This window comes from Micromonospora sp. NPDC049107 (assembly GCF_040648595.1).
In the GTDB taxonomy this organism is placed as follows: domain Bacteria; phylum Actinomycetota; class Actinomycetes; order Mycobacteriales; family Micromonosporaceae; genus Micromonospora.
Map to the genome: position 1 here is coordinate 172499 of NZ_JBEZEC010000004.1, position 113320 is coordinate 285818.

104 protein-coding genes, 2 tRNA genes, 1 pseudogene and 1 riboswitch (1 of these 108 only partly in view) are annotated in these 113320 nt (G+C 71.6%); of the genes and pseudogenes, 45 read left to right on the forward strand and 62 right to left on the reverse strand.

All coding sequences use genetic code 11. The features are described 5' to 3' along the window. Positions 1-120: 120 nt before the first annotated feature. Positions 121-1041 carry a type IV toxin-antitoxin system AbiEi family antitoxin domain-containing protein gene (locus AB0B55_RS11945; protein ID WP_357171680.1) on the reverse strand — a complete coding sequence of 307 codons (921 nt, stop codon included), beginning with the start codon at positions 1039-1041 and terminating at the stop codon, positions 121-123. A 209-nt stretch (positions 1042-1250) separates the two neighbouring features. Further along, positions 1251-2540 carry an adenylosuccinate synthase gene (locus AB0B55_RS11950; RefSeq protein ID WP_357129644.1) on the reverse strand — a complete coding sequence of 430 codons (1290 nt, stop codon included), beginning with the start codon at positions 2538-2540 and terminating at the stop codon, positions 1251-1253. Between the two features lie 124 nt (positions 2541-2664). Here AB0B55_RS11950 and AB0B55_RS11955 point away from each other — a divergent pair, with 124 nt between their 5' ends. Both AB0B55_RS11955 and AB0B55_RS11960 read left to right on the forward strand, forming a co-directional pair. Beyond that, positions 2665-3690 (forward strand): hypothetical protein, encoded by a 1026-nt coding sequence (locus AB0B55_RS11955; RefSeq protein ID WP_357171682.1) that lies wholly within the window; start codon positions 2665-2667, stop codon positions 3688-3690. Between the two features lie 71 nt (positions 3691-3761). Continuing rightward, complete coding sequence (locus tag AB0B55_RS11960) at positions 3762-5933, forward strand: chromosome partitioning protein (protein WP_357171684.1); 2172 nt, start codon at positions 3762-3764, stop codon at positions 5931-5933. Positions 5934-5978: 45 nt separating this feature from the next. Here the strand turns inward: AB0B55_RS11960 and AB0B55_RS11965 are convergent, their stop codons facing one another. Then, complete coding sequence (locus AB0B55_RS11965) at positions 5979-6407, reverse strand: DUF3151 domain-containing protein (RefSeq protein WP_355048444.1); 429 nt, start codon at positions 6405-6407, stop codon at positions 5979-5981. 249 nt (positions 6408-6656) lie between these two features. Between AB0B55_RS11965 and AB0B55_RS11970 the strand changes: the two genes are divergently transcribed. After that, the gene (locus AB0B55_RS11970; protein ID WP_357171685.1) at positions 6657-7850 is read left to right on the forward strand and encodes a hypothetical protein; all 1194 of its coding nucleotides are present in this window, start codon (positions 6657-6659) and stop codon (positions 7848-7850) included. 58 nt (positions 7851-7908) lie between these two features. Here AB0B55_RS11970 and fbaA read toward each other — a convergent pair whose 3' ends face one another. Together fbaA and AB0B55_RS11980 are read right to left on the reverse strand one after the other, a co-directional pair. Further along, positions 7909-8934 (reverse strand): class II fructose-bisphosphate aldolase, encoded by a 1026-nt coding sequence (gene fbaA, locus AB0B55_RS11975; protein WP_357171686.1) that lies wholly within the window; start codon positions 8932-8934, stop codon positions 7909-7911. A gap of 135 nt (positions 8935-9069) precedes the next feature. Then, on the reverse strand, positions 9070-9453 hold the full coding sequence (locus AB0B55_RS11980; RefSeq protein WP_354860252.1) for a phage holin family protein: 384 nt from the start codon (positions 9451-9453) through the stop codon (positions 9070-9072). Positions 9454-9575: 122 nt separating this feature from the next. Here AB0B55_RS11980 and AB0B55_RS11985 point away from each other — a divergent pair, with 122 nt between their 5' ends. Beyond that, complete coding sequence (locus AB0B55_RS11985) at positions 9576-9788, forward strand: hypothetical protein (RefSeq protein ID WP_357129625.1); 213 nt, start codon at positions 9576-9578, stop codon at positions 9786-9788. 145 nt (positions 9789-9933) lie between these two features. Beyond that, a complete protein-coding gene (locus AB0B55_RS11990; protein WP_357171687.1) occupies positions 9934-11484 on the forward strand; it encodes an LPXTG cell wall anchor domain-containing protein in 1551 nt (516 codons plus the stop codon). A 72-nt stretch (positions 11485-11556) separates the two neighbouring features. On the opposite strand, the gene AB0B55_RS11995 is transcribed toward AB0B55_RS11990, so the two are convergent. Continuing rightward, positions 11557-12621: an LCP family protein gene (locus AB0B55_RS11995; protein WP_357129619.1), complete on the reverse strand. Its 1065-nt coding sequence runs from the start codon at positions 12619-12621 to the stop codon at positions 11557-11559. Next, positions 12618-13103, reverse strand: coding sequence for a SigE family RNA polymerase sigma factor (locus AB0B55_RS12000; RefSeq protein ID WP_357129616.1), 486 nt, complete (start codon positions 13101-13103; stop codon positions 12618-12620). Before AB0B55_RS12000 ends, AB0B55_RS11995 begins: the two co-directional genes overlap by 4 nt. Before the next feature lie 181 nt (positions 13104-13284). Here AB0B55_RS12000 and AB0B55_RS12005 point away from each other — a divergent pair, with 181 nt between their 5' ends. After that, on the forward strand, positions 13285-14829 hold the full coding sequence (locus AB0B55_RS12005; protein ID WP_357171688.1) for an LPXTG cell wall anchor domain-containing protein: 1545 nt from the start codon (positions 13285-13287) through the stop codon (positions 14827-14829). A 121-nt stretch (positions 14830-14950) separates the two neighbouring features. Further along, positions 14951-15775, forward strand: coding sequence for a DedA family protein (locus AB0B55_RS12010; RefSeq protein ID WP_357171689.1), 825 nt, complete (start codon positions 14951-14953; stop codon positions 15773-15775). Between the two features lie 171 nt (positions 15776-15946). On the opposite strand, the gene AB0B55_RS12015 is transcribed toward AB0B55_RS12010, so the two are convergent. The 9 genes from AB0B55_RS12015 to AB0B55_RS12055 all read right to left on the reverse strand — a co-directional run bounded on the left by AB0B55_RS12015 (position 15947) and on the right by AB0B55_RS12055 (position 24065). Beyond that, entirely contained in the window at positions 15947-16324 is a 378-nt protein-coding gene (locus AB0B55_RS12015) for a metalloregulator ArsR/SmtB family transcription factor (protein ID WP_007454255.1), read from the reverse strand. Between the two features lie 57 nt (positions 16325-16381). Next, a complete protein-coding gene (gene pyrE / locus AB0B55_RS12020; protein ID WP_355048453.1) occupies positions 16382-16921 on the reverse strand; it encodes an orotate phosphoribosyltransferase in 540 nt (179 codons plus the stop codon). 168 nt (positions 16922-17089) lie between these two features. Then, positions 17090-17899, reverse strand: a complete 810-nt coding sequence (locus AB0B55_RS12025) for an SDR family oxidoreductase (protein WP_357129607.1) — start codon at positions 17897-17899, stop codon at positions 17090-17092. A 9-nt stretch (positions 17900-17908) separates the two neighbouring features. Further along, entirely contained in the window at positions 17909-18565 is a 657-nt protein-coding gene (locus tag AB0B55_RS12030; RefSeq protein WP_357171690.1) for a hypothetical protein, read from the reverse strand. Positions 18566-18637: 72 nt separating this feature from the next. Continuing rightward, a complete protein-coding gene (locus AB0B55_RS12035; protein ID WP_357171692.1) occupies positions 18638-19477 on the reverse strand; it encodes a hypothetical protein in 840 nt (279 codons plus the stop codon). A 90-nt stretch (positions 19478-19567) separates the two neighbouring features. Then, positions 19568-20146 (reverse strand): DUF4178 domain-containing protein, encoded by a 579-nt coding sequence (locus tag AB0B55_RS12040; RefSeq protein WP_357129598.1) that lies wholly within the window; start codon positions 20144-20146, stop codon positions 19568-19570. Positions 20147-20273: 127 nt separating this feature from the next. After that, on the reverse strand, positions 20274-20651 hold the full coding sequence (locus AB0B55_RS12045; RefSeq protein WP_357129595.1) for a hypothetical protein: 378 nt from the start codon (positions 20649-20651) through the stop codon (positions 20274-20276). A gap of 101 nt (positions 20652-20752) precedes the next feature. After that, positions 20753-23344: an ATP-dependent chaperone ClpB gene (clpB, locus tag AB0B55_RS12050; RefSeq protein WP_357129592.1), complete on the reverse strand. Its 2592-nt coding sequence runs from the start codon at positions 23342-23344 to the stop codon at positions 20753-20755. A gap of 85 nt (positions 23345-23429) precedes the next feature. Next, entirely contained in the window at positions 23430-24065 is a 636-nt protein-coding gene (locus tag AB0B55_RS12055) for a helix-turn-helix domain-containing protein (protein ID WP_357129589.1), read from the reverse strand. An 85-nt stretch (positions 24066-24150) separates the two neighbouring features. Here AB0B55_RS12055 and AB0B55_RS12060 point away from each other — a divergent pair, with 85 nt between their 5' ends. Next, positions 24151-25284 (forward strand): epoxide hydrolase family protein, encoded by a 1134-nt coding sequence (locus AB0B55_RS12060; RefSeq protein ID WP_357129586.1) that lies wholly within the window; start codon positions 24151-24153, stop codon positions 25282-25284. An 83-nt stretch (positions 25285-25367) separates the two neighbouring features. Here the strand turns inward: AB0B55_RS12060 and AB0B55_RS12065 are convergent, their stop codons facing one another. Then, positions 25368-26459: a hypothetical protein gene (locus tag AB0B55_RS12065; RefSeq protein ID WP_357129583.1), complete on the reverse strand. Its 1092-nt coding sequence runs from the start codon at positions 26457-26459 to the stop codon at positions 25368-25370. Positions 26460-26489: 30 nt separating this feature from the next. Between AB0B55_RS12065 and AB0B55_RS12070 the strand changes: the two genes are divergently transcribed. The 3 genes from AB0B55_RS12070 (at position 26490) to AB0B55_RS12080 (ending at position 28843) form a co-directional block, all read left to right on the forward strand. Then, positions 26490-26990 (forward strand): TrkA C-terminal domain-containing protein, encoded by a 501-nt coding sequence (locus AB0B55_RS12070; RefSeq protein WP_355048462.1) that lies wholly within the window; start codon positions 26490-26492, stop codon positions 26988-26990. 5 nt (positions 26991-26995) lie between these two features. Continuing rightward, entirely contained in the window at positions 26996-28201 is a 1206-nt protein-coding gene (locus AB0B55_RS12075) for a cation:proton antiporter (RefSeq protein ID WP_357129579.1), read from the forward strand. A 210-nt stretch (positions 28202-28411) separates the two neighbouring features. After that, positions 28412-28843 carry a hypothetical protein gene (locus AB0B55_RS12080; protein ID WP_357129576.1) on the forward strand — a complete coding sequence of 144 codons (432 nt, stop codon included), beginning with the start codon at positions 28412-28414 and terminating at the stop codon, positions 28841-28843. Between the two features lie 161 nt (positions 28844-29004). Here AB0B55_RS12080 and AB0B55_RS12085 read toward each other — a convergent pair whose 3' ends face one another. The 5 genes from AB0B55_RS12085 to dnaK form a co-directional block, all read right to left on the reverse strand. Next, on the reverse strand, positions 29005-29187 hold the full coding sequence (locus AB0B55_RS12085) for a hypothetical protein (RefSeq protein WP_357129573.1): 183 nt from the start codon (positions 29185-29187) through the stop codon (positions 29005-29007). 130 nt (positions 29188-29317) lie between these two features. Continuing rightward, entirely contained in the window at positions 29318-29758 is a 441-nt protein-coding gene (locus tag AB0B55_RS12090) for a helix-turn-helix transcriptional regulator (protein WP_355048782.1), read from the reverse strand. A 30-nt stretch (positions 29759-29788) separates the two neighbouring features. Then, positions 29789-30976, reverse strand: coding sequence for a molecular chaperone DnaJ (gene dnaJ / locus AB0B55_RS12095; RefSeq protein ID WP_357129570.1), 1188 nt, complete (start codon positions 30974-30976; stop codon positions 29789-29791). 85 nt (positions 30977-31061) lie between these two features. Then, the gene (gene grpE, locus AB0B55_RS12100) at positions 31062-31814 is read right to left on the reverse strand and encodes a nucleotide exchange factor GrpE (protein ID WP_357129567.1); all 753 of its coding nucleotides are present in this window, start codon (positions 31812-31814) and stop codon (positions 31062-31064) included. 47 nt (positions 31815-31861) lie between these two features. Next, complete coding sequence (dnaK, locus tag AB0B55_RS12105) at positions 31862-33730, reverse strand: molecular chaperone DnaK (protein WP_357129564.1); 1869 nt, start codon at positions 33728-33730, stop codon at positions 31862-31864. A gap of 220 nt (positions 33731-33950) precedes the next feature. Here dnaK and AB0B55_RS12110 point away from each other — a divergent pair, with 220 nt between their 5' ends. Genes AB0B55_RS12110 through AB0B55_RS12120 form a run of 3 tightly spaced genes read left to right on the forward strand, consistent with a single transcriptional unit; the run spans position 33951 to position 38736 of the window. Further along, positions 33951-35792, forward strand: a complete 1842-nt coding sequence (locus AB0B55_RS12110) for an ABC transporter (RefSeq protein WP_357171693.1) — start codon at positions 33951-33953, stop codon at positions 35790-35792. Then, on the forward strand, positions 35789-37474 hold the full coding sequence (locus AB0B55_RS12115; protein ID WP_357129558.1) for a GTPase: 1686 nt from the start codon (positions 35789-35791) through the stop codon (positions 37472-37474). Before AB0B55_RS12110 ends, AB0B55_RS12115 begins: the two co-directional genes overlap by 4 nt. Before the next feature lie 38 nt (positions 37475-37512). Beyond that, positions 37513-38736 (forward strand): hypothetical protein, encoded by a 1224-nt coding sequence (locus tag AB0B55_RS12120; protein WP_357129555.1) that lies wholly within the window; start codon positions 37513-37515, stop codon positions 38734-38736. Between the two features lie 69 nt (positions 38737-38805). On the opposite strand, the gene AB0B55_RS12125 is transcribed toward AB0B55_RS12120, so the two are convergent. Beyond that, the gene (locus AB0B55_RS12125; protein WP_355048472.1) at positions 38806-39429 is read right to left on the reverse strand and encodes a phosphoesterase PA-phosphatase; all 624 of its coding nucleotides are present in this window, start codon (positions 39427-39429) and stop codon (positions 38806-38808) included. 363 nt (positions 39430-39792) lie between these two features. Beyond that, a complete protein-coding gene (locus AB0B55_RS12130) occupies positions 39793-40743 on the reverse strand; it encodes a hypothetical protein (protein ID WP_357171694.1) in 951 nt (316 codons plus the stop codon). A 522-nt stretch (positions 40744-41265) separates the two neighbouring features. On the opposite strand from AB0B55_RS12130, the gene pdhA reads away from it, so the two are divergent. The 6 genes from pdhA (at position 41266) to AB0B55_RS12160 (ending at position 50167) form a co-directional block, all read left to right on the forward strand. After that, positions 41266-42441: a pyruvate dehydrogenase (acetyl-transferring) E1 component subunit alpha gene (pdhA, locus tag AB0B55_RS12135; protein WP_357129546.1), complete on the forward strand. Its 1176-nt coding sequence runs from the start codon at positions 41266-41268 to the stop codon at positions 42439-42441. Beyond that, positions 42441-43430, forward strand: coding sequence for an alpha-ketoacid dehydrogenase subunit beta (locus AB0B55_RS12140; RefSeq protein ID WP_357129543.1), 990 nt, complete (start codon positions 42441-42443; stop codon positions 43428-43430). The genes pdhA and AB0B55_RS12140 overlap by 1 nt, the downstream gene beginning before the upstream one ends. After that, positions 43427-44929, forward strand: coding sequence for a dihydrolipoamide acetyltransferase family protein (locus AB0B55_RS12145; RefSeq protein WP_357129541.1), 1503 nt, complete (start codon positions 43427-43429; stop codon positions 44927-44929). Before AB0B55_RS12140 ends, AB0B55_RS12145 begins: the two co-directional genes overlap by 4 nt. 218 nt (positions 44930-45147) lie before the next feature. Continuing rightward, on the forward strand, positions 45148-45288 hold the full coding sequence (locus AB0B55_RS12150; RefSeq protein ID WP_357129538.1) for a hypothetical protein: 141 nt from the start codon (positions 45148-45150) through the stop codon (positions 45286-45288). Positions 45289-45653: 365 nt separating this feature from the next. Continuing rightward, a complete protein-coding gene (locus AB0B55_RS12155) occupies positions 45654-48206 on the forward strand; it encodes a hypothetical protein (protein ID WP_357171695.1) in 2553 nt (850 codons plus the stop codon). A 122-nt stretch (positions 48207-48328) separates the two neighbouring features. Continuing rightward, positions 48329-50167, forward strand: a complete 1839-nt coding sequence (locus AB0B55_RS12160) for an NHL domain-containing thioredoxin family protein (protein ID WP_357129532.1) — start codon at positions 48329-48331, stop codon at positions 50165-50167. 54 nt (positions 50168-50221) lie between these two features. Here AB0B55_RS12160 and AB0B55_RS12165 read toward each other — a convergent pair whose 3' ends face one another. From AB0B55_RS12165 to AB0B55_RS12175, 3 genes are read right to left on the reverse strand one after another with little or no spacing between them, the layout of a single operon-like run. Next, the gene (locus AB0B55_RS12165; protein ID WP_357129529.1) at positions 50222-50971 is read right to left on the reverse strand and encodes a 5-oxoprolinase subunit PxpA; all 750 of its coding nucleotides are present in this window, start codon (positions 50969-50971) and stop codon (positions 50222-50224) included. Continuing rightward, positions 50955-51818, reverse strand: coding sequence for a biotin-dependent carboxyltransferase family protein (locus AB0B55_RS12170; protein ID WP_357129526.1), 864 nt, complete (start codon positions 51816-51818; stop codon positions 50955-50957). Before AB0B55_RS12170 ends, AB0B55_RS12165 begins: the two co-directional genes overlap by 17 nt. After that, the gene (locus AB0B55_RS12175) at positions 51815-52546 is read right to left on the reverse strand and encodes an allophanate hydrolase subunit 1 (RefSeq protein WP_357129523.1); all 732 of its coding nucleotides are present in this window, start codon (positions 52544-52546) and stop codon (positions 51815-51817) included. The genes AB0B55_RS12170 and AB0B55_RS12175 overlap by 4 nt, the downstream gene beginning before the upstream one ends. A gap of 172 nt (positions 52547-52718) precedes the next feature. On the opposite strand from AB0B55_RS12175, the gene AB0B55_RS12180 reads away from it, so the two are divergent. Then, entirely contained in the window at positions 52719-53396 is a 678-nt protein-coding gene (locus AB0B55_RS12180) for a hemolysin III family protein (protein WP_357129520.1), read from the forward strand. A 69-nt stretch (positions 53397-53465) separates the two neighbouring features. Here the strand turns inward: AB0B55_RS12180 and AB0B55_RS12185 are convergent, their stop codons facing one another. Continuing rightward, complete coding sequence (locus tag AB0B55_RS12185) at positions 53466-53750, reverse strand: DUF6458 family protein (protein ID WP_357129517.1); 285 nt, start codon at positions 53748-53750, stop codon at positions 53466-53468. 113 nt (positions 53751-53863) lie between these two features. On the opposite strand from AB0B55_RS12185, the gene AB0B55_RS12190 reads away from it, so the two are divergent. After that, positions 53864-54403 carry a histidine phosphatase family protein gene (locus tag AB0B55_RS12190; RefSeq protein ID WP_357171696.1) on the forward strand — a complete coding sequence of 180 codons (540 nt, stop codon included), beginning with the start codon at positions 53864-53866 and terminating at the stop codon, positions 54401-54403. Between the two features lie 46 nt (positions 54404-54449). Here the strand turns inward: AB0B55_RS12190 and AB0B55_RS12195 are convergent, their stop codons facing one another. The 4 genes from AB0B55_RS12195 to AB0B55_RS12210 all read right to left on the reverse strand — a co-directional run bounded on the left by AB0B55_RS12195 (position 54450) and on the right by AB0B55_RS12210 (position 58802). Then, positions 54450-54719, reverse strand: a complete 270-nt coding sequence (locus tag AB0B55_RS12195; protein WP_007454197.1) for a DUF6458 family protein — start codon at positions 54717-54719, stop codon at positions 54450-54452. Between the two features lie 233 nt (positions 54720-54952). After that, positions 54953-56809, reverse strand: coding sequence for an acyl-CoA dehydrogenase (locus tag AB0B55_RS12200; RefSeq protein WP_357171697.1), 1857 nt, complete (start codon positions 56807-56809; stop codon positions 54953-54955). A 128-nt stretch (positions 56810-56937) separates the two neighbouring features. Then, positions 56938-58065, reverse strand: coding sequence for a PP2C family protein-serine/threonine phosphatase (locus tag AB0B55_RS12205; protein WP_357171699.1), 1128 nt, complete (start codon positions 58063-58065; stop codon positions 56938-56940). Between the two features lie 101 nt (positions 58066-58166). Then, positions 58167-58802, reverse strand: coding sequence for a septal ring lytic transglycosylase RlpA family protein (locus tag AB0B55_RS12210; protein WP_357171700.1), 636 nt, complete (start codon positions 58800-58802; stop codon positions 58167-58169). A 187-nt stretch (positions 58803-58989) separates the two neighbouring features. Here AB0B55_RS12210 and AB0B55_RS12215 point away from each other — a divergent pair, with 187 nt between their 5' ends. Genes AB0B55_RS12215 through AB0B55_RS12225 form a run of 3 tightly spaced genes read left to right on the forward strand, consistent with a single transcriptional unit; the run spans position 58990 to position 61113 of the window. Continuing rightward, positions 58990-59541 carry a phosphoribosyltransferase gene (locus tag AB0B55_RS12215; protein WP_357129502.1) on the forward strand — a complete coding sequence of 184 codons (552 nt, stop codon included), beginning with the start codon at positions 58990-58992 and terminating at the stop codon, positions 59539-59541. A gap of 33 nt (positions 59542-59574) precedes the next feature. After that, the gene (locus AB0B55_RS12220; protein ID WP_357171702.1) at positions 59575-60624 is read left to right on the forward strand and encodes a hypothetical protein; all 1050 of its coding nucleotides are present in this window, start codon (positions 59575-59577) and stop codon (positions 60622-60624) included. Between the two features lie 57 nt (positions 60625-60681). After that, on the forward strand, positions 60682-61113 hold the full coding sequence (locus tag AB0B55_RS12225; RefSeq protein ID WP_357129497.1) for an ASCH domain-containing protein: 432 nt from the start codon (positions 60682-60684) through the stop codon (positions 61111-61113). 7 nt (positions 61114-61120) lie between these two features. On the opposite strand, the gene AB0B55_RS12230 is transcribed toward AB0B55_RS12225, so the two are convergent. After that, positions 61121-62002 carry an LLM class flavin-dependent oxidoreductase gene (locus AB0B55_RS12230; RefSeq protein ID WP_357171703.1) on the reverse strand — a complete coding sequence of 294 codons (882 nt, stop codon included), beginning with the start codon at positions 62000-62002 and terminating at the stop codon, positions 61121-61123. A gap of 129 nt (positions 62003-62131) precedes the next feature. Between AB0B55_RS12230 and AB0B55_RS12235 the strand changes: the two genes are divergently transcribed. The 4 genes and pseudogenes from AB0B55_RS12235 to AB0B55_RS12250 form a co-directional block, all read left to right on the forward strand. Next, positions 62132-62836: a dihydrofolate reductase family protein gene (locus AB0B55_RS12235; protein WP_357171705.1), complete on the forward strand. Its 705-nt coding sequence runs from the start codon at positions 62132-62134 to the stop codon at positions 62834-62836. Positions 62837-62851: 15 nt separating this feature from the next. After that, positions 62852-63496: a dihydrofolate reductase family protein gene (locus AB0B55_RS12240; RefSeq protein WP_357129487.1), complete on the forward strand. Its 645-nt coding sequence runs from the start codon at positions 62852-62854 to the stop codon at positions 63494-63496. Between the two features lie 371 nt (positions 63497-63867). Then, a complete protein-coding gene (locus tag AB0B55_RS12245) occupies positions 63868-64650 on the forward strand; it encodes a cellulose-binding domain-containing protein (protein ID WP_357171707.1) in 783 nt (260 codons plus the stop codon). Positions 64651-64704: 54 nt separating this feature from the next. Beyond that, positions 64705-64806 (forward strand): annotated as a pseudogene (locus tag AB0B55_RS12250) (site-specific integrase); the annotation flags it as partial. Between the two features lie 77 nt (positions 64807-64883). Here the strand turns inward: AB0B55_RS12250 and AB0B55_RS12255 are convergent. Further along, positions 64884-64957 (reverse strand) — tRNA-Gly (locus tag AB0B55_RS12255). Between the two features lie 203 nt (positions 64958-65160). Here AB0B55_RS12255 and AB0B55_RS12260 point away from each other — a divergent pair. Beyond that, positions 65161-66147, forward strand: a complete 987-nt coding sequence (locus tag AB0B55_RS12260) for a zinc metalloprotease (protein ID WP_357171708.1) — start codon at positions 65161-65163, stop codon at positions 66145-66147. A 73-nt stretch (positions 66148-66220) separates the two neighbouring features. Here the strand turns inward: AB0B55_RS12260 and AB0B55_RS12265 are convergent, their stop codons facing one another. Next, on the reverse strand, positions 66221-66769 hold the full coding sequence (locus tag AB0B55_RS12265; protein WP_357129478.1) for a pyridoxamine 5'-phosphate oxidase family protein: 549 nt from the start codon (positions 66767-66769) through the stop codon (positions 66221-66223). 77 nt (positions 66770-66846) lie between these two features. Between AB0B55_RS12265 and dcd the strand changes: the two genes are divergently transcribed. Further along, positions 66847-67425, forward strand: a complete 579-nt coding sequence (gene dcd, locus AB0B55_RS12270) for a dCTP deaminase (protein WP_266247661.1) — start codon at positions 66847-66849, stop codon at positions 67423-67425. Positions 67426-67496: 71 nt separating this feature from the next. On the opposite strand, the gene AB0B55_RS12275 is transcribed toward dcd, so the two are convergent. Beyond that, positions 67497-68537 (reverse strand): NlpC/P60 family protein, encoded by a 1041-nt coding sequence (locus AB0B55_RS12275; RefSeq protein ID WP_357171710.1) that lies wholly within the window; start codon positions 68535-68537, stop codon positions 67497-67499. A 12-nt stretch (positions 68538-68549) separates the two neighbouring features. Then, positions 68550-68685, reverse strand: a riboswitch (cyclic di-AMP (ydaO/yuaA leader). A 235-nt stretch (positions 68686-68920) separates the two neighbouring features. Here AB0B55_RS12275 and AB0B55_RS12280 point away from each other — a divergent pair. Continuing rightward, positions 68921-70876, forward strand: coding sequence for an N-acetylmuramoyl-L-alanine amidase (locus AB0B55_RS12280; RefSeq protein WP_357171711.1), 1956 nt, complete (start codon positions 68921-68923; stop codon positions 70874-70876). Positions 70877-70934: 58 nt separating this feature from the next. Here the strand turns inward: AB0B55_RS12280 and AB0B55_RS12285 are convergent, their stop codons facing one another. The 5 genes from AB0B55_RS12285 to AB0B55_RS12305 form a co-directional block, all read right to left on the reverse strand. After that, positions 70935-71948 (reverse strand): NlpC/P60 family protein, encoded by a 1014-nt coding sequence (locus tag AB0B55_RS12285; protein WP_355048503.1) that lies wholly within the window; start codon positions 71946-71948, stop codon positions 70935-70937. 167 nt (positions 71949-72115) lie between these two features. Further along, positions 72116-73117, reverse strand: coding sequence for a hemolysin family protein (locus AB0B55_RS12290; RefSeq protein WP_357129467.1), 1002 nt, complete (start codon positions 73115-73117; stop codon positions 72116-72118). Beyond that, positions 73110-74432 (reverse strand): hemolysin family protein, encoded by a 1323-nt coding sequence (locus AB0B55_RS12295; RefSeq protein WP_357129464.1) that lies wholly within the window; start codon positions 74430-74432, stop codon positions 73110-73112. The genes AB0B55_RS12290 and AB0B55_RS12295 overlap by 8 nt, the downstream gene beginning before the upstream one ends. 104 nt (positions 74433-74536) lie before the next feature. After that, entirely contained in the window at positions 74537-76738 is a 2202-nt protein-coding gene (locus AB0B55_RS12300; RefSeq protein WP_357129461.1) for a (Fe-S)-binding protein, read from the reverse strand. Positions 76739-77047: 309 nt separating this feature from the next. Beyond that, positions 77048-77311, reverse strand: a complete 264-nt coding sequence (locus tag AB0B55_RS12305) for a cell division protein CrgA (RefSeq protein WP_007454145.1) — start codon at positions 77309-77311, stop codon at positions 77048-77050. 221 nt (positions 77312-77532) lie between these two features. On the opposite strand from AB0B55_RS12305, the gene AB0B55_RS12310 reads away from it, so the two are divergent. The 4 genes from AB0B55_RS12310 to AB0B55_RS12325 are packed head-to-tail and all read left to right on the forward strand — an operon-like array spanning position 77533 to position 80876. Next, complete coding sequence (locus AB0B55_RS12310) at positions 77533-78336, forward strand: DUF881 domain-containing protein (protein ID WP_355048507.1); 804 nt, start codon at positions 77533-77535, stop codon at positions 78334-78336. Next, on the forward strand, positions 78333-79934 hold the full coding sequence (locus tag AB0B55_RS12315) for a class E sortase (RefSeq protein ID WP_357129457.1): 1602 nt from the start codon (positions 78333-78335) through the stop codon (positions 79932-79934). Before AB0B55_RS12310 ends, AB0B55_RS12315 begins: the two co-directional genes overlap by 4 nt. 4 nt (positions 79935-79938) lie before the next feature. Continuing rightward, a complete protein-coding gene (locus tag AB0B55_RS12320; RefSeq protein ID WP_357129454.1) occupies positions 79939-80223 on the forward strand; it encodes a hypothetical protein in 285 nt (94 codons plus the stop codon). A 2-nt stretch (positions 80224-80225) separates the two neighbouring features. Then, a complete protein-coding gene (locus tag AB0B55_RS12325) occupies positions 80226-80876 on the forward strand; it encodes an aminodeoxychorismate/anthranilate synthase component II (protein WP_357129451.1) in 651 nt (216 codons plus the stop codon). Between the two features lie 10 nt (positions 80877-80886). Here AB0B55_RS12325 and AB0B55_RS12330 read toward each other — a convergent pair whose 3' ends face one another. From AB0B55_RS12330 to AB0B55_RS12365, 8 genes are all read right to left on the reverse strand, one after another. Continuing rightward, a complete protein-coding gene (locus tag AB0B55_RS12330) occupies positions 80887-81522 on the reverse strand; it encodes an ElyC/SanA/YdcF family protein (protein ID WP_357129448.1) in 636 nt (211 codons plus the stop codon). Between the two features lie 86 nt (positions 81523-81608). Continuing rightward, positions 81609-83429: a Stk1 family PASTA domain-containing Ser/Thr kinase gene (pknB, locus tag AB0B55_RS12335; RefSeq protein ID WP_357129445.1), complete on the reverse strand. Its 1821-nt coding sequence runs from the start codon at positions 83427-83429 to the stop codon at positions 81609-81611. Further along, the gene (locus AB0B55_RS12340) at positions 83426-84832 is read right to left on the reverse strand and encodes a protein kinase (protein WP_357129442.1); all 1407 of its coding nucleotides are present in this window, start codon (positions 84830-84832) and stop codon (positions 83426-83428) included. The genes pknB and AB0B55_RS12340 overlap by 4 nt, the downstream gene beginning before the upstream one ends. Position 84833: 1 nt before the next feature. Beyond that, positions 84834-86339 carry a penicillin-binding transpeptidase domain-containing protein gene (locus tag AB0B55_RS12345; RefSeq protein ID WP_357171712.1) on the reverse strand — a complete coding sequence of 502 codons (1506 nt, stop codon included), beginning with the start codon at positions 86337-86339 and terminating at the stop codon, positions 84834-84836. Next, the gene (locus tag AB0B55_RS12350; protein ID WP_355048515.1) at positions 86336-87826 is read right to left on the reverse strand and encodes an FtsW/RodA/SpoVE family cell cycle protein; all 1491 of its coding nucleotides are present in this window, start codon (positions 87824-87826) and stop codon (positions 86336-86338) included. The genes AB0B55_RS12345 and AB0B55_RS12350 overlap by 4 nt, the downstream gene beginning before the upstream one ends. 30 nt (positions 87827-87856) lie before the next feature. Then, positions 87857-89317 (reverse strand): PP2C family serine/threonine-protein phosphatase, encoded by a 1461-nt coding sequence (locus AB0B55_RS12355; protein WP_357129436.1) that lies wholly within the window; start codon positions 89315-89317, stop codon positions 87857-87859. Continuing rightward, positions 89314-89799 (reverse strand): FHA domain-containing protein, encoded by a 486-nt coding sequence (locus AB0B55_RS12360; RefSeq protein ID WP_355048517.1) that lies wholly within the window; start codon positions 89797-89799, stop codon positions 89314-89316. The genes AB0B55_RS12355 and AB0B55_RS12360 overlap by 4 nt, the downstream gene beginning before the upstream one ends. 6 nt (positions 89800-89805) lie before the next feature. Next, on the reverse strand, positions 89806-90594 hold the full coding sequence (locus AB0B55_RS12365) for a DUF3662 and FHA domain-containing protein (protein ID WP_007454122.1): 789 nt from the start codon (positions 90592-90594) through the stop codon (positions 89806-89808). 207 nt (positions 90595-90801) lie between these two features. Between AB0B55_RS12365 and AB0B55_RS12370 the strand changes: the two genes are divergently transcribed. The 3 genes from AB0B55_RS12370 (at position 90802) to AB0B55_RS12380 (ending at position 92871) form a co-directional block, all read left to right on the forward strand. Then, positions 90802-90887 (forward strand) — tRNA-Leu (locus AB0B55_RS12370). 65 nt (positions 90888-90952) lie between these two features. Beyond that, entirely contained in the window at positions 90953-92068 is a 1116-nt protein-coding gene (locus AB0B55_RS12375; protein ID WP_357129432.1) for an NAD-dependent epimerase/dehydratase family protein, read from the forward strand. Continuing rightward, positions 92065-92871 (forward strand): WecB/TagA/CpsF family glycosyltransferase, encoded by an 807-nt coding sequence (locus AB0B55_RS12380; RefSeq protein ID WP_357171714.1) that lies wholly within the window; start codon positions 92065-92067, stop codon positions 92869-92871. The genes AB0B55_RS12375 and AB0B55_RS12380 overlap by 4 nt, the downstream gene beginning before the upstream one ends. A 57-nt stretch (positions 92872-92928) precedes the next feature. Here AB0B55_RS12380 and AB0B55_RS12385 read toward each other — a convergent pair whose 3' ends face one another. Further along, positions 92929-94485: a S8 family serine peptidase gene (locus tag AB0B55_RS12385; protein ID WP_357171715.1), complete on the reverse strand. Its 1557-nt coding sequence runs from the start codon at positions 94483-94485 to the stop codon at positions 92929-92931. Between the two features lie 214 nt (positions 94486-94699). On the opposite strand from AB0B55_RS12385, the gene AB0B55_RS12390 reads away from it, so the two are divergent. Further along, the gene (locus AB0B55_RS12390; RefSeq protein WP_357171717.1) at positions 94700-95305 is read left to right on the forward strand and encodes a hypothetical protein; all 606 of its coding nucleotides are present in this window, start codon (positions 94700-94702) and stop codon (positions 95303-95305) included. Here the strand turns inward: AB0B55_RS12390 and AB0B55_RS12395 are convergent. The 3 genes from AB0B55_RS12395 to AB0B55_RS12405 form a co-directional block, all read right to left on the reverse strand. Further along, positions 95273-95671: a hypothetical protein gene (locus tag AB0B55_RS12395; protein ID WP_357129423.1), complete on the reverse strand. Its 399-nt coding sequence runs from the start codon at positions 95669-95671 to the stop codon at positions 95273-95275. The genes AB0B55_RS12390 and AB0B55_RS12395 overlap by 33 nt on opposite strands. Before the next feature lie 199 nt (positions 95672-95870). Next, positions 95871-96092: a DUF397 domain-containing protein gene (locus tag AB0B55_RS12400; RefSeq protein WP_355048523.1), complete on the reverse strand. Its 222-nt coding sequence runs from the start codon at positions 96090-96092 to the stop codon at positions 95871-95873. After that, positions 96062-96937 carry a helix-turn-helix transcriptional regulator gene (locus tag AB0B55_RS12405; RefSeq protein ID WP_234584497.1) on the reverse strand — a complete coding sequence of 292 codons (876 nt, stop codon included), beginning with the start codon at positions 96935-96937 and terminating at the stop codon, positions 96062-96064. Before AB0B55_RS12405 ends, AB0B55_RS12400 begins: the two co-directional genes overlap by 31 nt. A gap of 623 nt (positions 96938-97560) precedes the next feature. Between AB0B55_RS12405 and AB0B55_RS12410 the strand changes: the two genes are divergently transcribed. Together AB0B55_RS12410 and AB0B55_RS12415 are read left to right on the forward strand one after the other, a co-directional pair. After that, positions 97561-97845: a hypothetical protein gene (locus tag AB0B55_RS12410; RefSeq protein WP_357171718.1), complete on the forward strand. Its 285-nt coding sequence runs from the start codon at positions 97561-97563 to the stop codon at positions 97843-97845. Between the two features lie 98 nt (positions 97846-97943). Continuing rightward, entirely contained in the window at positions 97944-98387 is a 444-nt protein-coding gene (locus tag AB0B55_RS12415; RefSeq protein ID WP_357171719.1) for a hypothetical protein, read from the forward strand. A gap of 7 nt (positions 98388-98394) precedes the next feature. On the opposite strand, the gene AB0B55_RS12420 is transcribed toward AB0B55_RS12415, so the two are convergent. Together AB0B55_RS12420 and AB0B55_RS12425 are read right to left on the reverse strand one after the other, a co-directional pair. Further along, on the reverse strand, positions 98395-99201 hold the full coding sequence (locus tag AB0B55_RS12420) for a PASTA domain-containing protein (protein ID WP_357171721.1): 807 nt from the start codon (positions 99199-99201) through the stop codon (positions 98395-98397). 124 nt (positions 99202-99325) lie between these two features. After that, a complete protein-coding gene (locus tag AB0B55_RS12425; protein WP_357129411.1) occupies positions 99326-100027 on the reverse strand; it encodes a PASTA domain-containing protein in 702 nt (233 codons plus the stop codon). 122 nt (positions 100028-100149) lie between these two features. On the opposite strand from AB0B55_RS12425, the gene AB0B55_RS12430 reads away from it, so the two are divergent. Next, a complete protein-coding gene (locus AB0B55_RS12430; RefSeq protein WP_357171722.1) occupies positions 100150-101706 on the forward strand; it encodes a hypothetical protein in 1557 nt (518 codons plus the stop codon). A 102-nt stretch (positions 101707-101808) separates the two neighbouring features. On the opposite strand, the gene AB0B55_RS12435 is transcribed toward AB0B55_RS12430, so the two are convergent. Both AB0B55_RS12435 and AB0B55_RS12440 read right to left on the reverse strand, forming a co-directional pair. After that, a complete protein-coding gene (locus AB0B55_RS12435; protein ID WP_357129405.1) occupies positions 101809-103287 on the reverse strand; it encodes a glutamate--cysteine ligase in 1479 nt (492 codons plus the stop codon). Positions 103288-103570: 283 nt separating this feature from the next. After that, on the reverse strand, positions 103571-104152 hold the full coding sequence (locus AB0B55_RS12440; protein ID WP_357129402.1) for a YceI family protein: 582 nt from the start codon (positions 104150-104152) through the stop codon (positions 103571-103573). A gap of 100 nt (positions 104153-104252) precedes the next feature. On the opposite strand from AB0B55_RS12440, the gene AB0B55_RS12445 reads away from it, so the two are divergent. Beyond that, complete coding sequence (locus AB0B55_RS12445) at positions 104253-104753, forward strand: MarR family transcriptional regulator (RefSeq protein ID WP_355048531.1); 501 nt, start codon at positions 104253-104255, stop codon at positions 104751-104753. 241 nt (positions 104754-104994) lie between these two features. Here AB0B55_RS12445 and AB0B55_RS12450 read toward each other — a convergent pair whose 3' ends face one another. The 3 genes from AB0B55_RS12450 to AB0B55_RS12460 form a co-directional block, all read right to left on the reverse strand. Then, positions 104995-107667, reverse strand: coding sequence for a helix-turn-helix domain-containing protein (locus tag AB0B55_RS12450; RefSeq protein WP_357129398.1), 2673 nt, complete (start codon positions 107665-107667; stop codon positions 104995-104997). Positions 107668-107808: 141 nt separating this feature from the next. Further along, the gene (locus AB0B55_RS12455) at positions 107809-108957 is read right to left on the reverse strand and encodes an acyl-CoA dehydrogenase family protein (RefSeq protein ID WP_357171724.1); all 1149 of its coding nucleotides are present in this window, start codon (positions 108955-108957) and stop codon (positions 107809-107811) included. Between the two features lie 114 nt (positions 108958-109071). Further along, positions 109072-110604, reverse strand: a complete 1533-nt coding sequence (locus AB0B55_RS12460; RefSeq protein ID WP_357129390.1) for an acyl-CoA carboxylase subunit beta — start codon at positions 110602-110604, stop codon at positions 109072-109074. Between the two features lie 163 nt (positions 110605-110767). On the opposite strand from AB0B55_RS12460, the gene AB0B55_RS12465 reads away from it, so the two are divergent. Beyond that, positions 110768-111328 (forward strand): snapalysin family zinc-dependent metalloprotease, encoded by a 561-nt coding sequence (locus AB0B55_RS12465; protein ID WP_357129387.1) that lies wholly within the window; start codon positions 110768-110770, stop codon positions 111326-111328. A 54-nt stretch (positions 111329-111382) separates the two neighbouring features. Here the strand turns inward: AB0B55_RS12465 and AB0B55_RS12470 are convergent, their stop codons facing one another. Together AB0B55_RS12470 and AB0B55_RS12475 are read right to left on the reverse strand one after the other, a co-directional pair. Continuing rightward, on the reverse strand, positions 111383-112303 hold the full coding sequence (locus AB0B55_RS12470) for a hydroxymethylglutaryl-CoA lyase (RefSeq protein ID WP_357129384.1): 921 nt from the start codon (positions 112301-112303) through the stop codon (positions 111383-111385). Positions 112304-112925: 622 nt separating this feature from the next. Continuing rightward, positions 112926-113320 carry the end of a biotin carboxylase N-terminal domain-containing protein gene (locus AB0B55_RS12475; protein ID WP_357171725.1) on the reverse strand. Its footprint extends 943 nt past the window's final position, so only the last 395 of its 1338 coding nucleotides appear in the window; its start codon lies beyond the right edge, outside the window — the gene reads right to left on this strand; it ends in the stop codon at positions 112926-112928.

A 113320-nucleotide genomic window follows, 5' to 3' on the forward strand; every position in this document is an offset into this window, starting at 1 on the left:
CGGAGTTCGACCGGATGGCCGTTACCGGGCAGTTCGCCGACGAACTGGCCGGCCCAGCCCCCCCCGGTGATCAAGAGGTTTGCGTCAGGAAGGGGCGCGGATTTGACGCAAACCTCTTGATCATCGGCGTTGGTCCTGGTTTTTCGTGATCGCCTTGCGGACGGTCCAGGGGATGTAGTCGGGGCGCAGGGTGTCCTGCCAGGTGAAACGGAGGATCGTCCAGCCGGCGTTGACCAGGCGATTCTGACGGTGGCGGTCAGCGAAGGCGGCCTCCGGGGTGTCATGGGCGCTGCGACCGTCGGCTTCCGCTATCACCCTCGGCGCGCGCCACCCGAGGTCACCGATGCCGAGCAGGTAGCCGTCGTCGTCGCGTACCTCCAACTGCAAGGCGTCCGGCGGCACCCCTCCGTCGACACATCGCAGCCGGGTACGCGTTTCCAGGGGCGACTGTGCACGGCCGTCTGCTTCCGCCAGCCAGGGTCGTGCCGCGACCGCACCCCGCCGACCCCGGATCAGACGCGGGATCACGTCGAGGTCGTCCGGCGTGACGAGCCCCTGGCAGAGCGCCGAATCGAGGACGGAGACTGCCGAGTATCGATCAGCACGCAGAATGACGTCCGAAATCGTGCGAAGCGGAGCGGTCGCGCGGACACCCGCGACCGTTGCTATCTCGCCGGGACCCACGGTGACCTGGTGTACGACCAACCAGGGCGCCAGCGCGCGCTGAGGCCGGGGCCTGTCGACCGGCACCGATACGTGCACCTGTGACGTCCGCCGCAGGCCGGCGATGCCGTGCACCTCGAGCGCCGTGTCGAGGACCGCGAAGGCAGCCGGCCCGAGGCTCGCGGTCGCTGCCCGGATGCGGGCGCGTCGCAGCGTCGAATCGGACGACGCTGCCTCCGGGACGTAGCACCCACGCAGGAGCCCCTGCCACCTGCCGGACCGACACAACTGTCGGACCTGGTCTCTCGTCAGACCGGCGCGCAGGGCCTGGGCCAGGGTGACGATCCCGTCCTGCCCGGCCGCTACATCACGAAGCACCTGGTGTGGTCCCACCCCCACACCCTGCCCACCGCCACACCCGCACCCAAGCCCCTGTGGATAACCCCAGTTCCCCTGTGGAAAACCCAGACGGCTTGTTCCCGTCGATCAAGAGGTTCGCGTCAAATTCGCGCCGATTCCTGACGCGAACCTCTTGATCACCGAGGCGAATGGGTGGGGTGGGGTGGGGTGGGGGTGGGGTTTGGGGGTTAGGGGAGGAGGGGGTGTTGGAGTACGTTTTCGTCTCGGCCTGGGCCTACGCCGATGACGCTCACCCTCGTGTTGCAGAGTTCCTCTACGCGGGCGATGTAGCGACGGGCGTTCTCCGGCAGGTCTTCGGGGGTGCGGGCCTTGGTGATGTCCTCCCACCACCCGTCCAGCTCCTCGTACACCGGCGTGGCGTGGTGGAAGTCCGTCTGGCTCATCGGCATGTCGTCGACCCGCTTGCCGTTGATCTCGTAGCCGACGCAGATCGGCACCTTCGGCAGCCCGGTGAGCACGTCCAGCTTGGTGATGACCAGGTCGGTGACGCCGTTGAGGCGGCAGGCGTACCGGGCCACCACCGCGTCGAACCACCCGCACCGGCGCTCCCGGCCGGTGGTGGTGCCGTACTCCGCGCCGATCTTGCGCAGGTGCGCGCCGTTGGCGTCGAACAGTTCGGTCGGGAACGGCCCCGAGCCGACCCGGGTGGTGTACGCCTTGCTCACCGCGATCACCTGGTTGATCGCGGTCGGCGGGATGCCGGCGCCCACGCAGGCGCCACCGGCCGTCGGGTTGGACGAGGTCACGAAGGGGTACGTGCCGTGGTCCATGTCCAGCATGGTGGCCTGCGCGCCCTCCAACAGCACCGTCTCGCCCCGGTCCAGCGCGTCCCAGAGCATCGCCCGCGTCTCGGCGATGTACGGCTTGAGCCGCTCCGCGTACTCCAGGTACTCGTCGACGGTGGCCTCGAGGTCGATCGCCTTGCGGTTGTAGACCTTGAACAGCATCTGGTTCTTCTCGCGCAGTGCGAGTTCCAGCTTCTTGCGCAGGATGCCCGGGTCGAGCAGGTCCTGGAGTCGGATGCCCATCCGGGCGACCTTGTCGCCGTACGCGGGGCCGATGCCCCGACCGGTGGTGCCGATCCGGGACGAGCCGAGGTACCGCTCGACGACCCGGTCCAGTGCCCGGTGGTGCGGCATGATGAGGTGCGCGTCACCGGAGATCCGCAGCCGGGACACGTCCACGCCACGCTCGGCGAGACCGTCGATCTCGGCGAGGAGCACCTTCGGGTCGACGACCACGCCGTTGCCGATGACGATCATCGCGCTCGGCGAGAGCGCCCCGGAGGGCATCAGGTGGAGCGCGTACTTCTGGCCGTCCGGGGTGATCACCGTGTGCCCGGCGTTGTTGCCGCCGGAGTAGCGCACGACGTAGTCGACCCGCTCACCCAGCAGGTCGGTAACCTTGCCCTTGCCCTCGTCGCCCCACTGAGCGCCGATGAGCACGATCGCTGGCATCTCTTCCGCCTCCAGAAGGCTCGGGTGCCAGATGGCGACCGGTTGGCGAGCCCGGGGTGTCAGGTTAACAAGTAGTGACGGCGCGACCGGCAGGGGTCGCGTCGAGAGGCGGGAGGCTCCTTCGGTGTACGACGTGGTGCTGCTCACCCTTTCGTCGGAGCGGGACGCTTCCGGCGGGTGCGGCAGCGGCGAGGCCTGCTGCGGCGGCGCGGACGCGACCGGCGCGGGCGTCGACGGAACCGGACCGACGCCGGGTGACGCCGACAGTTGCGCCACCGATCGGCCCCGGGTGCCGGTGCTGGCCTGCGCCGACGCGCTGACCGCCCGGGGTGCCCGGGTGCAGATGGTCACCGCCCGCTCGGACGCGGAGATCGACGCCGTACTCGCGCAGCTCGACGGCCCGGCCCGTCCGGACGGCCTCACCTGGCCGGACGCGGACGGCAAGACCCGGCTGGTCGTCGCCACGGCCAGCGACGGTCAGTTGCGCGCCGTGCTGCGCCGGCTCGTTCGGCGGTACGCGCCAGCGCCGAGCCGTCGCCCGGCGGACCTGCGTGACGACCGGACCCTGCCCGACCTGCCGCCGGTCGCCGTACTCCCGCTCGACCCGGCGCGCGGCGGCGCCCAGCGGGACCTGGCCGCGCAGTTCGGGTTGCCCCGCGACCCGGCGGCCGTGGCGGCCGCGGTGCTCGACGGCACGCCGCGTCGGCTGGATCTGCTGCGCAATGACGGCGGCTCGGTGACCCTGGACGGCGCGCTGTTCGGGGCCGCCGACGACGCGGGTCGGCCGCTGCACTGGCGGGCCCGGGTGGAGGTCGACGACACCGTCCTCACGAACGGTGACGAACCGTTGCTGGCCTGCGCGGTCGGCAACGCCGGCGGGTACGCGTCGCTCGACGACGTGACGTTGCTGGCCGCGCCGGACCCGGCGGACGGCCAGGTCGAGGTCGCGGTGGCCGTTCCGGTGGTCGTCAGGTCGACGTGGGGTCGCAAGCGGGTACGCCTCGAAGTGCGGCGGGCTCGCGGACGGGCGGTGTCGGTGCTGCCCCGCGAGGGAAAGGTGCCCTACCTCGACGACGGCGTCGAGGGTGAGCTGACCCGCAAGCGCTCGTGGTGGGTCGAACCGGGTGCCTGGGCGGTCTGGGTGGTCTGACCCCCGTTTCGCCGACCGGCCCCGGTCGGCCGGTGGGCCTATCCTCGCAGGAGGACTGGGGAGGAACCGTAATGGACAAGAACGCCGACCGGGCGCAGGTGCCCGGCCAGCAGCCGGTGCCGGAGCGGGACATCGAACCACTGTGGCCGCCGGATCCGGCCGAGCAGGGCGCAGAGGTGGTACCGCCGTGGGCGGCGGTCGCCGAGCAGCGGGTCGCGCCGTCGCAGTCCGCGCCTGCGGCCGTGTCACCGCCGGTCGCCGCACCGCCGATCACGGCGCCGTCGGTCGGCCGTCCTGGCGTCCCCGGGCAGCCGGGCGCGGCGGCCCTGCCGCCGCCGTCGCCGTCGGACTATCCGTCGCTGACCGGGGCGGTGCCGCCACCGACGGGCTGGGGCGCGAACGGGCCGGGCGGGCCGGGCACGGGCTGGGCGCCGGCGCAACCGAGCTGGCCTCCGGCCGACCCGCCGGCCGCGTCGACGACGTCGCCCGCTCCTCCGGCGCTGCCCGCACCGCCGACGCCACCGCTGCCGCCCGCCGTGGGCGGGCTCATCGGGGCCGGCAACGACTCGTCGCCGTCGTCCACCGGCACGCCGACCGCCGAGGGCGCCACGCCGAACCCGGCGGCCACCGCCGCCGTCCCGACCCCCGGCCAATCGGGCGCGTCGGGTGGCGTCGACCTGGACCTACCGTTCTCCCTGGATCGCCCGCCGGTCGTGGCCGCGCCCGCCGACGGTGCGGCCACCGCAAGCCCCGGAGCAACAGCGCCACCCGCAGCAGGGCAGCCCGCAGCCGGCGCGGCAACGGCGGACCCCGGCACGGCCGGCCAGGCCGCAGGGCCGGCAGCGGAACCGGTGTCGCAGGGTGGCGGGGAGACCACGCCTGCCGTCGGGGCGGCTCGGCCCGCGGCCGAGTCACCCTGGGCGTATCCACCGCAGCGACCGGCCAGCCCGACCCCATCGGCACCGGAGCAGGTCGACATTCCGCCGCCACCGATCCCCACCCCGCCGGTTCCGCCACCCCCGACACCCGCCGTCGACAGCGGCGGCGCGGCGGGGCAGACGTACGCGGGGCAGGTCTACGGCGGCCAGGCGGCGATTCCTGGCCAGGCCGGCCCGGCGGAGCCACCGCAGCAGGACGCCGTGCCGACCCCGCCGCCGGGGCCGTTCCCCCCGTCGCCGGGCTGGTATCCGCCGCCCTGGCAGCAGGGCGCGGCGGCGGCTCCACCGGTCCCGCCGCAGCAGTACCAGGAGACCGACCCGGTGGCACGGGTGCCGGCCACGGGCTACCCGGACGCCACGTGGACGCCGGAGACCACGGCCGCGCCGACGGCGGAGGATTTCGCCCGCCGTCGGCAGGTCCGGCCCGCCGACCCGGTGGCCACCATGGGCGTACGGGCGGTGGTCAACAAGATGGGCCTGCTCCGGCTCTCTCCGGGCCGGCACGAGCAGGAGCTCAAGCGGGACATCGAGATGGTGCGCCGCAACTTCGGCGGGCTGCGGCAGGTGACCGTGGTCAACCCGAAGGGCGGCGCCGGTAAGACGGTGGCCATCCTGCTGCTCGCCATGACGTTCGGTCAGAAGCGCGGCGGCTACGTGCTGGCCTGGGACAACAACGAGACCCAGGGCACCCTCGGGATGCGCGCCCAGCAGGACTTCCATGCCCGCACGGTGCGCGACATGCTGCGTGATCTCGGGCAGTTCCAGGGCGCGCACGGGCGGGTCGGCGACCTGTCGCAGTACGTGCGGTCGCAGGGCGAGGGCATGTTCGACGTGCTCGCCTCGGACGAGTCGGCCACCGGCGGCGAAATGCTGACCGCAGCCGCGTTCGCCGAGATCCGCGAGGTGGTCAGCCGGTTCTACAAGCTGATCTTCGTGGACACGGGGAACAACGTACGGGCGCAGAACTGGCAGGCGTCGATGGACGCCACCGACCAGCTCGTGGTCACCATGTCCGCCCGTAACGACTCGGCGGAGACCGCCGCCCGGATGCTCGACCACCTGGAGCAGAGCGGCCGGCAGCGGCTGGTCCGGCAGGCGGTGACGGTGGTGTCGATGCCGCCGTCCCGCAAGGAGATCGACTTGCCGGCCATTCAGGAGCACTTCGCGGCTCGCACCAGGGCGGTGCTGCTGGCGCCGTACGAGCGGCTCATCGACAGCGGCGAGCCGATCCGGTACGGCGGTCTCTCCGCGGCCACCCGGGACGCCTGGCTGAAGATCGCCGCAGCGGTCGCCGAAGGGCTCTGAGCAGCCGACGGCCGGCCCGGTGTCGGGCCGGCCGTCGGAATGAGGTCAGTTGCTGGCCAGCGCGTCCGCCGCTGCCGGGTCGCAGTCGCGCAGGAACTGGGCGCAGCGGGCCGCCTCGTCGGCCTCGCCGATCTCGTCGGCGGCCCGGGAGAGCACGTACAGGCAGCGCAGGAAGCCCCGGTTGGGCTCGTGGGACCACGGCACAGGCCCGTGGCCCTTCCAGCCGTTGCGGCGGAGCTGGTCCAGGCCACGGTGGTAGCCGGTGCGCGCGTACGCGTAGCCCGTCACCACCGCGCCGGCCGCGAACGCCCGGGCGGCGAGCGCGCCCCACGCTGCGCTGAAGGTCGGGAAGCGGGCCGCGACCTCGGCGTACGCCTCGTCGGTGCCGGCCTCCTGGGCAGCGGCCAGGGCGGCGTCGGCCTCGTCGTTCGCGGGCAGGAGGGTGGCCGGTGGCTCCGGCAAAAGGTTCTGCATCGCCCCATTCAACCCGCTGGACAGGGCGACATGCGAGCGGGTCGGCGGACGCGTCCCGCTGAACGGCTGAGGAGTTCATCACGCCTGCGGCCTATGCCGCCGCCAGGTGTTTTCCACTACAACTAATGGTCCGGAGCCTCCCCAGGACCCGGTTACGCAGGAGCCCGGTGGCCACGACCGCCGGGCTCCTGTCGCGTCCCGGGGCCGTCCGGGGTTTGGCCGACCCCGCCGAAGGGGCAGGATGGCCCGGTGCCGACCCCACCACCCACCGACGTCATCGAACCGCACCTGCACGCCGACGAGATCCAGACCCGGGACGAATTCGACCGGCAACTGGTCACCGGCCGGCTGACCGGGCTGACCGTGCAGGGGCTACGCCTCGACCTCGCCCCGGTGCCCGACCTGACCGGCATCGAGGTCACCGGCGCCCTCTTCGTCGGCTGCCGGTTCGCCTCCCGGGAGGTCGGCGCCGACCTGGTCCGGCGCGGCGCGAACGTGGTGCCGCCGTTCTCCGGGCTGCCGTACCCGACCCAGCCGGCGCACCTCTACACCCCGGACGACCTTGCCGCCGGGTTCGTCGAGGGCGGGTTCGCCGGGATGTACGACACCCGGGTGTACGAGCACTACCGGGCACACGGCGGCGCGCTGCCGGACGTGAAGGAGGCGCTCGGCCAGCGGCTGCACGACCACGGCGTGGACAACGCGCTGGGTGACGCCACCCGGGCCTGGTTGGCCGCGCACGGGTCACAGTCGGTGGTGGGCATCATGGGCGGTCACGCGGTGCGGCGCGGCAGTCCCGCGTACCGGATGGCGGCGGTGCTGGGGTGGGAGCTGGCGCGGGCCGACCGGCTGGTGGTGACGGGCGGCGGCCCCGGGGTGATGGAGGCCGCGAACCTCGGCGCCTACCTGGCGGACCGACCGGCGGCGGACCTGACCGCGGCGATCGACCTGCTGGCCACCGCGCCCGACTTCACCGACCACCACCGGTACACGGCGGTGGCGTTGACGATCCGGCAGCGGTACGCGGGCGTACCCCGCCAGCGGGGCGACGACCTCGGTTGGGCGCGGGCCGGCGGGCTGGCCATCCCGACCTGGTTGTACGGGCACGAGCCGGCGAATCTGTTCGCGGGGCGGATCGCGAAGTACTTCTCGAACGCGATCCGGGAGGACACCATTCTGCGCCTCGCCCGGGGCGGCATCGTGTTCGCGCCGGGGCGGGCGGGCACGGTGCAGGAGGTGTTCCAGGCGGCCACCAAGACCTACTACGGCACCGACGGGGCCAGCGGCGCGTACATCTTCCTGGACCGTGACTACTGGACGCGGGAGCTGCCGGTGGAGGCGCTGCTGCGCCCGCTGCTGGCCGCCTCGCCGTTCGGTGACCTGTCGTCGACGATCCACCTCACCGACGACGTCCGCGAGGCCGTCCGCCTGCTGACCGCTTGAAAGGAAGGGCCCCTTATTAACAGACGTCTGTTAATAAGGGGCCCTTCCTTTCAAGCAACTACTTGGTCATCGTGGTGCCGGTGGAGCGCAGGTGCTCGCACGCCTCGACGACGCGGGCGGCCAGGCCGGCCTCGGCGGCCTTGCCCCAGGCGCGCGGGTCGTACTGCTTCTTGTTGCCGACCTCGCCGTCGATCTTCAGCACGCCGTCGTAGTTGCGCAGCATGTGGTCGGCGACGGGCCGGGTGAAGGCGTACTGGGTGTCGGTGTCGATGTTCATCTTCACCACGCCGTAGTCCAGCGCCTCACGGATCTCGCTGAGCAGGGAGCCCGAGCCGCCGTGGAACACCAGGCTCAGCGGCTTCTCCTTGCCGTACTTGGCACCGACCGCCTCCTGGATCTGGTTCAGGATCTCGGGGCGGAGCTTGACGTTGCCCGGCTTGTAGACGCCGTGCACGTTGCCGAAGGTCAGCGCCGCCATGTAGCGGCCCTTCTCGCCGAGGCCGAGCGCCTCGACCATGGCCAGGCCGTCCTCGGTGGTGGTGTAGAGCTTGTCGTTGATGGCGTTCTCGACGCCATCCTCCTCACCACCGACGACGCCGACCTCGATCTCCAGGACGATCTTGGCCTTGGCGGCCTCGTCGAGGAGCTGGGAAGCGATCTGCAGGTTCTCGGCGACCGGCACGGCCGAGCCGTCCCACATGTGCGACTGGTACAGCGGCTCCTCGCCGCGCTTGACCCGCTCCTGCGAGATGGCCATCAGCGGACGCACGAACTTGTCCAGCTTGTCCTTCGGGCAGTGGTCGGTGTGCAGGGCGATGTTCACCGAGTACTTCTTGGCCACCTCGTGCGCGTACGCGGCGAACGCCACCGCGCCGGTGACCATGTCCTTGATCGAGGGACCGGACAGGTACTCCGCGCCACCGGTGGAGACCTGGATGATGCCGTCGCTCTCCGCGTCGGCGAAGCCCTTGAGCGCCGCGTTCAGCGTCTGGGAGGAGGTCACGTTGATCGCGGGGTACGCGTACCGGCCAGCCTTGGCGCGGTCCAGCATCTCCGCGTAGGCCTCGGGGGAAGCGATGGGCATGTGATGTGCTCCTTACTTACCACTCTCGGCCGTGCTGGCCGCTGTTGTTCGTCTGTGCGCCGGACCGCGCTGTCCTCCGCCCGGCAGTATCCCGCAGGTGAGGTGCGCAGGACCAACCGAGGGGGTGTCAGCCGCTCACCGGGTGTCCAGACGGTCCGGCACGATGACGCTGATCAGCCAGGTGACCACGGTCATCACGATCGCTCCCCAGAACGCCGCCCAGAAGCCGTCCACCTGGAACGGCAGGTCGAGCCCGCGCGCGATCCGGTCGGTGAGCAGGAAGAGCAGCGCGTTCACCACCAGGGCGAACAGGCCGAGGGTGAGCAGGTAGAACACACAGCCGACCACCCGGATGATCGGCTTGAGTACGGCGTTGATCACACCGAAGATGAGCGCCACCACGATCAGCGTGAGCACGGTGTTGCCACCCGAGCGGCCGTGCACGTCCACCCCGGGCACGATCAGCGTGGTCACCCACAGCGCGACCGCGGTGATCGCCAGTCGGATGAGGAAGCCCACGGCACCATCCTGGCACCGGCTCCCGCCGTCCCGGGGTGATTCGGCCGACTCGGCTTGCCGGCGCGGAGTGGCCGCAGCCCGTACGGTGGTGGGAGCCGTGCCCCGAGACCCCGGGAGGGACGATGGGTCAGCCCGATGAGGACTTCACCCCCGGCGACCACCTCGCCGCGGACGAACGCGATCCGGAGGCGGAGCCGGCCGACGCGGTCGAGCAGGCCACCTCGGTCGACCCCGCCTACGTCGACGGCGAGCCACACCGCGGCATGGAGGTCGACGACTGGGACGCCATGGAGCAGGCCCGGGTGGTCACCGGGGACGAGGACGACTACCGCTGACCTGCCCCACGACCGTTGTCCGTTGGGGCAGAGGTGTCCAGCCGTTCGGTTCGTTCGACAAATATCGATAGCACCGGGTCACCGAAAGTGTCGGGGTCTCCCTAGGTTGGGCGAGCGCCACCACTGTCTCATCGGGAGGACCCCCATGCTCAAGCAATCGATCCGCTGGCTGGCGGGGCTGGGTGCCGCAGGAGCGTTGATCGTTGCCTCGGCAACCCCCGCCGTCGCCGCGGCAACGATCGAGCCGTACTTCCAGGACTCCACCCTGGCCGGCGGCTCGGAGAAGGTCAGAAGCCTGTTTCTGTACGCCGACGAGGCGACGAGCCTCAGCGACGTCGCCGTGCGGTACGACTACCGCTCACTGGCCAACAAGATCACTATTGGCCCCTTTGACCAGCAGGAGTGCGCCACACCGGAGCCGGGCGTTCTCGTCTGCGCGGAGTCCTTCGGCGTCACCCTGAACGAGGTGCCGCCGCTCGGCAGCGGGATCTACCGAGGCGCTACCAAACGGGTGGCCCTGACCGCCACTCAGGACGCGCAGCTCGGCGACTCCGGCGACGTGGTGATCAGCTTCGAGGCAGCGGGCGGGCGGCAGGGCAGCTACACCTCGCGGGTCCGCATCGGCGAGGGCGTCGACCTGGCCGGCGGGCCGTTCACCTACCCTTCCTCGAAGCCGGGCGGGAAGGTTTCGGTGCCGCTGGCCGTGTCCAACGTCGGCGACGAGACCGTCACGGGCTTCGTCGCGGTCTTCGACCTTCCGTACGCGATCCGGACCAAGGATCGGTTCAGCAACTGCCTGTACTCCGACGACCACCTGGTCTCCTGCCAGTTCGACCAGGAGATCCCGGCGGGCGAGGGGCTCGCCACCACGTTGAACCTCGAACTCGCCAGGGACACCTACGCCCCGAGCAACCTGTCCGGCTATGCCCAGTTCATGACCGTTGCCGACTTTGCGGACCTGACCCGGGTTCGCGAAGCCGTTGGCGCGCGAGAGGGCGCGCGTGGCAGCGGCCCGAAGCTGACCCTGACCGGGGCACCCAGCGGGATGCGGCAGGCCGACCAGACCGACGTCGGCCCGGGCTACGACCACACCGGCTGGATCATCAAGGTCACCGGCAGGAACGGCACCGACCTCGCGGCGATCGGCGCCACGCTCAAGGGCAGGGCTGGCGCTGTCGTCACGGCCACCGTCGGTTTCCGGAACAACGGCCCGGCGACGCTCGACAACGTGAGCGAGGAATACGAGGCCGCCACACACACAGTCGTCGAGCTGCCGCCCGGCACCACAGCCGTCGGAGTCCCCGACAGTTGCGAACTGCGGCCGGGCACCCGCACGTACCAGTGCGCATCGGAAATGCTCCTGGTGGCGGGCGAGACCTACACCGTGGAGTTCCGCCTACGTATCGACAGGGTCGTCCCCAACGCCAAGGGCACGGTATGGGTCAACGCGCCGTGTGAGTGTCCCGCCGGCGGGGGCTTCAGGGGCGACATCAAGCCGGCCAACGACCGGGCCACGATCCTGGTCAACCCGGGCCAGGGCGGCGGCAGCGGTGACGGAGGCAGCGGTGGCGGTGGTTCGCTGCCCATCACCGGCACCCCCACGAGCCTGCTCGCCAGCCTCGGTGGTCTGCTGCTCGCCGCCGGCCTCGGCGCGTACCTGATCGCCCGACGTCGCAGCAGCCACTTCGTCGCCTGACCGACCCCGCCTGACCGGCACCCCGCCGTCGTTCGTCCCCTTGGCGGTGGGGTGCCGTCGCAGTCCACGGAGTCACCGGGCTTGGTCGACCAACGTCGGGTGACGGGCCGCCCAGTCGCCGAGGCGGTCCTCCCGCAGCGCCTTCAGGAAATCCGGCACGAACGTCGGGTCGGCCCGCAGCGAGCGGTCCCTCGCGCTCGGCAGGGCCACCGGCAGACCGAGCCCGACCGGCTCGACCGACCGCAGCGTGGGCACGAGCCGCAGCAGGTCCAGCACGGCCGCCCGGTCGGGTGACACCACGAGGTCCGGGCCGACGGCGGCCAGCAGTCTGGCGAGGCGTACCGGATCGGTGAGTGCGCCCCGGTCGGTGGTCTGGCGGACGAGACCGGCGGCGAAGAGACGGGCGTTGCGGTCCCGGTCCTGGCTCCCCGCGGGCAGACCGTAGCGCTGGCGGAGCAGGTCGACCGACGCGGCGCCGTCGAGACGTTGGCAGCCGGCCGGGAAGACCCGCCGGGTGTGCACGGATCGCACCCGCTCGCTCAGGCAGACCGGCACACCGCCCACGGCGTCGGTCAGCGCGCTCACGGTGCGGTACGTCAGCACCACGCCGGCATCCACCCGTACCCCGGTCAGCTCGGCCACCGTGCGCCGGGTCAACTCGTACCCCTTGGTCATCTCCGGCCGGGTCGACCCGACGCCGGCCGGAAAAGCGGCGTTCAGCTTGTCGGTGCCGTGGCCCGGGATCGACACGCCCAGGTCGCGGGGCAGCGACACCAGGTACGGGCGACTGCGGTCGGCCGGGATGTGCACCAACAGCACCGCGTCGGCCCGCGTCGCCGCCGGCCCGTCGCCGTCGATGCCGAGCAGCAGGATGTTCAGCGCGCCGGTTGGCACCGGTCGAGCGGACTCACCGAGCAGTTCGGCGGCCGGCGGCGGCCCCCCGCGCTCCGGAGTCAGCAGCGGCACCCCGATCCCCAGCACCCCGAGCAGCGCCAACGCGACACCACCGGCCTGCCAGCGGCGACGCCGACGGCGACGGCGGATGGTCAGGCGGTCGATCGCCGCGCGCAGCGGGCCGGTCGGCGGGGTCAGCGGCTCGTGCCGGGCGAAGGCGGCACGCAGGTCATCCTCGATCATGAGGGAACCTCCACGTACTCGGCCCGGAGCGTGGCAAGGGCCCGGGAGATGGACGAACGGACGGTCCCGACGGCACAGCCGAGGATGTCGGCGATCTCGGCGTCGGGCAGATCCTCGTAGTAACGCAGCACGAGGGTGGCGCGCTGCCGGCGCGGCAGCCGGGACAGCCAGGTCCAGATCTGGTCCCGGTCCACGGCGGACTGGGCGTGGTCGGCGGACGCCGGCAGGGACTCGTCGGGCTCCCCGCGCAGCAGTACCCGACGCATCCACGAGCCGCGCTTCCAGTCGACGTACTGGTTGGTGAGCATGCGGCGCACGTACCGCTCGGGCGAGTCCGCGCGGGCGACCCGCCGCCAGTTCAGTTGGACCCGGACCATCGTCTCCTGCACCAGATCCTGCGCCTGGTGCGGATCACCGGTGAGCATCACCGCGTACCGCAGCAGCGGGGCAAGCCGCGTGTCCGCGAACTCCTCGTACGTCACTGCACCTCCCGGGTTCCTGCTTCAGTTGACGGGAGCGGACGCGCTGAACATTGCGGTGGCGGTGATCAGCCTTTCGGTTCGTCCTGCTGACCAGGCGGTGATCAGGGACGACGCCGAACCTTAGCGGTTCCTTAAGATCCACAGGCTGCACCTGAATCCCCCTACTGGAGGAATCCCCCTCATGCTCACCCACTCCAGCCGGCGCTGGCTCGCCGGACTGGGCGTCGCAGGCGCGTTCGTCGCCGCCTCCGCCAGCCCGGCCCTCGCCGACGAGGCCCGTTTCGATATCGCCACGCATGACGTGCTCGTGGCACCGGGTCATTCCACGTCCGGCTACCTCTACGCCCGGCCGACCGATGACGAGTCCGAGCCGACGTTCGGAGAGACCTCGGTGGACGTCGACCTCTCCGCAGTCGCGGACTTCGCCATCGTGGAGCCGATGTGGGGCTGGACCTGCGACGTCTCGCCGACGAAGCTGCACTGCGAGAGCGAAACCGAGGACGGCATGCCGCCGTGGTTCGACTACACGGTCTCGGGTAAGGACGACGCGAAGCCGGGGCAGCAGGGATCCCTGGCGATCAGCATCACCTCCGGGGGCAAGACCGCCAAGGCGACGGCAGGCGTCACCATCGCCGAGGGCGTCGACCTGGCGGGCGACCCGACCGTCGAGGCCAGCGGCGCCCCGGGCACCACGGCAGGACTGCCGGGTGTCGTCCGTAACACCGGCGAGACCGCCATCGATGGCGCCGTTCTCGTGTTGCAGGCCCAGGAACTCGCCGCCTACGGCGGCGACCACTCGAACTGCAGGTCCGACGAGTGGGGCATGGTCGCCGTCTGCGCGTTCGACACGAAGATCGAGCCGGGCAAGTCGTACAAGCTCTCGAACGGCATGCCGATCAAGGTGAGCGCGAAGGCACGCACCCGTGCGACCTTCTCAGTGGCGCTGTCCTGGTGGACCACTGACGACTGGGACCTGGCGTCCAAGGACTCGCCCATGGAGGACTTCAAGCCCGGCAACGGCGACAAGCTCCGCCTGGTCGAGCAGTCGATGCAGGCAGCACGGGTGCCGCAGACCGACGTCGACGTGTCGAACGACGTCACCATCGGGAGCGTTCGGGTAACCGGCAACACTTCGGCTGACCTCGCGGCCAAGGGCGCGACCGCAAGTGGCAAGAAGGGCGACGTGGTCACCGTCGCGCCGAGCTTCACCAACCTGGGGCCGGCGGTGCTGGAGTACATCGGCCAGGGCACGCCGGACCTCGGGATGGAGGACCTGCCGGTTCGGGTGACCGTTCCGGCCGGCACCACGGCGGTAGAGGTCGACCCCAACTGCGTGCCGTTCAAGCCGGGCACCGCGTGGGACCCGTGGGACGCGGCCTGGGGTGAGCCGGGCGCGAAGGAGTACGCGTGCCTGAGCCTCGAGACCTGGCCGGACGACGTGACCACGTACGAGTTCCGACTTCGGATCGACAAGGTCGACGCGAACGCCTCGGGTGCTGTCACCACCGTGCTCGCCGGTGACCCGAACAAGGGCAACAACACGGCGACGATCGTGATCAACCCGGCCTCGTCCAGCGGCGAGGGTGGCGGCGACGGTGACGGTGGCTCGCTGCCGATCACCGGTCAGTCGACCGGCCTGCTCGCCGGCCTCGGCGCGCTGCTGCTCGCCGCGGGCGTCGGCGGCTACCTGGTGGCCAAGCGCCGCCGGACCCGCTTCGTCGCCTGATCCATCCCAGCGGTACCGGTGCCCCGTCGACCACGCTGGTCGGCGGGGCACCGTCGTATCCGGCAACCGGGTGGTGAGCACCGGTCCGGCGCGGCCCGGACTGCGGGCTTCGGTACCCTTTGTGGCCGTGGACACAGCTGAGAAGACCCGCGCTCTCACGGAGAGCGTCGCCCTGAACCCGCTCGATCCCAAGGACCTGTTGCAGACCTTCGGGCTGGTCGGCGTCTGGGTGATCCTCTTCGCCGAGACCGGCCTGCTGGTGGGCTTCTTCTTCCCCGGCGACTCACTGCTGTTCCTCGCCGGGGTGGCCGCTTCGCCGGTGGCGGACGCCATCTTCGGCGACGGCACCCGGCTCTCACTGGCCGGTCTGCTGATCGGGGGACCGATCTGCGCGATCCTCGGCGCGCAGTTGGGCCACTGGCTCGGTGCGCGGTACGGCCGACGGATGTTCGAGCGGCCCAACTCGCGGCTCTTCAAGAAGGAGTACGTGGAGAAGGCCGAGTACTACTTCCAGAAGTTCGGCCCGGCCAAGGCCGTGGTGCTGGCGCGTTTCATCCCGATCGTGCGGACGTTCCTCAACCCGGTCGCCGGGGCGCTGGGCATGCCGGCCCGGCAGTTCCTGCTGTGGAACATCGTCGGCGGGGTGCTCTGGGTGGACGGCATCCTGCTGATCGGCTACCTGCTCGCCGACCGGATCTACAAGGCGATCGGCGACAAGATCGACCACTACATCCTGCCGGTGGTCGCACTGATCATCCTGATCTCGGTGCTGCCGATCTTCTTCGAGTTCCTCCGCGACCGGCGGGCGCGCAAGCGGGGCGAGGCGGTCGCGGTCGTCGCGGCGGCCAGCGCCGCGGGCGCCGTGGACGCGGTGCGTGAGAAGTTCGACCACGACGAGCACCCGCACGACCGTCGCGGGGGGCACGGCCACGGTCAGCAGCGCTGATCCCGGGTACGACGACGGCCGGCCCCCTGGTGTGGGGGTCGGCCGTCGGCATGTCGGACCCGGCCTCCGGCGGTGCGGCCGGGGACGAGCAGGTATCAGCTACCGGTGGCGCCACCCCTGGTTCGCCACCGGACACCGCCCCGGGTACGAGACGGTGCGCAGCGCCTTACGTCAGCGGGCCTTCTTGGTGGCCCGCTTACGCGGCGGGGTCAGCAGGTCGGCGATCGTCGCGATCGCGCTCGGGACCAGCCGGTAGTACGCCCAGACACCGCGCTTCTCCCGCTCCAGCAAGCCGGCCTCGGTGAGGATACGCAGGTGGTGACTGACCGTCGGCTGGGAGAGGCCGAGCGGCGCGGTCAGGTCACAGACGCACGCCTCGCCCTCGGGGGCCGACTGGATCAGGCTGAGCAGCCGCAACCGGGCGGGATCCGCAAGGGCCTTGAGGACCCCCGCGAGACGCTCGGCATCGGCACGTTCGATCGGCTCACCGGCAAGCGGCGAGATCTGAGGCATAGTCATTTCGGCCAACGCAGTTCCCACGTATTCCATCCTTCCACCAGCAGCATCGATCCGCCTGCATATCAGCAGATACGAATCGGCAGACTTTTACGCCACAAGGCCGAGGTCAGCCAACGTATAGGCCGCCCGGTACGGCAATCCGGCGGCTCGCACCGCGTCGCCGGCGCCTCGATCAACAATAACCGCCACGCCCACGACTTCGGCTCCGGCCTCGCGAAGAGCCTCGACGGCGGTCAACACACTTCCGCCCGTTGTGGACGTGTCCTCCACCGCCAACACCCGGCGGCCGGCCACCTCCGGTCCCTCGATCCGTCGCTGTAGACCGTGTGCCTTGCCCGCCTTGCGCACCACGAAGGCGTCCAAGGCGCGGCCGGTTCCAGCGGCGGCGTGCAGCATCGAGAGCGCGACAGGGTCCGCGCCCAGGGTGAGGCCACCGACCGCGTCGTACTCCCAGTCGGCGGTCAGGTCGAGCAGCGCCTTACCGACCAACGGAGCGGCCTGGTGATGGAGCGTGACGCGTCGCAGATCGACGTACCAGTCTGCCTCGCGCCCCGATGACAACGTGACCCGTCCGTGGACCACAGCCAGGTCGGTAATGAATTTGCGCAGGTCGTCGTGGTCCCCCATGGCGATAGAGGTTACTGCGCAACTCTGAACGCCGTGTGGACGGGCCTGCCGAATCAGGGCGGTGAGACACCGATGACGGGCGATGTCCGACTACGCTCAGCGACTGGCTCGGTCGCGGTGCGCCAACGACCGACGGCGGCGTCTCCGGCGCGACGACGCGCCCAGGGCTCAGCGTTCCTCGCGACCGATCCGGCCGCGGGTGTCGCGCGAGACCACTTCGAGTAGCCGGCGCGGCGCGTGCCGCAGACCGGCGACGGCCACCTTGTACTTCCACGCCGGAACACTCACCAACTTGCCTTTGCGCAGGTCACGCAGGCCCTCTTCGACGACGTCCTCGGCTCGCAGCCACATCCAGTTCGGCGTTTTGGACATGTTGATGCCGGCCCGCTCGTGGAATTCGGTACGGGTGTAACCGGGGCACAGAGCCATCACCCGGACGCCGAAAGGGCGGGCCGACTGGCCCACGGACTCACTGAAATTGGTGACCCACGCCTTGCTGGCCGAGTAGGTCGACCCGGGCATCACCGCGCCAAACCCAGCAACTGAAGAGACATTTATCACTGCCCCATCGCGCCGTTCGGTCATCGGACGTAGCGCCGCCAGTGTCAATCGCATGACGGCGTGCACATTGAGGCGGAGCAGCCGCGCCTCGTCCTCCGCTGTGGAGCGCAGGAACGGCTTGTTCAGGCTGATGCCGGCGTTGTTGACCAGGAGGTGAACGGGAGCGTCGGACGCCAGCCGCTGTTCGACGGTGGCGCAGCCGTCATCGGTGGACAGGTCCGCCGGCAGCGTCTGGACGTCGTGCCCGTGTCGGGCGCCCAGCTCCGTGGCCATCGCGGCCAGCCGATCCGCGTCCCGGGCGACCAGCACCAGGTGCCAGCCGTCGGCCGCCAGGCGCCGGGCGAACGCCGCGCCGATGCCGGCGGTGGCGCCGGTGATCAGGGCCCGTCGCTCGGGGGTCGTGGATTCGAGCGTCACGGGCGGTCCTCACCTGGGCGGGTACGGGGGCGTGGCCGGTGCCTGCGGGGGTTGGTGCGACGCGGGCGGGAACGCGGACGGCGCGGTCGGTGCCGTGCGGCGGTGTCGACCGAACCAGGCGTTCGCCGCCGGCAGGGCCAGCAGCGCGGCTACCACAAGGTAACCGAGGGCCTGCCCGACGGAAAGCCCGGCATTGAGCGGAATCCACCAGGACGGGTACGCGTCCGAGAGCAGACCCAGCAGCTCGGCGGTGGCCCGCTCGTCCGCCCCCAGCCGCAGCGGCGCGGCGCGTTCGCCGACGAGCACCGCCACGCTGCAACAGCCCGCGAGCAGGCCGAGCCCGCAGACCACCCAGGTGGCCACGCGTACGCCCCGTCGACCCGTCAACAGTCCGAGGGCCAGTCCGGCGAGCACGAGCGCGGACAGCCCGGCGACCACCGCGGTCAACGCCGCCGACGCGCGCAGCAGGGCCACCACGCCGTCGATCTGCTGCGGGCTGGCCGAGGTGTTGCGCGCCACGGCGCGGAACTCGTCCACCGTCCGGCCCAGCACCGCCAGGTCGACGGCGGCGTACGCGAGCGCGCCGACCGCCATCAGCAGCAGCACGGCCGTGGCCGCCGGGACCACGGCGGGCCGGCGGGGCGGTGCCGGTTCGGGGTACGACACGACGGATCCCTCCGGTAGGCGTCGGGTTGCAACCTACTCGGAGGGATCGTCGGCGTCGTGCCTATCCGTGGATCAACTCGTCGACGGCGGGGTCGTGTCGGGACGGTCCGTCGGCGGCGTGTCGTCCGGACGGTCCGAGCTGGACGGGTTGGCCGGCGGGGCGGTCGGCTGCTCCGGCCCGGACGCCTGGCCGGGAGTCGACGGGTAGGCCGGCTCCCCGCTGGACGGCTGACCGGGAGTCGACGGGTAGCCGGGCTGGTCGGACGCCTGCGGGTAGCCGGGCTGGCCGGACGCCTGCGGGTAGGCCGGGTAGCTGGCGCCCGGGGTCGGCGGCTCCCACGCGGCGGCGGGCTTGCGGAAGAACTCGTTGGACTTCGGCAGGGCCAGCAGGATCAGTGCCGCCAGCAGAGCGAGCAGGCTGACCACGCCGAGCAGGAGGCTGACCGGGGTGATCCAGGACGGCAGCGCCTCGTCGAGGCGGCGCTGGACCTCTTCGGGGCTCGGCATGTCGCCGCTGCCGCTCCCACCGGTGTTGAAACCGCCGGCCGCCCCGCTGAGCAGGGTGCCACCCGTGCAGCAGACCATGATGCCGCCGACGATCCAGGTGGTGATCCGGGCGCCGTTACGACCCTGGTTGTTGAAGATGGCCAGCACGCCCAGCACGACGGCCAGCAGGAGCACGAGGATCGCGCTGCCGAGGCCGAAGGCGAAGAAGAAGTCCGCGACCTGCTCCGCCCCGTCGGCGGAACTGCCCGCGTACGCGTCGCGGAGCACGTCCCGGGTCTTGCCGATGGTGGAGAGGGTGATGATGAGACTGATCACCTGGCACGCCAGGAACAGGTAGAGCAGATAGCTGGAAATCGTCACGGTGGAGGGCCGTTGGCGGGTCGGCGTGCTCGGGGAGTCGACCACGATTCTCCTTTCCTAGATTGGGCCCACACCGTATCGGCAACCGGCCACTGCGGCATGCCGTGCCGAAAGCGGCGCGCCCGGCGAGGTCGCTCAGCGCGCGTCGTCGACGGGTCGGATCGCCAGGTCGGCCGGATCGAGCAGGTCACCGCGCGCGACCCGCCAGCCCTCTTCGCCGTACGCCTCGAAGGAGAGCCGGTCACGCCCGCCCGACTCGTAGTCGTGGTAACGCATCGTCCCCGCCGCCGGCAGGCCGGTCTCCCCGGTGGAGGTGTAGCGCGCCTGCCCGGTCTCGGCCCAGGTGTACCGCCGCCCGCCGAGGTCGATGGTCGGCGCGCCGGGGGTGACTGTCGCGCCGGGCTCGGCGGTCCAGAGCACCAGCTCCAGCTCGGGACCACCATCACCCTCCACAGAGAGCCGGTGCGGCGTGCCGGAGGCGTCGTCGAGGAGGTGCTGCACCCACGTCCAGCCCCCCTCGACCAGTCGGATGGTGCCGCTCACGACGTACTCCCGCTGGCGGATCCGCACGCGGTCACCCGGAGCCAGCCGGCGGGTCGGCGGGAGGCCGGTGGGCCCGGCCGCGGCCCGGCGCCGGGCGCGCACGACGGCCACGAGCACGACCGTCATGAGTACGACAACGGCCCCCACCAGGGACGCCAGCGACCCGTCCACCCGACCACCTCCCCAGGTACGTCGGCGCAGACGGTAACAACCTGGCGCACCGAAATGAGTCGCGTCGTGACCGAAAGCTCAGCCACCCACGACGGACCGCGGAACGCGTGGGGGTGTGCGGCGATTGTCAGGCCGCCGCGAGTCGCTGCGTGGCGTAGTCGCCGAGGGTGGAGCGACCCATGACGCAGCCGACGAAGGTGGTGAACTCGGTGGAGTCGTCGCGCAGCGACGTCCAGGTCGCCTGGGCGGCGGCCGGGTCGACTCGTTCCAGCAGCGTCGCCGCGTACGCGCGGCCGGCGGGCGATCCCTCTGCCAGCAGGTGGTCGAGTTGCCGGCGTACCTCCTCGGGGTGCTCGTCGAGTGCTGCCTCGACGCGGTGGTACGCCTCGGTCACCGGCAGCACCTCACCGGCGAACCCGACACCGCCGAAGGCCAGCGTGTCGGCGGTCATCAGCTCGTCGACGGCCGCGCGAAGGTCCCGCTCCCACCTACTCATCCCGAACATGCCCCACTCCTTTCCCCGCCGGCCCGCCTCTCACCCTGTTGATCAAGAGTTTTGCGTCATGGGAAGACGTCCCGATGACGCAAACCTCTTGATCGCGGGGCTCAGGCGGGGGTGACCGTCAGGGCGTTTCCGGCGGGGTTGAGGTCGACCTTGACCGTGTTGCCGTCCCGGATGGTTCCGGAGAGCAGGGCCTTGGCCAACTGGTCGCCGATGGCGGTCTGCACCAGGCGGCGCAGCGGTCGGGCGCCGTAGATCGGGTCGTAGCCGTGCTCGGCCAGCCACCCACGGGCGGACTCGGTGATGTCCAGCGCCAACCGACGGTCCGCAAGACGGCTTCGCATCCGGTCGAGCTGGATGTCCACGATGGAGCGCAGATCGTCCCCGCGCAACGCCGCGAACACCACGATGTCGTCGAGCCGGTTGAGGAACTCGGGCTTGAAGTGCGACCGGACGACGGCGAGGACGCCCTCGCGGCGCTGCTCCTCGGCCAGCGTCAGGTCGCTGATCACCGACGACCCGAGGTTGGAGGTGAGGATCAGGATGGCGTTACGGAAGTCGACCGTCCGGCCCTGGCCGTCGGTGAGCCGACCGTCGTCGAGCACCTGGAGCAGCACGTCGAAGACGTCCGGGTGCGCCTTCTCCACCTCGTCGAGCAGGATCACCGAGTACGGCCGGCGGCGGACGGCCTCGGTGAGCTGGCCGCCCTCCTCGTAGCCGACGTAGCCGGGCGGGGCACCGACGAGGCGGGCGACGGAGTGCTTCTCGCCGTACTCGCTCATGTCGATGCGGACCATCGCCCGCTCGTCGTCGAAGAGGAACCCGGCGAGCGCCTTGGCCAACTCGGTCTTGCCGACACCGGTCGGTCCGAGGAAGAGGAAGCTGCCCGTCGGACGGTCCGGGTCGGCGACACCGGCCCGAGCCCGGCGTACGGCGTCGGAGACCGCGCCGACGGCCTCGGCCTGGCCGACCACCCGGCTGCCGAGCGACTCCTCCATCCGCAGCAGCTTGGCCGTCTCGCCCTCCAGCAGCCGGCCCGCCGGGATGCCCGTCCAGGAGGCGACGACCGCGGCGATGTCGTCCGAGCCGACCTCCTCCTTGAGCATCGCGCCGTCGGCCTGGAGCCGGGCCAGCTCCTCCTCGGCCTGCGTCAGCTCGACCTTGAGGGCCGGGATTCGGCCGTACCGCAGCTCGGCGGCGCGCTCCAGCTCGCCGTCGCGCTCGGCCCGCTCGGCCTCGCCGCCCAGGCGCTCCAATTCCTCCTTCGCGGTGGAGAGCTTGGTGATGTGGCTCTTCTCGGTCTGCCAGCGCTCGGAGAGCACGGTGAGCTGCTCGCGCTTGTCGGCCAACTCCTGGCGCAACCGGGCCAACCGCTCGGCGGAGGCGGCGTCGGGCTCCTTGGCCAGCGCCATCTCTTCGATCTCCAGCCGGCGTACGGCCCGCTCGATCTCGTCCACCTCGACCGGCCGGGAGTCGATCTCCATTCGGAGCCGGGACGCGGACTCGTCGACCAGGTCGATCGCCTTGTCCGGCAGGAACCGGTCGGTGATGTACCGGTCGGAGAGCGTGGCGGCGGCGACCAGCGCGGCGTCGGTGATCCGTACGCCGTGGTGCACCTCGTAGCGCTCCTTGAGCCCGCGCAGGATGCCGATCGTGTCCTCGATCGTCGGCTCGCCCACCAGCACCGGCTGGAAGCGGCGCTCCAACGCCGGGTCCTTCTCGATGTGCTCGCGGTACTCGTCCAGCGTGGTGGCGCCGACCATCCGCAGCTCACCACGCGCCAGCATCGGCTTGAGCATGTTGCCGGCGTCCATCGAGCCCTCACCCTTGCCGGCGCCGACGACGGTGTGCAGCTCGTCGAGGAACGTGATGACCTGCCCGTTGGAGTTCTTGATCTCCTCCAGGACGGACTTCAGCCGCTCCTCGAACTGGCCCCGGTACTGCGCGCCGGCAACCATCGCCCCGAGATCCAGCGAGACCAGCTTCTTGTCGCGCAGCGACTCCGGCACGTCACCGGCCACGATCCGCTGGGCGAGACCCTCGACGATGGCCGTCTTGCCAACGCCGGGCTCGCCGATCAGCACGGGGTTGTTCTTCGTACGCCGGGAGAGCACCTGGATGACCCGGCGGATCTCGGAGTCCCGGCCGATGACCGGGTCGATCTTGCCGTCGCGGGCGCTGGCGGTCAGGTCGACGCCGTACTTGCTGAGCGCCTGGTAGGTCTGCTCGGGGTCGGCGGTGGTGACCCGCCGGTCTCCGCCCCGTACGGTCGGGAAGGCCGCGATCAGGGCCTCTTCGGTGGCCCCGGCCGACTTCAGCGCGGCCGACACGGCACCGCCCACCCGGGCCAGACCGGCGAGCAGGTGCTCGGTGGAGGTGTACTCGTCACCCAGCGGGCGGGCGATCTGCTCGGCGGCCCCGATGGCGTTGACGAACTCGCGGGCCAGGGTGGGCTCGGCGATGCTGGAGCCCCGCGCGGCCGGCAGGGCGTCGACCGCACGATCGGTGGCCCGGCGCAGCTCGGCGGGGTCGGCCCCGACGGCGCGCAGCAGACCGGCGGCGGTCGAGCCTTCGGTGTCGAGCAGGGACAGCAGCAGGTGCCAGGGCTCCACGGTCGCGTGGCCACGCTGGTTGGCCAGGGAGACGGCACCGGTGATGGTCTCGCGGCTCTTGGTGGTGAGTTTCTCGGTGTTCATGGGCTCCCCCGGATCGGCGTTGTCCACTGTCTTGGACGCAACCAGAGTTGAGCGTATTCCACTCAACCTTACCGTGTGACGCCTGTCACTCGCGGGGTCGCCACCGCCAGTCGAACTCCCCGGCGGCCGGCGCCGGGCCGGGCAGCTCGCCCGCCTCCGGCACCGTCGACAGGCCGCCCAGCAGCACCGCGAGCTGCCGGCGGCGCAGCTCACGGGTGCGCTCCACGTCGGGTACGCGCACAGCCGCACACCCCTCCAGCACCAGCCCCAGATCCTGTACGACCACGTCGGCGCGCAGCCGCCCACTGGCGTGCGCCCGCTCGACGAGCGCCGAGGCCAGCTCGCCCGCGCGTACCGCGTCCCGACCCATCTCCTCGGTCGGCGTGAAGGTGCCGGCCAGGTGGACGGTGAGCGAGTGCACGTCGGCGTCGACCACCCGGGCCAGGAACCCGGCGAACGCGGCCCAGTCGTCCGGCTCGGCGTGCGCCTCCTCGGCCACCGCGATGTAGCGGCGCAGCCCGTCGTGGCAGAGCTGGCGCAGCAGGGCCTCCTTGCCCGCGTACCGCCGGTAGAGCGCGCTGATCCCGACGCCGGCGCGGTCGGCGACGGCGGCGATCGGGGCCTTCGGGTCGTCGAGGAAGACGGCGCGGGCGGCTTCGAGGATCACCTCGTCGTTGCGGGCGGCCTGGGCGCGGCGGCCGGCCAGGGGCTTCGTCGACATGGGTCGAGGCTACCACTGGAACGGATCGTTCCGGTCTGCTACCGTGATTGCAGAACGAAACATTCCGTTCCGAAGGAGTCCCGAGATGACCGGCACCGCGATCCGCCCGTTCCGCGTCGAGATCCCGCAGACCGCCCTCGACGACCTGGCCGCCCGCCTGGACCGCACGATCTGGCCCGCCGAGCTGCCCGGCGTCGGCGACACGTACGGGATGAGCGGCGACCGGGTCCGCGCGCTCGCCGACCGCTGGCGCGACGGGTTCGACTGGCGAGCCGTCGAGGCTCGGCTCAACACCCACCCGCAGTTCGTCACCGAGATCGACGGCGAGCAGATCCACTTCCTGCACGTCAGGTCGTCCCGGCCGGACGCCACCGCCCTGGTGCTCACCCACGGCTGGCCGGGCTCGGTGCTCGAATACCTGGACGTCATCGGCCCGCTCACCGAGCCGAGCGACCCGGCCGCACCGGCCTTCCACGTGGTCATCCCGTCGCTGCCGGGCTTCGGATTCTCCGGCCCCACCCGCAGCGCCGGCTGGAACCGGCACCGCACGGCCCGCGCCTGGGCCGAGCTGATGAGCCGCCTGGGGTACGACAGCTACGGCGCGGTCGGCAACGACGGCGGCTCGTTGATCTCGCCGGAGCTGGGTCGGATCGACCGCAAGCACGTGCTCGGCGTGCACGTCACCCAGATCTTCTCGTTCCCGTCCGGCGACCCGACCGAGTTCGCCGACCTCTCCGAGGCGGACCAGGCGGCGCTGGGGCACCTCCAGTGGTTCTACGAGAACAAGTTCTCCTTCAACCAGGTGCACAGCCAGCAGCCGCAGACCCTGGCGTACGCGCTGGCCGACTCGCCCATCGGGCTGCTGGCCTGGAACGCGCAACTCTTCGACGAGAGCCTGGACGCCGACTTCGTCCTGGCCAACGTGGCCCTCTACTGGTTCACCGGCACGGCCGCCTCGGCGATCCGTTTCTACTGGGAGGACGCCCACGCCGACGAGCAGCCGGCCGAGCCGACCACGACGCCCACCGCGGTGGCCATGTTCCCCGGTGACTTCCAGTCCATCCGCCGCTTCGCCGATCGCGACCACGCGAACATCGTCCGCTGGACGGCCTACGGGACCGACGTGGAGGGGCGCGGTGACGTCGGCGGCCACTACGCCGCCCACCAGGCGACCGACGTCCTGGTCGACGACATCCGCGAGTTCTTCGCGCAGCTCTGATCGACTCGGTTTCCCGGAAGTTGGGGTGTCCTGGAGGTCCGGACACCCCGACTTGCGTGACGTCGAGTCGATCAGGCTAGACGTCAGGCGTTGTCGAGGATGATCTTCGTCCAGCGACGCTCGGTCACCCAGCCGACGCCGAGCAGGATCCCACCGTCCCCGCCGATGGCCACGATCGTGCCGTCGGTCAGCACGGACAGGCTGCGGTCGGGGCCGATCGGCCAGGGCAACCCGGTGTAGCGACCGTCCTCCCCGACAGCCCCGGCGCCCGCCGGGCCGGTCACCGCGAGCAGCCCGCCGCCGATCGGTGCGACGGATTGGATTTGTGGCGGAGCGCCGTCGACGCGGATCAGATCCCACCCTCGGCGCAGTCGCCAGAGCGCCGGGAAGGATCTGCGGTCCGGGCGCGTCCCGACCAGCCAGGCCGTCCCGTCCCCCTCGACGTGGGCGTTCAGAGCGGCGATTTGCCCGTCGGGTGCCGGCACCGGGGTCTGCTGCCAGCTCCGCCCCCGGTCGAAGGAGACAGCCGCGTACAGCTTCCCGTCCTTCTCCCCGGTCGCGACCAGCAGCGGGCCGTCGCCCGCGTCGACCGCGTTCAATCCGGGTACGCGGGGCTGCGCGGCCAGCGGGCGCAGCCGTTGGCCGTCCCACTCGCCGATTTGATCACTGCCCTCGATCACCTGAAATCGACTCTGGGCGCCCACCCACTGCGGCGGCGGCCCGTCCAGCGCGTGCGTGAACGAGGTGCCACCGTCGGTCGAGGTCCACCAGCCGTGCGGCTCACTCCACAGCGTCAGAACCCCCGGCGCGGCGTAGAGCTGGTGGTTCTCCGCCGCCGGGTGGGGATGTCGCAACTCCCGCCAGGACCGTCCGCCGTCATCGGTGCTGAACAGTCGCGCCGGACAGGCGTCGTCGGGCGGCGGCTCGCCGCAGTTGGCGAAGAGGGCGTAGCCGCGCTCGGCGTCGACGAACTCGACGTACGGCGGGTCGTACCGCTGGGGAACGGCGACCCGGACGCGGCGCTCCCGCGCGACGGCGGCCGTTGGAGACGGCGCGGTGACGGTTGCCCCGGGCGACGCGGTCGGCGGTTTACGGCGGACATCGCCGATCGAACACGCAGCCAACAGAGTTACGAGCAGCAGCACCACTGTCCGACCCGATATCCGTCCGATCATCGGCGTCTCCGAAGCGGTAGCCTTGCCCGGGTGCGAGTACGTGTGGAACAGACTGCCTTACCGGGCATCGGAGTGCGTCACGATCTGGTGACCGAATCCGGCCGGCGGCTCGGCGTGGTTTCCCACCGCAACGGCCGCCGTGATCTTGTCCTCTACGACCCCGACGATCCCGACGCCTGCCAGGCGGACATTCCGCTGACGGACGACGAGGCGGAGGCGCTGGCCGACATCCTCGGCGCTTCGCTGATGCTCGGTCAGCTCTCCGGGCTGCGCGAGCAGGCCGCTGGGCTGCTCACCGAGCAGATCGCCATCCCGGCGGGGTCGCGGTACGTCAACCGTCCGCTCGCGGACACCAAGGCGCGTACCCGCACCAGTGCCTCCATCGTGGCGGTGCTGCGTGACGGCGAGGTCATCGTCTCGCCGCTCCCCTCGTTCCGCTTCGCCGCCGGTGACGTGGTGGTCGTCGTCGGGACCCGCAGAGGTCTCGACGGTGTGTCCGCCATCCTCGCCGACAGTGACCCGGACGGCTGAGGCGGATGCACGATTTCACCACACTGCTCATCGAGGTTGGTGCGCTCCTCCTGCTGCTCGGGCTCCTGAGCCGGCTCAGTCGCCGCTTCGGCCTCTCTCCCATCCCCCTCTACCTGCTCGCCGGGCTCGCGTTCGGGCACGGCGGGCTGCTGCCGCTGGACGCCAGCGAGGAGTTCTTCGCGGTCGGCGCCGAGATCGGCGTGATCCTCCTGCTGGTGATGCTCGGCCTGGAGTACTCGGCCAACGAGCTTGTCGGCAACCTGCGCTCAGCGGCGCCCGCCGGTCTGATCGACGGGGTGCTCAACGCGCTGCCCGGCGCGGGGTTCGCCCTGCTGCTCGGCTGGGACTGGGTGGCCGCCCTCGTACTCGGCGGCATCACCTGGGTCTCCTCGTCCGGCGTGATCGCCAAGGTCCTCGCCGACCTGGGTCGCCTCGGTAACCGCGAGACCCCCGTGATCCTCTCGGTGCTCGTCATCGAGGACCTGGCGATGGCGCTCTACCTGCCGCTGGTCACCGCCGTACTGGCCGGCACCGGCCTGCTCGGCGGCGGGATCGCGCTCACCGTCGCGGTGGGCACGGTGCTGATCGTGCTGGTGGTCGCCATCCGGTACGGCCACCTGATCTCGTCCGCCCTGTCGGCGAAGGACCCGGAGGCGCTGCTGCTCGGCGTACTCGGCCTGACGTTGCTGATCGCGGGCATCGCGGCGTCGCTGCAGGTGTCGGCGGCCGTCGGCGCGTTCCTGGTCGGCATCGCGCTCTCCGGCCCGGTGGCCCACCACGCGACCGAGCTGCTCTCGCCACTGCGGGACCTGTTCGCAGCCGTGTTCTTCGTGTTCTTCGGCCTGACCACCAGCCCGCAGGACATCCCGCCGGTGCTGCTGCCGGCGCTCGCGCTGGCCGTGGTCACCATGGGCACGAAGACGCTCACCGGTTACCTGGCGGCCCGCCGGGTCGGCATCGCCGAACCCGGTCGCTGGCGGGCCGGTCTGGCGCTCGTACCCCGAGGTGAGTTCTCCATCGTCATCGCCGGCCTCGCGGTCGCGGCCGGCAGCGTCGAGCCGCGGTTGGCCGCGCTCGCCGCGACGTACGTCCTGATCACCGTGGTGACCGGACCGGTCCTGGCCCGGCTGCCCGACTTCCCGTGGTTCAAGCGGTGGTTGCGCAACCGCGCCTCGGCCCAGCGGCGTCAACCGGTTCCCGTCCACGACTGACGTTCGCCGCCGCTGTCCTGCCCGGGTGAGGTGCGACAGCGGCGCTGGCCAGGGCACCCGAACGGCCGTTCGGGTCGGGCCGGCCAACGGTTGCCGAATTGCGCCTTACGGGTACTACCGCAGTAACCGACGGCGGGTTACCGTTTCGCCCCAGCAGCCAGGGTCCGCAGGCAGCGTTGCCACCCGCGGGCGAGAGCGGAAGGTTGGCCGGTGAGCGTGCAGGAGTCGACGTTCCACGGCTTCGCGAACCCCGTCGATCCGAGCCCGGCGGAGTTGCGAGCTTGGGCGTACCAGCCGGATTCGGTCCCGTTGGCGTCCATGCCACCCGACTGGGACCTGCTGGTCTCGGGTGACCGGCTGGTGTTGACGCTCTTCGATCTGGCCATGGACCCGACGTGCCCGGCCCGGCGCTTCGCGCTGCACTGCCTCTACATCTACGCCGCCGACGGCATCCGGACGAACTTCCGGGCCCATCCCAAGCGCCGCTTCCGCAAACTCGTGGAGCAGGCCGAACGCGACGGCGACGAGCTGATGAAGATCTGGGCGCACAACGGCCGCGTACTGCTGGCCCGGCCGGATCTCTTCGTCTACCGGGACTGGTGCGAGGGCGGCCTGGTCCGCGAGAACCGCCGCCTCGGCTGAGCCCGCGCCCCTCATTGCGCCGATCTTGCACTTTCTGTGCCGACTTACTCCGGGAATCGGAACATTTCACCGTACGAAAGTGCAAGATCGGCGGGGTAGGGGCGGCGTGGCGAACGGGCCGGGACCCCCCGTGGGTCCCGGCCCGTACGTCGGTCGCCGGTTCAGTCGCGCTTGCGGTCCGGTTCCGGTTGGGTCGGCTCGCCCTGCTCGGCGAACCGTCCCTCCTTGATCCGGTCGCGGAACGTTCCCTCGGTGACCTTGTCGAACTTCTCGCGGACGGTGTCAGCCAGGCTTTCCAACCGCTCCTCCGTCTGCTGAGCGACTTTCTTCGCCGGCTCCGCCATCGCTCCCCCTCGCCATGCCGGTAGGCCCGAATTAAGCCGTTTGGACCCCGTATCGACAGGTTAACGGAAGCGGCCCGGTCCGCGCCGGGAAATCGGAGCGCGGGCCGGGCCGAGGAAGCGGTACGTGGGGTCAGCGGTCGGTGTTGCGGCGCGGACGCCAGACCACCAACGCGGTGGACGTGCGGTTGGTCGGCACCAGATCCCGACCCGGGAAGCGCGCCAGCGACTCCAGCTCGGCCACCCGGCGGTAGGCGGCGTCCAACTCCGCCTCCAACCGCGCGACCCGCTGCTGCGCCTGCTCCAGCAGCCGCTCCAAGCCGATGATCCGCTTGACGCCGGCGAGGTTGATCCCGTCGTCCTGGCTGAGCCGCTGCACCTCGCGCAGCAGCACCACGTCCCGGACGCTGTAGCGACGACCACCGCCAGCCGCCCGGCCAGGCTGCACCAGCCCCAGCCGGTCGTACTGGCGCAGGGTCTGCGGGTGCATCCCCGCCATCCGCGCCGCCACCGAGATCATGAGCACCTTGGCCTCGTAGGCAGGGTCACCCGAACCGAGGAACTCGCCCGACATCCCGCTCACCTCCGCGTCCATCCCACCGGACTATCCGACCCGACGCACACGCGCGTCGAGATGTTCCCGCGCCGCCGGCGGACTCTGCTCGGCGAACGCCTCCAGCGCGGCCCGCGCCTCGTCCGTCAGTCGGGCGGGCACCACCACGTCCAGGGTGACCAGCAGATCCCCGGCCTGCCCGTCGCGGCGGACCACGCCCTTGCCCCGGGCCCGCAGCACCCGCCCGCTGGGCGTGCCCGGCGGCACCCGCAGCGTCACCGCGCCGTCGAGCGTGGGCACCCGCAGGTCCGTGCCGAGCACGGCCTCCGGGAAGGTCACCGGCACCGTCAACGTCAGGTCGTCTCCGGTACGCCCGAACAACTCGTCCGGTCGAACCTTCACGTGCACGAACAGATCGCCGGCCGGGCCACCGCGCTCACCCGGCTCGCCGCGCCCGGCCAGCCGGATGCGTTGGCCGTCGGCCACCCCGGCCGGGAAGCGCACGTTCATCGTGCGGGTCTTGGTGACCCCGCCGCTGCCGTGGCACTCCGGGCACTTCTCCTCCACCACGGTCCCGACGCCCTGGCAGTTGCCGCACGGCTCGGAGAAGCTGAACGACCCCTGGTTGCGGGTCGTCACCCCGGCCCCGTGGCAGACCGGGCAGGTACGCGGCTGGGTGCCGGGCTTGGCGCCGTTGCCGTGACAGGTGTCGCAGACACCGGGTGCGCGCAACGTCAGCGGCAGGGTCACCCCGCGCACCGCGTCGCCGAAGTCGAGCGCCACCTCGGTCTCGACGTCCCGGCCCCGGGCCGGACCACGCGCCGCGGCCTGCCCACCGGCCTGCCCGCCCGAGAAGATCGAGCTGAACAGGTCCTGGAAACCGGCGCCACCGCCGAAACGGCGGTCGCCGCCGCCCGCTCCGCCGCCGAACAGGTCGGAGACGTCGAACGGCATCCCGCCCGGCTGGCCGCCGGCGCGGGCGTTGCGCCGGAACGCGCCCGAACCGAACAGCGAACGCATCTCGTCGTACTCCCGGCGACGGCCGGCGTCCGACAACACGTTGTACGCCTCGGAGACGGCCTTGAACCGCTCCTCGGCCTTCGGGTCGCCCGGATTGTGATCCGGGTGCGATTCCCGGGCCAGCTTGCGGTACGTCTTCTTGATGTCATCCGCGGAGGCGGCCTTGTCCACGCCGAGCACGGCGTAGAAGTCCTTCTCGAGCCAGTCCTTCGAACTCACCGGTCCACCCCCTTCCGACCGTCGTGGCCCGGCCGTCCCGCCCGCCGCAGTGCGGGGGGCGGGACGGCCTGGTCACCGTCTCGCACTATTCCGGATCCGCGACCGCGACCAGCGCGGGGCGCAGCAGCCGCTCACCGAGCTGGTAGCCGCGCCGCATGACCTGCACGCAGGTCGGCTCGCCGACCTCGGCCGAGGTCTGGTGCGCGACGGCCTCGTGCCGGGTCGGGTCGAACGGGTCGCCCTGCTCGCCGAAGGCGGTCAGGCCGAACTTGCCCAGCGCGGCGGTGAGCTGGTCCGCCACCGTTCCGAACGGTCCGACCAGGTCGCCGTGTTCCCGTGCCCGGTCCAGGTCGTCGAGGATCGGCAGCAGCGCGGCCAGCACCGAGCCGGTCGCCTGCTCCTGCACCAGGGCACGGTCGCGGTCGACCCGCTTGCGGTAGTTGGCGTACTCCGCCGACACCCGCTGCAGGTCCCTGGTCCGCTCGTCGAGCTCGGCGCGGAGCGCCTCCAACTCGGCGCCGAGCGTGGTCCCGGTGCCGCCCACCGGCTGCGCCGGGGCGTCCACCACCGGCGGACCGGAGGGTTCCGGCCCGTCGGTGGCGTTGACCTCGACCTCGATCTCGTCGACCACGACCTCGGCGTCCTCGACCAGACCCTCGGCCGGTGCGCCGGTCTCCGCGTCGGCGGCGGTGCCCTCCGGCTCCGTCGCGTCACTGAGCTTGCGGTTGTTGCGGATGACGACCCGCTCCTCGGCGCCGGTGGTCGACTCCGTGGGCGCGGAGCCACCCGGCGTCGACCCGGTGTCGTCCGAGTCGGCGGCTCGTGGCTTCTGCGTCATGGGGCTACCTCATCCCTTCGCCGTGGATACGTGTCGGAGGTGGGCAGTCACTTCTTGCCGTCCTCGTCCACGATCTCCGCGTCGACCACGTCGTCCGCACCGCCGGTCTGGGCGCCACCCGTGGCACCGGTCGCGCCGGTCGCACCCGGGCCGGCCTCGCCGCCGGGCTGGCCCTGCTCGGCCTGCTGGGCGTAGAGCAGCGAACCCGCCTGCTGGGAGACCTGTGCCAGCTTCTCGTGCGCCGACTTGATCTTCTCGATGTCCTGGCCGCCCAGGGCGCCCCGCAGCTCGCCGAGCGCCTCGTTGAGCTGCTCCCGGTTCTCGCTGGGCAGCTTGTCGCCGCTCTCGGCCAGGAACTTCTCGGTCTGCCACTGCAGCGCCTCGGCCACGTTGCGGGTCTCGGCGTCGTCGCGGCGGCGCTTGTCCTCCTCCGCGTGCTCCTCGGCGTCCCGGCGCATGCGCTCGATGTCGTCCTTCGGCAGCGAGGAGCCGCCGGTGATCGTCATCTTCTGTTCCTTGCCGGTGCCCAGGTCCTTGGCGTGCACGTTGACGATGCCGTTGGCGTCGATGTCGAAGGCGACCTCGATCTGCGGCACGCCGCGCGGCGCCGGCGGGAGGCCGGTCAGCTCGAAGGTGCCGAGCTTCTTGTTGTAGGCGGCGATCTCCCGCTCGCCCTGGAACACCTGGATCAGCACCGACGGCTGGTTGTCGTCGGCGGTGGTGAACACCTCGGAGCGCTTGGTCGGGATGGTGGTGTTGCGCTCGATGAGCTTGGTGAAGATGCCGCCCTTGGTCTCGATGCCCAGGCTCAGCGGGGTCACGTCGAGCAGCAGGACGTCCTTGACCTCACCCTTGAGCACACCGGCCTGCAGGGCGGCGCCGACGGCGACGACCTCGTCCGGGTTGACGCCCTTGTTGGGGTCGCGGCCGGTGAGCTGCTTGACCAGGTCGGTCACGGCGGGCATCCGGGTCGAACCACCGACGAGGATGACGTGCTCGACGTCCGAGATCTTGATCCCGGCGTCCTTCACGGCCTGCTCGAACGGGCCCTTGCAGCGGTCCAGCAGGTCCTGCGTCATCCGCTGGAACTCGGCGCGGCTCAGCGTCACGTCGAGGTGCAGCGGGCCGGCGGAACCGGCGGTGATGTACGGCAGGTTGATGTTGGTGGTGGTGGCGGCGGACAGCTCGATCTTGGCCTTCTCGGCGGCCTCACGGAGGCGCTGGAGGGCCATCTTGTCCTGACCGAGGTCGATGCCGTGCTCACCGCGGAACGTCTTGACCAGGTGGTCGATGATCCGCTGGTCCCAGTCGTCGCCACCGAGGTGGTTGTCACCGCTCGTCGACTTGACCTCGATGACGCCCTCGGCCAACTCCAGCAGCGACACGTCGAAGGTGCCGCCACCGAGGTCGAAGACCAGGACGGTCTGCTCCTTGGAGCCCTTGTCCAGCCCGTACGCCAGGGCGGCCGCGGTCGGCTCGTTGACGATCCGCAGGACGTTGAAGCCGGCGATCTCACCGGCCTCCTTGGTGGCCTGACGCTGGCTGTCGTTGAAGTAAGCCGGGACGGTGATCACCGCGTCGGTGATCTGCTCGCCCAGGTACGCCTCGGCGTCCCGCTTGAGCTTCATCAGGGTCCGGGCCGAGATCTCCTGCGGGGTGTACTTCTTGCCGTCGATGTCGACGGACCAGTTCGTGCCGACCTCACGCTTGACCGAGCGGATCGTCCGGTCCGGGTTGGTCACCGCCTGGCGCTTCGCGACCTCGCCGACGAGCACCTCGCCGTTGCGGGCGAACGCGACGATCGACGGGGTCGTCCGCGAGCCCTCAGCGTTGGCGATGACGGTGGGCTCACCGCCCTCGAGAACGCTGACGCAGGAGTTCGTCGTGCCGAGGTCGATACCGACCGCACGTGCCATCTTCGCTTCCTCGCTTCGTAAGGTTGTGCAGGTGACGGGCACCGCCCGCGACTGCTCGGCGGGCGCCGCCCGCAGCGGGCCCCACCACAAGTTGAGTGAACTTGACTCAATAGTGCCACGCGCCTGCGAATCGTCAAGTCGAGTTGAGCCGACCCGACGCAACCCAGACGTTATTACCGTCCGGTTGTCTTCCCTTGCATCGGTCGGGCACGCTTTAGCGGTGACGACGCACGGCGACTCCGCCACCCGTTCCGGCGCGCCCGCCGTCGCCGCCCGCACCGTCCCTCCGGACGCCGCGGAGGAGCCCTCCGTCACCAGCGGGGACGACAGCCTCCCCGGCGCGCTGTCGGGCCTGAGGGCCGCGATCGGCGCCACCCGCTATCCGCTCGCGCTGCCCTCGGCCACCTCCGCCCGGCAGGCCGCCAACGCCCTCACCGACCAACTCGACGACTACCTGCTGCCCCGACTCGCCCGGCTGGACGCCCCACTGCTCGTGGTCGTCGGCGGCTCCACCGGCGCGGGCAAGTCGACCCTGGTCAACAGCCTGGTCAAGGCCCGGGTCAGCGCCGCCGGGGTACTGCGACCCACCACCCGCTCCCCGGTGCTGGTGTGCAACCCGGCCGACGCGACCTGGTTCCGGCAGGGCGACCTGCTGCCCGGGTTGACGCGTACGACCGAGCCGAGCGACGACCCGCGCTCCCTGCACCTGGTGACCGCTCCGGCCCTCCCCCCGGGCCTCGCGTTCCTCGACGCGCCGGACATCGACTCGGTGGTCGACGCCAACCGCGCGCTCGCGAGCCAACTACTCGCCGCCGCCGACCTGTGGTTGTTCGTCACCACCGCCGCCCGGTACGCCGACGCGGTGCCGTGGGAGCTGCTGCGCAGCGCACGGGCCCGGGGTGCCGTGATCGCCATGGTGCTCGACCGCGTCCCCGCCGAGGCCAGCGACGAGATCGCCGCGCACCTCGCCGAGATGCTCGCCGCCCAGGGCCTCGACCGCGCCCCCCTGTTCGTGCTGCCGGAGACCTGGGTCGACGGTCAGGGGCTGCTGCCCGAGGGGGTCACGGCGCCGCTGGCCGAGTGGTTCGCCCGACTCGCCGCCGACGCCGACGCCCGCGCCGCGGTGGTCCGGCAGACGCTCGACGGCGCGCTGGCCGCCCTGCACCCCGCCGTCGAGGAGCTGGCCGACGCCGCCGACGAGCAGGTCACCGCCGCCGACGCGCTGGACGAGAGGGTACGGGCGGCGTACCGCAGTGCCGAACGGACCGTCGAGCAGGGTCTGCAGGACGGTCGACTGTTGCGCGGCGAGGTGCTGGCCCGCTGGCAGGAGTTCGTCGGCACGGGCGAGTTCTTCCGCACGCTGGAGGCCCGCATCGGGCGTCTCCGGGACCGGGTGGTGGCCGCCGTCACCGGCCGTCCCGCGCCCTCCGCCGAACTGCGCAACGCCATCGAGTCGCAACTCGTCACCCTGCTGCGCGGGGTGGCGTCCGAGGCCGCCGAATCCGCGTACACCGGGTGGAAAGCGCACCCGGCCGGCGCGGATCTGCTCGATCCGGCGCTCGCCCACCCGAGTGGCGACCTGCCCGAACGCGCCGAGCGGATGGTCCGGGACTGGCAGCGCGGGGTGCTGGAGCTGGTCCGCGTCGAGGGCGGCGACAAGCGCTTCGTGGCCCGGACGGCCGCGTACGCGGTGAACGCCACCGGGCTGGCCGTGATGATCGCCGTGTTCGCCTCGACCGCGTTCATTCCCACCGGGTTGGAGGTGGCGACGGGGGCCGGCACGACGGTCGCCGCGCAGGCCGTACTCCAGGCGATCTTCGGCGACCAGGCGGTGCGTACCCTTGCCGCCAAGGCCCGGGTCGACCTCCTGGCGCGGGTGCGGACGCTGCTGGACGCGGAGGCCGACCGCTTCCTCACCCGCACCGCCGACGCCCGGCCCACCGAGGCGGCCGGCGAGACGCTGCGCCAGGCCGCCGGGCGGGTCGAGCTGGCCCGGCACCGCAGTGGCCTGGCCAGCGACGACGGCAACCTGCCGGCCGGTGACGAGGAGAGTTCGCGATGAGCAACATCGCCGGCCGGGTACGCGAAGCCTTCCGCGGCAACCAGCGGATCGACCCGGACGGGCTGATCGCCCGCCTGGACGCCGTACGCCGCCTCCTGACCGCCGTCGACGGTCTGCTGCCCGACGCCGAACTGGTGCCCGCGCACACCCTGGTCGAACGGGCCGGCACCCGGCTCGCGCTGTCCCGCGACCACACCGTCGTCGCCCTCGCCGGCGCGACCGGCAGCGGCAAGTCCAGCCTGTTCAACGCGCTGGCCCAGCTCGAACTCTCACCGGTCGGCGTCCGCCGACCCACCACCGGCGTGACGCACGCGTGCGTGTGGGGGCCACTGGAGGACGCCAACCGGCTGCTCGACTGGATCGGGGTGCTGCCCCGGCACCGCTTCGTCCGCGAGAGCGCGCTCGACGGCGACGACGAGACGCCCCTGCACGGCCTGATCCTGCTCGACCTGCCCGACTTCGACTCGGTGCAGCGGTCCCACCGCCTCGAAGTCGACCGGCTGCTCGGCCTCGTCGACCAGGTGGTCTGGGTGGTCGACCCGCAGAAGTACGCCGACCGGGTCATCCACGACAGCTACCTGCGCGAGTTTCACCGGCACCGGGACGTCACCCTGGTCGTGCTCAACCAGGCCGACCGGCTGCCGGCGGCCGAGCTGCCCCGCGTCCTGGACGACCTGCGCCGACTGCTCGACTCCGACGGGCTGACCGGCGTACCCCTGCTCGCCACCACCGCCATCGACCCGGCCGGCATGGTCGGGCTGCGCAGCGCGCTGGAGCGCACGGTCGCCGAGCGGCAGGCCGCCCTGCGTCGACTGGCCGGCGACGTCGACACCGTGGTCGCCGGGCTGGACGAGATGATCGGCTCGGCCCGGCCGGGGGGCGGTCCGGACGACGCGACCGTCGCCGGGTTGAACCGGGCACTGGCCGGCGCCGCCGGAGTACCGGCGGTGAGCGAGGCGGTGGAGCGGGCGTACCGACATCGGGCCGGCGCGGCCACCGGCTGGCCGGTCGTCCGGGGCTGGCGGCGGCTGCGGCCCGACCCGCTGCGCCGGCTGCACCTGCCCGGCCCGGCCGGCGCGGACGCCGACCCCGCCGAGAGCCTGGTGGCGGCCACCTCGGTGCCCGATCCGACGGCCGCCCAGCGGTCGGCGCTCGGTCTGGCGATCCGTGCGGTGGCCGACCGGGCCGGCGGCGACCTGCCCGCCGCCTGGCCGACGGCAGTGACCTCCGCGGCCCGGTCCCGCCTCGACGACCTGCCGGACGCGCTGGACCGCGCGATCGCCGGCACGGACCTCGGCCTCGACCACCAGCCGGTGTGGTGGCGGGTCGTCGGTGGCGTGCAGTGGCTGGTCACCCTGGCCGCCGCCGTCGGTCTGGGCTGGCTGGCGCTCGGCTACGCGCTGCGGGCGCTCGGCCTGCCCGCGCTGGACAACCCCATGGTCGGGCAGGTGCCCATGCCGACCGTGCTGCTGCTCGGCGGCCTGCTGGCCGGGCTGCTGACGGCGGCGCTGACCCGACCGGTCGTGCGCTGGGCGGCCCAACGGGCGCGGGCCCGCGCCCGGCAGCGGCTGACGGTCCGGGTCGCCGAGGTCGGCGAGGAGTACGTGCTCGCCCCGGTACGGATCGTGCTCACCTCGTACGCCCAGGCGCGCGACGCGCTCGGTGAGGCTGCCCGCCGCTGACGCCTCTGCGTACGCCCCGAGCGGCGTAGGGTCGAAGCATGGCCACGCCTCAGACCCCTTACGACGCGGTGCTGCACGCCGCACGCGACGTGACCAAGCTGGAGTCCGCCCTCGACGCCGAGATGCTCGGCAGCGCGCTGCTGGGCAGTGTCTACGCAATCGCGGAGACCGACCGCGACACCGCCGTGCGGGAGTTCGTCACCGGTTTCCTCGCCGCCACCGCCCGCCGCCGGATCGCGGCGGCGACCACCATCCGCCAGGTCTTCGCCGCGCTCGTCCCGACCGCCGAGGGCGTCGAGCGGGTACGCCCCGGCACCCAGGCCCCCGCCTGGTCCAGCCAGCTCACCCGGGTGCACCTCACCGGCAGTTGGGCGTACGGCGACGTCTACGGCGACCAGACCTCCTACCTCGCCACCTTCGCGTACGACGACGCGGCCGGCGGCCCGGAGCACGCGCTGGTGGCCCTCGTCGACCACAACATCGGAATCACCAAGGACATCTTCGTCGGCGGGCCCGCCGAACGGATCCTGGACCAGGTCCGGCAGATGTGCGCGGACGACGAGCTGACCTGGTTCCGCACCGAGGACCCGTCCCGGCTGCGCGGCGAGGTGGCCCGTCACCTCTCGGTCACCGACGACCTGGGCGAACTGCCCGGCGAGGGCTCGCTCGCCACCGACCGCGCGCTCGTGGGCGCCCGGCTCGCGGTGCTGCCCATGGCCGCCGGGCCGACCGGCCCGGCCGAGGTCGAACCGCTGTCCGCCGCCGAGCGCACCGACCTGGTCCGGCGGTTCCTGGCGTCGCCAGAAGCCGCCCGGTTCGGGCTCGACAGCGTCGACGGTCCCGAGCTCGCGTCGCTGCACTTCTGCCTGAGCCTGCTACTGGACCACGCGGCGTCCTTCCCCGACTCCGACCCGATGCGGTGGAGTCCGGCGGTGTCCGGGCTCTTCCTGCTCGACTGGGTGCACCGCCGTGCCGTGCTCGACATGGACGACGCGGCGATGCTGCCCCGGGTGCTGCGCGCCTGGGCCCGGTACGCGTCACAGCAGCGCGGGCTGCCCGAGGCCGCCGCCGAACGGACCGACGAGGCGATCGAGGAGATGGTGCCGGAGTTCGCCCGGCTCTACTCGACCGGCGAGCGGCGTAGCCCGGCCACGGCGGCCGTCGCGCAACTCATGGCCGACGGCGTGGACCCGGACGACCCGGCCGCGCTCGACGCCTGGATCGAGGCGAACCGGCATCGACTCGCCGACGACGGCGCCTGACGGCATCCGGGCGGGTGGCAGCACCAGGCCACCCGCCCGATGGTCCGCCCGGCCGCGTGGTTTGCCCGCTCAGCGCAGGGCACCGAAGACGACGGCGGCGATCAGCGCGCCGAGCACCCCGCCGGCGAGCACCTGCGCGACGGTGTGGTCCCGCAGGCGTACCCGGGCCCAGCCGACCACGCCCAACAGCGGCGCGGCGACCAGGAGCCCGCGTCCGAAGGTCAGCGCCAGGATGACCAGGGTGCCGGCGGAGACCGCCGAGTGGATCGACATCTTCCACCAGTGGCTCACCGACACGGCGACCACCAGTCCGACCAGCCCCGCCACCGCCAGCGCCAGCAGGGGCCGTGGTGCGCCGAGGACGACGAGCAGGGCCAGCCCGGCGGTGACCGAGCCGAGTCCGACCAGCAGCGGCACCCGGCGCTGCTCCCGACGGCCGATGTGGTGGTCGGTGAGTCGCCCCCGGCGGACCCCACCGACGATGTAGGCGAACGGGATGCCGGTGACGAAGACCGTCGCGAGCAGGCCCCACACCAGCCCTCGAACGCTGTCCCGACTGCTGTGCCAGCTCACGGTGATGATCAGTAGCGACACCAGCACGGCCGGCGCGGTCAGCTCGGTGACGAGCCGGGCGACCCGCAGCCCCGGACCGGGACGAGGGGCGACCGGGCGGGGTTCCGCACCGCCGCCCACGCCACCCCCTGCTACTCGCCACCGTTGACCAGCGCCGTCTCGGCGGCACCTGCCCGTCACCGTACCGCCGAGACGGCCCTCGAATGCACGGGTCCGGCCGCCGCCAGACAGACCCACCCAACGCCCCCACCCCCACCCCCACCCCCACCCCCACGCCCCCCGCCCCCGCGGTCGCTCGCGGTGATCAAGAAGTTTGCGTCACCGCGACCACGATCCTTGACGCAAAGCTCTTGATCACCGGAGTTCGGCGGGTGATGGGCCGCGCTGGGTCGCCGGAGCGCTTGACGTCGTCGGTCCGGGCGGGGGCGTCCACGATCGCGCCGATCTTGCGGTTTGTGTTGCCGTTATGGGCCGTATCGAGTCTTATGTCGCGACAGAAAGTGCGAGATCGCGGCGGTCTCCGGGTGCGGCGGCGGGACCGGGCGTGAGCGTCGGGGACGGCGCGGTGGTGGGCTCGGGTGAGGTGGCGGATGGGCGTGGGGTGGCGGATGGGCGTGGGGTGGCGGATGGGCGTGGGGTGGCGGATGGGCGTGGGGTGGCGGATGGGCGTGGGGTGGGCGACGGCGGGGCGGTGGTCGCCGGGGCGGAGAGGGTGCTGGTGGGGACGGCGGTGGGGGTCGTCGGATCGGTGGGGGTCGTCGGATCGGTGGGGGCAGTCGGATCGGTGGGGGTCGTCGGATCGGTCGTGGCGGGGGTTCCCGGATCGGTGGCGGTGGGGGTCGTCGGATCGGTCGGCGACGGGCTCGGGGTGGACGTCTCGGTCGGGTCCGGATCCGGATCCGGGGGCGCGGTCGGCGACGGCACCGGCGACGGGCTGGCCGGTGGCCCGGCCGGCGGGGCGGTGCGGGTGGGCCGGGGCGCCGGCGGCCCGGACACCACCCGGCGGGTGGGCACCCGGTCGTCGACGTGCGGGCCGTACCACGAGTCGTCCGGGACACGCCGGGGCGCGCCGGGCAGCCAGCCGGTGGTCGCGGTCGGGCCGGCGCTGGGCGGGCCGGGGGACGGGAGCACGGGCGACGGCGGCTGACTGGTCACCGGCATCGGGATGACCACCGGTCCGACCGACGGGGTCGGGATGAACGGTGTGCTGGTGTCCGGCAACGCGGAGGTGCCGGGAGTGGCCGAGCCCGCGCTGATCGCCGCGAGCACGGGCATCGACGCGGTGCCGGCCAGAAGTGCGACGGTGAGCAGGTATCCCCGGGAGGGACCACCCGCGCCGGATGCCCGGTGCGCTCCGATCACCCGGCGGTAGCCGCCCGGCGAACGGTGGCGGCCGAGCACGGGTGTGCCGGGCCCGTCACCTGACTCGTCCACCGCACACCCCTCGTCGTCGGACCCTGCGGGTCGCTGTGGGCACCGCGCGAGGGTGTAATCCGGCTAATCACCCGATCGGCGCGATCCTGCGTAATCAGCCTCGCCCAGTTACGGTCCGTCAGCCAACACCCACCGCGTGTCGACACGCGGCACTGACCGAAGGGTGACGAATCAGCACCGGATCACCCGGTGGACGCGCAGCGGCATCATGGCGACAAAGGGTGGCAAACCGTAGACGGTCGGAATGCGACCTGGGCGTACTGTGGGCACGCTCACCTGCTCTGCGAATATGGAGCACGACGGCAACGCAGCCGCGACCTCCGCGCACCCCCGCGGCAGACGCGGCCCGGCGCCGGCGCTCCCGATCCGGGTTCGGCCAGAACCCGGCTCACGCCGCGCGGCAACCCCCACCCGGGCTAGGCGCGGCCGCCAGGAACCGGTCCGGCAGCAGCCGGACAGGCGCACGAGTTGCGTGGCCGGGTGACCCCCCGGTGCCGACGCAGACACGACAGGGAGAGACCGATGGCAAAGGGCGACCCCGGGGGCACCACCCGCAGCAGGCGGGCAGCTCCCCGCTCCAGAAAGGGCGCGGCCGGCAATCCCGAGCTGGTGCAGCTGCTCACCCCCGAAGGCGAGCGGATCGACAGCGCCACCGGACCGGACGGCACCGAGTACCGCGTCGACTTCACCGACGAGGAGTACCGCGGGCTCTACCGCGACCTGGTGCTGGTCCGCAAGCTGGACGCCGAGGCGACCGCGTTGCAGCGGCAGGGCGAGCTGGGCCTCTGGGCCAGCCTGCTGGGCCAGGAGGCGGCGCAGGTCGGCTCGGGGCGCGCCCTGCGTACCCAGGACATGGCCTTCCCGACCTACCGGGAGCACGGCGTCCTCTACTGCCGGGGCATCGACCCGATCATGCCGCTCGGCCTGTTCCGTGGCGTCGACCAGGGCGGCTGGGACCCGAACGAGTTCAAGTTCAACATGTACACGATCGTCATCGGGGCGCAGACCCTGCACGCGACCGGGTACGCCATGGGCATCACCATGGACGGCAAGGTCGGCACCGACGACGGCGAGGCCGCGATCGCCTACTTCGGTGACGGGGCCACCAGCCAGGGTGACGTCAACGAGGCGTTCGTCTGGGCCAGCGTGTTCAACGCGCCGCTGGTCTTCTTCTGCCAGAACAACCAGTACGCCATCTCCGAGCCGCTGGAGCGACAGACCCGCGTCCCGCTCTACCAGCGGGCCGCCGGCTTCGGTTTCCCCGGCGTACGGGTGGACGGCAACGACGTGCTGGCGTCGTACGCGGTGACCCGCACGGCGCTGGACAACGCGCGGCACGGCCAGGGCCCGAGCCTGATCGAGGCGTACACCTACCGGATGGGCGCGCACACCACCTCCGACGATCCGACCCGCTACCGGATCGCCAGCGAGGTGGAGTCGTGGCAGGCGAAGGACCCGATCCTGCGGGTCAAGACCTTCCTGGAGAAGCAGCAGATCGCCGACGCGGCCTTCTTCGTCGAGGTCGACGAGCAGGCCCGCCGCGAGTCGGTGCACCTGCGCGAGCGGGTGCTCAGCATGCCCAACCCGGAGCCGGTGACGATGTTCGACCACGTCTACCCCAACGGCTCCCCGCTGCTCGACGAGCAGCGTGCGCAGTTCAACCGCTACATGGAGTCGTTCGAGGGGAGCGCCCACTGATGGCCACGGAGACGCTCACCCTCGGCAAGGCCCTCAACACCGGTCTGCGCCGCGCGCTGGAGAACGACAACAAGGTCGTCATCATGGGCGAGGACGTCGGCAAGCTCGGCGGCGTCTTCCGGATCACCGACGGACTGCAGAAGGACTTCGGCGACCAACGGGTGATCGACACCCCGCTCGCCGAGTCCGGCATCATCGGCACCGCCGTCGGCCTGGCCATCCGTGGCTACCGACCGGTCTGCGAGATCCAGTTCGACGGCTTCGTCTACCCCGCGTACGACCAGATCGTGTCGCAGGTGGCCAAGATGCACTACCGCTCCGGCGGCAAGCTCAGAATCCCGATGGTGATCCGCATTCCGTTCGGCGGCGGCATCGGCGCGGTCGAGCACCACTCCGAGTCGCCGGAGGCGTACTTCGCGCACACCGCCGGTCTGAAGGTCGTGACCTGCTCAAACCCGCAGGACGCGTACGTGATGATCCAGCAGGCCATCGCGTCCGACGACCCGATCGTCTTCCTGGAGCCCAAGCGGCGCTACTGGGAGAAGGGCCAGGTGGACCTGGACGCGTCGCTGTCCGACGCGTACCCGCTGCACTCGGCCCGGGTGGTGCGGCCCGGCACGGACGTGACCGTGCTGGCGTACGGCCCGATGGTGCGCACGTGCCTGGAGGCCGCGACGGCCGCCGCCGAGGACGGCCGGGAGCTGGAGGTCATCGACCTCCGCACGCTGTCCCCGCTGGACCTGGGCGCGGTCTACGAGTCGGTGAAGCGCACCGGCCGCGCGGTCGTGGTGCACGAGGCGCCGTCCAACATCGGGCTGGGCGCCGAACTGGCCGCCCGCATCACCGAGGAGTGCTTCTACTCCCTGGAGTCGCCCGTGCTGCGGGTGACCGGCTTCGACACCCCCTACCCGGCGGCCCGGGTGGAGGAGGAGTACCTGCCCGACCTCGACCGGGTGCTCGACGCCGTCGACCGCACCTTCGGCTGGTGAGCGACATGTCCCGGATCAAGACGTTCAACCTGCCCGACCTGGGCGAAGGGCTGACCGAGGGCGAGATCCTGGCCTGGCTGGTCAAGGTCGGCGACACCATCGAGCTGAACCAACCGATCGTCGAGGTCGAGACGGCCAAGGCGGCGGTGGAGATCCCGGCGAAGTGGGCCGGACAGGTGCAGGCCATCCACCACCCCGAGGGCACCACGGTCGAGGTCGGTACGCCGATCATCGCGATCGACACCGACCCGGGAGCGGGTCCACTGGACGTCCCGTCCACCACGGCCACGCCCACCGGTGACCTGCCCACTCCGTCGGCGGCGTCGCTGGCGGCCGTGGAGGTGGCCCCCGCCGAGGGCATGGTCGAGCCCGGCCTCATCGGCGGCGCCGCCCCGGGCGGCCGCACGGCGGTCCTGGTCGGCTACGGCCCCCGTACGACCAGCGCGAAGCGTCGCCCCCGCAAGAACGGCGTCCCAGCGCAGGCCGCGACCCCCGCGACCCCCGCTGGGGTCGATCATGGAATTGTGGTGGGTGACAAAGCCATCCCAACTCCCGCAAGTACGACACCACGAGTCCATGATCGACGCGACGGGGCGGGGTCCGGCGGGGCGGGCGTTTTGGCGAAGCCGCCGGTTCGGAAGCTTGCCAAGGATCTTGGGGTTGATCTGCGGGCGGTGGTCGGGTCCGGGCCGTTGGGCTCGATCACGCGGGAGGACGTACAGCAGGCGTCTCGCGGGGCCGTGGCGGCCGAGTCGGTCGCGACCACCTCGACCACGACGAGCGCCGCGAGCTTCGGCGCGGATCGTGAGCAGCGCATCCCGGTCAAGGGGGTCCGCAAGCTCACCGCCGAGAACATGTCCCGCTCGGCGTTCACCGCCCCGCACGTGACGGAGTTCCTGACCGTCGACGTGACGCGGGCGATGCGGGCGCTGGAGCGCCTGCGGGGCCGGCGCGAGTGGCGCGACGTACGGGTCTCGCCTCTGCTGCTGGTGGCGAAGGCCGTGCTGCTGGCCGTCAAGCGTCACCCCATGGTCAATTCGACCTGGGCGGGTGACGAGATCGTGGTCAAGGAGTACGTCAACCTCGGTATCGCGGCGGCGACCGAACGCGGCCTGATCGTGCCCAACGTCAAGGACGCCGGTCGGCTCTCGCTGCGCGAGTTGGCGGACGCGCTGAACGGCCTGGTGCAGACGGCGAAGTCCGGCCGCACCTCACCCGCCGACATGTCCGGCGGCACCCTGACCATCACCAACGTCGGGGTGTTCGGCGTGGACACCGGAACGCCGATCCTGCCGCCGGGCGAGTCGGCGATCCTCGCCTTCGGCGCGGTGCGGGAGATGCCCTGGGTGCACAAGGGCAAGGTCAAGGTTCGCCAGGTGACCACCCTGGGGTTGAGCTTCGACCACCGGATCATCGACGGTGAGCTGGGCTCGAAGTTCCTGCGCGACATCGGCGACTTCCTCGCCGACCCTGAGGCGGCGCTGCTCGCCTGGACCTGACGGTTCGAGACGCCAGCCACGGCCGGTGTGCCACGGGTTAACGCCCGGCACACCGGCCGTGTCCGTTGGGCGAAGGAACCGTCGGCGGCGAGCCCTGTTGACCTTTGATTGTTAGGCAGGTGTCTCAGCTCACCTAATAATCGATGGAAGTTGGCCGGCTTCTGCGGTTGAATAGACACATCAGGGGCCGACAACCGAATAGCCAGGGGGACCCAGCAATGAGCAGCATGATCGAGCGAATCCGCAACCACCGCGACGCCAACCGCCGCGCCCGTGCCATCGAGCACGCGTTGCGCTCGGCGAACTCGCCGGCCGTTCGCGAGGAGCTTCTCGTCATCGCCCAGCGTCACATGAGCTGACGCTCCACAACTTTCCTCACCTCCTCCAGATCGATGGCCCACCCGGCCCACCGGGTGGGCCATCGGCGTTCCGCCCGTGCGTCACACCGGGACGCCCGCACGTGACACCGGGATTCCGCACCGCCGCAGCGCCCGGTACGGTGGGCTTCGGTCGCCGCCCGCCGGCCCGGCCGACGCCGAGCCGATAGAAGCTGCTCGACACCACCCGGCGACGGGCAGTGACGACCGGTGCTCCTTTGGACGCCCCAAGGGGCCACCGGATACGGTGCGGGGAGCCGGCACGGCGGTACGCCGGTGACGCCGGCAGCCATGCCGAGGAGACCGATCGGCACCGGCGGCCGACATGTGATGGAGGAGGCGCACCCATGACGTCCGAGGGCCCGCACCGTCCCGGCCAGGAGCCGGACGAGGTGTCACCGGGCGCCGGCGGACCGGCGCCGTACGGCGACCGCCCGGCGCAGCCGGACAACGGCAGCAACGCCGCCGGCCCCGACCTGGGCTGGGCACCACCCCCGCCGCCCGCGCGACCGAACCCGTCCTGGGCGACCCAGGTGGAGCAGCAACCGAACCCCGCATGGGGCGCTGCCGCCGCGCCGCAGCCCAGCGATCCGGCACAGCCCGCCTGGGCCGCCGGAGGCCCTCCGGAGCCGGCCCCGACCGCCCAGTGGACTCCCGCGCAGCAGGCCTGGACGCCACCCGAGCAGCCGGCCCCCGCCTGGCCCGCCGCCTCGGCCGAGCAGCAGCCCGACTGGGCGCAGACCCAACCGGCCGCGCGTGGCGCTGCCCAGGTGCCCCCGGCCACCGCCGCCTGGCCCGCCCAGGACGACCCGTCCCGCTCCGGCGGATGGGCCGGCGGGGCGGCCCCGGTCAGCCCGTCAGCCCCCCAGTGGCACGCCGAGCCGGCGCAGCACGCCGGCCGCGCTGGCGTACCCGCGCAGCAGGACGACCCGTCCGGATCGGGCGGATGGCCCGTCGGGGCCGCCGCCGCCCGGGAAGACCAGCCCGTGTGGACGCCGGCCGAGCAGCTGCCCCAGACCTGGGGCCAACCGGCCGGGCAGGCCGAAGAGGCATCCCCTGGTTGGGCGCCGGCCGAAGCGGCCGGAGCGCGCGGCGCGGCCCAGGTCCCGGCCGGTACCTGGCCCGCGCAGGACGACGCCCCGCAGCCCACCGCCTGGGGTGCGGCAGAGAGCCGTCCGCAGCAGCCGGACTGGGTGCTTCCGTCCCAGGACCAGCCCGTCGAGCATCCGGAACCGACCGCATGGCCCCAAGCCGAGCAGGCCGGCCCCGCGTCCGCCCGGGCCAGCGTCAGCGTGCCCGGCAACGACGCGACGCCCGGCTGGGCCGCCGCCGGCCCAGACAACCAGGCGCCGGCCGCTCCCGGCGTCGCCCAGGCCGAGCCGTGGTCAGCGGGCGAGGTGTGGGGCCGCGCCGAGGCGGAGGCATCCGCACAGGCCCGCGGCGGTTGGGACGCCGACCGGGGCGACGAGCCGCCGGTGTACCAGCCCGCGCCCGCACCCGGCATCTCACCCGCCAACGCCGTGCCGCTGCCACCGCAGGAGCAGCGTGTACCGGGTGCGAGCCTCGCCGCCGCCCCACCGGCCGACTACGTGCCCCCGACGCCATTCGCCGCGCTCCCCGAGCAGCCGGCGTACCCCGAGCGGGACACCCCGGACGTGCAGCACGACGCCGAGCCGGTCGGTTGGGGCCGGGGCGAGGAGGCCTCGCCGGGTGCCGCCCTCGTGCCCGCTCCGCGTACGTCGCCGGAGTCCGGGGCGGGCCGCGCGGTCGTACCGGCGGCGGACGCCGAACCGGCCGCGGGCGCGGCGGGCCGTGCCTCGGCGAGCGCCTCGGTGCCGCTGGCCAGCCGCGTGATGCCCCCGGCCGACCAGGCGATGCGGCCGGCCAGCGCGGCCGCGCCCCAACCCCGGGTGTACGGCCGTCCGTCCCGGCCCGAGGAGGACGAGCCGCAGCAGGCGGGTCCCGAGGCGTTCCAGGCCAACCCGAGCCCCGAGCACCCGGGCACGCCCGACTGGCAGCAGGACGCCGACCGCCCCAGCGCCCCCGACTGGCCGCAGGCACCCGAGCGTCCGGCCGTACCGGACTGGCAGCAGGACGCCGGCCGTCCCAGCGTGCCCGACTGGCCGCAGGCGCCCGAGCGCCAGAGCCCGCCGGACTGGCAGAACGGGCCGGAACGGCAGGGCTTCCCCGGATGGGGCGAGGAAGCGCCGTCCGCGCCGAACGGTTTCGGTGAGCCGCCCGCGGCGGCCGCAGCCGCGCCGCCGGCCTTCCCGCCCGGTGTGCCGTCCTTCGTCGACACGCCGGGCAACAACCGGCCGATGAACGGGGTACGGCCGCAGTCCGGCGGCGAGCGTCCGGACGACCGATTCGGACCGGGCGCGCCGGCCGCCGGCACCGCCACGGTGAACGGCGCTGCGGGCTTCGGACCAGCCGTCGAGCAGCCGCCGGGGGCGCAGTTCCCGGCCTTCCCGCCGCCGCAGCCCACACCGTCCTGGGGCCAGGAGGCCAGCCAATCGGACCAGGGCCGGTTCGACTCGTTCAAGCCGGACGCGGACGAGCCCAAGGTGGAACCGCCCACGCCGAAGGTGCGCAACGGGCGGGTCCTGGCCGCGGTGCTGATCGCCGCCGTGCTCATCCTGGCGGTGCCGCTCGGCCTGCTCATGTTGCTCGGCAAGTTCGGTGGCGGGAACGACACGCCAGCCTTCGACCCGGCGGTCGGCACCTGCGTCAAGCAGGTCGGCCAGGGCGCCTCCGAGGTGAACTGCGCCGAGGCGGGCGCGTTCACGATCGTCTCCAAGGTGGATGCGAAGGACAAGTGCGCCGACCCGGCGCAGCCCCACGTGGTGCTACCCGGCGAGGGCACCAACCGGGTGCTCTGCCTCAAGCCGGCCACCAAGTAGGACCGACGACGGCGGGGCCACGGGCGACCGTGGCCCCGCCGCTTCGCGTCCGGGTGGTCCCGGCGCGTGATGTCGTCCGGGTCACGACGGCCGCACCGATGCCGCGTGGCAGGCTGGCAGGCATGGGAACGACAGCGCGCGTACGGGCCCCCGAGCTTCGGGGCCGGCAGTGGCTCAACACCGGCGGCAAGGATCTGACTCTCCAGGACCTGCGTGGCAAGATCGTTCTTGCCGACTTCTGGACCTTCTGCTGCATCAACTGCCTGCACGTGCTGGACGAGCTTCGGCCGCTTGAGGAGAAGTACGGCGACGTGCTCGTCGTGATCGGCGTGCACTCGCCGAAGTTCGAGCACGAGAAGGACGCCGACGCGCTGGTCGCCGCCGTCGAACGGTACGGGGTGCACCACCCCGTACTCGATGATCCTGAGCTGGACATGTGGCAGCAGTACGCGGCCCGCGCCTGGCCGACCCTGTCGGTGATCGACCCCGAGGGGTACGTGGTGGCCACCATGGCCGGCGAGGGTCACGCCGAAGGGCTGGCCCGGCTGATCGACGAGCTGATCGCCACCCACGAGGCGAAGGGCACCCTGCACCGGGGCGACGGGCCGTACGTTCCTCCGCCGGCGCCGGAGACGGCGCTACGCTTCCCGGGCAAGGCGGTGCTGCTGCCGGACGGCAACCTGCTGGTCTCCGACTCGGCGCGGCACTCGCTGGTCGAGGTGGCCCCGGACGGCGAGACGCCGGTACGCCGGATCGGCTCGGGCGAGCGGGGTCGGGCCGACGGGCCGGTCGGCTCGGCGACCTTCTCCGAGCCGCAGGGCCTGTGCCTGCTGCCCACGCACGTCGCCGAGGTGGCCGGTTACGACCTGGTGGTCGCCGACACCGTCAACCACCTCCTGCGCGGCGTACGGCTGGAGTCCGGCGAGGTGGTCACCGTCGCCGGCAGCGGCCGGCAGTGGCGTGCCGCGGTCGACGACCACGCCCACGACGCGCTCGCCGTGGACCTCTCCTCCCCGTGGGACCTGGCCTGGTACGACGACAAGCTGATCATCGCGATGGCGGGTATCCACCAGCTCTGGTGGTTCGACCCGATCAAGCGGACCGCCGGCATGTACGCGGGCACCACCGTGGAGGCGCTGCGGGACGGGCCGCTGCCCGAGGCGTGGATGGCGCAGCCGTCGGGGCTGTCCGTCTCGGCCGACGGCGTCCGGCTCTGGGTGGCCGACAGCGAGACCAGCGCCGTCCGGTACGTCGAGAACGGGGTGCTGGGCACCGCCGTCGGCCAGGGTCTGTTCGACTTCGGGCACGTGGACGGGCCGGCCGAGTCGGCGCTGCTGCAACACCCGCTGGGCGTGTGCGCGTTGCCGGACGGCTCGGTGCTGATCGCGGACACCTACAACGGCGCGGTGCGCCGCTTCGACCCGGCCAGCAACCAGGTCTCCACGGTGGCGGACGGGTTGGCCGAGCCGAGCGACCTGGTGCTCACCCCGTCCGGTGAGGTGCTGGTGGTGGAGTCCGCCGCGCACCGACTGACCCGGCTCGCTCCGGGCGCCCTGTCGGCGGCGGGCGCGAGCACGGTGGACGGCCCTCGGCACCGCACCGAGCGCAAGCCGACCGACGTGGCGGCCGGCGAGGTCACCCTGGACATCGTCTTCACCCCCGCCCCGGGCCAGAAGCTGGACGAGACGTACGGGCCGTCCACCCGTCTGGTCGTCTCGGCGTCCCCGCCGGAGCTGCTGCTCGACGGCGGCGGTACGGGCACCGAACTGTCCCGCCGGCTGGTGCTCAACGGCGAGGTCACCGGCGGGGTGCTCCAGGTGACCGCGCAGGCGGCGACCTGCGACGCGGACGTCGAGCACGCGGCCTGCCACCTGACCCGGCAGGACTGGGGGGTCCCGGTCCGAGTGGTCGACGGCGCCGCGACCCGGCTGCCCCTGGTCCTGCGCGGCCTCGACGCCTAAGTGAAAGGAAGGGCCCCTTGTTATACAAAATCCGATAACAAGGGGCCCTTCCTTTCACGCGAACGGGGTGAGTGTCACGCCGGCGTCGATCAGGCTGGCGCGTACGAGCTCGGTGGCGGACACCGCGCCCGGAGTGTCGCCGTGGACGCAGATCGACTCGACCGGGCAGGGGATCACGGTGCCGTCCACCGCCACGACGGTCCGTTCGGTGGCCATCCGTACCGCCCGGGTGGCCACCTCCTCCGGGTCGCTGATCAGCGCGCCGGGCGCGCCGCGCGGCACCAGCGACCCGTTGGGCAGGTAGCCGCGGTCGGCGAAGGCTTCGGCGACCACCGGTAGGCCCGCGCCGACGGCGAGTTGGGCGAGCGTGGAGCCGGGCAGACAGAGCACGGGCAGGTCGGGGTTGTGGTCGCTGACGGCGGCGACCACGGCCGCCGCCTGGGACTCGTCGGTGGCGGCGGCGTGGTACAGCGCGCCGTGTGGCTTGAGGTAGCGCACCCGGGTCCGGAAGATCCGGCAGAACGCGTCCAGGGCCCCCAACTGGTAGGTGATCTCGTCGCGCAGCTCGGCGAAGTCGTACGCGATCCGTCGCCGACCGAAGCCGGCCAGGTCGCGGTAGCCGACCTGCGCGCCCACCGCTACCCCGTGCCGTACCGCGCCCTCGCAGACCCGTCGCATCGTGGACGGGTCGCCACCGTGGAAGCCGCAGGCCACGTTGGCGCTGGTCACCAGGGCCAGCAGGGCGTCGTCGTCGCCGAGCCGCCAGATGCCGAATCCTTCGCCCAGGTCAGCGTTGAGGTCCATGAAATCTGACGGTAGTACCTGGGCGGGCCTGCGCGAGCGGGGTCACGTCGGTGACCACCCCGATGACCGGATAACCGCCGGTGGTCGGATGGTCCGCGAGGAAGATCAGGGGTTGGCCGTCCGCTGGCACCTGCACCGCGCCGAGCACGATGCCCTCGCTGGGCAGTTCGCCGGCCACCGCGCGGGGCAGCGGCGCGCCGGCGAGCCGCGCGCCGACCCGGTTGCTGACCGGGCTCACGGTGTACGCGCTGCCGAACAGCCGGTCGAGCGCGGTCGGGGTGAACCAGTCGTCACGGGGGCCGAGGCGTACGCCCAGGCGCAGTTCCGGCGCGGGAGTCGCACCGATGGTCACGTCCACCGGTGCGGGCTCGCCGGTCGGTACGCCGAGCGGCAGCCGGTCACCGTCGCGCAGTGGGGCCGGGCCGAGCCCGGCGAGGGTGTCGGTGGCGCGGCTGCCCAGCACCGCCGGCACGTCGATGCCCCCGGCCACGGCCAGCCAGCTCCGTACGCCCTGACGGGCCGGGCCGACGCGCAGCACCGTACCGGCGGGCAGGCTGAGCGGGCGTCCGGTGTCGCCCGCCCGGTCCCCGGCCTGGACGGTCACCTGCGCGCCGGTGATGGCCACGGTGGTGGCGCGGGTCAGCCGCAGCGCGCAGCCGGTCAGGGTGATCTCCAGGCCGGCGGCCTCCTCGGCGTTGCCGACCAGCCGGTTGGCGAGCCGCAGCGCGGCCGGGTCGAGAGCGCCGGAGCGGGGTACGCCGAGGTGCGCCCAGCCGGGCCGGCCGAGGTCCTGCACGGTGGTGAGCGCCCCGGCGCGCAGCACCTCGATCTCGGCGGGACCTGTCACGCCGTCACCATCCGTACGCGGGTGCCGGGACCAAGCCGGGCGGGCGGGTCGCTGTCGACGTCGAAGAGGGTCAGGTCGGTCCGGCCGACCAGCAGCCAACCGCCGGGGGACGCGCTGGGATAGATCCCGGCGTACGGGCCGGCCAGGGCGACCGAGCCGGCCGGTACCCGTGGGCGTGGGGTGGGCAGCCGGGGCAACGCCAGCTCGGCGGGGAGCCCGGTCAGGTAGGGAAAGCCGGGGGCGAACCCGCAGAAGGCCACCCGAAACGGCGTGCCGGTGAGGCGACGCCGCACCGCTGGCACGTCGACGCCCCAGTGCTCGGCGACGACCGACAGGTCCGGCCCGTCGAACAGGACCGGAACGACGACCTCCGCGCCTGTCCCGTGCGTCGATCTTGCAGTTTCTGCTGTCGACATGACCCGATCAGGCCGTTCTGTCGGGACAGAAAGTGCAAGATCGGCGGGGTGGGCGCGGGCGGCTTCGCGCGCTGCCGTGGTGACTTCGGGTGCCCAGCGGGACAGCAGGGTGGCGGTCGCGGTGGGGTTTGGTAGCCCGTCCAGTAGGACCGTGGTGGCCGCGGGAACGATCTCCACTGCGGCCAGGTCCCCGCGTTCGCGGCGCTGCCACAACTCGGCCCGCCACGCCTCGACCAGGTGAGCCGCAGGCAGGCCGGCAAGTGCGCCGAACTCGATCAGAAGGGCGTGCGCCCCGACGGGCCGAATCCGCATCGCCCCATCTTCACCGACGGGTGTCGTTTCCATCCCTCGCGATCTTGCACTTTCTGTGGCGACAAAAGGAGCTGCCCACTCATTTCAACCACCGAAACCGCAAGATCGGCGCGTGCCACGCGTCACCGGTTGGACTACTTGAAAGTAACCTACGGTGCCGTAACCTGAGGGCGTGAGCACCTCCGCCCCGCTTCGCCTGAAGCCGGTCGACATCGGTAAGCCCCGGATGCGCGGCTGGCTACACACGTACGCGTTCTTCGTCGCGCTGGTCGCCGGCATCGTGCTCTGCTCGATCGCCGCCAGCCGCCCGGGCTGGGCGCCCCTCGTGAGCTGCGCCATCTACAGCCTGACGGTCTGCGGACTGTTCGGCACCAGCGCCCTCTACCACCGTCGAGTGTGGTCGGAGCGCGGCTACCAGGTGATGCGCCGGATGGACCACTGCATGATCTTCGTGTTCATCGCCGGCACGTACACCCCGCTCTGCACCATGCTGCTCTCGACCCGGCAGGCCACCATCATGCTGGCCCTGGTCTGGGGTGGGGCTCTCGGCGGCGTGGCGCTGAAGCTCGTCTGGCCGCACGCGCCGCGCTGGGTGTCCGCGCCGCTCTACCTGGCGCTCGGCTGGGTCGCGGTCGCCATGCTGCCGGACATCCTGCACGGCGGCGGTGTCACGGCGTTGGTGCTGCTGATCGTCGGTGGTGCCATCTACAGCGTCGGCGCGGTGTTCTACGCGTTGCGCCGGCCCAACCCGTGGCCGACGGTCTTCGGCCACCACGAGTTCTTCCACGCGTGCACGCTGGTGGCCGCGCTGTGCCACCACGTCGCGATCTACTTCGCGCTGTTCGCCTGAGCTACCGCAGCCGCAGACGCGAGCCGGGGCCCCGCCACGCTGCGGGGCCCCGGCTGACGCGGTTGCGGGTCAGACCGGACGGCCCGGCCGACGAACCTCGCGGTACTCCCGCATGACCTGGTCGTCCTGGACCGGCACCACCCGGTCGACCACCACGTCCTCGCGGACCGGCGCGGCGACCACGGTACGACGGCGACCGTTCCAGAAGTAGAGGGTGACGAGCAGGCCGGCGACACCGGCGAGCATCAACACCCAGCCGACCACGGACAGGTTCAGCCACCCGAGGTCGGCCTCCACGGCGAATGCGAAGATCGCGCCCAGCGCGATCAGGAAGATGCTGCCACCAATGCCCATGTCTCGCTCCTCGGCTCTAACCTGGCGTACGACCCGCCGCGGCCGTTGGTAGGGGGTGCGGCATCCGTGGACTTACCCCGGCAGGGAGATCGCCAATCGGGCAAGCTGGGGGCATGACGGACAGCCCCGCCGAGGCGCGGACACTGGTGTTGCTCCGGCACGCGAAGGCCGAGCCGGGCAGCGAGGGTACGGACGACGCCCAGCGCCCGTTGAGCGCCCGCGGGGAGGCCGACGCGGCGGCGGCCGGCGCGTGGTTGGCCCACCACGACCTGCTGCCCGACGTGGTGATCTGCTCGACCGCCCTGCGGACCCGGCAGACCTGGCACGGCGTGGCCATGGGAATGACGGGTTCGCCCCCGGAGGGCGGGCCGGCCGGTCCCCGCCCGAGCGTGCGTTACGAGCCCGGCGCGTACGACGCCCACCCCGAGGAGCTGTTGTCGCTGGCCCGGACGGCCGATCCGGCGGCTCGGGTGGTGCTGTTGATCGCCCACAATCCGGGCGTCTCGCTGCTCTCCGCGTTTCTCGACCCGGAGACGGCGGACGAGGAGGGGCTGCGGACCGCCGAACTGGCGGTGCACCGCAGCGCGGCCACCTGGACCCAGTGGGACCGGGGCGGAGCGCCGATCGCCCAGCGGCACACGGCACGCGGCTGAGCCACCCGCCGTTCGGCGGATGGCTCAGGCGTACGCGCTCAGGGGGTCAGGACGGTGGCGCGGTCGGCGGCGGCGGGTCCGGCGGCGGAGGCATCATCGCCGTGGGATGGGACAGCCGGTTCTCCTCCACGATGAGGGTCCGGGCCCGTTTGCGCCGGTCCTGCCAGAACCAGAGGGTGGTCAGGAGCACGGCGAGCCCGGCCAGGATGAACACCCAGCCGACCGCGCGCAGGTCGATCCACCAGACGTTGGCCCGGATCGCGAAGGTCATGATCGCGCCGAGCGCGATGAGAAAGATGCCGCTTCCTACACCCATGTGCGCTGCACTCCCCCGTGCGGTGGCTCTGGGCGTTCCCGTGGTCGAGGCGGGTTACCCGCCACGGCAGCGGCATACCCGACCGCGCCCGGCCAACACGCGCCGCGCGTCGTACCGCTCGGCTGGTGGCCCTCGGAGACGGCGACGGCCGGCGGGGCGCGTGGGCCCCACCGGCCGTCACCGAGGGTGCCGGGTGGTGCGACCCGGAACCGCTCACGCGTGCCGTGGCGCGGTCAGAAGGCCTCCTCCGGGAGGTCCATGATGTCGAGGTCGGTGCCCTCGATGATGCGCCGGTCGGCGCCGATTCGCGGCAGCACCTCCCGGGCGAAGAACCGGGCGGCGGCCACCTTGCCGGTGTAGAACGCCTTGTCGGTGGCGGACACCTCGCCGGCGAGGGCCTTGAGCGCGACGTCGGCCTGCTTCTGCAGCAGCCAACCGACGACCAGGTCACCGATCGCCAGCAGGAACCGCCGGCTGCTCAGGCCGACCTTGTAGAGCGCGCGGGGGTCGCCGGCCTGCGCCTCACCCAGCCAGCCGGTCAGCACACCGAGGATGTTCTGGATCTCGGCGAGCGCCTTGCCGAGCGCCTGCCGCTCCTCCTTGAGCTGGCCGTTGCCCGCCTCGGTGGAGATGAACTCCTGGATCTCGCCGGACACCGCCAGCAGCGCCTTGCCGTTGTCCCGGACGATCTTGCGGAAGATCAGGTCGAGGCTCTGGATGGCGGTGGTGCCCTCGTACAGGGTGTCGATCTTGGCGTCCCGGACGTACTGCTCCAGCGGATAGTCCGCAAGGAAGCCAGAGCCACCGAAGGTCTGCAGGGACTCGTGGCCGAGCAACTCGTACGCCCGCTCCGAACCGACGCCCTTCACCAGCGGCAGCAGCAGGTCGTTGACCCGCTTGGCCAGCTTGGTGGCCTTCTCGTCGCCGGCCGCCTCGGCGAGCGCGACCTTGTCCTGCCAGGTGGCGGTGTAGAGGACCAGGGCCCGCAGACCCTCGGCGTACGACTTCTGCAGCAGCAGCGAGCGCCGCACGTCCGGGTGGTGGGTGATGGTGACCCGAGGGGCGGTCTTGTCGGCCTGCTGGACCAGGTCGGCGCCCTGCACCCGGTTCTTCGCGTACTCCAGGGCGTTCAGGTAGCCCGTGGAGAGCGTGGCGATCGCCTTGGTGCCGACCATCATCCGGGCGTACTCGATGATCATGAACATCTGCCGGATGCCGTCGTGCTTGTCGCCCAGCAGCCAGCCCTTGGCCGGTACGCCGTGCTCGCCGAAGGTCATCTCGCAGGTGTTGGAGACCTTCAGACCCATCTTGTGCTCGACGTTCGTGGCGTAGACGCCGTTGCGCTCGCCCAGCTCGCCGGTGGTCTCGTCGAAGTGGAACTTGGGCACGACGAACAGGGACAGGCCCTTGGTGCCGGGGCCGCCGACGCCCTCCACACCGACCGGGCGGGCCAGCACGTAGTGCACGATGTTGTCGCTCAGGTCGTGCTCGCCCGAGGTGATGAAACGCTTCACGCCCTCGATGTGCCAGCTGCCGTCGGGCTGCTGGATCGCCCGCGTACGACCCGCGCCCACGTCCGAGCCGGCGTCCGGCTCGGTGAGCACCATCGTGGAGCCCCACTGCTTGTCGATGAAGAGCTTGGCCCAGGCCTTCTGCCGCTCGGTCCCCTCGACGTGCAGCACGTGCGCGAAGGAGGGGCCGGAGGAGTACATCCAGACCGGCGCGTTCGCTCCGAGCACCAGCTCGGCGAGGGCCCACCAGAGGGCACGCGGGGCGTTGGTGCCACCCAGCGCCGGAGGCAGGTCCAGCCGCCAGAACTCCGAGTCCATGAACGCCTGGTACGACTTCTTGAACGACTCCGGCAGCGGCGCGGTGTGCGTGGCCGGGTCGAAGACCGGTGGGTTGCGGTCGCTGTCCGGGTAGCTGGCGGCCAGGTCCTCGCGGGCCAGGCGGTCCACCTCGGCGAGGAAGCTCCGGGCCGTGTCGGTGTCCAGTTCCGAGTACGGCTCCTGGCCGAACGACCGGTCCGCCCCGAAGACCTCGAACAGGTTGAACTCGAGGTCCCGAAGGTTGCTCTTGTAGTGGGTCATGCTCGCTGGCCCCGCTTCCGGACAGGTGTTACCGATCAGTAACCCCGACTGTATTACTCGTGGGTAGGCAGCGACAAGCCGATCACCTGAGTGACGGCGATTACACAGTTCCCGAGCGGTGGTCCCGTTCAGCTCTCGGCGGCGCCGACTTCCCAGCTCGGCACGGCCGACGTGACCCCGGTGCGGGAACCGACGTACTCCATCAGGACCAGCGCGATGTCGTCGTCCAGGCGACCGTGCACCCACTCGACGAGGGCGGTCTCGAGCGACGCGAGCCCGTCGGCGACCGTGCCGTGTCCGAGCAACCGCCACGCCCGGTCGGCGGTGGGGAAGAACTCGCCGTCCCGCCGGGCCTCACCGAGACCGTCGGTGAACAACAACAGCCGGTCGCCCGGCTCCAGACGCTCCACCCGGGGCCGGACCGCCGGCATGAACCCGAGCGGCGGCGCGGGCGCCGGCGGCTCCAACGGGATCACCGCGCCCCGGCGCAGCAGCAGCGGAGAGGGGTGGCCGCAGTTGACGATCGTCAGCGTCCCGCCCCGCTCCTCGACCAGCGCGGCCGTCACGAAATCCTCGTCGCCGACGTTGCGGGCCACCGCGCGGTCCAGGTCGGCGACCACGGCACGCAGGTCGGCCCGCTCGTAGGCCACGTGCCGGTACGAACCCAGGACGATGCTGGCCAGGCGGACCGCGTCCAGACCCTTGCCACGTACGTCACCGATGATCATGCGGACCCCGTACGGGGTGTCGATCGCCTCGTACAGGTCCCCGCCGATCTCGGCGGTGGCGGTGGAGGAGATGTAGCGGCCGGCCACCGAGAGCATGCCGACCTGCGGTCCGAGTGGCCGCAGCACGGCCTGCTGGGCCACCGACGCGAGCTTGGTCAGCTCGGCGATCTGCTTCGCCTGGCGCTGTCGTACCCAGGCCACCGCCACGGCCAGCCCGCTCGCGATCCCGACCGCCACCATGTTGACCGAGGTCACCAACATCATCCTCGGGTCGGTCGCCGCGAAGGCGATCCCGATCACGGTCGCCACGGCGCCCACGCCCAGCACCACCCGCCAGGCCGCCAGCGCGGCGGCCAGGATCGGGGCGGCGGCCAGGAGCGCGACATAGTGGGCCCGGCGGCCGTCGGCCAGTTCCAGCACCGAGACGATCGCGAGCAGGACGACGGCCGCGCCGATGCCGGCGCGGGATCCGGGGCTCAGCGGGCTACGGCCCGACTGGAGGAGTCGCGTGGGTACGAGGGACAGCATGCCTGATCGACGTGAACCGGTGAATGAACCTGGCCCGTCGTCCGAGGATGTTCTGTCCGCCCGGCCCACGCTGGCGGCCGGATCGGCGTTCTCGAATACGCTCAGCCGAGAACCTCGTAGCGAACGGTGAGCGCTCCGACGTCGACCGAGGCGATGGTCGCGAAGGCGGCCCGGGACAGGTCGAGGCAGCGACCGTCGATGAACGGCCCACGGTCGTTGATCCGCACGACGACGGACTTGCCGTTGCTCGGGTTGGTCACCCGGACCTTGGTGTTGAACGGCAGGGTCTTGTGCGCCGCGGTCAACTCGTTCGGGTTGAACGACTCACCGTTGGCCGTCAGCTGCCCGTCGGAGTAGAAGGACGCGCCACACGATCCGCTCTCCAGGACCTTCGCCGCCGCCGTGGTCTTCTTGGCCTTGGGGCTCGGCTTCGGCGACGCGGTGCGGGCCTTGCCCCGGGAGGCGGCCTGCGGCGATCGGCTGGCGGACGGGCTCGCCGTCACGCTGGGTGTCGCGGTGGCACTGGCGCTCGGCGAGACGCTCGGGGAGGCGGGGGTGAGACTGGCGGCGGTGGTGGGGGTGAAGTCCAGCGCCGCCTGCCCCGACTGGCCGGAGCCCGACGTGAGCTGGACGGCGCCGACGGTACCGCCGACGGCCAGGGCGACGCCGACCGCCGCGGTGGCCGCGATGCCCGCCGGGGAGGAGAAGATGCGGGTACGGGAGTGCCTACCTGCCACCGGCCCGGTCCTTTCGTCGATTGAACAAACCGGGTCGGACCGTAACGAGAGAAGCACTTCCGAAGTCAACGTGATCATGGTGTTATGCCAGTATTTGCCCCAGTAGCTATAGCCGATCATCCGAGGCGGGGTGGGTCGAGCGGCCCAGGTGCGGACGCGCCGAGCGCCCGTGCCGCACGATGGACGGATGCCCACCGAGCTGACCGGACGTCTGGCCGACCTGTTCCGCTGGATCGACCCCGGCCCGGACGTCAGCCACCTGGTCAGCGACATCTCCGGCTGGTGGCGCGACCCGACGGTCCTGGCCGAGCTGGGCCCCGCCCTGGTCGCCCCGTACCGGAAGGCCCGACCGACGGTGGTGCTCGCCCCGGCGGTCACCGGCCTGTTGCTCGGACCGCTGGCCGCGACCGCCCTCGGGGTCGGCTTCGTGGCCGCGCACAAACCCGGCGACGGCAGGTTGCCGGCCGGCCCGCTCACCTGGGCGCAGAGCCCGCCCGACTACCGGGGCCGGCAGGTCGACCTGGCCGTCCGGGAGCGACACCTCGGCCCCGAAGACCGGGTGCTCGTGGTGGACGACTGGGTACGCACCGGCGCCCAGATCCGCGCCCTCTACGACATCTGCGCCTTGCGCGGCGCACAGGTCCTCGGGGCGGCCGTGGTGGCCGTGGACTGCCCGCCGGAGACCGCCGCCGCGCTGCGGATCACCGGCCTGATCAGCGGTGAAGAGTTGCCGGGTTGACCTGAAGCGCACTTCACCTTCGACGATCGACGCATGAGCGACGGAATCCTCGACGAGGCGTACGAACGGCTGCACCACACCGGTCCCGAGTTCGAGGGCTGGCTCTCCAACCACGGCCCGATGGCCGTCGAGGCGCTGGCCCGGCACGGACACGAGCGACAGGTGCACCGCTGGCTGGACGACTACCTCACCCGACTGGACGAGCTGCCGCGCGGGCTGCGTCCGATCGACGACTGGCGGGCGGCGCTGGGCGACGCGAAGCGGACCGGCGACTGGCTGGCGTACTTCGACCGGCAGTTGCGCGTGGCGCCGTGGCGGGACGTGCTCGGCACCTGGTGGCCCCGACTGCTGCCCGGCATCGCCGCGGGCGCCACCCACGGGGTGATCCGGGTCGGGCACGCGGTACGCGCCCTGCACCTGCACGGGGCGAACCCGCCCCGGCTCACCGAACTGGGCCAGGCCCTCGGCTACTGGGCGGCCCGTTGGCAGCAGGTGCCCGGCGCCGACCGGCTGCTCAGCTCGGTCCCGTCGGGCCACCCGGGCACCGCTGAGCCGGACGTGGTCGCCGCGCTGGCCGGGCTGCCCCGCATCGACGACCGGACCGGGGGCATCCGCGAGCGGTTGGGGCGGCTGGTGAGCGTACCCCGGTGGGAACCGGCGCTCACGGCGCTGCGCCCCGCGCGGACGCCGGCTGAGGCGGAGCGCGGGCTCCACACGCTCGTGTACCGCGCCGGTCTCGACTACCTGCGCTTCGGGCACGCCGAGCCGGTCATGCTGGTGCACGCCGTGACGGCGCCGACCGCCGTGCTGCGTACCCTGCCGGCACTCGACCGGGGGCTCTGGGCGCCGAGCTTCGCCGCGGCCTGGGCCGCGACGGCGGCCGTGACCTCGGTGTACGCCCCGAGCGACGCGGTGACGCCGCCGTCGGTGGCCGCCGGGACCCCGGAAGAGATCTTCGCCCGGGCGGTCCGGCACGGCGACGAGCACGTGGTCAAGCTGGCCGACGCGGTCCTCGATGCCCACGCGGCCACCGGTGACCAGCGGTTGCTCGACGCCGCCGGCTACGCCGTGCAGCTGATCTGAGCCGCGCGGGGCGGATTACGGCGGCGCGTCCGGCCGCGCTGGCCTAGCCTCGGCAGGATGTGGCCTCGGATCGGTGACCTACGCACGCTCGCCCTCGGCACGCCGGGCGAGCTGCGGACGACCCTGAACACGTTGGTGCTGGCCGGAGTGAAGACCGCGACCGCCGGACGGCTGGCCGAGTACGCGCAGGAGGGCGAGGAGCTGGAGCAGGTCGGCGAACGGTTGGCGCTCGTCGACGACGACGACGCGTTGGCCGGCATGGTCGAGATCACCGGTGTCGACGTGGTCCGCTTCGGCGACGTGCCCTGGGAGTTCGCCCGCGCCGAGGGCGAGGGCGACCGCTCGATCGAGGAGTGGCGGACGGGGCACGCCGCCTACTGGGCGCGGCTCGGCACCCCCGTCGACGACGACACCCCGATCGTCTGCCTGCGCCTGCGGCTGGTCTCCGGCGGCGAGGGCGGCGTAGCCACCGGAGACCTGGGCACCTGAGCCGGCGCTATCCGCGCAGCTCGGGCAGCAGTCGGGTCGCCACGTCGACCAGGACGGCCTCGTCGCCGGCGTACCAACTGCTGGCGCGCGGCCAGTGCGTCACCACGTCGGTGAAGCCCAGCTCCGCGGCCCGACCGACCTGGTCGGCGAAGAACTGCGCGCTGGTCAGCGAGAACACCGGCGCGGAGTCCAGCAGGAGGTAACGGTCCAGCGTCACCGGGTCGCGGCCGGCCTCGGTGAGCGTCCGGTCCATCCGCTCGGACAGCGTCGAGACGCTGGTCCACCAGCTCGCCAGGTCGTTGTCGTCGCCGGTGCCGGTGGTCACCCACCCCTGCCCGAAGCGGGCCACCAGCCGCATCGAGCGCGGCCCGTTGGCGGCCACCACGAACGGCACCCGGGGCTGCTGCACGCAGCCGGGGTTGTTGCGGGCGTCCACCGCGGCGAACCAGTCACCCCGCCAGGTGGTGCCGTCCTCGCGCAGGATCAGGTCGAGTAGTTCGGTGAACTCGGCGAACCGGTCGACCCGCTGGCGCGGCGGCAGCGTCTCGCCACCCAGCACCGCCGAGTCGAACCCGATCCCGCCCGCACCGAGACCGAGCAGCAGTCGACCGCCCGACACGTCGTCCACCGTGGTGATCTGACGGACGAACGCGGCCGGATGGCGGAAGTTCGGCGACGCCACGAGCGTGCCCAGTCGAATCCGGGACGTCACGGTGGCGGCGGCGGTCAGCGTGCTCATGGAGTCGAACCACGGGCCGTCGACCAGGTCCCGCCAGCCCAGGTGGTCGTACGTCCACGCGTGGTCGAAGCCCCACTCTTCGGCCTGCCGCCAGCGGTGCTGCGCCTGGCTCCAGCGCTGGTCCGGCAGGATCACGATGCCAATCCGCATGATCGCCAGCCTACCGGGACTCTAATGTGATCCAGGTCACAGGTAACCCCCGTAGGGGCGTCCTGCTCGGCTCCGACCTCGTTGCGAGCAGGCACCCGAGGGGTGCCGCCCGAGCAGAGGAACGAACGCATGACGAAGGTGACCGCACAGTTGTCCGTCTCGGTCGACGGGTTCTACGCCGGCCCGCAGTTCGACGGCGACGGCGACTGGATCGACTCGGCCGAGGCCGCCGGCTTCTTCCGGATCACCCGCTGGGCCACCGAAGCGGCGGCCTGGCGCGAACGACAGGGCTTCGCCGGCGGCGAGCGGAACGCCAACTCCGACGTGATGGCCGAGACGTTCGAGGCGGCCGGCGCGTACGTCATGGGTCGGCGGATGGCCGACGGCGGCGAGGTGCCGTGGGGCGAGGAGCCGCCGTTCCGCGCACCGGTCTTCGTCGTCACCCACCGACCCCGCGAAACCCTGCTGCGCGGCGGTGGCACGAGCTTCACCTACGTGACCGACGGAGTGGCCAGCGCGGTCGAGCAGGCGCGCGCCGTGGCCGGCGGCAAGAACGTCGCCGTGGCCGGCGGCGGCGGCCTCGTACGACAGATACTCAAGGCCGGCCTGCTCGACGAGTTGGAGCTGCACGTCGTACCGGTCGTGCTCGGCACCGGCCTGCGGCTCCTCGACGCCGACCTCGACCTCGGCGACAAGGAGGCGATCGAGCTGACGCCCACCCGGGTGATCCCTACGCCGCAGGTCACCCACATCCGGTACGTCGTGGACGGTCGCGCCCCGCTCGTGCTCGACGACCGGGGTCGCGGCGGCGGACCGACGGCGACCACCAACTGACATCGGGGAGTTCCCATGCCACAGCTACTGCGGGTGCAGTGCTTCAACGTCTCACGTGACGGGTTCGGCACCGGGGAGGGGCAGAGCCTGGAACGGCCCTTCGGCCACGCCGACCCCACCGCGCTGTTCTCCTGGCGTGCCGCCACCGCCAGCTTCGTCTACCGCACCGAGCCCGGCGGAACCCGCGGCCTGGACGACTACCTGACCCGCGACGCCGAGCACAACATCGGCGCGGAGATCATGGGCCGCAACAAGTTCGGCCCCCAGCGTGGGCCCTGGGAGAACCACGAGTGGCAGGGTTGGTGGGGAGACAACCCGCCGTTCCACACGCCGGTCTTCGTGCTCACCCACCACGTACGGCCGTCGTTCACCCTCGCCGACACCACGTTCCACTTCCTCGACGCCAGCCCGGCCGAGGCGCTGGCCCGAGCGAAAGAAGCGGCCGACGGTCGGGACGTACGCCTCGGCGGCGGGGTGGCGACCATCCGCGCGTTCCTCGACGCCGACCTGGTCGACACGATGCACATCGCCGTCGCCCCCGTCGACCTGCACCGGGGCGAACGGCTGTGGGACAGCCACACCGACCTGCTCGACCGCTTCCACCTGGACACGGTGCCCAGCCCCAGCGGCGTCACCCACCTGCTGTTCTGGCGGCGGTGACGCAGCGCGAACTTCTCGAACCCGGCGAGCCAGCGGAAGGTGAAGAGGCTCAGCATGTCTCCCCCAAAGGCGCACGGCGGCAACGTCACGAACGAGGGTTCGAGATGCCTTTGCCGGACGGGGTCGATCGGTCGCGTCGTACCGACAGTTCCCCGTCGAGGGCTGACGGTGTCCTCGACTCCTGTCGAGCTGCCCCAGATGTGGGGCTGAGCCGGGGCGGGCCAGGCCGGGGCGGGCCGGGCCAGGCCAGGGCAGGGCAGGGCAGGGCAGGGCATGGTGGAGACGACCGCCGATCCGGTAAATTGACATACATTGATTGATACGGTCCGCTGACGGCGCCCGTATCCCCCGGCTCACCCAGGAGGACCCTCTTGCGTACGCTCCTGACCCTCGCCGCGGCCGCCGTCTGCGCCGCCGGTGCACTGGCCGTCCCCGCAGCGGCGGCGCAGGCCGATCCGGCCGACGGCTGCGCCGGTACCGTCCAGCTCCAGTCGCTCACCTTCGACCCGCCGCGGGGGGCTCCGGGCCAGGCCATCACCGCCACGGCCCTCGGGCAGAACTGCACCGCCCAACAGAAACAGTTCTCCACGGTGATCTACGCCCGGTTCGTCGGCTCCACCCCCGGCCTCCCCACCGGCTGCCGGGCCCTCGACCCGCTGCCTGGCCGGGCGGTCACCGTCGATCCGGGCGCGACCTTCAGCTGGAGCATGGGTTACCTGGTGTCCCCCGGCTGTACGGCCACCGGCCTGGAGGTCACGGCCCGGGTCGGGGACGACGCCACCGGCACCCTGCTCACCCGGACCGACACGGTGCCGATCGGCCCGCCGCAGGCGGCGCCCTGCACCGTGAGCTACCGCACCGGGAGCGAGTGGCCGGGAGGCTTCACCGCCCAGATCACCATCATGAACACCAGCACCGCGCCGATCAACGGTTGGACGCTCAGCTTCACCTTCCGCGGTGACCAGCACATCGCCCAGTCCTGGTCCGCCACCGCCCAGCAGAGCGGTGCCACCGTCACGGCCCGGAACCTCAGCTACAACCCCCTGGTGACGCCGGGCGCCTCGGTGGTCTTCGGCGTCCTGGGCACCTGGCAGGCCAGCGACGCGGCGCCGATCGCGTTCACGCTCAACAACGTCAACTGCGCCACCGGGTAGCCCGCGCACCGGACCGCGGGGCATCTGGGCGCCCAGGTGCCCCGGGGGGGCCACCTGCGGCATACCGGCAACACGCTCGCGTCGCGGGCACCCGGGGCGAGCCTGCGCGACATCATGGCGCGGATGGGGCACGACAGCCCGCGTGCCGCGCTGATGGCCCATCCCTGTCTCAGGATGGCCTAGAACCACGGAAGCCCTGGCAGGACGTCTGTCCTGACCAGGGCCTTCGATCGTGGAGCGGGTGACGGGAATCGAACCCGCACTGTCAGCTTGGGAAGCTGATGTTCTGCCATTGAACTACACCCGCGGGCGGCACCACTGTACCCGAGTCGTCGCAGCCATGCACCCAACCACCCCCACGCGCCGACCGCCCCCGCTCCTGCCCGAAGAAGTTTCCAGACGGCAACATATGACCGTTCTCAAATGCATCGATGAGTTGTAACGTCGGCCACACGTTCCCAGCCACGGCGTGACACACCCCCTGCCGCGCCGCCAGAAAGAGGTGGGCCCATGGGACTCCGTCCCAACCTGCTGACCCGGCGTGTCGCCGGTGTCGCGTCGACAACTCTCGCGCTGCTGCTCAGCACCGCTGCGGTGGGCGTCGTTCCGGCCGCTTCGGCCTTATCCTCAGCACCGGGTGGCGCCTGCGCGCAGCCGGCCGACAGCCACGCCAACGCCCGGGCGAAGCCCGGCGCGGGGGCCCTGCACGAGCCGAACGAGCTGACCGCCAAGCAGGTCCGCGAGCGGGACGCCGACCTCGCGGCGGCGCTGCGCGAGCGGGCCAACTACCGGGCCGGCGCCGGCGCCACGACGCTGGCCGCTACGGTCACCATCCCGGTGGTGGTGCACGTGATCCAGGAAAACAGCACTCGGGCCGGCGGAAACGTCCCCGACTCGATGATCACCTCGCAGATCAGCGTGCTGAACCAGGCCTACGCGGGTGGGACCGGCGGCGCGGCCACCGCGTTCGCCTTCCGACTCGACTCGATCAACCGGGTGACGAACCCGTCCTGGTATCCCATCGTCGACGGCTCGTCGGCGGAGCGGTCGATGAAGTCGTCGCTGCGGGTGGGCGGCAAGAACACGCTCAACATCTACCTCGGCGAGTTGAGCGACGACCTGTTGGGCTGGGCGACCTTCCCGCAGCGCAGGCTCAGCAGCATGGATGGCGTGGTCGTGCTGAACGAGTCGCTGCCGGGCGGCACCGCCACCAACTACAACCAGGGCGACACCGGCACCCACGAGGTCGGCCACTGGCTGAACCTCTACCACACCTTCCAGGGTGGCTGCGGCGGCTCAGGTGACGGCGTCAGCGACACCCCGGCCGAGGCGTCGCCCGCGTACGAGTGCCCGACCGGCCGGAACACCTGCTCGGCGGCCGGCCTGGACCCGATCACCAACTTCATGGACTACACCTACGACTCGTGCATGTACCAGTTCACCGCGGGTCAGGCGAGCCGCATGCTGACCGCGTGGAACGCGTACCGCGCGGCCTAGCTCCACGCGTACACCAGGTGCCGGCTCCGTCACGACGGAGCCGGCACCGGCGTCTCTGCCCCCAGGGCCGTGGTCAGGCGGCCGTGCACTGAACGTCGCGGCTGCGGCGGGTCGGGCGCGTCTGCGGTACGGCCGCGGGCGCGGCCGCCGCGGGCGGGGTCTGCGGATCGAGCCAGACCTGGACGGCCGGACGCCCCACGGCGATGCCCAGGCCGTGCTGGTCACGACGGGTCAGCATCGCCACGTCGACGGTGAACTCGAACAGCCGCCAGTCGGCCCGCGGCTCGGCCCGAGCGCTCTGCGCCAGCCGGGCCACCCGGACCGGATCGGTGACCGGCCAGGCGTGACCCGCCACGTACGCCTCGTCGTCGCTCTCCTCCGGAGGGAACGAATGCAGCGCGTATCGGCCGTCCCGTTCGAGGTCCCGGCGCTTCGGCGAGTCGATGATGAAGCAGAACAGACCCTCGTCGGTGATGACCGGGGAGACCGGATGGACCCGGGGCCCACCGTCGGCACGGACCGTGGCCAGATAGCCGAAGCCCGGCCCGTACTGCTGCAGGAGAACGCGGATGCCGTCGGCGAGGCGGGGCTCGTCGACGGCGAAATCGGACCAGGAAGCCATGCGAGCATTCTATCGAACAAATGTACGAGGAGCGACCTCGACACGCTGGTCACCGCCCACCTCGCTATGGTGGTCCGATGCTGCTCTCCGACCGTGACCTGGTCTCCGAGATCAAGGCCGGCACGCTGGGCCTGGAGCCGTTCGAGCCCACCCTGGTCCAACCCTCCAGCATCGACGTACGACTCGACCGGCTGTTCCGGGTCTTCAACAACCATCTCTACACCCACATCGACCCGGCCATGCAGCAGGACGACCTGACCTCGGTGGTCGAGGTGCCCGACGGCGAGCCGTTCGTGCTGCACCCGGGAGAGTTCGTGCTCGCCTCGACGCTGGAGGTGATCTCGCTCGGCGACCAGCTCGCCGGCCGACTGGAGGGGAAGAGTTCGCTGGGCCGCCTCGGCCTGCTCACCCACTCCACCGCCGGGTTCATCGACCCGGGCTTCTCCGGGCACGTCACGCTGGAGCTGTCCAACGTGGCGAACCTGCCGATCACCCTCTGGCCGGGCATGAAGATCGGTCAGCTCTGCATCTTCCGACTCTCGTCGCCCGCCGAACACCCGTACGGCTCGGTGGTCTACGGCTCGCGTTACCAGGGTCAGCGAGGCCCGACGCCCAGTCGCTCCTGGCAGAACTGGCGTGCCTGGCCGACGCGCTGATCCGCCCTTGCGATGTAAGGAAGGGCCCCCTTCTATACCTGAGGCGTTAGAAGGGGGCCCTTCCTTACACCTCAGCCGGGGCGACCGTAGCTGTGGATGGGCCCGTCGTCGACCTTCTTCATCTTGACGGGCACGCCGGCCTGGGAGGCGTGCACCACCCAGCCGTCGCCGACGTACATGCCGACGTGGTGGATGTCGCTGTAGTAGAAGACCAGGTCACCGGGGCGCAGGTCGCCCTTGCTGACGTTCTTGGTCACCCGGCTCTGCGCGGCGGCGTTGTGCGGCAGCGACACACCGGCCTTCGCCCAGGCGGCCAGCATCAGCCCGGAGCAGTCGTACGAGTTCGGACCCTCGGCGCCCCACACGTACGGCTTGCCGATCTGGGCGCAGGCGAACTTGACCGCGATGCCGGCACCGCCACCCGGGTAGCTGGCCGGGCAGGGCGCGGGACGCAGCGAACCGCCGCCGCCGTTGCCGTACACCTTGAGGCGCAGCTTCTGTAGCCGGTCGATCTCCTCGTTGATCTGCTTCTTCTTCGCCGCCAACTGGGCCTCGGTGCGGGTCAGCTGGACCACCATCTCGTCCAGCGGCGCCTTCTGCCGGGCCAGCTCGTTGCGCAGGTCGGCGACCTGGCGGACGTCCTCCTGCTGGTTGTGGGCGAAGCGGTCGAGCATTTCGAGCTGACCGACCATCTCACTGGGCGACCGGCTGCCGAGCATCGTGTTGACGGTCGACAGGTTTTCACCCATGTACGCGCGGACGGCCAGCGCGCTGACCTTGTCCATCGCGGCGTCGACCTGGCGCTCCAGCGGCGCGATGCGGGCGGCGAGCGTGTCGGCCTGCTTGCGCTTGAGGGCCAGGTCGGCTCGGGTGGCGTTGTGCCGCTCGATGATCGGTTCGAGCTTGTTCCAGTCGTCGTCGATCTGCCGTTCGATCTCGGCGACGGACGGGTCGGCGTGGGCCACCGTGGCGCTACCGGTCAGGACGACGGCGACGCCGACCAGGGCGGCGAGGGCGGTGGTGAAGCGGGACCAGCGTGGACGCGGCACGATCGACGTCGGGTCGGCCGAGGCCGACCGTCCGGACGACGGCCGCGGGGCTTGGAGGGCCACCGGGTTCCGTACTCCTTCTTCCTGACCGCCTACCGGGTTAGCTGACGGGTTCGGGCGGGAAGTGGGCGCCCTACCGCAGGAACTGCGGATTCACCCCGAGGAACCTGGGTCCCCGGCTCGCTCGCGAGCGACTCGGCGGTGTCGGTCCGTTACCGCCCGGGGTGGGCAGACCTGCTACCGGGCCGACGAATGACCAGAGTAGAGACGGCCGTTACCGATCCGCAACCCGTGCGGCCGTGACACTCCGTACCGATTGCGGCGGGCCATCGAGCGGACGTGAAGATTTCCTTCCGTACGTTTCGAAACATGGAAAGGTATTGACGCGGGCTCCCGAGCAGGACGAAGGTGACGGCACCGACACCAGTTCACATGTAGGGGGTTCGATGAAACGTCCGACCCTGCTCGCCGTCGCGCTCGTCACCGCCACGGCGGCCGTGCCGCTGTCCGCCGGCCCGGCCACCGCGGCCCCCGCCGCCGACCGCCAGCAGCAGTACGCCGCCGCGGCGACCGAGTACGGCGTACCCATCGACGTACTACTCGGCGTCTCCTACCTGGAGTCCCGCTGGGACAGCAATGCCGGCACGCCGAGCACCAGCGGCGGCTACGGCCCGATGCACCTGACCGACGCCCGGCACGTGACCGCCCTGCCCCGGGGCGGTCACCACGACGCCCCGGGAGAGGATCCGCGCGGCGACGAGTCCCGTCGTCCTCTCGCACCGGCGCCCGCCCCCGGCAACGCGCCGCCCAGCGCCGCGCTGCAGACCGTGGACGCCGCCGCCGCGCTCACCGGCGCCACCGCCGAGGCGCTGCGCACCGACCCGACGACGAACCTCCGGGGTGGGGCGGCGCTGCTGGCCGCGTACCAACGGGAGGTCGGCGCCCCGGTCGGAGTCGGCACCGACCCGGGCACCTGGTACGGCGCGGTGGCCCGCTATGCCGGCGCGGACAGCGCCGATGCCGCGGCGGCCTTCGCCGACGAGGTCTTCACCACGATCGGCGCGGGCGAGACGCGGGTGACCGACGACGGCCAGCGGGTCACGCTGCCGGCCCGGGCGGTACGACCCGAGCGGTCCTGGCTGGACCGACTGGGGCTGCGGCGACTCGCCCGCCCGGACGGGTTGGAGTGCCCGAGCACCGTGTCCTGTGAGTGGATCCCGGCACCCTACGCGGCGTTCGGCGACGGCGACTACGGCAACCACGACCTGTCCGACCGGCCCGCCCGGCAGAAGATCGAGTACATCGTCATCCACGACACCGAGGCGAGTTGGGCGACCACCCTGCAACTCGTCCAGGACCCAACCTACGTGAGCTGGCACTACTCGCTGCGCTCGGTGGACGGGCACATCGCCCAGCACGTCCGCACCAAGGACGTCGCCTGGCACGCCGGCAACTGGTACGTCAACGCCAAGTCGATCGGGCTGGAACACGAGGGCTTCGCCGCGCAGGGCACCTGGTACACGGAGGCGATGTACCGCACGTCGGCGAAGCTGGTGCGGCACCTCGCGCTGCGGCTGGGCATCCCGCTGGACCGCCAGCACATCATCGGCCACGACAACGTGCCCGGCACCACGGCGGCGACGGTCCGCGGGATGCACTGGGACCCCGGGCCGTACTGGGACTGGACGCACTACTTCGACCTGCTGCACGCCCCACGGCTGGACACCGGCAGCCCGGCCACCGGGCTGGTCCGGATCGACCCCGACTACGCGACAAACCAGCCGGCGTTCACCGGATGCGTCACCCCCGGGACGCCGTGCGCGCCCCGCGGCTCCTCGTCGGTGGTGCTACGCACCGCGCCGGCTCCGGACGCGCCACTGGTCAACGACATCGCGCTGCGCCCCGACGGCACCCCGAACACGATGGACGTGTCGGACCACGGTGCCCGCGCGTCCGCCGGCCAGACGTACGCGCTGGCCGGTCGACAGGGCGACTGGACGGCCATCTGGTACCTCGGGCAGCGGGCGTGGTTCCACAACCCCGCGTCCGCGCCGACGGCCACCTGGACGGTCGGCATGGTGGTCACCCCGAAGCCCGGCCGGGCCACGGTCCCCGTCTACGGGCGGGCGTACCCGGAGCAGGCGGCCTACCCGGCCGGCGTGCCGTACCAGGCGATCTCACCGTTGCAGTACACCCTCGCCGCCGGCCAGCGGTACGCCGTCGGCGCGGTGCTGCCCGGCGAGTACTACCGGGCCAGCACGTTCGACGGCTCCTCGCCCGGCGACTGGACGGTGATCCGGGGCCAGAACCGGTACGCGCAGATCCAGTTCGGCCACCGCGTCATGTACGTCGACCTCGCCGACGTGCAGTTGCTGCCGTCCCCGGTGGGCGCACCCCGCTGAGGAACCACGACGGCCCCCGGTCGAGGTGACCGGGGGCCGTCGTCGTGCGTGCTGGGGATCAGCCAGGTCGGCGGAACCCGGCGACCGGCATGGTGTTGATGCTGGACACCTGCACCGGTTTACCGGCGCGTGGCGCGTGCACCATCTGGTTGTTGCCCAGATACAGCCCGACATGACTCAGGCCCGAGTAGAAGAAGACCAGGTCACCGGCACGGGCGTCGGCGCGCGAGACGGCCTTGCCCTCGTTCCACTGATCACCCGTGTGGTGGGTGAGGTAGATCCCGGCCGACTTGTAGGCGTACTGGGTCAGGCCCGAGCAGTCGAACGAGTTCGGGCCGGTGGCGCCCCAGACGTACGGGTCGCCGACCTGCTGGCAGGCGGTCTTGATCGCCTTCTGCGCCGCCACAGAGACCACGCCGTTGATGGTCGGGCAGCCGGCGGTCTTGACCGTGGTCTTGGGCATCGACGCTTCGAGCTTCTTGATCTCGGCGTCGATCTGCTTCTTCTTGGCCGCCAGCTCGCTCTGCTGCTTGGTCTGGGTGGCGATCAGCGCGTCCAGCTTCTGCTTCTCGCCGTCGTACTTGGCCCGGACGGCGAGCACACCCTCAACCTGCTTGCGCTCCTGGGAGGCGAGCCGGTCGAGGAGGGTGAGCTGCTCGGTGAGCGTGTCCGGCTTGGCGCTGACCAGCAGCGCGCCGATCTCCTGCGAGGGGCCCGACATGTAGTAACGGGAAGCGAGGTCGCCGACCCGGTTGAGTGCCAGCTCGCTCTGCAGGGCCAGCGGCTCGATCTTCTTCTGAAGCTCGGACGACTTCTTGCGGTTGACGGCGAGTTGCGCCCGCACCTTGTTGTACTTCTCGATCGTGGGCTCCAACTCCTCCCACTTCTTGTCGATCTGCGCCTCGATCTCGTCGACCGTCGGCTCGGCCTGCGCCGGCACGGCGATCATGCCGGCACCGACCGCGGCGGCGGCGACCAGCACGATCAGGCGACGTGCGACCCGGCGCAGACCACGCGGTCGAACGGGCGACCCTGGTGCGTGACGATGAGGGGGCATGGTTGCCACCGGCACCGACTCCTTTGCAACCGACCGCCGGGCGCCTCGCGTGAGGGAAGGGCCGAGGCAGACGACCCACAGCGGTCGGTGCACCACATTAGGGAAGCGCCGGACCGAATTCAAGGCGAGCCGAGTCACCGTCACTGTCGCGCAACCACTTGCACACCAAGGGTGTTGGTCAATTAACCAACGATTGCGGTCAATACATCATCGAGCGTCACCACACCGAGAGGTCGGCGCCCGTCACTGACCAGCACCATGTGCCGCCGTTCCCTGCGCATGGCCAGCAGCAGATCGGCGAGCGTACGGTCCGGCGGGACCACCGCCAACGGCCGGTACACCGCCTCCGGCACGGGGGCGCGGCGGCCCTGCCCGGCGTACCCGAGCACGTCCTTGACGTGCACGAAGCCCAGCACCCGCCGGGTGGACCGCTGCACCACCGGAAACCGGGACCGGCCGGTACGGGTCGCCAGCACCTCCAGCGACGCCGGTGAGACGTCCTCGGCGACCGTCGTCACCGTCGACCACGGTTGCAGGGCGTCCGCCGCGGTACGGGTGTGCAGGGCCAGCGCGCCGGTGATGCGGGCGTGCTCCTCGGCGTCGAGCAGCCCCTCCGTACGCGCCTGCGACACCAGGCCCGCCAACTCCTCGGCCGTGAACACCGTCTTCACGGCCTCCGTCGCCTCGATCCGCCAGAGGGCCAGCACCCGGCGGGCCGCCCACTTCATCGCCAGCAGCAGCGGCTTGGTGGCCACGCAGAACGCCAGCATGGCCGGGCCCAGCCAGAGCGCGGAGACCTCCGGACCGGCCAGCGTGATGTTCTTGGGCACCATCTCGCCGACCACCGTGTGCAGGAAGACGACGACACCGAGCGCGAGCACGAACGCCACCGGATGCACCGCGCGCTCGGGCAGACCGACGGCGTGGAACGGCGACTCGAGCAGATGGGCCAACGCCGGCTCGGCGATCGCGCCGAGGCCCAGCGAACAGACCGTGATGCCGAGCTGCGCGCCGGCGATCATCAGCGGGATCTGGTTCATCGCCGACAACGCCCAGCGGGCCCGCTTCGAACCGGCTGCCAACGGCTCGATCACCGTCCGACGGGACGCGATCAGCGCGAACTCGCTACCCACGAAGAAGCCGTTGCCGAGCAGGAGCAGCACGGCCACCAGCAGCTCAGTCATCGGCGTCCGGCTCCGCCGGTCGCAGCACGCGGACCTGCTCGATCCGGTGCCGCTCCACCTCCACCACGGTGAACTCCCAGCCGTCGGCGTCGACCGTCTCGCCGGGCAGCGGAATGTGCCCGAGCCGTGCCAGCAGGAACCCGGCCAGCGTCTCGTACGGCCCCTCGGGCAGCCGGAAGCCTGTCTGCTCGACCAACTCGTCGGAGCGCAGCACCCCGTCGACCAGCACCGTGCGCTCGCCGCCCGGAACGGTCAGCTCGAACGGCTCGACATCGTCCACGCTGGCCGGGTCGAACTCGTCGGCGATCTCGCCCACCAACTCCTCGACCAGGTCCTCGATCGTCACCACGCCATCGGTGCCGCCGTACTCGTCGACGACGATCGCCAGGTCGGCCCCGGCCGCCTTCAACGCCGCCAGCACGCCGTCCAGGTCCAGGCTCTCCGGCACGTACACCGGCTCACGGGCCACCGCTGCCACCACCGTCGACGCCCGCGCGGCCAGCGGCACGCCCAGCGCGTCCGGCACGCCCGCCACGCCGGTGACGAGGTCGAGGGTCTCCTCGTACACGGGGAAGCGGGTCCGTCCCGTCCGCCGGGACTCCTCCAGCAGCTCGGCCACCGTCGCGGTGGCCCGTAGCGCGACCACGTCGACCCGCGGGGTCATCGCCTCGGCCGCCCGCTTGTCGCCGAACCGGATGGTGCGCCGCAGCAGCATCGCCGTGTCCGGCGGCAGCGCGCCCGCGCGGGCCGAGATGGCCGCCAGCAGCCCGAGTTCCTCCGGCGAGCGGGCGCTGGCCAGCTCCTCCTGCGGCTCCACGCCGAGCGCACGGACCAGCCGGTTCGCCGAACCGTTCAAGCCCCGGATCAACCAGCCGAACGTCCGGGAGAAGGTGTGCATCGGCCCGGCGGTGGCCAGCGCGGCGGGCATCGGCCGGGCCAGCGCCGCGTTCTTGGGCACCAGCTCACCGAAGAGCATGGACAGGAGCGTCGCCAGGGCCAGCGCCAGGAACGGGGTGAAGCGCTCGGTGCTCTCCCCGGCCACGGGACGCAGCAGCGGGGTGAAGATCCGGGCCAGCGCCGGTTCGGCCAGGTAGCCGGTGAGCAGGGCGGTGATGGTGATCCCGAGCTGCGCCCCGGAGAGCTGGAAGGACAGCTCGCGCAGCGCGGTGCGTACCGTCCGGGCGGCCTCGTCGCCGGCGGCGGCCCGCCGGTCGATCTCCGCGCGGTCGACCGTGACCAGGGCGAACTCGGCCGCGACGAAGAACGCGTTGCCGGCGGTCAGCGCAACGAACCCGACCAGCGGCAGCAGCGTCATCAAGAGCAGGCCGTCGATGTCCCCTCACCTCGGCGAGATTCTTGCACGGCGGCGACGGCCCCTGCGGGCCGCCGCCACCGATGTTCGGAACCGAGGGGTACGCCTCAGCCGGCGACCGGCGTCGACTCCTTGTCGCCGCCGCGCGGCTGCTCGGGCTTGACCGAGCGCAGCAGGACGCTCGCCACGTCGATGACCTCGACCTGCTCGCCGGCACCCTTGCCGTTGACGCCGTCGTTGAGCATGGTCGAGCAGAACGGGCAACCGACGGCTACCGTCTTCGCCCCGGTGGCCATGGCCTCCTCGACCCGGTCCACGTTGATCCGCTTGCCGATCTTCTCTTCCATCCACATCCGGGCGCCGCCGGCGCCGCAGCAGAAGGAGCGCTCGCTGTTGCGCGGCATCTCGGTCAGCTCGCCCTGGATCGAGTCGCCCAGCACCTCACGCGGGGCGGCGAAGACCCGGTTGTGCCGGCCCAGGTAGCAGGGGTCGTGGTAGGTGACACCGCCGTCGACGGGCTGTACGGGGGTCAGCTTGCCGGTGGAGACCAGGTGGGCCAGCAGTTGGGTGTGGTGGACCACCTCGAACTCGCCGCCGAGCTGGCCGTACTCGTTGCCGAGCGTGTTGAAGCAGTGCGGGCAGGTGGCGACGATCTTGCGCTTGGTCTTCTCGCGGCCCTCGAACGCCTCGTTCAGCGTCTCGACGTTCTGCTGGGCGAGCATCTGGAAGACGAACTCGTTGCCGATCCGGCGGGCCGGGTCGCCGGAGCACGTCTCGCCCTCGCCGAGGATCGCGAAGCTCACGCCGGCCTCGTTGAGCAGGGTGGCGACCGCGCGGGTGGTCTTCTTGGCCCGGTCCTCGAACGCGCCGGCGCAGCCGACCCAGAAGAGGTACTCGAAGTCGTCCACCTCGCCGACCCGGGGCACCTCGAAGTCGAGGCCCTTGGTCCAGTCTTCGCGGGTGTTCTGCGGCGCACCCCACGGGTTGCCCTTGTTCTCCAGGTTGCGCAGCATCACGCCGGCCTCGGAGGGGAAGCTCGACTCGATGAGCACCTGGTAGCGCCGCATGTCGACGATGTGGTCCACGTGCTCGATGTCCACCGGGCACTGCTCGACGCAGGCGCCACAGGTGGTGCAGGACCAGAGGACGTCCGGGTCGATGACCCCACCCTCCTCGGCCGTGCCGATCAGCGGCTTGTCACCCTCGGCGAGCGACAGCACGTCCAGGTGCGCGAGCTGCGCCTGGGTGGCCTTCTCCTCGCCGGTGAGGTCCTTGCCGCCGCCGGCCAGCAGGTAGGGCGCCTTCGCGTACGCGTGGTCGCGCAGGCTGAGCACGAGCAGCTTCGGCGACAGCGGCTTGCCGGTGTTCCAGGCGGGGCACTGCGACTGACAGCGGCCGCACTCCGTGCAGGTGCTGAAGTCCAGCAGGCCCTTCCAGGTGAACTGCTCGACCTGGGCGACGCCGAACTGGTCCTTCTCCGGGTCGGCCTCCTCGAAGTCGAGCGGCTTGCCCTGACTGGTCATCGGACGCAGCGGACCCAGCCCGGAGCCGGCCGGCTTCTCCGGGTCGCGCTTGAAGAAGATGTTGGGGAACGCCAGGAAGCGGTGCCAGGCGACGCCCATGGTGACGTTCAGCGAGATGACGATCAGCCAGGTCATCGAGATGACGATCTTGATGAGCGCGGCGACGCTCGCCCCGTCCGACCAGTCCGGGAGGATCGCGCCGACCGCGTGGCTGACCGGGGTCGCCCAGACCGGGTACTCGAAGTGGTCGGTGGCGACCTTGAAGCCCCGGATCACCAGGCCGAAGATCAGGACCAGCAGCACGACCCACTCGACGAAGTAGCCCTGCCACATGGTCGAGCCGGTGAAGCGGGAGCGACCGCCGGGCCGGTTCGGCCGGTTTCGCAGCCGGATCGCCATCAGCACCAGGATGCCGACCAACCCCAGCACGGTGATGATCTCGGTAGCCAGCCCGAAGACGGTCCAGTGCCCGACGATCGGCAGGCCACCGGTCGGCGTGACGACCTCGAAGTACGCCTCGAGCACCAGCAGCGACAGCACGATGAAGCCGACCATCACGAACCAGTGGGCGGCGCCCACCACACCCCACTTGAGCATCCGGGTGTGGCCGGCGGTCTCCACCAGCATCTTCCTGGTGCGGGCGCCCTTGTCGGCGAACCGCTCCGGAGCGGGTTGCCCCAGCCGGATCACGGCCGTCATCTTCATGACCGCGCGCACCGCCAGCCACACCGCCACGGCGGTGATGCCAGCCGCGAGGATCGTGGTGACGATCTGGACGCTGCCCATCGAGTTGGCCTCCCCGGTCTGCTGCTCGTCGAGCGGTTCAGCAACCGGGGCCGGGACAGGCGTAGGACAGCGTCGCGCCGCCGCCGCACCTGCGACCGGACCGGTCGATGACCTCGCTCCGCTCGGTCATGCAGTGCAGCCTACGCGCAAGGTTACCCAGCAGTAACGTGAGTCATCTCGCAGTAGGCCACGCCGCCTGCGGACACCATAGGGTGCCCGGCCCGGTCGTGCCGGGCAGGGGGATGGCGGGTGACGGAGATCCTGCGGTCCGGTGGTGGATCGCGCGGTGCGGCGGCGGCCCGACCGGGCTCAGCGCCAGCGGGAGAGCAGCACCAGCGACGCGACCATCGCGCCGAAGCCGACCGCCAGGTTCCAGTACTGCCACGAGGCGACCGGGTACTCCTGCTCGGAGAGGTAGTAGACGACAAGCCAGCCGATGCCCGCGACGATCAGAGCGACCGCGGTGATCGGCAGCCACACCGGGCTAGGCTTGCGCGACGCCGCCGTCGTCGTCGGACGGACGTCCGTCGGCGGGGTGTACACCTTCTTCTTGCGGACCTGAGACTTGGGCACGGCGCTCTCCAGAGGGGGTGACAACCTCGTCCGGCCTGACAACCGGACGCGGAGGCGACGGTTCATGGCCAATAATGTTCGACAGCTAGCGTAGTCCCGAACGGCCGCCTGGACCACGAATGGGGTCAGGCAGGTACATGGAGTGACCGAAAAGGGCGGGACTGTTCGTATCGCGGCCCAGTCGTCACGAACCGATCCCCGACACTCGGAAGGAACGCTCGGTGGAGTACACATCCGGCGCCGCCTCCTGGCAGAAGGTCCTCCGACGGGCCGTCGCCGGGCTGCTGCCCCGGCGGCCACGCCAACGGCGACCGGGCTGGTCGATCGGGGTGCCCCTGATCGCCGCCGCGGCGGGACTGCTCTTCACCACCACCGCGACCACCGCCGGCGGCACCGCCCTCCGGGAGGACCGGCGGCCCCAGCTCAACCAGCTCATCGAGGAGCGGCAGCAGCAGGTCACGGCGAGCGAGCGCCGCGCCGCCACCCTGCGCGGCGAGGTCGAGCAACGCACCAACACGCTGGCCGACTCGGACGCCCCGATCAAGGCCCAGCAGAACCGAGCCCAACGCAGCCTCGCGGCGGCCGGGTTCACTCCCGTCACGGGCACGGCCGTCACGGTCGAGCTGAACGACGCGCCCCAGCACAACGACGAGGCCCACTCCGACGCCACCAACGACGACCTGGTCGTGCACCAGGGCGACGTGCAGGCGGTGGTCAACGCGCTCTGGGCGGGTGGTGCGGAGGCCATGTCAATCATGAACGTCCGCGTGCTCGCAACCAGCGCGGTACGCTGCGTCGGTAACACCCTGCTGCTTCATGGTCGGGTGTACTCCCCACCGTTCAAGATCGTAGCAATCGGCGATCCCGCTGCCCTCCAGCAGGCCCTCGCCAGCTCTGAGGGAGTCCGGTTGTTCAAGGACGCAGTCGACGACTACCAACTCGGCTACAAGGAGTCCGTCTCCACGGTGACCGTCCCGGCCTTCGAGGACTCGACCGCCCTGCGCTCGGCGACGGTGCCCAAGTGAGCGGCCCCGACGAGCGCCGCGACGGCCGACACCGGGACCAGGCCGACGAGCCGACGGCCTTCCTGCCGAAGGTCAACCGGCCCGAGCCGGGTCGCGCCGAGCCGCCTGCGGGCCCGGTGGAATCCTCCCCGGGCCAGGCCGAGTCCACCGGAGGTCGACCCGAGTCGTCGCCGTCCCGGCCCGACCCGACTCCGGGGCGGACGCCGACCGGCAACTGGCCCGATCCCGTGCTGCCCAGCCGGTCACGGCCGACGGGCCCACCCGCCGCCTTCGAGGCACCGAGCGCCGGACGGCCTGACCCGCAGGGCAGCCCCGACCGCCCGACGCCGACCGCGCCGCCGCGCTGGCCGGGTAACGCGGCACCGCGCGCCGAGTCCGGGCCTCCCCTCGCCGCCACTCCCAGCCAACCGAGCGCACCGGCCCCACCGGGGCCGGTCCGGCCGACAGCCCAGGGCACCGACCCCACACACGCGCCGACCCCGCCCGGTAACGCCCCGGGTGTCTCCACACCCCCGAGCACGCCCACACCACCGAGCGCCTCCCCGCCCCCCGGTGTCCCTTCAGCAGGCGGCAATGCGCCGACCGCGTTCATTCCGAAGGTCACCCCCGGGTCCACGCGGACGGCAAGCGCCTCGGGCGCCCCGGTTTCCCCGGCCGCCCCCGGCGGCACCGCCGACCCGAACGCCACCGCGCTCATCCCCACCGTGACCGCCAGGCCGACACCCCGGCCTCCGTCCATCGACACGACGGCGCTGATGGGTGCGGTTCCCCGTACGCCGGCTCCGGAGGGGTCGGCCGGCGAGGGCGACAGCGCCGCCGAGCCGCCGCGGCCGCGTCGGGGGGAGCGGGTCGTCCAACTCCGGCCGCACCAGACCGGCGAGGGCTACAAGAGCGTCTACTCGGAGCTGACCCGTCCGTCCATCGCCTCCCGGCTCCGGACCGGCATCCGGGCCACCGGCGAAGTCCTGATCACCTTCGGCCTGGTGGTGCTCCTCTTCGCCGGCTACGAGGTGTGGGGCAAGTCCGCCGTCGTGGACGCCCACCAGAACGACCTCAGCAGCCAACTCGCACGAGAGTGGGGCCCGACCGACGACCCGACGGTCGTCCCGTCGAAGGCCCCGAGCGCCAAGCCGTCCCCGCCGGTGCGGGGCAAGCCGATCGCCGGCCTCTACATCCCCAAGCTCGACAAGAACTGGGTGGTGGTCGAGGGCGTCACCCAGGACGACATCCGCTACGCGCCGGGCCACTACCCGACCAGCGCGCTGCCCGGCCAGGTCGGCAACTTCTCCGTCGCCGGCCACCGGAACCGGGCCACCTTCTGGCGGCTGGACGAGTTGCACGACGGCGACGCGATCGTGGTCGAGAGCAAGACCGACTGGTACGTCTACCGGGTGGCACAGACCCGCATCGTCAAGCCGACGCAGGTCGAGGTGGTGGCGCCCGTGCCCGGCGAGCCGAACAAGAAGCCGACCAAGCGGATGCTCACCCTGACCACCTGCAACCCCAAGTGGGACAACTACCAGCGCCTGATCATCCACGCGGAGTTGGACCGGACCCAGCCCAAGTCGGCGGGTCGCCCGACCGAGCTGGGAGGCTGACCCGGTGTACGCGTTCATCTGGCGCAAGCTCCCGTTCGGGCTGGCCGGCAAGCTCGTCGGTTCGGTGCTGCTCGCGACCGCCACGGTGGCCCTGCTCTGGTATGTGGCCTTCCCGTGGGCCGAGCCCCTGCTGCCCTTCGACGACGTCCAGGTCACCCAGGACTCCGGCGTTCCCGGCGAGCCGAGCGACGGCGATGCGGTGACCGGCGACACGCCGACCGACGACGAGCACGACCTGCCGTACGACACGGAACGGAACAACCCCGAGCCGACCCCTTCGAGCAGGTGACGATGCGCGTCCTGGTGATCGACAACTACGACTCGTTCGTCTTCAACCTCGTGCAGTACCTGGGCCAGCTCGGCGTGGACTGCGACGTGCGCCGCAACGACGAGATCGACGTCGCCGACGTCGGCCGGCTGGGCGCGGCGGGCGTCCTGCTCTCACCCGGTCCGGGCAGTCCGGACCGCGCCGGCATCTGCCTGGACGTCATCCGGGAGTACGCGGGCAAGCTGCCGATCTTCGGCGTCTGCCTCGGTCACCAGGCCATCGGAGAGGCCTTCGGAGCGACCGTCACCCGGGCCCCCGAACTGCTGCACGGCAAGACCTCCGAGGTACGCCACCACTCCGTCGGCGTACTCGCCGGCCTGCCCGACCCGTTCACCGCCACCCGCTACCACTCGCTGGCCGTCCTGCCCGAGACGCTGCCGGACGAGCTGGAGGTCACCGGCTGGACCGGGTCCGGAGTGGTGATGGCGATGCGGCACCGGACGCTGCCCATCGAGGGTGTGCAGTTCCACCCGGAGTCGGTGCTCACCGAGGGCGGCCACCTGATGCTCGCCAACTGGCTGGCGAGCTGCGGTCACACCGAGGCGCTGGAGCGCGCGCCGGCGCTGGCCGCCGAGGTGGACGCCCGGCGGCTCGCCGCCTTCGCCACCACCTGAAAACGCCCGGTCAGCTCCGGAGGGCGTCCCGCACGGCCGGGCTCGCGGGTGACCGGACGGCGGGTGGCCGCTCCCGGAACGCGTCCCAGGCCGCCTTGCCGCTGGCCAGGTAGTCCCGGACCGCCTTACCGGCGAGCATCACGGAACCGCACCCGTCGCAGCGGGCGGCCACCCCGTCGACGTCGAGGCCGAGGTGCCGGCAGAGCGTCACCGCCCGGGACAGATGGTAGGACTGCGTCACGATCAGCGCGCGCTCGACGCCGTACACGTCCCGGGCGCGGACGCAGCTGTCGTACGTGTCCAGGCCGAACGGGTCCGCCACCACCCGTGCCGGGTCGACGCCGAGCCGCTCGGTCAGGTACGCGGTCATCACCGTCGGCTCATCGCCGGAGGTGCCGCCCCCGTCCCCGGACACCAACACCGCCCGCGCCCGACCGGTACGCACCAGCTCGGCGGCGGTCTCCAGACGGCCGGCGAGCCGGTCACCCGGTTGCCGTCCGTCCGCTGCCGCCGCCGTGCCGAGGACGATCACGACGTCGGCGGCGGGCGCCCCCGCCTCGTCGTGGGTGTGCCCGTGCGCGCCGATCGTCGTCCAGAGCCACGGGACGCTGCTCAGCGCCAGCACGACCACGCCCAGGACCGCCACGCGTCGCAGCCGCCGTCGCCAGCGACCCGCCGCCGGTGGGCGGTCGTCGACGGGTGTCCACAGGCCCGGCACCCGGATGCGGACGGCTATTCCCCGTCCATCCGGAACGGCGGGAAGATCGGCTGGCCCGTGCCGCCACCGCTGCCGGGCGTCGGCGTGCCGCTCGGCGTCGGCGTCGGCGACCCCGGGGGCGTGGGCGTCTCCTCGACCGGCTCCGGGATGCCGACCTCGATGGTCACCGTCTTGCCCTGGGCCAGCTCGGTGCCGCCCTTCGGGTTCTGCTTCTGAACCCGGCCGGCCTCGGCGGCCGGCACCTCGTCGCCTTCGCGGAAGCTGACCACGTAACCCGCCGCGCGGAGCTCGGCGGCGGCGTCGTCCTTCGTGGAGTTGACGACGTTCGGCACCTTGCTCACATTGCCGCGTGAGACCTCGACGGTCACCTTGGTGTCCTGGGCGACGGTGGACCCAGATGGCGGATTGACCTTGACGACAATGCCCTTCTGCGCGGGATTGTCGACGGCCTTCTCCTCCACGACCAAGCCCAACCTTTCGAGCTGGGGCTTCACGTTCTCGAACTGCGAGTTGACCAGGCCCGGGGGAATCGTGACGTCGGGTTTGCCGTCGCAGATCTGGACGGTCACCGTGCTCGCCTGCTTCAGCCGGGCGCCCGCCGCCGGGTCCTGCTTGGCGACGGTGCCCTTCGTGCAGTCGTTGGCCAGGACAGGATCGCCGACCACCGGGTTGAAGCCCGCGTTGCGGATCTCGGTGACCGCCACGTCGCGTGTCTTGCCGGCGAGCGTCGGCACCGCCTTCAGGTCCTTGTCCTGCTGCTGACTCCACAGCAGCGCGGCGACCAGGGCGATCACCGCGAGCACGCCGACCGCGCTGAACAGGGCGATCAGCCAGGAGGACGCCTTACGCTGACGCGGGTCGCCGACCCGGGCCGGGATCTGCCGGGTCTGCTGCCCGGTGGCGGCCGGCGGGTAGCCGGCGGCACCGCCGCCGGCCGGGGCCATCGCCACCGTCTCCGCCTCGCGCAGCACCGGAGTGGCCAGCACCGGTCGGCCGGCGGCGGCACGCAGCAGGTCGGCGCGCATCTCACCGGCACTCTGGTAGCGGTTCAGCGGGTTCTTCGACAGCGCCTTGAGCACGATCGCGTCGACCGCCGGAGTGACGTCCGGGTTGATGTCGCTCGGGGTCGGCGGAGTCTCCCGGACGTGCTGGTACGCGACGCTGACCGGGCTGTCACCCACGAACGGCGGGTGACCACAGACCAGCTCGAAGAGGACGCAGCCGGCCGCGTACACGTCGGAGCGGGCGTCCACGGCCTCACCGCGCGCCTGCTCCGGCGACAGGTACTGAGCCGTGCCGATGACCGCGCTGGTCTGCGTCATGGTGGTCGCGCCGCTGGCCAGTGCCCGGGCGATACCGAAGTCCATCACCTTGACCTGGCCGGTCTGGGTGAGCATGACATTGCCCGGCTTGATGTCCCGGTGGATGATCCCGTGCCGGTGGCTGAACTCCAAGGCCGCGCACATGTCGGCGCAGATCTCCAGCGCACGGCGGGGCTGCAACCGGCCCTCGACGCCGAGGACCTCCTTCAACGTCCGTCCGTTGACGAACTCCATGACGATGAAGGGCAACGTCTCGCCGGTCGGGGCGGTCTCCTCGCCGGTGTCGTAGACCGCCACGATCGCCGGATGGTTGAGCGACGCCGCGTTCTGCGCCTCCCGGCGGAAGCGCATCTGGAACGTCGCGTCCCGGGCGAGGTCGGTACGGAGCATCTTGATCGCGACGTCCCGACCGAGCCGGAGGTCGCGACCGCGATGCACCTCGGCCATGCCGCCGTAGCCGAGCAGCTCGCCGACCTGGTACCTGCCACCGAGCAGGCGGGCCTGCGCTGTCATCGCGTCTGTCGTCCTTCGCTCGTCGTCGTCCCGCCGTCACCCGGCCGGAGTCGTACCTCACGACGGTACGACGTCCGGGTCGCATCGTCGCGTCCGTCGAGCCGCAGCGCGCCGGACGTCACGGTTTGTGAAGTCGTCGCCCCGGACGTACCCGTCTGCGACGCCTTCCGCAGTTTGTAGGAAATCACGCCGGAGCAGAGCAGGACCAGTAAGGCCAGCAGGATGGCGACGAGCACCATCCCGGGTCGGGACCGGCTGGGCTCGGACGCCGCACCGGCCGGCCGGGCGTACGCCGGAGGGTGTTCCTGCCGGGTCTGTGCCGGCGGCACCGCCGCGGCGCCGCGCGGATAGCCGGCCTGGGCGACCGGCGGCCGGGCGTGCGGTACGGCCGGCGCGACCGCGGTCGGACGGGGTTGTTGGGCCGGCGTGACCGCGGTCGGTCGCTGCCCGACGGACGGCTGCCGGTGTGGCGCGCCCGGCGGGCGGAACTGCTGCGCCTGCGGCACCTGCGCCCGCCCGGGGGCGGCGGGCGAGGACGGCGCCCCGGAGATCGGCGCGGAGTGACCACCGGACCGGGCCTGCTGGGACAGCGCGGCCTTGAGCTGCCGGGCGACCGAGGCGAGGGCGGCGGCACTCGGCCAGCGGGCGGCCGGGTCCTTGGCCAACGCCCGCTCGACGACCGCCCGGACCTGCGGCGGGATGTCGTTGGGCAGTGGGCGGGGCGTCTCCCGGACGTGCCGCATGGCGATGTCGAGCGGGTTGTCCCCCTCGAACGGTCGCCGGCCGGCGAGGCACTGGTAGGCGACCACGCCGAGCGCGTACACGTCGGACGCCGGGGTGGCCACCTGCCCGGTGGCCTGCTCCGGCGAGATGTACGAGGCGGTGCCGAGCACCGAGCCGGCGGCGGTGAGCTGGCCGACGATGTCCGAGCGGGCGATGCCGAAGTCGGTCAGCACGAGCGTGCCGTTCGGCCGGACCAGCAGGTTGCCCGGCTTCACGTCGCGGTGCACGATGCCCTTCTCGTGCGCGGCGTGCAGGGCGTCCGCGGCCTGCGCGACGAGCGCCATGGTGCGGGCCGGGGTGAGCCGGCCGACCCGGCTGAGCGTGGAGGACAGGGCGTCGCCCTCGACGTACTCCATGACCAGGAACGCGATCTGCTGATCGTTGCCGAAGTCGTAGACGTCGACGACTCCGGGGTGGTTGATCGTGGCCATCGTCCGGGCCTCGCCCCGGAACCGCTCGGCGAAGTCCGGGTCGTCGAGCAACGCCGGGAGCAAGCTCTTCACCGCGACCGTCCGGCCGAGCACCTGGTCGGTGCCGCGCCAGACGTCGCCCATGCCGCCGCTTGCGATCCGCTCGTCGAGGCGGTAGCGGTTGCCGAGCTGGACGCCGGGGCTGAGCATGTCAGCGGCCCCCCGGGTCGGCGATGGCGGCCCGCATGATCTGGCCACCGATCCGGGCCGCCTCTGCGCTGCCACCGCTGCCGGCCTGCTCCAGTACGACACACACGGCCGAGACCGGGTTGCCGTTCTTGTCCAGGGCGAAGCCGATGAACCAGCCGTGGTCGGGGCGGTCCGGCGCCGACTGCGCCGTACCGGTCTTGCCGCCAACCGTGTAACCGCTGATCGCCGCCTTCTGGCCGGTGCCCTTCTGCACCACGCTGACCATCATGTCGCGCAGGTCGGAGGCGACCTGCGGCTCGACGGGCTGGCGCAGCTCCCGTGCCTTCGCGGTGTAGTAGCTGGTGGTCCGGTCCGGGGCGAGGAGCTGCCGGACCAGGTACGGCCGCATCTGGCTGCCGCCGTTGGCGACCGCCCCGGCGATCATCGCGCCCTGCAACGGGGTCATCCGGACGTTGTTCTGACCGATCGAGGACTGGGCCAGCGCGGCCGGGTCGGTGCTGCCGTCCGGGTTCTGCATGTCGCCGGTCCGGCTGGCCGCCGTCCGCAGGCCGCCCTCGCCGAGCTGGCCGACGGTGAGGTCCTCCTGCTCGAAGCCGAACTGACGGGCCTTCTCCTTGACCTTGTCCGCGCCGAGCCGCACGCCGAGCTGCGCGAAGCCCGTGTTGCAGGATTCGGTGACCGCCTCCTGGAGGGTGACCTGCGGCTCGGGGCAGATCGACGCTGCGGCGTTACGGATCGGGCTGCCCGAGGTGGGCGGTGTGTAGCTGGACCCGGCCGGGATCGGGGTCGACTTGGTGACGCCGTTCTCCAACGCCGCCGCGGCAACCACGATCTTGAAGGTGGAGCCCGGGGGCAGCGTCTCGGAGAGGGCGCGGTTCTTCAGCGGACCGTCCGGGTTCTGCTCCAGCTTGTTGATCTCCGCAGCCGCCGCGGTCGTGTCGTGGCTGACGAGCGGGTTCGGGTCGAAGCTGGGCATCGACACCAGGGCCTGCACCGCGCCGGTGCGCGGGTCGATGGCGATCGCCGCGCCCCTCTTCGTCTCCACCTGGTTGTTGCGCATCTGGTCGTACGCCACGTCCTGCGCCCGCTTCGAGAGCGTGAGCAGCACGTTGCCGCCGGCGGTCTCGTCGCCGGTGAACATGTCCTTGAACCGGTCGCCGATCAACTGGTCGCTGGTGCCGGCCAGGAAGTCGTTCTCCAACTGCTCGATGCCGGTGTCGGCCAGGTTGACCGGCTTGTAGCCGAGCACATGGGCGTACTTGGCGCCGCCCGGATAGGTGCGCTGGAACTTCAGCTTGCCAGTGGTCTCCTTGCTGGTGGCCAACGCGGTGCCGCCGGCCTCGATGTTGCCGCGCTTGCGCTTGTAGTCGGCGACCTGGACCCGACCGTTGTAGTCACTGGTGCGGTACTCGTCGGCCTTGTACGCCTGAATCCAGTTCAGGTTCGCGAAGAGCAGACCGAACAGGACCATGACGACGACACCGACACGACGCAGGGGTGCGTTCACGGCTTGATCACCTCCGTGGGAGCACCGTGCAACTGCTCGGGCGGACCACCCGCCGGTCGGGCCGCCTTGCCGGCGCCACCGGTAACCGGCCGCCGGGCCCCGTCGGAGACCCGCAGCAGGACCGCGATGAGCAGCCAGTTCGCCATCAACGACGAGCCACCGGCGGACAGGAACGGCGTGGTCTGGCCGGTCAGCGGGATCAGCTTGCTGATGCCGCCGACGATCACGAAGACCTGGAGGCCCAGGGTGAAGGCGAGACCGCCGGCGAGCAGCTTGCCGAACGAGTCACGGACCGCCAGCGCGGCGCGCAGACCCCGCTCCACGATCAGCAGGTAGACCACCAGCAGCGCGGAGAGACCGAAGAGGCCGATCTCCTCACCGATGCCGGCGAAGATGAAGTCGTTCTGCACCTCGGGCAGGATGTCCGGCTGACCGCCGCCCGGTCCCGCGCCGAAGAGCCCGCCCGTGCCGAGGGCGAGCAGGCCCTGGACGAGCTGATAGCCCTTGTCGGTCGGGTCGGCGAACGGGTCCAGCCAGATCTCGGCGCGTACGTAGAAGTTGGCGAACGGCCCGCCGACCGTCGAACCGAGGACGTACGCGAGGTAGGCCCCGCCGAAGAAGAGGAGTAGACCGATCAGCAGCCAACTGACCCGTTCGGTGGCGATGTAGAGGGTCACCACGAACATGCCGAAGTACAGCAAGGAGGTGCCGAGGTCCTTCTCGAAGACCAGCACCAGGAGGCTGATCAACCAGACCACGACCACCGGACCGAGGTCCCGACCGCGCGGGAAGTCGATACCGAGGAACCGCCGGCTCGCCAGCGAGAGCACCTCGCGTTTGCGCACCAGGTAGTACGCGAAGAAGACCAGCAGCGCCAGCTTGGCGAACTCACCCGGCTGGATCGAGAACCCGCCGAGGCGGATCCACAGCTTGGCGCCGTTGATCTCGGACATGCTGCGCGGCAGCACCGCCGGGAGCATCACCAGCACGATGCCGGCGAGTCCCAGGGTGTACGCGTACCGGGACACCGAACGGTGGTCGCGCATGATCGCGAGCAGGCCCGCGGCGAGGATCACCGAGGCGAGCGTCCAGGCGAGCTGCCGGCCGCCGATGCCGGCGAACGTGGCCAGGTCCTCCCGGTCCACCGGCGCGGCCTCACCCAGGTCGATCCGGCGCAGGAAGCCCACGCCGAGACCGTTGAGCAGGGCCACCGCCGGCAGCAGAGCCGGATCGGCGAACGGGGCGAGGAACCGGATGACCAGGTGCAGGCCGAGGAAGACCGCCCCGAGCGCGGCGGCGGGCATCCAGAAGTCCGGAGTGACCGTGTCCAGGAGGTTCGCCTCGACGGTCGCCATGTACGCGGCCACCAGCACCATGGCCAGCAGCAACAGGGACAGCTCGGCGTTGCGCCGGGACCGGGCCAGGCGTACGCCGGACTCCCCGCCCGTGGTGGCGGGCGAGGATGCCGGTGTGGCCGCTACGGTCACGGGTGGAGTCCTTGGGATCTCAGTCGACGCTCACTCAGGAGACCGGCAGCCGGCCGGGTCGAGCGCCGGCGGTGCCGAGTCGGAGGGCGTGGCGTCGGGTGCGGTGGTCGGATCGGTCCCGCCGGCGGTGGCCGCCGTGGTCGGGCTCGCGCTGAGGACCCCGTTCACCGACGCGCTGGGGCTGGTGGCCGGCGTCGGGGACGTCGCGGGCGGGGTCGGGGATGGAGTGGGCGTCGGCGAGCCGGTCACCGCGCCCGTATCGGGCAGGCAGAGCGGCTTCAGGTTCGGGTTGGTCGGCGTGTCGCTGGTCAGCTCCGCGAGCTGCCGCTCGGCGTCCGGCTCGCTCTTGGCGCGGATGCCCACCTTGACCGTGTCCTGGGCGGCGACGGTGAGGTCGTCCAACCGGGTGCCGCTGGTGCGGTGCACGGTGGACAGGTCCATCCCGGCGATCTGCCCCTGGATGCCGCGGAAGACGGCGACCTGGCCCTCGTCGGTGGCGCCCACGTAGTACTGGCGCTGGGTGTACGTCCAGCCGGCGAAGAGTCCGCCGCCGAGGATCACCAGGAGGGCCACGGCCATGGCGGTGGCGCGTACCGGCCGGCGCTTGCGCGGTTCCGGCTCGTCGTCCGCGGCGGCGGGCTCCTCGGGCGCGGCGGGGCGCGGCGCGGAGAGCGCCGAGGCCCGGGCGGCCGGGGTCGAGTCGTCGGCGGAGGTGGCCATGCCCCGGTCCCGGGCGGCGGCACCGCCGACGATCGGGGTCGCCTCGACGATGTCGTGATCGGTGGCATCGGCGATGATCACCGTGATGTTGTCCGGGCCGCCGCCGCGCAGCGCGAGCTGCACCAGCCGCTCGACGCACTGCTGCGGGTCGGTGTACTCGCGCAGGGTCTCGCCGATGGTCTCGGCGCTCACCACCCCGGAGAGGCCGTCGCTGCAGATCAGGTAGCGGTCACCGGGGAGCACCTGGCGCACCGAGTACTCCGGGTCGATGTCCCGGCCGTCCAGCGCGCGGGTCAGCAGCGACCGCTGTGGGTGGCTGCTGGCCTCCTCGGCGCTGATCCGGCCCTCGTCGACGAGCATCTGGACGTACGTGTCGTCCTTGGTGATCTGCGCGAACTCACCGTTGCGCAGCAGATAGGCCCGCGAGTCACCGATGTGGACCATCCCCAGCTTGCTGCCGGAGAAGAGGGTCGCCGTCAGTGTGGTGCCCATCCCCTCCAACTGCGGGTTGGCGTCCACCGTGTCGCGGAGCTGTTGGTTGGCGGTGCCCACGGCCGAACGCAGCGCGTCGACGAGGGCGTCCCCGGGGACATCCTCGTCGAGCGGCGCCATGGCACCGATGACGATGTTGCTGGCGACGTCACCGGCGGCCATGCCGCCCATGCCGTCGGCAACGGCGAGTAGCCGCGGCCCGGCGTAGACGGAGTCTTGATTGCCGTCACGGATCAGACCGCGGTCGCTGTGGGCCGCATAGCGCAGGGTCAGAGTCATGGCCGTAATTCGAGGGAAGTGCGGCCGATCCGGATCGGCACGCCGAGGGGTACGGGGGTTGGTCCGGTGACCTTAGCGCGATCCAGGTACGTGCCGTTAGTCGAGCCGAGATCCTCGACGAACCACTGACCCTCGCGCGGTAGGAGTCTCGCGTGCCGCGCGGAGGCGTAGTCGTCGGTGATGACCAGGGTGGAGTCCTCGGCCCGACCGATGGTGATCTGCGCTTCACCGAGGGTGATGCGGGTGCCGGCCAACTGACCGGCGGTGACCACCAGCTGGTGGGCCGCCCTACCCCGCTTCGCCTTCGCCGGTTTGGCCGCCTGCCCCGTCGAGGCGCCAACCGCGCGCGGTGCCGCCACCAGGCGACCGGATCGGGCTCCCGCGAAGAGATCTCGGCGGATCACGCCGACCACCGTGAACACGAAGATCCACAGCAGGATCAGGAACCCGAACCGGGCAACGGTGATGACCAGTGCCGGCAAGGCGGCTCAGCCGTCCACGCGGAAGGTCAGCGTCGTGGTGCCGAGCTGGACCATGTCACCCGGGTTCAGCGCGACGGCGGAGACCCGCTGCCCGTTGACCATGGTGCCGTTGGTGGAACCCAGATCGGTCAGCACAACCTGGCCGCCGTCGAAATCCAGTCGGGCGTGTCGCCGGGAGATACCGACGTCGGGCAGGCGCAGGTTCGCCTGGTCGCCGCGACCGATCACCGTCGACCCCATCTGGAGGGGGTAGGTGCGTCCGTCACCGGAGACCAGCCGCACGTTGCGACCGCCACCGTGCCCAGGCGGCGGGCCGTAGCCGCCACCCTGGTCGTACGCGGGGTAGGCGGGCGGACCGGCGTCGTAGCCGGGCGCCGACACCGGGGCGACCTCGCCGCCGGTGTAGACCTCGGCGGTGACGCGGAACATGCCCGTGTCCAGGCCCTCGCCCCGCTCGATCTCCACGATCACGTCGCCGTAGACCGTCCAGGCCTGCTCGCCGATGAACTCCGCCTGCGACTGGGCCAACTCCTGGGCCAGCGCGGCGGCGTACGGCGCCAGACGACTGTGGTCGAACGGCGAGAGATCGATCACGTAGCGGTTGGGCACCAACGTGCGCCCACCGGCCAGGATCGCCTTGTGCGCCTCGGCCTCCCGCTGCATGGCGTTGAGGATCTCCACGGGGTGGACCACCCCTTTGAAGACCTTGGCGAAAGCCCCTTCGACCAGGCCTTCCAGACGCTTCTCGAAGCGTTGCAGCACGCTCACCGGCTCCTCCTCGGGTCCCGAGGACATGATGGTATCCGGCCGGCGCGCGCGCAGCTCACACGCCGCTCGGCCGTCTGCTCCCGACCCGTTCGGAAGGACCGGGACCACCGTGCTAATCTTTCGTCCGCCACGAACGGTAACCGCTCGTGGCGAGCGTCTGGGACAGCGTAGTATTCCCGGGGCCTGTTGGAGACAGCGGGTTCGGGGCGGCTATAGTGTCCCGGGTCGTGCCACGGGGATGTGGCGGAATGGCAGACGCGCACGGTTCAGGTCCGTGTGCCCGAAAGGGCGTGGGGGTTCAACTCCCCCCATCCCCACCAAAAGGCGAGGGCTCCGCTTGATGCGGGGCCCTTCCGTCATATCGGGGCGTGCCGGGCGTCACGCTATGCTCCGATGGTTTCTGCCTCCGATGGACCAGGAGTGGCGTGTGAGTGTCGCGTTGGTGACCGGGTCGGGCGGTCTGATCGGCTCCGAGGCGGTCCGGCACTTCGCCGGCCTCGGTCTGGACGTCGTCGGCATCGACAACGACATGCGCCGGTACTTCTTCGGAGAGGACGGCTCCACCTCGTGGAGCCTGGAGCGGCTCGGCCGCGACCTCGGTAACTCCTACACCCACTACCCCGTGGACATCCGGGACCGGGACGGCCTGGAGCAGGTGTTCAAGAAGTACGGCTCGGACATCGCCGTGGTGATCCACAGCGCTGCCCAGCCCAGCCACGACTGGGCGGCCAAGGAGCCGTACACGGACTTCGACGTGAACGCCGGTGGCACGCTCAACATGCTGGAGAACACCCGCCAGCACGCGATCGAGGCGGCGTTCATCCACTGCTCGACCAACAAGGTCTACGGCGACCGGCCCAACAGCCTGCCGCTGGTCGAGCTGGAAACCCGGTACGAGCTGCCCGAGGACCACCGCTGGTACGAGGGCATCACCGAGGAGATGTCGATCGACCACTCGTTGCACTCGGTCTTCGGCGCCTCGAAGGTGGCCGCGGACGTGATGGTGCAGGAGTACGGCCGCTACTTCGACATGAGGACCGCCTGTTTCCGGGGCGGCACCCTGACCGGCCCGGCCCACTCGGCCGCCGAGCTGCACGGATTCCTGGCGTACCTGATGCGCTGCGTCATGGAGGGCCGGACGTACAACCTGTTCGGCTACAAGGGCAAGATGGTCCGCGACGCGATCCACTCGCACGACGTGCTGACCGCGTTCGAGGCGTTCTTCCGGGCCCCCCGCTCGGCCGAGGTCTACAACCTCGGTGGCGGCCGGCACTCCAACACCTCCCACATCGAGGCGTTCGCGATCGCCCAGGAGATCACCGGCCGTGAGGCGCGGATCAACTACGTCGAGCAGAACCGCACCGGCGACCACCAGTGGTACGTGAGCAGCATGGCCCGCTTCGAGGCGCAGTACCCGGACTGGAAGATCACGTACGACGTGCCGATGATCCTCCGGGAGATCTACGAGGCGAACGTGGACAAGTGGGTGCCGCAGCCATGACTCCGCAGACCAAGCGCAACGTGCTCGGCGTCCTCGTGGACGCCACCGACTACGCCGCGGCGACCGACGCGGTGGTGACCGCGGCGCACGAGCGGCGGCCCCTGGCGCTGACGGCGTTGGCCGTGCACGGCGTGATGACCGGGGTGCTCGATCCGGCGCACAACGCCCGGTTGAACTCCTTCGACGTGGTCACCCCCGACGGGCAGCCGGTGCGCTGGGCGCTCAACCTGCTGCACGGCGCCGGCCTCACCGACCGGGTCTACGGGCCGACGTTGACGCTGCACGTGCTCTCCCGGTTCGCCGACGAGGGGCTGCCCGTCTACCTGTACGGCTCGACCGAGGAGACGCTGGCGAAGCTGATCCCGGCGTTGGAGCGGATGTTCCCGGCCCTGAAGATCGCCGGGGTGGAGCCGTCGAAGTTCCGCGCGGTCCAGCCGGGCGAGGACGCCGAGATCGCCGACCGGATCCGGTCCAGCGGCGCCCGGCTCGTCCTGGTCGGGCTCGGCTGCCCGCGCCAGGAGGTCTTCACGTACGCCATGCGCCCGCTGCTGGACATGCCGATGATGGCGGTCGGCGCCGCGTTCGACTACCACGCCGGGCTGCTGCGCCAACCTCCGCCGTGGATGCAGCGCGCCGGCCTGGAGTGGTTCTGGCGGCTCGGGCTGGAGCCGAAGCGGCTCTGGCGTCGCTACGTGATCCTCAACCCGGCCTACCTGGCTCGGCTCGCCGGCCAGAAGACCGGCCTGTGGAAGGCCCGCCCGCCGGCCCCGGCGACCGAGCGGCCGGCCACCTTCGCGGTCTAGGACGACACGAGGCCCCACCGGGATCGTCCGGATGGGGCCTCGTCCCTGGGGAACAGGTCAGACGGTCAGGGTCCAGCTGTTGATGTAGCCGGTGTCCGCCGAGTAGGTGTCGCGCACCTGGAGCCGCCAGGTGCCGTCCGCCGCCTCGCCGGAGAGGTTGACCGAGTACGTGGCGTTCACGTTGTCGGCGCTGTCCGAGGTGCTGCTGTTCTTCAGCCGGTACGAGCTGCCGTCCGGGGCGAGCAGGTCGATCACCAGGTCACCGCGGTAGGTGTGCACGATGTTCACCGCCACCGTGGCGGCCGAGGAGGCGTTGCGGCCACAGCCGGAGATGGTGACCGAGCTGGTCACCGCCGCGCCCGCGTCCGGGATCGAGACGTCGGTGCCGTTGGTGCCGGTGCAGCCGGTGGGCGGCGGGGTGGTGCCGCCGCTGCCCACATAGAGCAGCAGGTTCGGTGAGCCCGAGCCGGCATTGCTGACCACGTTCGGGGTGGCGTTGGACACCAACTGGTCGCGTACCTGAGCCGGGGTCCAGCTCGGGTTGGCGCTGGCCACCAGGGCCGCTGCCCCGACCACGTGCGGCGTGGCCATCGAGGTGCCGCTGATCGTGTTGGTCGCGGTGTTGCTGGTGTACCAGGCCGAGGTGATCGACGAGCCGGGCGCGAAGATGTCCAGGCAGGTGCCGATGTTGGAGAACGACGAGCGGGCGTCCGAGCTGGTCGTCGAGCCGACCGTGATCGCCTCCGTGGTCCGCGCCGGCGAGGTGTTGCAGGCGTTCGCGCCGTTGTCGTTGCCGGCCGCGAGGCCGTACGTGACGCCGGAGGCGATCGAGTTGCGGACGGCGGTGTCCAGCGAGCTGTTCGCCCCGCCGCCGAGGCTCATGTTCGCCACGGCCGGCTTGATCGCGTTCTGGGTGACCCAGTCGACGCCGGCGATCACACCTGCGTTGGTGCCGCTGCCGGAGCAGTTCAGCACGCGTACGCCGACCAACTGGACGCCCTTCGCGACCCCGTACGTCGAGCCGCCGACAGTGCCGGCGACGTGCGTGCCGTGCCCGTTGCAGTCGTCGGCCGACCCGCCGTCCACGGCGTCGTAGCCGGAGGTGGCCCGGCCGCCGAAGTCGTTGTGGGAGAAGCGGATGCCGGTGTCGATGATGTAGGCGTGCACGTTGCCCGCCGTGTTCGGGTACGTGTAGGAGCTGTCCAGCGGCAGGTTGCGCTGGTCGATGCGGTCGAGGCCCCAGGACGGCGGGTTGGCCTGCGTTCCGGAGATGGACACGGTGTGGTTCTGCTCGACGTACGCGACAGCCGGGTCGGCGGCGATCCGTGCCGCTGCCGCCGCGCTGACGGTGACCTCGAAGCCCCGCAGTGCGGTGCCGTAGGTGCGGGCGACCTTCCCGCCGTGCCGGCCGGTCAGCCGCTGCGCGGTGTCGCCGACCTGGTGGGGCGCCACGGTGCCGTCCTTGAGGACGACGATGTAGCTGTCGGGCACGGCGGTGGCTCCGCCAGCCTCCCGTACGACGCCCACCGGCTCGGCGGCCAGAGCCGGGGCACCGACGGCCAGCACGGTCGCGGTGGCCACCCCGACCAGTGCGAACCTGCGTGGAAGACCCATCTCCCTACCTCCCTCCGACCGGCGGCGAAGCGCGACCACCGGCACCTTCGATCGACCACTGCCGATCTCGCTGAGAGTAGGTCCGCCGGTGCGACAGATAAACATGTCGAAACGTCCATCACCCGGATGGGATGCCCCTAGGGGCCCGACCTCCGGGGCCAACGGGGGTCCGGCCCCGATTCACCGCACCGAAGAACGGGAAAGACTCTCCGACATGGAGAGTCAGCTCACCATCCTGTTGCCGGTCGCCGCCGTCTGGCTGGCCGCCGGGGTCCTGGCCGACCGACTGCCCCGGCTGCGCGACGCGCGTGCGCTCCGTCGGCGTACCGGATGGTTGCTGGCGCTCGCGCTGGTCGGCCTCGCGCTGATCGCGGCGGTGGCCGTCGGCGGCCTGACGAGCGCCGGGGCCGCGCCGATCGATCGTGCCGGCGCCGGGCTCACCCTCGCCACCGGCCCGGCGCTCGTGGTGGCCGTCTGCTCGATACGGCGAATCCGCCGGCTGCGGGCCGGGGCCGGAGCGTTCGACAGCGCACCCGGCACACCCGCCCCGCACGGGCTGCGGGCCGCCGCGGCCCACCCGCTCGTCGGCGTGCCGTTGCAGGTCACCGCCCTGGCGACACTTCCGGCGGTGATCGCGGCGGCCGGCACGGACCTCGGCGCCGAGCCCGGGATCACCGGCCCGGCGATCACCGTCGGCGCACTGGCGGTGGCGGCCATCGGGGTCCGGCACGCGCTGCGACACAGCCGGCTCATCGAGCGGGCGCAGCCCACCGCCGCCGCCACGCGGTCAGCGCGAGCGGCCGATCCCCTGCACGTATAGAAGCTCCAGGATCGCCCGGGTCGCCTCGAACCAGCGGTCCAGCCAGCCGGGCGGCGGCACGCTGCCCTTCGGCGGCAGCTCCAGCAGCAGGCCCCGCAGCAGCGGGTGGTCCGCGAGCGAACCGGTGGGCTCCATCGGCCAGCCGGTCGGCGGGAACGACGGTTCGACCAGCGGGTTCGGGTCCAGCGACGGCAGTGAGAGCGGCGCGTCCCCGGCGTCCGGGGCCGACACGTCCCGCCCGTTCAACTCCTGGTCGGTCGAGACCACCTCGGTCAGTACGGTGTCCCGACGCGCCCCGCGGTACTTGCCACCGAACCGCTCCGGCTTGCCCGGACCGTTGGTGAGGTTCTCTGAACCGATCGTCATCCGTCTCGCCTACCTCGCTCGGTTGCGGTCGGTACGGCGGGGGCCATCGACCAACGCCGTACCGACGGGTTCAACGAGGCGGGCCCGCTGTGGCGACGGGAATCCCGGCGGAACCTCGCCGTGCCGGCCGCGAGGAGCGCGGACACGGAACGTCCCCGCCCGGTCGAGGACCGGACGGGGACGTTCATCGACCACTCGGTCAGGCCGAGCCCAACACACCACCCCTGGCTCCGGCAACGAAGGCACGCCAGTCGCCGGGAGCGAAGACCAGGGCCGGACCGGCCTTGTCCTTCGAATCCCGGACGCCGACCGCACCGGTCACGTACGCCACTTCCACGCAGTTGTCGCAGTTGGGCCCACTCTTCGAGCTCTTGAACCACGTCGCCTGCGTCAGGTCCACGGGGAACCTCTTGGTCGCCATTTCGGCTCCTCTGCCAGTTTTGCGATGTGTGCGACGGACTCCTCCGGACGAATGGCCGCAGCGCGGATGTGATCGAAGATGAAGCTGTACTTCTGCAGTTCGTCGCTTTTCTCGAGGAAAAGCCCACCCGTGGCGTTCTCCGCGTACACAACATCCGGATCACCGGGCTCAGGGAAGCTGAGGATCGTGAAGGTGCCGTCCATGCCGGCGTGCGCACCCACCTCGAAGGGGAGGATCTGGAGCGTCACGTTCGGCAACTCGGCCACCTCGACCAACCGCCTGAGTTGGCCGCGCATCACCTCGTCCCCGCCCACCGGCCGACTTACCACCGCCTCATCGAGCACCACCCACAGATCGACCGGATCGTCCTGGGTCAACAACGACTGACGGCCCAGACGGACACGCACCCTTTGATGTACCTGATCGGCCGTGAAGTCCGGACGGGCGGCGCGGATCATCGCCCCGGCGTACTCCTCGGTCTCCAACAGGCCGGGGACGACCTGCTGTTCGTACGCCCGGATGGAGCTGGCTGCCGCCTCCAGGCCGACGTACGCCCCGACCAGCACCGTGCTGTACGGGTGCCACCAGCCCTTCTGCCGCGCCTCGCGGGCGATCTGCACGAGCTCGTCGCTCTCGGCGCCCACGACGCCGTAGATCCGCAGCATGTCCCGCACGTCGCGCGGGGTGGCCGTGGTGTGGCCCGTCTCGATGCGGGAGACCTTGGACGCCGAGCACTCCAACTGCTCGGCCACCACCTCTATGGTGATCCCGGCCGACTCCCGCTGCCGGCGCAACTCCGCGCCGAGCCGTCGCCGTCGGATCGTCGGGCTGCGCCGTTCACTCATCGCGCGGCCTCGACACTTCTGTTTCTTGCCGCTGGTTGCTCGACCCCACTCTCGGGCTACCTCCGGTCGCCGCGCCACTGGTTGTCGCCTGCCGGGGGCGCGACCGTCGCCCGGCGAGCGTTCGCGACGAGGGATGGTGCCGGTCATCGGCCGGCCGCGACGGGCGAAACCGGCCCTCAGTGTGCCGCCCACACGCGGATCGCTTCAAGCGCCGCTTTGCGTGGCGAACTCACGTATCGGCAAAATTCGACGTGCAACTTGCATGAAGCACGTCGCTGATGCACTCTGTCCGTATGGCTCGGATCACTCAGCGTTCCGGTCCGCTCTCCGGGAGTGGTGAACCCACCGACCCCGGGCAGCCGGACCGAACGCAGGCCCGGCCAGCGACACCCGGACCTGCGCCGGGGTAATGACCCCACCGCTGCAAGCCAGCTGACTGCGGCGGTGGGCGCGGTTCCCGGCAGCAGTCAGGTGATGGTCGGGTGGCGGCACGCCACCAGCGGGTACGGCCCGACCACCACCAGCACCAGACGGTCCACGAGGCGCGATCCCGCAACCGGGCCGAGACATCCCAGACCAGTCACCGCCGGCATGCCGCCGGCTTACCCTCCCCAGGAGCCCATGTGCTTCCCCGCTCCGGTGACGTTCTGCACGTGACTCGCGCGGCGAGTGTCCAGTTCCTCAGGCCGATCATGTTCCGGGTGATCCGGGTGCTCGACTTGCCGACCTACGACGGTTGGCTCTGGCTCGACGGCTACGAGCTCAACGCCGCCGGCGACGCCGTCAACCGCCGGTCGATCTTCGTACAGCGGGAAGGGCTGCAACAGGTGCAGGCCGCGCCGGTGCCCCGCCCGCACACCGTACGGACCCGGCGACCGGTTACCCGTACGCCGGTCAGAGTCGGCTGACCAGCGCGATCCGCCGCGGGTAGGCGTGCCGTCGCCATAGAATCGGTACGCCCACCCCGGCACCGTTCCACCCGCACGTCCAGGACCCTGAGCCTGGGATGGTCATGGTCAATCAGCCCGCCGTGCGGCGGCACCACCGCTGGAGTATCACCTACGCTCTCGGACTGCTCGCCCTCCTCGGGGCCCTGACCACCGTCGTGGTCCTGGTCCACGATCCGGCGTCGTCGTCCACCCGGCTGGCCGTTCCGGTACCGGCGCCGGAGATCACCGTGGCCGGCTCCGAGCCTCCCGAGGACGAGTACGGCTGGATCGGCGCCGACACCCCCGACGGGTACGCCGGGGCGGCGGCCGACGCGACCGGCCCGGCCACCGGTTCCGGCGCCGGCGGTCAGGCCGACGGTCAGCAGGCACTCGCCGAGACGACGTCGGGCGGCCACCACGGCACCGACGTACGCCGGTCGCTCTTCTGGTCCGGGATCTTCGGCCTCACCATCTCGCTCGCCGGCCTCGGCCTCGTCGGCACCCGCCGCCGTAGGTGGTGAGAACCGGTCACGGCGTGGCCGTCGCCGTCGGGCTCGGGCTGGTCGAGCTGCCGCCCGGCGACGGCCGGGCCTGGGAGATCACCACCAGCACCTCCTGGTCGGTCGGCACCAGGGTGCCGGCCTCCGGATCGGTCCGCACCACCGTGCCCGGCGGCAGCTCGGACGGGCGGTACACCACCCGGTAGCTCAGGCCCAGTCGCTCCAGCAGTCCTTCGGCGGTGGACTGCCCGAGGCCGGTCAGCGGCGGCACCGGTAGCTGCGCCCCCTCGGTGGTGGCCGCCGGGCTGCTCGGCGTCGCGCTGGTGGGCGCCGCCGACGTCGGGGCGCTGCTGGTCGGCGCGGCGGTGACGCTGGTCGGCGGGACGGACGGCGTGGCCGGGTCGTCGGGGTCGTCCTCCCGCGCGCTCAACACCACCCACAGGGCCGCGCCGAGAAGGGCGGCGAACAACAACGCGAGTACGCCCCAGAGGATCGGCAGCCACCACCGACGGCCGCCCTGCTCCTCCACGTACCAGTCCGCGGACGGCTCGGCCGGTCGAGGTGCCCGTACCTCGGCCCGCCCCGACCACGACGGTGGCGTCGACCGCTCGGCCGGCATCCGCGCCGTCCGATCCGCCGAAGACGCAGACGCGGCCCGGTCGATGGGCATCGTCTCGTCCGGCGACGCACCACCGCCGGACGCGGCCCGGTCGATAGGCATCGTCTCGTCGGTCGACGCGGGCGGTTGCGGGCGGTCGCCGCCGATGGGCGGCAGAGGGCGCGTGCGGTCGTCGTCCGGTGTCCCGGCGGGGGGCTCCTGGCGGTCGTCGCTCATCGCACGTCCCTTCCCGAACCGGGCGGGCGCCCTGGCCCTCGACGTCAACCTAACCGCCCAGGTCGACATCGGCCGGTATCGGTGGCACGAACCGCGTGCCGCCGGCGGGTCGGGGCCGCTCGGGTCAGGGGGTGGGCTTCGCGGTCGGCTGGCTCGGTGGGGCCGCCGCGCCGCACCAGATGCTGACCTCGTCGTTCCAGCGTGCCGGACCGTCCTCGGCCGGTTCCTGCCGACTGACCTTTCCACTGCGCCCGCTGCGGTAACTCGGGTAGAGCCCCTCCTCGACCAACTCTTCCGCTGCCTTGGCGCAGTCGTCGCCGACCACGTCCGGCACTTCGGCGGCCGGCGGTGGCCCGGCGATCTGCAGTTGAACCGTGGTACCCCGGGTCACCGGGGTGCCCACCGCCGGCGAGGCGCTCTCCACCCTGCGTCCGGTGCCGACGCCGAAGACCAGCCGCCAACCCAACCGCTGTTCGCGCAGCATCTCGCGCGCCTGGAGGAAGTCGGTCCCGACCACCGGGGGCACGGTCAGCCCGGTCCCCTTCGTCGCGGAGGCGGTCGTGCGGGGAGCGGACGGGGTGGTCCGGCCGGTGGTCGGTCGAGACGAGGTGGCCTCCTCGGTCGGTGTACCTGCCGTGGTGGCGACCGCCTGCGGGGTCCCCGGAGACTCGTCGTCCTCGCCGGCCAGCAGCCAACCGCCGGTCGCGCCGACCACGGCGAGGAGCACCGCGACCAGTCCGCCACCGAGCAACACGCCAGCTCGGCGGCCGTCACCGCCGTCCCGGCCACCGGAGGATTCCTGCCGACCCGTGTTCGCGTCCGTCATACCGTCCACCGCCTCATCACCGGCGACCGTACCGTTCGCCGCCCACCACGTTGTGCCGACGGTCCGTACCGGCGGGTCGCCGCGACTCGCCGCACCGACGACGGGACGTTACGCTGCCCGGCATGGCCAGACGGGGCTGGGGAGTATCGATCGCGACGGCGGTCGGGGTCGCTGCCGGCGCGGGCGCCGCGCAACTGGGCTTCGGCTACGGGCTCGGCGTCATCACCTGGACGCCCACCGAGGCCGGGGCCAACGGCACGGCCTGGGCCGACGGCCTCGCCTGGGCCACCTGGCTCGCCGCCAGCTCCACTGTGCTGGGAGCTGTCTGCGCGCAGCGACTGCACCAGCGTGCGACGCCCACGCCGACGACCGGCGCCGCAGCGGCGGACGAGGCTGACCTGCCGCAGTCGCCGGCGCTCACGCCGGGCCAACCGACCCGGGCCGAGGGCGCCGACGTGCCGCAGGATCGGCCGGTCATCGATCCGCAGGATCGGCCGGTCATCGATCGGGCCGAACCGGTGGCCGTCGAGCACCCCGGTCTGCTCCGCCGGCTGTCCCTGGCGCTCGGTGCCGGGCTCGGTGGACTGGTCACCGTACTGCTGGTCGCCGTACCGGCGCGGGTCGCCGCGGGCGCCGACACCGGCGCGCCGCAGCGGGTCGCGGCCCTGCACGCGGCGCTGGGAATCCTGATCGGCGTCCTCGTCGCGCTCTGGGCGCTGCGCTCCCGCACGGTCGCGGTGAACATCACCGCGACGGCCGCCTGGCTGTGGCTGCTCGCCGTGGTCTCGGTCATCGACGGTGTACGCGTCGGACGCGGGCTGACCGGTGCCCAACTCGGCACCTGGCAGCTCGACCCGGACCACGGGCGGTACTGGATCGGGGGCCAGATCTACTGGCCGGGCGCGCTGCTGGCACTCGTACCCGCGCTTCTGATCGGTGCCCTCGCCGCCCGCGGCGCCGCGCGTCCGGGCGGACACCGGGTGGGCGCGGCGGCCTCCGGTGCGGCCGGCCCGCTGCTCGTCGCGCTCGCCTACCTGACCACCGTGCCGAGGTGGGCGACCCCCGGCCCGGCACAGTTCTCGACCCAGCTCATCGCCCCGTACGCGGTGATCGCCGGGGTCGGCGGCTCGATACTGGTCGCCCGGCTCGCCGAGAGGGCCGGCCACCGACGGGCCGCCGACCGCCGTCCGACCGCCCCGGCCGCCGGTCCGGACGCCGCCTCGACGGGTGGGTCGGCGAACCCCAAGCTGACATCGGGCGACGTGTCCGACCCGACGTCGACCGCTCCGACCGGCCAACGCGAACCGGCGTCGGCCCCTCCGGCCGGCTCACCCGGCTCGACGTCGGCCCCTCCGGCGGACTTCACCCGGGCCGGAGGGCTCCCGACCGATCGGACGACGCCCACGAGAGAGGGCGTGGCGGACGCCGGGCGACCCGGACGCCGCGCCCGCTCGGTGACCGACGCCGCAGCCGGCACGGCAACCCGACGCGGCAGGACGCCGTCGGCACCGACAAGCCCGCGCGGGGACCAGCCCGCCGACGCGACCACCACCGCACCCCGCGTCCCGGCCCCACGCCCCAACCCCGACGCCGCGCCCCCAACCGACGCCCCAACCGACGCCCCAACCAACGCCCCAACCGCGCCCCGAGCCCGCCCACCCCGCCGCCCCACCACCTGACCCCACCGCCATCCACCTGTTGATCAAGAGGTTTGCGTCATCAGCGGCGCGATTTCTGACGCGAACCTCTTGATCAACCAGGCCCGGGGTGGGGTGGGGTGGTTACTGGACGGGCCAGGTGTGGACTGGTTCGTTGGTGCGTTGGAGTTCCGCGTAGCGCTTGACCATGTGGTGCAGGGCTGCCGGGCGGTCCATGCCGTGGTGGTGCTCCGCCGCCCAGACCGCCTCGGTCTGCCAGACGGAGCCGTTGCGACCGGTACGGCAGCGCTGCTCGATGATGCCGAGCAGCCGGTCCCGTTGCGCCGGCGCGACGCCGAAGCCGTCCAGTCCGGTCGCGGCGACGGGCAGCAACTGATCGAGTACGAGCTTGGTGACCGGCACGTCACCGACCCCGGGCCAGTGCAGCACGGCGTCCAGACCACGGCGGGCCGCCGAGTGGAAGTTCTCCTCGGCTGAGGAGAAGGTGAGCTGACTCCAGATCGGCCGGTCGGCCTCGGCCAGACCACGGACCAGTCCGAAGTAGAAGGCCGCGTTGGCCAGCATGTCCACCACGGTGGGACCGGCGGGCAGCACCCGGTTCTCCACCCGCAGGTGCGGGCGGCCGTTCATGATGTCGTAGACCGGGCGGTTCCAGCGGTAGACCGTGCCGTTGTGCAGCCGCAGCTCGCTGAGTTGGGGCACCCCGCCGGCGTGCAGCACCTCCACGGGGTCCTCGTCCTCGCAGATCGGCAGCAGTGGTGGGAAGTACCGGACGTTCTCCTCGAACAAGTCGAAGATCGAGGTGATCCACCGCTCGCCGAACCAGACCCGGGGGCGTACGCCCTGGGCCTTGAGTTCCTCCGGACGAGTGTCGGTGGCCTGCTTGAACAGGGCGATCCGGGTCTCGGCCCAGAGTTGGCGGCCGTAGAGGAAGGGCGAGTTCGCCCCGACCGCCACCTGCACTCCGGCGATGGCCTGGGACGCGTTCCAGTAGTCGGCGAAGCTGTCCGGCGCGACCTGGAGGTGGAACTGGAGACTCGTGCAGGCCGCCTCGGGGGCGATCGAGTCGGTGTGCGTCCGCAACTGCTCGACGCCACGGATGTCGAGTTCGATGGCCTCGCCCCGGGCGCCGACGATCTGGTCGTTGAGGACCCGGTAGCGCTCGTTGGTGGAGAGGTTGTCCTCGACCAGGTGCCCCTCGGTGAGGGTGGGCAGGATGCCGACCAGGACGATCTTCGCGTCGGACCTGGCGGCGCGCTCGTCGGCCCGGGAGAGGCTGCTACGCAGGTCGTGCTCGTAGTCGGCGAAACCGGCGCCCTCGATCAGCCGGGGCTCGGCGTTCAACTCCAGGTTGAACTGCCCCAGCTCGGTCTGGAAGAGCGGATCGGCGATCTCGGCGAGGATCTCCTCGTTGCGCATCGCCGGCTCGGCCGCCGAGTCGACCAGATTCAGCTCGATCTCGAGGCCGGTCATCGGCCGGTCGGCGTCGAACCCGAAGTCGTCGAGCATCAGGGCGAAGACGTCGAGGCACCGCCGGACCTTCTGCCGGTAGCGGACGCGGTCCTCCCGGGTGAAGGCGCCCTGCGAGACGTCCCTGCCCATGTGTCCTCCCGACAACCCGCGCGGTCGGGATTCTGCCGTCCCGGAAGCGCATTGTGAACCATCAACGGTAAGAGCGCTCGCCTGGCCGGGGCCAGAGGCCGACGACGGTGATCCGACGACGGCCGAGTGGATTCGCTCGTGGCGCCATCTCTACCCCGTCGCCAGCATGCCGGACCTCGCGGGGGCAAGAACAAGTCGTGACAATTCACACGCGCCCGGCACGGACGACACCGGGCCCGCGCCGACGTGCGGCGCGGGCCCGGTGTACGGGTGATCCGTGGGATCAGGCCTGGCGGACGGCCTCGCCCTCGATCTCGATCTTGATCTTCTTGCCGACCAGCACGCCGCCGGTCTCCAGGGCGACGTTCCAGGTCAGACCGAACTCCTCGCGGTCGATCTCGGTGCTCGCGGAGAAGCCAAAGATGTCCTGGCCAAACGGGCTGCGACCCACGCCCTCGAACTCGACCTCCAGCTCGACCGGACGGGTGACGCCCTTGACGGTCAGCTCACCGTCGAGCACGAACTCGTTGCCCTTGCGGGACTTGACGCCGGTGCTGCGGAACTCCAGGGTCGGGTACTGCTCCGCGTCGAGGAACTCGGGGCTGCGCAGGTGCGCGTCCCGGTCGTCCTGGGTGGTGTCGATGCTGGCGGCCTGGATGGTCGCGACGACCGAGGACTGCAGCGGGTCCTCGCTGACGGTGATGGTGGCGGTCGCCTCGTTGAACTCACCGCGGACCTTGCTCACCATCATGTGCCGGGCGACGAAGCCGACCCGCTTGTGCGCCGCGTCCAGCACGTAGGTGCCGGCCGCCGGGATGGTGAGACCGTCCCAGTCGCGGGTAACCGCGTCGATGCTGCTGGTCATGACTGGTGTCCTCCAGAGGATTGTTTAGTAGCCCAACGACTGCTTCAGCAAATATAACCGCAACAACATTCCCCGTGTCAAGGACTGGTAGGATTAACGAGTGACCAACGTGTTCGACGACCCCCGGATCACCGCGGTTGGCCTCCTGTACGAGGCCCACGCCGGGCTCTCAGCCCGGTTCGCCGCCCAACTCGAGGAGCACGGCCTCTCCCAGGTCGAGTTCGAGGTGATCACCCGACTGGCCCGCTCGCCCGGCAACCAGCTACGGATGACCGACCTCGCCGCACAGACCTCACTGTCCACCAGCGGCGTGACCCGGGTGGTGGACCGGATGGAACGCGACGGACTGCTCACCCGTCGAGCATGCCCGAACGACCGCCGTAGCTCGTATGCGGTGGTCACCGCGTCCGGAATGCAGCGGCTCGACGAGACACTGCCCGGGCACCTGCGGATCATCGAACAGTGGTTCACCGGCCAACTCGAACCCGAGGCCCTGGCGGCACTGCTCGACGGCCTGCGGCGGGTGCGGGACGCGGTCCATCCTGGCGCGACCGCCGGCAGTACCGAGCAGGAGACGGCCGACGACTGCGACCCGACCTGACCGTCGGCCCGCAAGATGGGCCTCCGGGCGGTACCGGCAGAAGGACCGGCAGAACTGACCCCAAAGACCGGACAAACCTCTTGAAAAACACCTTCTTCCCCGGCAACGGTGGCAGGCTTTCGCCCACCGGGGAATCACCGGGGGGTGACGGCGCGGGCGAACAGCGAGGGGTAGCACCAAGGGGGCTCTTCGCCCGCGCCACTCTCCATCCGGCGGTCCATCGACGCCGACCGGCCACCGCTCACCGTTCGGTGGCTCCACCCCGGGCGGCGATCAGCGCGTAGAGCAGCCCGGACTCCTGCGGCAGCAGTCGGATCCCGGTTTCCTCGCAGACCTGGTCCAGACGATCGAGGACCGTCGGATCTCCGGTGCTCGCGGCGAGGCCCACCAGCGCCTCCACGACGTCCCGGCGATCGTGACCGGCCTCGACGGCGGCCGCGAACCACTCGGCCGCCAACTCCCGATCACCCCGGTGCAGCGCCAGGTTCCCCTCGATCAGCGCGCAGATGCCCGCCTCCGGTCCGCTCCACGACAACACGCTGTCGTCCGACCGTGGTCGCGGCAGTCCGACCCGCTCCAACCACTGCCGCCCCGGCACGGCGACGGTCGCCTCGGCACCGCCGGCGCGCAGCTCGGTGAGCACCTCGGTCGCCTCGGCGGCACGGCCGTCCTGAGCCAGCGCCAGACCGACCGTGCCGAGCACCCGACGGCGATGTCCCGGGTCGCCCAGCTCGAACAACGCCGCCACCGCACGCCGCCCCTGGTCGACGGCGTCGGCGTACCGGCCCTCGAGGCGGGACACCTCGGCCCGGTTGGCCCAGGCCAGCACGCGCAACCGCTGCTCACCCCCCTCGGCCGCGAGCCGGTCCACGGCGGCCAGCCGCCGGCGTGCCGCCGCCAGGTCGCCGACGCGGATCTCGTGCCAGGCAAGGCTGTTCTGCGCCACCGCCAGATCACGCGTACGACCGTTGCGGGCGGCGAGCCGGAGCACCGCCTCGGCCTGATCCCGCGCCTCGTCGTGCCCGCCGACGGTGGTCAGCAGAGCACCGAGCACCCCGCGCGCCTCCAACTCGCCGGTCACGTCGCCCGAGTGTCGGAAGATCTCCAACGCGGCGCGTGCCGTGGGTAACTCTTCTGCCTCGGCACCGTGTTCGGCCGCGAGCCGTGCCATCCCGAGGCTGGCCCAGCCGCGCAGGATCGGGTCCGCGTCGGCGGTTCGCGGGTCGGCCAGCAGACGTCGCAGCCACTGCCGCCCGGCGACGTCCCGGCCCCGGAACCGCCACCAGCGGGGGAGGCAGGCGGCGAGCCGGAGCGCGGTCAGGGGGTCATCGGTGGCCGCGTGGGCGAGCGCGGAGCTGATATCGCTGCTCAGCTGGTCGAGCCGGTGCACCGCGTCGAGCATCCGTGGGCCGGCCAGGTCGGCGGCGGTCCGCGCCACGAGGCGGGCGGTCACCTCCGCGTGCCGACGCCGTACGCAGGTCAGCTCACCACCGCCGACCGCCTGCTCCACGGCGAAGTCACGGACCGCGTCGAGCAGGCGGAACCGGAACGGCCCGGTGCCGCGAACGCTCAGCAGGCCCAGCTCGACCAGGCGGTCCAGCACCGGGACCGGATCGATGGCGACGGTTCCGTCCCGGTCGGCCTCGTCGGCGAGCATCTCCTCGGCCATCTCCACCGACCACCGGTTGCCAAACATGGCGAGTCGCCGCAGCGCGTCGCGCTCGTGCGGCGCGAGCAGGCGGTAGCTGGTCGCCACCGCGTCCCGCAGGGTCACCGCCACCGCCGCCCGGGTGGCATCGGTGGCGTACGGACGGCGGGCGGCCGACTCCGGCCCGTCCCACCGGGCACGGGTCTCCTCGGTCGAGGTGGTCAGGTCGAGGACCCGGTCGCCGTACCGGTCGAGCAGTTCGGTGAGGTCGAGCAGCCGCCCCCGGGCGGCCATCAGCTCGATGGCCAGTGGCAGGCCACCCAGCCGGCGGACCAGGGCGGCCAGTGCTGGTAGCTCGTCGGGGCCGGGCGGTTCCCGACGGACCTGGGCGAGCCGTGCGATGAACAGCGCGACCGCTGGCCACGAGACGAGCGTGGCCGGACCGGATTGTTCGCCGTCCGGCGGTGGCACCTCGAGCGGGGCGACCGGCCAGACCCGTTCGCCGGGTAGCCCGACCGGATGCCGGCCGGTGACCAGCACCCGCAGCGACGGCAGTACGGTGCCCAACCGGTGCAGTGTCTCGGCCACCGGGCCGGGGGCGCGCTCGACGGCGTCCATGACCAGCAGCGCCCGCCGGCCGGCGAGGCGGGCGACCAGTTCCGGTAACCGGGCGGCGCCGAGGACGGTCATCGAGGCCGCGAGGACGTCCGGCCCGTCCGAACCCTCGCCGACCAGCACGCCGGCCACACCGCCCGGATGCGCCCGTGCCGCCGCGTGGGCCACGGCGAGCGCGAGCGCGGTCTTGCCGACCCCGGCCAGGCCGACGAGGCTGATCAGCCGTGGTCCGTGTTCCGCGGTCAGCATCGCGGCCAACTCGGTGACATCGCGATCGCGTCCGATCAGGGCGACCGGCGGCGGAAGGGCGACCGGCGCGTCGACTCGGGTGGCTTGCGCCGACGCGACGCCGACCGCGCCCGGGCCGACATCCGACGGCGGCTCGCCGCCGACAGGGCCACGGGCCGTGGCCAGGAATGCCGCCCGGACGGCACCGGTCAACCCCAACGCCGTGGCGAGCAGATCGACGGTGGTGCGCTGTGGCCGGACCGACCGGCCACGCTCCAGGTCCCGCACCGTCCGCACACCGACTCGGGCACGGGACGCCAGTTCCGCCTGGGTCAGACCGGCGGCGCGCCGGTGCGCACGGAGCAGCTCCGGCAGCCCGGTACGACCGGCCGGGCTCCGCGACCACCCATGATCCGGAGTCATGGGCACGAAGAGTACGGTTCGCCTCCGACCATCGGCAGTCGAACGTCGTCCTGCCGACGTCCGCTCGCCGATAATCCGACAGCCGAGGGGTCGATCGACGGGGAGTGGTCGGTAACCCCCGTGATCGCCCGAGGGGTGGGATCAGAGGCCCAGATCGCGGGCGATGATCATGCGTTGCACCTCGCTGGTGCCCTCGCCGATCTCCAGGATCTTGGAGTCCCGCCAGAACCGGGCGACCGGGTACTCGTTCATGAATCCGTAGCCGCCGTGGATCTGGGTGGCCTCCCGGGCGTTGTCCACCGCGATCGTGCTCGCGTGCAGCTTCGCGATGGCGGCCTGCCGCTTGAACGGCTCGCCGGCAAGCATCCGGGCGGCGGCGTCGTAGTAGGCCAGGCGCGCGGTGTGCGCCTTCAGCTCCATGTCCGCGATCTTGAACTGGATGGCCTGGTTGTCGCCGATCGGCCGGCCGAAGGCGTGCCGCTCCTTGGCGTACTTGATGGACTCGTCGACGCAGCCCTGGGCGAGGCCGACAGCCAACGCGGCGATCGCGATCCGGCCCTCGTCGAGGATCCGCAGAAACTGTGCGAAGCCCCGTCCGCGCGCACCGAGCAGGTTGGCCGCCGGCACCCGGCAGTCGTCGAAGGTCAGCTCGTGGGTGTCCGAGGCGGTCCAACCGACCTTGGAGTAACCCGGAGCCACCGTGAATCCGGGCGTGCCGGTGGGCACGATGATCGTCGACAGCTCCTTGGAGCCGTCCGGCTTGGTGCCGGTCACCGCCGTGACGGTCACCATGGCCGTGATGTCGGTGCCCGAGTTGGTGATGAACGCCTTCGCGCCGTTGATCACCCACTCGTCGCCGTCCAGCACGGCCCGCGTCTGGGTGCCGCCGGCGTCGGAACCGGTGCCCGGCTCGGTGAGGCCGAAGCCGGCCAGGGCCTCCCCGCTGAGCAGCCGGGGCAGCCAGGTCGCCTTCTGCTCCTCGGTGCCGAAGCGGTAGATCGGCATCGCGCCGAGCGAGACGGCCGCCTCCAACGTGATAGCCACGCTGGAGTCGACCCGGGCCAACTCCTCCAGGGCCAGGCACAGCGCGAAGTAGTCGCCGCCCATCCCGCCGTGCTCCTCGTCGAAGGGCAGGCCGAACAGGCCCATCTTGGCCATCTGCCGGATCACCTCGTACGGGAAGGTGTGCCGCTCGTAGTGCTCGGCGATCACCGGGGCAACCACCTCGCGGGCGAAGTCCCGCACGCTCTCCCGCAGCGCCGCTTGTTCGTCGGTGAGCCGGAAGTCCATCTCGATCCTCCTACTGGGCGGGCCGCCCGGCGCTCGTGACGCGGAAGCGGCTGAAGCGTTAGGAAGGGCCCCCTCCTATACCCCAGGCGTTAAGTAGGGGCCCTTCCTTGCGGGTCAGACGGGGGTGACGCCGTGGCGGCGTCGGGAGAAGGTGCGGTCCTTGGTGCGGGCCGCCGCGAACCGGCGGACCAGCTCGTCGCGCAGGTCGTGCGGCTCGACGATGGCGTCCACCACCAGCTCGCTGGCGAGCCGGACGACGTCGATGTCCTGCTCGTACTCGGCCCGTTTGGCGGCCACGAAGGCGGCCCGCTCGTCCGCGTCCTCGATCGCCGCGATCTTGTTGGCGTAGACGGCGTTCACGGCGGCCTCGGCGCCCATCACCGCGATCTTGGCGCTGGGCAGCGCGATCGTCGCGTCCGGCTCGAAGCCGGGGCCGGCCATCGCGTACAGGCCCGCGCCGTACGCCTTGCGGACGACCACGCAGATCTTCGGCACGGTCGCCTCGGAGATCGCGGTGATCATCTTGGCGCCGTGCCGGATGATGCCCTGCTTCTCCACCGCGCTGCCCACCATGAAGCCGGGCACGTCACTGAGGAACAGCAGCGGCACGTTGAACGCGTCGCAGAGCTGCACGAACCGGGTGGCTTTGTCGGCCGAGTCGACGAAGAGCACGCCGCCCTTGAACATCGAGTTGTTGCCGAGCACGCCGACGACCTGGCCGTCGAGGCGGCCGAAGCCGATGGTCAGCTCCTTGGCCCACAGTGCCTGGATCTCGAAGAAGGAACCCTCGTCGAGCAGGCCCTTGACGTACCGTCGCATGTCGAACGCCTGCCGCTCGCTGGCCGGCACCAGCGCGGCCAGGTCGGCCTTCGCGGGCGCGGCGACCGCCGGCGCGGCCGGCGGCGCCTGGGTCCAGTTCGCCGGCAGGTACGACAGGTAGGTCTTCACCACGTCGAGCGCGTCGGCCTCGGTCTTGCAGAGGAAGTGCCCGACGCCGGACTCGGCGGTGTGCACCTTGGCCCCGCCCATCGCCTCCAGGGTGGTCTTCTCCCCGGTGACCATCTCGACCATCCGGTCGGACCCGAGATACATGCTGGCGTTGCCGTCGACCATCGCCACCACGTCGCAGAACGCCGGGATGTACGCCCCTCCGGCGGCGCTCGGGCCGAACAGCGCGCAGACCTGCGGGATCGAGCCGGAGGCGCGGACCTGGTTCCAGAAGATCTTGCCGGCCCCACGGCGGCCGGGGAAGAGGTCGACCTGGTCGGTGATCCGGGCGCCGGCCGAGTCGACCAGGTAGACCATCGGGACGCCGGCCCCGTAGGCCCGCTCGATGATCCGGATGATCTTCTCGACGGTACGGGCGCCCCAACTGCCGGCCTTCACGGTGGAGTCGTTGGCCATCAGGCAGACCTGCCGGCCGTCGATCGTGGCGGTGCCGGTGACCACGCCGTCGGCCGGCAGGCCGTCGGCGAGCGCGTTGGCGTAGAGGCCGTCCTCGACGAAGGAGCCCTCGTCGACGAGGAGCGCGACGCGTTCGCGGGCGAAGAGCTTGCCCTTGGCCTCGTTGGCCGCGTGGTACTTGTCCGCGCCACCGGACCGGGCCCGCTTGCGCAGTTGTTCCAGCGCCTCACCGTCGAGCGTCACGCCGACTCCCTCGCCCGTGCTGACCTGAACGATCGTTAGGCTATCGCATCCGCGCACCCTCCGGCGACCCATGCCGCGCCGACGCTCCTTCGAACGAAACATTGAAATCTATTAATCTCTGTGGATAGGCTCCTGGCACCCCCTCCCGGATAAGGAGTCAGCGATGACCTCACGACTCAGTCGGCTCGCCGTCGCGTTGGTCGCGACGGCAGGTGCCACGCTCGGCGTCACGGTCGCCAACCCCGCGCCCGCGTCCGCCGCGATGACCATCTGCTACAACACCAGCCAGGCAGGCGCCTACGCGGGCACCGCCAACCAGGCCGCCTCGATCTGGAACAACGCCACCGTCAACCTGACGCTCTCCGCGAACTGCGGCTCCAACCTGCGGATCTACCAGATCACCGGCGGCGGCTCGTACGCCGTGCGGACCAGCCTCGGCAACGGCCGGGTCTACATCGACACCCAGCAGGCGGCGCAGTACAGCCCGCTGCGGATCATGACCCACGAGATCGGGCACATCCTCGGTCTGCCGGACAACTACAACGGCAACTGCGCGATCCTGATGTCCGGCGGCAGCGCCGGCACCAGCTGCACCAACCCGTACCCGAGCAGCGCCGAGGCGAACCGGGTGAGCAACCTGTTCGCCGGTACGTTCAGCGCGACCGACCGCAGCGCGGACATCTTCCGCGACAGCTGGCCGTCGGCGCTCACCACGGTGGGCTGACCGAACCGCGCACCACGAAGGGGCCGGCAGTTCGCCGGCCCCTTCCGCGCGTTCTCAGCTCGGCATCGGCGTCAGTCGCGTACGCGGGCCGGCCCGCAGCACACCGGACGGCAGCGTCTTGCCGAGCAGTTCCTCGGCCAACTCGGCCACCTCGATCAGGGCGTCCAGGTCGATGCCGGTGTCGATGCCCATGTCGTGCAGCATGTGCACCGCCTCCTCCGTCGCCAGGTTGCCACTCGCACCCGGCGCATACGGGCAGCCACCGAGACCGCCGACGCTCGCGTCGAACTCGGTCACCCCCAGCTCCAGCGCGGTCAGCAGGTTGGCCAGCGCCGTACCCCGGGTGTTGTGGAAGTGCAGCAGCACCGGCACGTGCGCGTTGCGGTCGCGTACCGCGGTCAGCAGCTCACGGACCCGACGCGGCGTGCCCATGCCGGTCGTGTCGCCGAAGGCCACCCGGTCCGCGCCGTCGCGGACGACCCGGTCGACGATGCCGGCGACACGGCGCGGGTCGACGTCCCCCTCGTACGGGCACCCGAAGCTGGTCGCCACGATCACCTCGACCCGCGCGGAGGCCCCGTGCAGAAGGTCGATCAGCTCGGCGATGTCGTCCAGCGACTCGTCGGTCGAGCGGTTGACGTTGCGGCGGTTGTGCGTGTCGCTGGCCGACACCACCACCTCGATCTCGGTGAAGCCGGCGGCCAGGGCCCGCTGGGCGCCCCGGGTGTTCGGCACCAGCGCCGAATACCGCACCCCGTCGACCTTCGCCGCCCGCCGCCACACCTCGTCGGCGTCGGCCATCTGCGGAATCGCCCTGGGGTGCACGAACGACACCGCCTCGATCCGGCGTACGCCGGTGGCGGAGAGCGCGTCGAGCAGTCGCACCTTGGCGTCGGCGGGGATGGGCTCTTCGTTCTGCAATCCGTCCCGCGGCCCAACCTCACGGATCGACACGGAGTTTGGCAGTTCCGCCATGGGGTCACCTCACTGTCTGCCCTGGTGGGGCAACGGTAGCGACATCGGCCCGGATAACCGCCAGCGCCGAGGACGGTACGGACACGGTGTGCGATGGCTCTCCGCCGAGGTGGGCCGTCCAGCCAGCACCGGACCACCCTTCGGCGGATGAATCAGGCCAGAAGGATGCCATCACCGGCGGCGGCATGGAACTGCGGGCGGTCGGGTGGCTACGTTGGTGCCGGCGGGACGGCGGGGCCAGCCATCGGCTCGACCCCACCGTCTGGACGCCTCCGGTGGTCAGCGCTGCGACGGTCCTTCCAAGAGCTCCGCAGCGCATCGGAGTGCGGTCGAGAGGGCGCCGGCGCACGCGCGCCCGGCACTTCCGGGCCAGCGGCCCGGTACCGGGCAACCACCGTGCACCGAGGCTGGACACCGGCGGTCCCGGCCTCCCCGGCCAGAGCCGAGGCGAGCCACCCCGCCTGGCCAACCAACCCTGGCACAAGACCGACAACCCCGACAACCTCCCCAGGTGCCGCTGACAGGCCCTCGCCAGCCGCGTCGATCAAGAGGTTTGCGTCAAAATTCCGGCCACGGATGACGCAACCCTCTTGATCAACTACAGGTAGGGGATCGGAACAGGTCAGCGCATGCGGGGGACGATTCCTGTGTCGTAGGCGCCGGAGCGGAACTCCTCGTTGCCCAGCAGCTCGGCGAAGAACGGGACGTTGTTCTTCGGGCCCTCGATCTGGAAGGCGGCCACCGCTTCCTGCGCGCGTTCTAGCACCTCGTCGCGGGTCGCGCCGGTGACGATCAGCTTGGCCAGCAGGCTGTCGTAGAACGGCGTCACCGTGTTGCCCCCGGTGTAGCCGGAGTCCACCCGGACACCCTCGCCGGCCGGTTCCACCCACGTCCGGATCACGCCGGGGCCGGGCAGGAACCGCTTCGGGTCCTCGGCGTTGATCCGCATCTCGATGGCGTGCCCGCTCGGCGCGAGCGCGTCCGGGTCGAACGTCGGCGCCAGCCCGGACGCCACCC

Bases quoted from the DNA above. Each gene is read 5' to 3' on its own strand.
- AB0B55_RS11950 (WP_357129644.1), bottom strand. From the start codon at position 2,540: ATGCCAGCGATCGTGCTCATCGGCGCTCAGTGGGGCGACGAGGGCAAG.
- AB0B55_RS11960 (WP_357171684.1), top strand. From the start codon at position 3,762: ATGGACAAGAACGCCGACCGGGCGCAGGTGCCCGGCCAGCAGCCGGTG.
- AB0B55_RS11965 (WP_355048444.1), bottom strand. From the start codon at position 6,407: ATGCAGAACCTTTTGCCGGAGCCACCGGCCACCCTCCTGCCCGCGAAC.
- fbaA (WP_357171686.1), bottom strand. From the start codon at position 8,934: ATGCCCATCGCTTCCCCCGAGGCCTACGCGGAGATGCTGGACCGCGCC.
- AB0B55_RS11985 (WP_357129625.1), top strand. From the start codon at position 9,576: ATGGGTCAGCCCGATGAGGACTTCACCCCCGGCGACCACCTCGCCGCG.
- AB0B55_RS11990 (WP_357171687.1), top strand. From the start codon at position 9,934: ATGCTCAAGCAATCGATCCGCTGGCTGGCGGGGCTGGGTGCCGCAGGA.
- AB0B55_RS11995 (WP_357129619.1), bottom strand. From the start codon at position 12,621: ATGATCGAGGATGACCTGCGTGCCGCCTTCGCCCGGCACGAGCCGCTG.
- AB0B55_RS12005 (WP_357171688.1), top strand. From the start codon at position 13,285: ATGCTCACCCACTCCAGCCGGCGCTGGCTCGCCGGACTGGGCGTCGCA.
- AB0B55_RS12015 (WP_007454255.1), bottom strand. From the start codon at position 16,324: ATGGAATACGTGGGAACTGCGTTGGCCGAAATGACTATGCCTCAGATC.
- pyrE (WP_355048453.1), bottom strand. From the start codon at position 16,921: ATGGGGGACCACGACGACCTGCGCAAATTCATTACCGACCTGGCTGTG.
- AB0B55_RS12045 (WP_357129595.1), bottom strand. From the start codon at position 20,651: ATGTTCGGGATGAGTAGGTGGGAGCGGGACCTTCGCGCGGCCGTCGAC.
- clpB (WP_357129592.1), bottom strand. From the start codon at position 23,344: ATGAACACCGAGAAACTCACCACCAAGAGCCGCGAGACCATCACCGGT.
- AB0B55_RS12055 (WP_357129589.1), bottom strand. From the start codon at position 24,065: ATGTCGACGAAGCCCCTGGCCGGCCGCCGCGCCCAGGCCGCCCGCAAC.
- AB0B55_RS12060 (WP_357129586.1), top strand. From the start codon at position 24,151: ATGACCGGCACCGCGATCCGCCCGTTCCGCGTCGAGATCCCGCAGACC.
- AB0B55_RS12065 (WP_357129583.1), bottom strand. From the start codon at position 26,459: ATGATCGGACGGATATCGGGTCGGACAGTGGTGCTGCTGCTCGTAACT.
- AB0B55_RS12075 (WP_357129579.1), top strand. From the start codon at position 26,996: ATGCACGATTTCACCACACTGCTCATCGAGGTTGGTGCGCTCCTCCTG.
- AB0B55_RS12085 (WP_357129573.1), bottom strand. From the start codon at position 29,187: ATGGCGGAGCCGGCGAAGAAAGTCGCTCAGCAGACGGAGGAGCGGTTG.
- AB0B55_RS12090 (WP_355048782.1), bottom strand. From the start codon at position 29,758: ATGTCGGGCGAGTTCCTCGGTTCGGGTGACCCTGCCTACGAGGCCAAG.
- grpE (WP_357129567.1), bottom strand. From the start codon at position 31,814: ATGACGCAGAAGCCACGAGCCGCCGACTCGGACGACACCGGGTCGACG.
- dnaK (WP_357129564.1), bottom strand. From the start codon at position 33,730: ATGGCACGTGCGGTCGGTATCGACCTCGGCACGACGAACTCCTGCGTC.
- AB0B55_RS12115 (WP_357129558.1), top strand. From the start codon at position 35,789: ATGAGCAACATCGCCGGCCGGGTACGCGAAGCCTTCCGCGGCAACCAG.
- AB0B55_RS12120 (WP_357129555.1), top strand. From the start codon at position 37,513: ATGGCCACGCCTCAGACCCCTTACGACGCGGTGCTGCACGCCGCACGC.
- pdhA (WP_357129546.1), top strand. From the start codon at position 41,266: ATGGCAAAGGGCGACCCCGGGGGCACCACCCGCAGCAGGCGGGCAGCT.
- AB0B55_RS12140 (WP_357129543.1), top strand. From the start codon at position 42,441: ATGGCCACGGAGACGCTCACCCTCGGCAAGGCCCTCAACACCGGTCTG.
- AB0B55_RS12150 (WP_357129538.1), top strand. From the start codon at position 45,148: ATGAGCAGCATGATCGAGCGAATCCGCAACCACCGCGACGCCAACCGC.
- AB0B55_RS12155 (WP_357171695.1), top strand. From the start codon at position 45,654: ATGACGTCCGAGGGCCCGCACCGTCCCGGCCAGGAGCCGGACGAGGTG.
- AB0B55_RS12160 (WP_357129532.1), top strand. From the start codon at position 48,329: ATGGGAACGACAGCGCGCGTACGGGCCCCCGAGCTTCGGGGCCGGCAG.
- AB0B55_RS12165 (WP_357129529.1), bottom strand. From the start codon at position 50,971: ATGGACCTCAACGCTGACCTGGGCGAAGGATTCGGCATCTGGCGGCTC.
- AB0B55_RS12175 (WP_357129523.1), bottom strand. From the start codon at position 52,546: ATGCGGATTCGGCCCGTCGGGGCGCACGCCCTTCTGATCGAGTTCGGC.
- AB0B55_RS12185 (WP_357129517.1), bottom strand. From the start codon at position 53,750: ATGGGCATTGGTGGCAGCATCTTCCTGATCGCGCTGGGCGCGATCTTC.
- AB0B55_RS12190 (WP_357171696.1), top strand. From the start codon at position 53,864: ATGACGGACAGCCCCGCCGAGGCGCGGACACTGGTGTTGCTCCGGCAC.
- AB0B55_RS12195 (WP_007454197.1), bottom strand. From the start codon at position 54,719: ATGGGTGTAGGAAGCGGCATCTTTCTCATCGCGCTCGGCGCGATCATG.
- AB0B55_RS12200 (WP_357171697.1), bottom strand. From the start codon at position 56,809: ATGACCCACTACAAGAGCAACCTTCGGGACCTCGAGTTCAACCTGTTC.
- AB0B55_RS12205 (WP_357171699.1), bottom strand. From the start codon at position 58,065: ATGCTGTCCCTCGTACCCACGCGACTCCTCCAGTCGGGCCGTAGCCCG.
- AB0B55_RS12215 (WP_357129502.1), top strand. From the start codon at position 58,990: ATGCCCACCGAGCTGACCGGACGTCTGGCCGACCTGTTCCGCTGGATC.
- AB0B55_RS12220 (WP_357171702.1), top strand. From the start codon at position 59,575: ATGAGCGACGGAATCCTCGACGAGGCGTACGAACGGCTGCACCACACC.
- AB0B55_RS12225 (WP_357129497.1), top strand. From the start codon at position 60,682: ATGTGGCCTCGGATCGGTGACCTACGCACGCTCGCCCTCGGCACGCCG.
- AB0B55_RS12230 (WP_357171703.1), bottom strand. From the start codon at position 62,002: ATGCGGATTGGCATCGTGATCCTGCCGGACCAGCGCTGGAGCCAGGCG.
- AB0B55_RS12235 (WP_357171705.1), top strand. From the start codon at position 62,132: ATGACGAAGGTGACCGCACAGTTGTCCGTCTCGGTCGACGGGTTCTAC.
- AB0B55_RS12240 (WP_357129487.1), top strand. From the start codon at position 62,852: ATGCCACAGCTACTGCGGGTGCAGTGCTTCAACGTCTCACGTGACGGG.
- AB0B55_RS12260 (WP_357171708.1), top strand. From the start codon at position 65,161: ATGGGACTCCGTCCCAACCTGCTGACCCGGCGTGTCGCCGGTGTCGCG.
- AB0B55_RS12265 (WP_357129478.1), bottom strand. From the start codon at position 66,769: ATGGCTTCCTGGTCCGATTTCGCCGTCGACGAGCCCCGCCTCGCCGAC.
- dcd (WP_266247661.1), top strand. From the start codon at position 66,847: ATGCTGCTCTCCGACCGTGACCTGGTCTCCGAGATCAAGGCCGGCACG.
- AB0B55_RS12280 (WP_357171711.1), top strand. From the start codon at position 68,921: ATGAAACGTCCGACCCTGCTCGCCGTCGCGCTCGTCACCGCCACGGCG.
- AB0B55_RS12290 (WP_357129467.1), bottom strand. From the start codon at position 73,117: ATGACTGAGCTGCTGGTGGCCGTGCTGCTCCTGCTCGGCAACGGCTTC.
- AB0B55_RS12295 (WP_357129464.1), bottom strand. From the start codon at position 74,432: ATGACGCTGCTGCCGCTGGTCGGGTTCGTTGCGCTGACCGCCGGCAAC.
- AB0B55_RS12300 (WP_357129461.1), bottom strand. From the start codon at position 76,738: ATGGGCAGCGTCCAGATCGTCACCACGATCCTCGCGGCTGGCATCACC.
- AB0B55_RS12325 (WP_357129451.1), top strand. From the start codon at position 80,226: ATGCGCGTCCTGGTGATCGACAACTACGACTCGTTCGTCTTCAACCTC.
- pknB (WP_357129445.1), bottom strand. From the start codon at position 83,429: ATGACAGCGCAGGCCCGCCTGCTCGGTGGCAGGTACCAGGTCGGCGAG.
- AB0B55_RS12340 (WP_357129442.1), bottom strand. From the start codon at position 84,832: ATGCTCAGCCCCGGCGTCCAGCTCGGCAACCGCTACCGCCTCGACGAG.
- AB0B55_RS12355 (WP_357129436.1), bottom strand. From the start codon at position 89,317: ATGACTCTGACCCTGCGCTATGCGGCCCACAGCGACCGCGGTCTGATC.
- AB0B55_RS12365 (WP_007454122.1), bottom strand. From the start codon at position 90,594: ATGTCCTCGGGACCCGAGGAGGAGCCGGTGAGCGTGCTGCAACGCTTC.
- AB0B55_RS12375 (WP_357129432.1), top strand. From the start codon at position 90,953: ATGCTCCGATGGTTTCTGCCTCCGATGGACCAGGAGTGGCGTGTGAGT.
- AB0B55_RS12380 (WP_357171714.1), top strand. From the start codon at position 92,065: ATGACTCCGCAGACCAAGCGCAACGTGCTCGGCGTCCTCGTGGACGCC.
- AB0B55_RS12385 (WP_357171715.1), bottom strand. From the start codon at position 94,485: ATGGGTCTTCCACGCAGGTTCGCACTGGTCGGGGTGGCCACCGCGACC.
- AB0B55_RS12390 (WP_357171717.1), top strand. From the start codon at position 94,700: ATGGAGAGTCAGCTCACCATCCTGTTGCCGGTCGCCGCCGTCTGGCTG.
- AB0B55_RS12395 (WP_357129423.1), bottom strand. From the start codon at position 95,671: ATGACGATCGGTTCAGAGAACCTCACCAACGGTCCGGGCAAGCCGGAG.
- AB0B55_RS12400 (WP_355048523.1), bottom strand. From the start codon at position 96,092: ATGGCGACCAAGAGGTTCCCCGTGGACCTGACGCAGGCGACGTGGTTC.
- AB0B55_RS12405 (WP_234584497.1), bottom strand. From the start codon at position 96,937: ATGAGTGAACGGCGCAGCCCGACGATCCGACGGCGACGGCTCGGCGCG.
- AB0B55_RS12415 (WP_357171719.1), top strand. From the start codon at position 97,944: ATGGTCATGGTCAATCAGCCCGCCGTGCGGCGGCACCACCGCTGGAGT.
- AB0B55_RS12420 (WP_357171721.1), bottom strand. From the start codon at position 99,201: ATGAGCGACGACCGCCAGGAGCCCCCCGCCGGGACACCGGACGACGAC.
- AB0B55_RS12425 (WP_357129411.1), bottom strand. From the start codon at position 100,027: ATGACGGACGCGAACACGGGTCGGCAGGAATCCTCCGGTGGCCGGGAC.
- AB0B55_RS12430 (WP_357171722.1), top strand. From the start codon at position 100,150: ATGGCCAGACGGGGCTGGGGAGTATCGATCGCGACGGCGGTCGGGGTC.
- AB0B55_RS12435 (WP_357129405.1), bottom strand. From the start codon at position 103,287: ATGGGCAGGGACGTCTCGCAGGGCGCCTTCACCCGGGAGGACCGCGTC.
- AB0B55_RS12440 (WP_357129402.1), bottom strand. From the start codon at position 104,152: ATGACCAGCAGCATCGACGCGGTTACCCGCGACTGGGACGGTCTCACC.
- AB0B55_RS12450 (WP_357129398.1), bottom strand. From the start codon at position 107,667: ATGACTCCGGATCATGGGTGGTCGCGGAGCCCGGCCGGTCGTACCGGG.
- AB0B55_RS12455 (WP_357171724.1), bottom strand. From the start codon at position 108,957: ATGGACTTCCGGCTCACCGACGAACAAGCGGCGCTGCGGGAGAGCGTG.
- AB0B55_RS12465 (WP_357129387.1), top strand. From the start codon at position 110,768: ATGACCTCACGACTCAGTCGGCTCGCCGTCGCGTTGGTCGCGACGGCA.
- AB0B55_RS12470 (WP_357129384.1), bottom strand. From the start codon at position 112,303: ATGGCGGAACTGCCAAACTCCGTGTCGATCCGTGAGGTTGGGCCGCGG.